This window comes from Erwinia sp. 1181_3 (genome assembly GCF_052824965.1).
In genome coordinates this window covers 230181-345523 of sequence record NZ_VTDE01000002.1, presented here as the reverse complement: position 1 = coordinate 345523, position 115343 = coordinate 230181, and the positions used below count along the sequence as shown (strand labels likewise).

Sequence of the window (115343 nt, the reverse complement as noted above, 5' to 3'; positions counted from 1 at the left end):
CCGTGCATGATGCTGATCGGCACCGGAAACCTGTGGCTGGTGTTCCTCGGCCTGATGATCCTGGGCGTGATTCACACCTGTTTCAGCGGGTCGATGCCTGCCACCTTACCGGCGCTGTTTTCCACCGATATTCGTTACAGTGCGCTTGCGATAGGTTTTAACCTGTCGGTGTCGCTGTTTGGCGGCACCACACCGCTGATCACCACCTGGCTGGTGGAGAAAACCGGTAACTTACTGATGCCTGCTTACTATCTGATGGGCGCGGGGATTATCGGGGTGATCACGGTCTTCACCCTGCGTGAAACGGCACGCAAGCCACTACGAGGATCGGCGCCGTCGGTTGGCAGCCGTGCAGAAGCGCAGCGTCTGGTGGATAAACTGCGTTTGCGCGGGAAGAAAACCTCTGCGGCTACAGAGAAGTAAATTCCTCATCTGAAAATACACAAACTCAGATAATAAATCGTAAAAATACGGGGACCGGGTTACCGGTTCGCGTATTTTTTTTATGAAAATTTCTGGTTAAGTTGTCCTTCGCACATTTTATGTTCAACGTAAACAGGCTAAGGACAGCATATGGCAAAGGGCTATTTTCTTCGCGTGGGCGATAAAACCAGCTGCGGTGGGGAAGTACTGAGCGGTCACTCGACCGTCTTTCTGCGTGGCGCGGAGCTTCCGCGGGAGGGCAGTCTGGTCTCCTGCGGTAAGAACCCCGGTATGACGTACAGCATCATCAGCGGGCCGGGCAAAATCAGGGTGGGCGGGATGCCGCTGGCCGGTACGCTCGACAGCGTCAGTTCCTGCCCCTGCGGGGCCACGTTTATTTCCTCGATTCCTGACGGTTACGGCAAAGAACCCGCCAGCGTAACGCAGCGCAAGCCAGAGCCGATTGAACTCTCCCTGTTCGCCCCCTCTCAGGCAGACGTACCGCAACAACACGCCCAGTCCGCGAAGATAAAGCGGCGCGAAATCACGCTGACGATCGGGGTGTTTTTTGATGGGACGGGGAATAATGCGGATAACAGTGCTGACCGTCAGAATGCCTGTGCAGGCGAGCATTATGGCATGAGTGACGGGGATGCCGAATCTACGTTATCTCAGTGCATAAGGCTGAAACGGAGTCATAGCGGTATTGCCGCAGGAAGTTATCTTGGTTATTACACCAATGTGTATTGGCTGAATAGGTTGTATAAGGAAAATATAGCAGCTGATACAGGTTATGGACAAAATGCCATTTATATTGAAGGGATTGGTACAGAAAGCGGGCAGGGAGACAGTTCTTACGGTATGGGAACGGGCAGGGGGAATACCGGCATAGTGAGTAAAACGGATAAAGCCGTCGCCGCGCTGGTTGCTGCTATTAAAAGCTATTTAAATAAGCCCTCCCAATCCAGCATTGGCATCGTCAGGGAGTTACAGTTTGATATCTTCGGTTTTAGCCGGGGGGCAGCGGCGGCACGGCATTTTTCCAACCGGGTGTTCGAGCAGGATGATGCCATTGTGGCAGCGATTAAAGCCGGATTAGGTGAGGTTAAGTTCAATGGCACGCCCGGCGGCAAAACCCGCTTCCTGGGGATATTCGATACCGTTGCGGGGATTGGTTCGCCGGTGAATGGCTTTAACCCGCACAGTGCGGATACCGGAGAGGTGAATATTGTGCTGCGCCCCGGCGTGGCGGAGAAGGTGTTCCATATCACCGCACAGCATGAGTGCCGCTTTAACTTTGCGCTGAACAGCGTAAAACCTGCGTGGCCGGAGCTGGTGTTGCCCGGGGCGCACTCGGATATTGGCGGCGGGTATAATCCTGACGAGCACGAAGCCTGTTTCCTCACCCGCCCACAGTTTGAAACCGTACCGGCTTCGACTTCCGATAAGGAAACCGCAACATATCGTCTTGCCGGGGCACAGTTTGGGATCATGACGCGTTATCCGGCCATAGCGCCGCTGCTTGAGGGTAACGTGATTAAACTCAGAGCCTGGCATGACGACCGAATGCCCACCGACCGATATGGTATGCTGCAAAAACGCAGTGCTGCTGCGCTAATTCTTGAGCGCCCCACGCGCAATGACTGGTCAAAAGTGGTACTGCGGGTGATGATTGATGCCGCGCAGGATGCGGGAGTGGTGTTCGAGCCCATACTGCCTAAAGATGACAACCTTTCATTACCGACCGAACTAAAAGTGTTGTATAAAAAAGCCATTGTGATGGGCCGCGCCGTCCGCAATGGTCAATCGGTCAGCGAGTTTACCACCGCGGAAATTACTGCGCTGGCGGGAAAATACCTTCACTGCTCAGCCAACTGGAACAGCGTGATACGGGACAGTCAGGGAAGGATCACCGGGGCGGTGAAGCCTGCGAAGCTGGTGACCTTTACCAACCGGCCGGATGAACGCTGGCAACGGACGATTTACGATATGGACGGGAACAGAATATGGAAATAAAACAGATCGCTGTGCTGCTTTCACTACTGACGTTGACGGCCTGCCAGGGGGCAGACCAGGCCAACAAGACGACTCAAGACCCGGAGCCTACAGAGTGGAAATTTAACTTTTTTACACCCAAAGCGTTGCCTGCCCTGGTGACGTTTGTCGTAGTCCAGGATGCCGCCGGTACGGTTTACCAGTTTAATACGCTTAACAGCACCCCAGATATGGATGATGTTATCGATGAGTGGAACGACAGTTCGCGGGCACCAGGTGGACACTGGAATCACGTTGAAAAACCTCCTAAGCATATGATTTTTTGCTGGGATTCGGTGATTGATAAAAAGGTCTATGAAACCCATCTGACTTTTCCCTGGGATGTGGTGGATAAAATGCGTAAACCCAGCGTATACAAGGATTATCTTGGCAAGGCTGCGTATTACGACAGCGTACAGATGGGGTTAGCCCCCGGAGGAAAGGTGGCCGTCTGGGTAAATGGTATCCGTTTCGAACATAACTACCGTATAACGCCGTCAGTGCTGAAGACGTTATCCGGGGATAAATTAGATATTTGCAAAGGGATAACTAATTTTTCAAACGGTTATGAATACGGAGAAAATACAAAAGAATTTATTAAGGACAAAGTGTATCCGTATGGTGTCTGGTAATTTTTAGCGCAAGGACGGGAACAGAATATGGAAATAAAACGTATTGCCGGGCTGCTTTCATTACTGACGTTGACGGCCTGCCAGGGGGCAGGACAACCCAACAAGGCGACTCAAAACACGGAACCAACGGAGTGGAAATTTAATTTTTTCACGCCTAGAGCACTGCCTGCACGAGTAACGTTCGTCGCCATCCTTGATATGGGCGGTATTGATTATCGTTTTAATACTCTCGACAGTACCAAAGCGCTGTATGACGTGACGGATGAGTGGAACGACAGTGCGCGTGCACTTTACGGGTACTGGAATCATGTACAGCATCCTCCCCGGCATATTTTATTCTGTTGGGACTCGGTGATTGATAAAAAGGTGTATGAAACTCATCTGACATTGTCCGATGAGATAGTGGATAAAATGCGTAAGCCCAGCACACATAAAGACTATCAGGGAAAGACCCGGTATCACGACAGTATCCAGATAGGGCTGGCCCCTGAAGGAAAAATCGCGGTCTGGATTAATGGCATAGGATTTGAGCCTAATTATCGTGTCACCCCGTCCGTCCTGAAAACGCTCTCCGGGAATAAGTTAGATATTTGTAAAGGGATAACTAATTTTTCAAACGGTTATGAATACGGAGAAAATACAAAAGAATTTATCAAGGACAAAGTGTATCCGTATGGTGTCTGGTAGTTTTTAGAACAGAGATGGGAACAGACGTCGCTATCCTGACGGCCTGCCAGGGGGCAGGCCAGTCCAGTAAGACGACTAAAACACGCAACCCAAAGCAGGGGCCTTGAATCCGTGACTACTGAAAGCGCTTCAGCGCGAACGGCGTTAAATCAAAGTCGCTGCTTTTCCCCTGGGCGAACTGGGTGGCAATTTCTCCCAGTACGCTGGCGAATTTAAAACCGTGGCCGCTTAAACCGGTGATCAGCATGCGGTTCGGCTCACCGGGGAAGGTATCAATAATAAAGTCTTCATCCGCGGTGTTGTCATAGGTGCAGGCTTCCCCGCGCAGACATACGCCAACGCCTGGCAGGAAGGTGCGCATAAAGTTAAACAGCTCACTGCCGTCTTCCGCTACGCTGCCAAAAGGTTTACGTCCATCCGGCGTATCAATGGGCTGCCCGCCTTCATGTTTACCGATTTTGATGGCGTTATTATCGGCGGGGAAACCGTAGTAGTGGATGCCGTCCGGCATCTCGACGGTAAATGCCGGGAACTTATTGTCCTCGCTGTAGCGACCGTCGGCCTGATGCCACGCAAACACTTTTCGTACCGGGGTGACCGGCAGGGAAGGGTAAAGGGTTTTCACCCAGGTTCCGGCGCTGATCAGCAGTTTGTGCGCACGGTAAACGCCGTCCGAGGTGGTGACCGCTTGCAGGCCGTCCTCGGTTGCAATCTGTGTGACGCCGCAGTTGAAAAGTTGGGCGCAGCCGGCATCCTTCGCCATACGGATCCAGCTCTTAACGGCAACCTCTGATTTCAGGTAGCCCGACTGTGGTTCAAACACGCCGATATACCCATCGGGTACGTTGATCTGCGGCCAGCGCTGACGGACCTCTGCTTCGTTCAGGATCTGTACGTTTAATGCAAACTGTTCTGCGCTCTGGATAACATTCTGAATAAATTCGGAGCGGTGTGGGGCAAGATTCAGTACGCCGCTGCGCTGCATGACGCGCTCGCCGCTCTGTTGTTCCAGTTGATCCCACAGCTGTTGGGCGCGCAGAACCATTGGGACATAGCGAGCACCTTCACCGTAGGCATGGCGGATAAGGCGGCTTTCACCATGATGGCTGCCTTCCCTGTGTGGCGGATGATGACGGTCAATCATCAGTACTTTCAGACCCGCCTGCGTGGCATACCAGCCGGTGGCAGCACCGACGGAGCCACTGCCCACCACAATTAAATCGTAAACCATCAGTATCAGCCTCTGTTAATCAAGCAATTGAAGCAGAATAGCAAATATGGCAGGCATGAAAAAGGCACCCTGTTGGGTGCCCTGGGAAACAAGATTCAGTTGCAGATTAGTGCTTCTTGTAATCACGGTCCTGGTATTCGGTGGCTTCTATTTTGGCAATGCCAGCTTCAAGAATGGAAATAAATTGTCTTGCAACATCAGTTGTCAGCCAGTAGGTCTGACCGACTTCAGCATCTTCTGCCGGTTGATGATCGGAAGAGAGCGAGTGCAGACGGATCATCATGGCATCATAGCTGTCTACGGTACTGATATCCCATCCGATGAGGGGATGTGTCTGGATGACCTCTTTGTTTCTGTCCATTATAACCCCCTATTACTCGTGAAAGATGACAACGAAGTGTTTTATCGAGGTTCAATGCGGCTTTTTTTCTTAGAGCTTTCTAATTATAACAGGAGTTTTTTTGTTCGCAGACTTAAATTTCGTTCTGCGTAAAAATCAGGCGCTATTCGCACGCTAATTAAGCATCGCAGGGTGGAAAATAATCACCCTGCTGATGAATGGCAGCATTATTTCAGGTGTGATAATACAGGTTATATTTAAGACACATCCGGTATTATCGGTAACACACCCAGGCGTTTTTCCAGTTCCCCGGCCAGACGGATGAAATGCTGCTGGAGCTGTTCATCGTAGTTCTGGTTCTGTCCTTCAAGCTTTAAACTGTGTATTAACAGTTGGTTAGCTTTGTCATCAAGACAGAAAGAGAGGGTGGAAAAGGCATTTTCTAATACTGTCAGACGGCGTTGCTGTTCACCAATCATCGCCAGCAGTTCGCCAAACGTCATTGCCTCATCTGGATTATCGGCAGCCATAGGAAAAACCTCAGTAATAAATGTCAGCCTCAGAATAAGATATTCTACCCGAGCCGTCTATCTGCGTTCAGCGGTAAGACGCGCACATAAAAAAGCCGGATGGCGTATCCGGCAAAAACGGCACAATCATTATGGAATCGAGTGGGAATAGCGGTATTGTCTGACATCACAACCGCATTAACTCAGGCGATAAACCAGTCGTCAGCGCTTTCCCAGGTTTCCTGTAAAATATCGGTGATCTGATCTTTGGCTTCTTTTCCGCCGCCCATCACCGTCAGATTATTGGCTCCGGCATAGCGTACCGATATGGTATTGGTGCCATCTGGAAACTGTTTGTCGATTCGCTTGCTGAGTTCCTGCGTCAGCGCATCAATAGCGCCTGCAGGCAGGGACGTGGTTTTTGCTACAGTGACTTCAATACGCATGATAGCCTCCGGTTGAATTACTGTGAATATATACAGTAATTCAACCGTGCGCAATCATTATCGCGCATTGCCCAAGGGAGGGCGCGCGATTAAATGTCGACCTTCCAATTGAGGGTTTCACCCGCCAGGAACGGGACCAGGGTGTGGCCGTCGCGGCCAACGGAGACGGATTCCGCCACGGTCCAGGGCTCACGAACCAGTGTCACGGTGCCTTGATTCAGCGGCAGGCCGTAGAAACGTGGGCCATTTTCGGAGCAGAAGGCTTCAAAGTGGGCCAGGGCGCCAATCTCTTCGAATACCGTGGCATAGGCGGAGAGCATTGAGGGGGCGTTAAATACCCCGGCACAGCCGCAGCTGGTTTCTTTACGATCGCGGGTATGCGGCGCCGTATCGGTGCCCAGGAAGAATCGGTCGTGACCGCTTGCCACCGCGTCACGCAGTGCCTGCTGGTGAATGTTGCGCTTCAGGATGGGCAGGCAGTAGAGATGCGGGCGAATACCGCCCACCAGCATATGGTTGCGGTTAAACATCAGATGCTGAGGGGTGATGGTGGCACCAAGGAAACGATTGCCTTCCAGCACATACGCGGCCGCTTCTTTGGTGGTGATGTGTTCACACACCACTTTCAGCTCCGGAAATTGCAGGCGCAGCGGGTGCAGCACAGTCTCAATAAAACGCGCTTCACGGTCAAAAATATCGATATGCGCATCGGTGACTTCACCGTGGATCAGCAGCGGCATGCCAATTTTCTGCATACGCTCCAGCACCGGGGCAATGGACGCAATGCTGGTCACGCCGTGCGCAGAGTTGGTGGTGGCGTGCGCTGGATAGAGTTTTGCGGCGGTAAACACGCCTTCAGTGAAGCCGGTTTCGATCTCATCCGGGTCCAGACCGTCGGTCAGATAGCAGGTCATCAGCGGGGTAAAATGATGCCCGGCAGGAACGGCAGCAAGAATGCGGTCACGGTAGGCACGGGCGGCAGCAACGCTGCTGACGGGTGGCACCAGGTTTGGCATCACAATGGCGCGTCCACACACCTCACTGGTAAACGGCACGACCGCCTCCAGCATATCACCATCACGCAGGTGGATGTGCCAGTCGTCAGGGCGGCGAATAATCAATTGCTGAGGTTGTGTGGTCATGCGATGTGCTCCGGCAGAGTGGGAAAAGGGCAGGTTTTGGCCGGGTACAAAGGATAGGGATAAAACGGGGGGAATGCACCAGGTTTATGCGCGCCGGGATAAAAAACGGTACGGGCAGACCGTACCGCCTTGTTCTGTCAGTCAGTAAATGGGATCACCAGTTCACCGGGTTTTACTTCCAGCCCTTTGGCAAAGCGTTTCGCCAGCGATTCCGCTTTGCTGCGGTCTGTGCTTAATACATAAGCCGGTTTCTGATTAAAGTAATTCTTCAACGACTCGTTAAGATACGGTGTCAGGGTTTTCAATACGCCTGCCATTTTCTCCGGCTGCACTGTCACATCAACCAGTTCCATATCTTTCAGATAGATCGCGCCTTCCTGCTGATTAAACACGGGCTGTGCTTTCATCTTTAACATCATTTCTGCCTGCTGCGGGCCAAACAGGGAACTGATGTTGACGTTAGCTTTGCCGGTCAGGGTGATTTTGTTTGGTTCTTCACGGCCAATCTGACTGCTAAGATCGCTCAGCGTAATATGCGCATCGGCCAGCCCGGAGACACCAATATTCTTCTCGTAGTTGTTATGTTTCACCAGCGCCTGGTTAACTTCCTGCTCGCTGATGCTGTACTGGGCAATATCATTACAACCGCTGACCAAACCCGCTAACAGTAAAGCGCTCAGGCCAAAAAGTATTTTTTTCATGATGTTCCTCTGTTTTCAATCACCGGTCGATCCTACCGGAGCAGGGGGATAGCATGCACCACTCGCGCCTGCTCGTCACCAGGACAACGCTGAGAGAAACCGGGAAAAATGACAACGGAATGTGTCGGGCCGCCGTTTGACGGCCCGAACAGGTCAGGAAGCGGAAGAGGAAAGCAGGGTGATCTGGGTCTGTTTTGCCATATTGTCGCGGTAATCCGCCACGCGGGTTGGGTATTCTACCCCGGCCACCAGCGTCAGGGAACGCAGCAGCGGGAACAGGTGGATATCGTCCAGCGACAATTCACCGCTCACGGCATTCGGTTTAACAATCAACTTGTCGAGTTTACGCAGGTCATCATTGATGTTTTTAATCCAGCCTGCTGAATGTTCTCTCAGCTCAGCGAAATCACCGGCAACGGCCTGTTTTTTGTTTTTAAAATAGCTGCGTGCTTCCGGGGTCGCGAACTCGGCAAACGGGGCTTCTGCTACGCGCGGATACAGCAGTTTATTCACATAAGTGTGGACATGTCGCAGCCAGTCGCTGATCGCCGGATTGGTTTTACCGGTCAGCAGGGGATCATGATCCACCCGATCAATATACTGCACGATATCCAGACTTTCCGGCATGCAGCTACCGTCTTCTTTCATCAGAATCGGGGCCATTTTCTGGCCGATCAGACGGTTTGGCGTGGCTTCGTCATCGTTCATCATCACCACCAGTTCAACCGGAATATTTTTCAGGCCGAAGATCATGCGGGCTTTCACGCAGAACGGGCAGTGGTCATAAATATAGAGTTTCAAGCGGTTCCCCTTAAATTGGGATAAATGATGAGCACTCATCAACTATCTGAATGTACGAAGGAAGTATGGAAGAGAACCCGCCATAGGGCAAACCTGTCCCTGACATTCGTTGTTTTCTCCACAATTTTACGAATTTTTAATCGGCAGTGTTTTACCGGGGATTCGGATGGCGGTTATAGTAAAGCGATGGGGATAACGTGCTTTTTCGCCGATAAATCCCCCCCCCCCCGCAAACTTACACCCGGCCAGGGATTTCAGGAGAGAAGATGTTTGGCTACCGTACTGCTGCGCCGAAAGTGCGCCTGACGACCGATCGACTGGTGGTTCGTCTTGTCAATGAGCGTGATGCCTGGCGACTGGCTGACTACTATGCGGAAAATCGCGCGTTCCTGAAACCCTGGGAACCCGTGCGTGATGAAAGTCACTGTTATCCCTCCGGCTGGCAGGCGCGGCTCGGGCTGATTGCAGAAATGCAGAAGCAGGGCAGCGCATTCTATTTCGCAGTGATGGACCCGCAGGAAAATGAAGTGCGCGGTGTGGCCAACTTCAGCAACATTTTGCACGGGTCATTTCATGCCTGCTACCTCGGTTATTCGCTGGGGGAAAAATGGCAGGGGCAGGGGATGATGTTTGAGGCGTTGCAAAGCGTAATTCGTTATATGCAGCGGCAGCAGCGCATTCACCGTATTATGGCCAACTACATGCCACATAATCACCGTAGCGGCGGTTTACTGGCGCGCCTCGGCTTTGAAAAAGAGGGCTACGCCAAAGATTACCTTCTGATTGACGGGCGCTGGCAGGACCATGTTCTGACGGCGCTGACCTCCCACGAATGGACGCCGGACCGGCGCGGAGTGTAACCCCCAGATGATCAAAACCCCTTTTACCGCCGTTGAAGCGCGCGTCATCGGCAGCCTGTTGGAAAAACAGGTCACTACTCCGGATCAGTATCCGATGTCGCTTAACGGCGTCGTGACCGCCTGTAACCAGAAGTCCAACCGTGAGCCGGTGATGTCGCTGACCGATAGCGATGTACAGAACACCCTCGATTTGCTGGTGAAAAAACACCAACTGACGGCGTTGAACGGTTTTGGCAGCCGGGTAGTGAAGTATGAACAGCGTTTTTGTAACTCTGAGTTTGGTCAGTTGAAGTTTACTGCTGCCGAAGTGGCGGTGATCACAACACTGCTGCTGCGTGGCGCACAGACGCCGGGTGAGTTGCGCACCCGCACTACGCGTATGCATGATTTTGCCGATATATCCGAAGTGGAACAGACGCTGGAGCGGCTGGCACAGCGCGAATCCGGCGCACTGGTGGTGCGTCTGGCACGTGAACCGGGTAAACGCGAAAGCCGCTTTATGCATCTGTTTAGCGGTGATGTGGATGAAGGTTCACTGGCTGCCAGCCCTGTTAATGACCATGACAGCGGGCTGGAAGCGCGGGTGGCCTCCCTTGAACAACAGGTTGTGGCACTGCAACAGCAGCTTGCCCGGCTACTGGCCGTACAGGAGGCAGAATGAGTGCATTAAAAGTGGGGATCGTCGGTTTGGGCGGCATTGCGCAAAAAGCCTGGTTGCCGGTGCTGACGAAGACAGATGGCTGGCAGATTGCTGGCGCGTTCTCACCGAATCAGGAAAAGGCGCGCCCGGTCTGCGATAGCTATCGCATTCCCTTACTCAGCTCCCTTGACGATCTGGCGGCGGCCAGCGATGCCGTGTTTGTCCACAGCACCACTGCCAGCCACTATGCGATCGTCGATCGGCTGTTACGCGCCGGGGTGGATGTCTGCGTTGATAAACCTCTGGCGGCTACGCTGAGTGAGGCAGAGCGGCTGGTGGACCTGGCCGATAAGCGCGGACGCAAACTGATGGTGGCCTTTAACCGCCGTTTTGCACCACGCTACCTTCAGTTGAAGTCAGCGCTGTTGCAACCGGCGACGATACGTATGGATAAACACCGCAGTGATAGCGTGGGGCCACAGGATCTGTTTTTCACCTTGCTGGATGACTATTTGCATGTGGTCGACAGCGTGCTGTGGCTGGGTGGCGGGGAAGGAAAGTTGTTGAGTGGCACGTTGCAGACCAACGACAGTGGGCAGATGCTGTATGCCGAACACCACTTTAACGTGGCGGGTGTTCAGGTCACGACCAGTATGCATCGTCGTGCTGGCAGCCAGATGGAACGCGTGATGGCGGTGGACGAGGGGGCGGTCTATCAGGTCAGCGATATGCGTGACTGGCAGCAGGAGAAAGCAGGGCAGATCAGTATTGACCCCATCCCCGGCTGGCAGAGCACGCTGGAGCAGCGTGGTTTTGTCGGCGCAGCGCATCATTTTATCCGCTGCGTGGAAAATCAGACAATGCCGCAAATCAGCGGCGAGCAGGCGCTGCTGGCCCAGCGTATGGTCGAAAAATTATGGCGTGATGCCGAGCGGGAATAGGTTTACAACACAAACCCCGTAACAATCCACTGTGGTTATTTCCTTTCACTTCAGTAGACTATCCGCACCTTAAATGGCCCGAAGATCATCGGGCTGTGATTGTCGCAAGCCGGTCTTCCCGGATATCAGAATCAGGAATTACATGAACCTGTTGAAATCACTGGCAGCGGTCAGCTCCATGACCCTGTTTTCACGTGTGCTGGGCTTTGTGCGTGATGCCATTGTGGCACGCGTGTTTGGCGCGGGGATGGCGACCGATGCCTTCTTTATTGCTTTCAAATTGCCAAACCTGCTGCGCCGTATTTTTGCCGAAGGCGCATTTTCTCAGGCCTTTGTGCCGATTCTTGCGGAGTACAAAAGCAAGCAGGGTGAAGAAGCGACCAAAGTCTTTATTGCCTATGTGTCAGGGCTGCTTACCCTGGCTCTGGCGATTATCACGGTGCTGGGGATGTTCGCGGCTCCCTGGGTGATCCTGATTACCGCCCCGGGTTTTGCCGACACACCGGACAAGTTTGCGCTGACGTCTTCGCTCTTGCGGGTCACCTTTCCTTATATTCTGCTGATTTCGCTGGCGTCGCTGGCGGGGGCAATCCTCAACACCTGGAACCGTTTTTCTGTTCCCGCCTTTGCGCCCACGTTACTGAACGTCAGTATGATCGGCTTTGCGCTGTTTGCGGCACCGCACTTTCATCCTCCCATCATGGCACTGGCATGGGCGGTGGTCGCGGGGGGCGTGCTGCAACTGGGTTATCAGCTGCCGCATCTGAAGAAAATCGGCATGCTGGTGTTGCCGCGCCTTAACCTGAAGGATGCGGGCGTGTGGCGTGTGATGCGTCAGATGGGGCCGGCGATCCTCGGTGTGTCAGTCAGCCAGATTTCGTTGATCATCAATACCATCTTTGCCTCCTTCCTCGTGTCCGGTTCGGTATCGTGGATGTACTACGCTGACCGTCTGATGGAATTTCCTTCCGGGGTGCTGGGCGTGGCATTGGGCACCATTCTGCTGCCTTCGCTGGCCAAGAGTTTTGCCAGCGGTAACCAGGACGAGTATTCCAAACTGATGGACTGGGGGCTGCGCCTCTGCTTCCTGCTGGCACTGCCCAGCGCGGTAGCGCTGGGGATTCTGGCGAAACCGCTCACCGTGTCGCTCTTCCAGTACGGCAAGTTCAGCGCATTTGACGCCGCCATGACGCAGCGGGCGCTGGTGGCTTATTCGGTCGGACTGATGGGGCTGATTGTGGTTAAGGTGCTGGCGCCGGGTTTTTACTCGCGACAGAACATCAAAACCCCGGTGAAGATTGCGCTGTTTACGCTGCTGGCCACGCAGGTGATGAACCTGGCGTTTATCGGCCCGCTGAAACACGCCGGGCTGTCGCTGTCTATCGGTCTGGCTGCCTGTCTTAACGCCGCGCTGCTCTACTGGCAACTGCGTAAGCAGGATATTTTCCAGCCGCAGCCGGGCTGGTTCAGTTTCCTGATGCGTCTGGGGATTGCTGTTGTTGTGATGGCAGCGGCGCTGCTGGGCATGATGTACGTGATGCCTGACTGGGCCAGCGGCAATATGTTGTCGCGTTTGCTGCGTCTGGCCGCGGTCTGCGCGGTGGGAGGGGGTGTCTATTTTGTTGTGTTGGGTGCTCTTGGTTTCCGCCCGCGTCACTTCTCTCGCCGAACGGCGCAGTAAGAGAATAACAAACAGAAAAACCCCGCAGCGCAAGGGCGCAGCGGGGTAAAGTCGAACACGGGTTGACGGATATTATGCTTTGCGACTTACCGGAGCGCTGGTAATCGCATGTCCGTCAGGGCCATAAAATTTTTGTGACTGATAAGGCTTCAAGACTTGCAGCGCATGCTCGTTATGACTGATCTGATGGTTGAGCAACATACCGTTATGTAAATTGGTATCACGCAGTTTTACCGTCTGTTCCTGAATAGCCGCCCAGCGCCGTGCAAGTGCCGGGTGCTGGCTGTAAGGCACATGCATACCAGTGACTTTTTCGGCGTCACGACGCATATCTTCCAGGAAATTGAGGGTAGCCAGTAAAGAGCTTTTATCCTCGGTAATCCGTTGCAATAAGCTGCTGTTGACCTGACCTGCCGAGAGCTGTTCTTGCTCCGCATTCATGACATCGGCCAGCGACGAAAGAACTTCAAGCATTTTATCAAGTGCGTTTTGCAGCTTATCCATGGGTTAATTACCTTGCAGTGAGTCTTTAGCTTCCTGAATCAGTGCGTCGGCAATTTTGCCGGTGTCCATCTTCAGTTCGCCGTTGCGAATTGCGTTCTTCAGCTCTTCAACGCGAGCCGTATTAATGTCCTGTGAGCTGGCTTTGCTCAACTGTGACTGCGCGCCGCTGAGAATAACCTGAGTACCGGTTGTGGTTTCAGTGGTCTTGCTTTCTGCTGCACGTGCTTTTGGCTGGGCAACATCATTGGTATCACGTGACTGTACAGTGCTTGCCGGTTTCAATGCCTGGGTTCTGTCGATGCTCATATGCGCTCCTGTTAACTCAGGTTCTCACAACCTGATGTTCAATATTCTAATAGTACAATGACCGTTATTAACACTATCGGCAGAACTGTAGCCTTCTTTAGTGGTTTATAGCGATATCAGAATATTCCCATTAGCGTCGACCTTACCCATCACGATTTGCCCTGAACTCATCCGAACTCTGACCGGTTGCGTGGACGTGGCATTGTTCATTGCCTTGCCTTCGCTGCTGATATTAAACCCTTCACCGCTGGCGGTAACGGTAACCATCTGGCCTGCTTTCACTCGCCACGGTTGGCGCATCATCATCAGGGTGACGGGCTGACCAGGGTTGATATCGCGCAGGGCAATAGCGCCGACCGCGTCCGCGGGGCTCGTCAGGGTGCGGGCGGGCAGGGTATCCAGTCGGCCCTGCTCCATTCGCATATCGCTGGCGGAGATCGTCGCGCCGCGCGGCACCTGGCGGGTAGCAACCAGATACTGACCGCTGACCTGAACCTGTACCTGAATATAACGTCGATTCTGATCGCAATTGGCGGCAACGCTGATGTTTCCCCACATGCGGCTGTTACCCGGCAGTGAGAACTGCGGCTGCTCACAGGCTGGCCACATTGTCTGCGGGGTTTTCACCACCACGGTGAGGTTATCGGCAGACTGACCACTTTGCCCATAGCGATTTTTAAAAAATTCATTGAGCTGTGCGTTAAGGTCGACAGCACTGGCAGAGACGCTTATCAGAGCCACTAAAACGGCCAGTAGTCGTGTGAATCCTCGCATCAGAGACCCCCTTAATTTCAACATGGCACCGATTCTACCCTCAGATGCATATTGTCAAGGCGCAAATTAGCGACGGTTTTTAGCGCTATTCAAACGATAGCCCTTTCCCCCACGAGATTATGCTGTCAGCTCTAAATTCTCACTTGCGGAGGACGCATGCTCGACAAACTGGACGCAGCACTACGGTTTAACACCGAAGCCCTGAACCTGCGTGCACAGCGACAGGAAATCCTGGCATCCAATATCGCCAATGCTGACACGCCGGGCTATCAGGCACGCGATATCGATTTCGCCAGCCAGATGAATAAGGTGCTGGAACAAGGGCGGGCGCAGGGTTCCGGGCTGTCGCTGGCGGTGACGTCGGCACGCCATATTCCTGCGGAAAATCTTCAACCGCCTTCGATGGACCTGATGTACCGCATTCCTGACCAGCCTGCGCTGGACGGTAACACGGTAGATATGGACCGCGAACGCACAGAGTTTGCCGATAACAGTCTGAAATATCAGACGGATTTGATGGCTATCAGCAGTCAGATTAAAGGCATGATGTCTGTGCTACAGGGGCAATAACAATGGCACTTTTAAATATTTTTAATATTGCCGGTTCGGCAATGGCTGCACAGTCACAGCGTCTTAACGTCAGTGCCAGTAACCTGGCCAACGCCGACAGCGTTACCGGGCCGGATGGTCAGCCCTATGTAGCGAAACAGGTAGTGTTTCAAACCGACGCGGCACCCGGGTCCCCGACGGGTGGCGTGAAAGTGGCGCAGGTGATCGATGATCCTGCCCCGGCACGTCTGGTGTATGAGCCCGGTAACCCGATGGCCGATGCCAAAGGTTACGTGAAAATGCCCAATGTGGATGTAGTAGGAGAAACGGTGAACACCATGTCAGCCTCGCGCAGTTACCAGGCCAATGTTGAGGTTTTAAACACCGTTAAACAGATGATGTTGAAAACCTTAACCATGGGTCAATAAGGAGCTTCCCGATGAGTATTGCTGTTGGTGTAAATGAAAAGCAGGCCACCACGACGCTGCAATCTTCCTCGTCTTCTTCTGATACGTCAGCGGCGGACTTGCAGAGTAACTTCCTGACGCTGCTGGTCACCCAGTTGCAGAATCAGGACCCGACCAATCCGATGGATAACAGTCAGCTGACCTCGCAGCTGGCACAAATTAATACCCTCAGTGGTATTGAGAAACTGAACACCACGCTGGGATCCATTTCCGGTCAGATTACCTCCGGCCAGTCCTTGCAGGCCTCGACCCTGATTGGTCACGGCGTGATGGTCAATGGTTCACAGGTATTGGTCGGCAACAGCACCACTACGCCGTTTGGCGTTGAGCTGGGGCAGGCTTCCACTGCGACCACCGCCACCATTAAAGATGGCAGTGGTGCCGTGATCCAGACTATTGAGCTGGGCGCACAAACTGCTGGTGTACACACCTTCCAGTGGGACGGTAAAGCGGCCGATGGTAGCGTCGCGGCCGATGGTAAATACACCGTTTCAATCAGCGCCAGCAATGCCACCGGTCAGCTGGTTGCACAGCCGTTGAACTATGCCTTAGTGAACGGCGTGAGCAGCACGGCCAAAGGGGCTGTACTTGACCTGGGCACCATGGGGACGACCACCCTGGAAAACGTACGTCAGATTATTTAATCCACTAATTTATGCTTCAGGAGTGACAACATGGGCTTTTCACAGGCAGTCAGCGGCTTAAACGCAGCATCCAGCAACCTCGACGTTATTGGTAACAACATTTCGAACTCCGCCACCGCGGGCTTTAAATCCAGCACCGTCGCGTTTGCTGATATGTTTGCCGGTTCTAAAGTGGGTCTGGGTACTAAGGTTGCGGCCGTGGTACAGGACTTTAACGATGGTACCACCACCACCACCAGCCGTGGTCTTGATGTGGCGATCAGCCAGCAGGGCTTCTTCCGTATGGCGGATACCAGTGGTGCGGTGTATTACAGCCGTAACGGCCAGTTCACGCTGGATGCAGATCGTAATATCGTCAACATGCAGGGCCTGCAGCTGACCGGTTATCCGGCTACCGGTACCCCGCCAACCATCCAGACCGGTGCTAACCCGGTGGCACTGAGCGTGCCTGCAACTGCGATGTCAGCGAAGGCGACCACCACCGGTGCAATGACCGCGAACCTGAACTCCACTGACCCGATTAAAGACAACGGTGATTTTGATCCGGCCGATGCCTCAACCTATAACGCCAAGTCGTCAATGACCACCTTTGACTCACTGGGTAATGCGCATATCGTCAATGTCTATTTCGTGAAGACGGCGGATAACACCTGGCGTGCGCATCCGATTGATTCCTCAACCGGGATGAAAACACCGGATGATCCCGCTGCGACACCACTGACCTATGATGGGCTGCCGGTCACCTTCAATGATACCGGCACCCTGACCGCGCCAAACAATGGTGTTCTCACGGTAAACATGGGTGCCCTGAACGGTTCAGCCCCTGGCCAGACGTTTGCCCTTGATTTGACCGGAAGCCTGCAGCAGAACAACGGTAAAAGCGTTTTTGGTAACCCGACTCAGAATGGTTATAAACCAGGCGAACTGACCAGCTATCAGATTAACGATGACGGCACCCTGGTGGGAACCTACTCCAACGAACAGACCCAGACTTTGGGCCAGATCGTGCTGGCTAACTTCGCTAACCCGGAAGGTCTGAAATCTGAAGGTGACAACGTCTGGTCGGCGACAGCTACGTCGGGTCAGGCGCTGACCGGTGTTGCCGGGTCAGGTAACCTCGGAACCCTGACGGCGGGTGCGCTGGAGTCTTCCAACGTGGATCTGAGTAAAGAGCTGGTGAACATGATCGTTGCGCAGCGTAACTACCAGTCGAATGCGCAGACCATCAAAACTCAGGACCAGATTCTTAACACGCTGGTCAACCTGCGTTAATTCGGTTAACAGGATCGTTCTATGGATCACGCAATATATACCGCAATGGGGGCTGCCAGTCAGACCCTCGATCAGCAGGCAGTGACGGCGGCCAACCTGGCCAACGCCGCAACGCCGGGATTCCGTGCGCAGCTTAGTGCTGCGCGTGCGGTGCCGGTGGAAGGGTTGTCATTGCCTACCCGTACGCTGGTCACGGCGTCGACGCCGGGAGCAGATATGACCCAGGGCGCGCTGGATTACACCGAGCGTGCGCTGGACGTGGCGATGCAGGGTGACGGCTGGCTGGCAGTGCAGACTGCCGACGGCACCGAAGCCTATACCCGCAACGGGAATATGGAAGTCAGCCCTGCCGGGCAACTTACCGTACAGGGCAACGTGGTGATGGGTGACGGCGGACCGATTGCGGTGCCGCAGGGCGCTGAACTCACCATCGCGGCTGACGGTTCTATTACTGCGCTGAATCCGGGCGATGCGCCGAATGCCACGGTGCAGCTGGGCAGGCTGAAGCTGGTACAAGCCACGGGCAGTGAGCTGACGCGCGGTGATGACGGCATGTTTCGCGTCTCAGCCAGTGCGGTGGCCCAACGCGGTGCCACGTTACCTATCGATGCCACCATGAAAGTGATGCCGGGCGTGCTGGAAGGCAGCAACGTCAGCAGCACGCAGACCATGGTCGATATGATTGCCAACGCCCGTCGTTTCGAGATGCAGATGAAAGTGATTTCCAGCGTCGATGAAAACGAACAACGAGCCAACCAGCTGCTGTCAATGAGCTGATCAGAGGAATAATAGATGATTCGTTCTTTATGGATTGCCAAAACCGGTCTTGACGCTCAGCAGACCAATATGGACGTGATTGCCAACAACCTGGCAAACGTTAGCACCAACGGTTTTAAACGTCAGCGTGCGGTATTTGAAGATCTGATGTACCAGACGATGCGTCAGCCAGGCGCGCAGTCATCTGAGCAGACCACGCTGCCTTCCGGTTTGCAGATTGGTACGGGTGTGCGTCCGGTGGCCACAGAGCGCCTGCATAATCAGGGCAACCTGTCGCAGACCAGCTCATCGAAGGATGTGGCGATCAGTGGTCAGGGCTTCTTCTCGATTCAGATGCCTGATGGTACCACCGCGTATACCCGCGATGGTTCTTTCCAGACGGACCAGAATGGTCAGTTGGTTACCAACGGTGGTTTCCCGGTGCAGCCCGCTATCACGATCCCGCCAAACGCCCTGAGCATGACCGTCAGTCGTGATGGTGTGGTGAGCGTGACCCAGCAGGGCCAGACTAACCCGGTTCAGGTCGGACAGTTGACGTTGAGCACGTTTGTCAACGATGCCGGTCTGGAAAGTATGGGTGAAAACCTTTATCAGGAAACACAGGCATCCGGTGCGCCAACGGAAAGTAACCCGGGCAACAACGGTGCGGGTACGCTGTACCAGGGCTATGTGGAAACGTCAAACGTTAACGTAGCGGAAGAGTTGGTCAGCATGATCCAGACTCAGCGCGCTTATGAGATTAACAGTAAGGCCGTGAGTACTTCTGACCAGATGCTGGCGAAACTGACTCAGCTGTAAAAGTAAGACGGACTGATTGACCGTTACAGGTGCCGGGCTTGCCCGGCCCGTTAATACAATATTCTCGTAATGAAAGGTTTATATCCATGGCGCAGCAGATCTCATTGCCTGGACGTTTGTTGGTAGCCACGTTGCTGCTAACGCTTAACGGTTGTGCGTTAGTTCCCCGTAAGCCACTGGTTGAAGGCTCGACGACGGCCCAGCCGATGCCTGCTTCACCTGCATTGGTCAACGGTTCTATTTTTCAGGGCGTGATGCCGATGAACTACGGCTATCAGCCGCTGTTCGAGGATCGCCGCCCACGTAATATTGGCGACACATTAACCATCACGCTGCAGGAAAATGTCAGCGCGAGTAAGAGTTCTTCTGCCAATGCCGGACGTGATGGATCTTCCAGCTTCGGCTTAAGCGCGACACCGCGCGCCCTCGTCGGACTGCTGGGTGGCGACAAAGCCACCTTCGCCGGGGAAGGGAAAAATGATTTTGCAGGAAAAGGGGGCGCTTCAGCGAATAACACCTTTACCGGCACCATCACCGTTACCGTTAACCAGGTATTGCCTAATGGCAACCTGAATGTGGTCGGTGAGAAACAGATTGAAATTAATCAGGGAACAGAGTTTATCCGCTTCTCCGGTGTGGTTAACCCACGCACGATTAGCGCCAGCAACAGTGTTGTTTCCACCCAGGTGGCTGATGCCCGCATTGAGTACGTCGGTAACGGCTACATCAATGAGGCGCAGAATATGGGCTGGCTGCAACGGTTCTTCCTGAACATATCACCGATGTAAGAGGTTTTAATGCGTAATGTACTGATTCGATGTGTCCTGCTGCTGACGGTAGGGTTTAGCGCCCTGGCGCAGGCCGATCGTATTCGCGATCTCACGACCGTGGGCGGCGTGCGTGATAACTCCCTGATCGGCTACGGTCTGGTGGTGGGACTCGATGGCACCGGTGACCAGACAACCCAGACGCCATTTACCACACAGAGCCTGAGCAACATGCTGTCGCAGTTAGGGATCACCGTTCCTACCGGCACAAATATGCAGTTGAAAAACGTGGCGGCGGTGATGGTGACTGCAAAGCTGCCAGCATTTGGCCGTCAGGGGCAGGTGGTTGATGTGGTGGTTTCCTCCATGGGTAACGCCAAAAGCCTGCGCGGCGGTACGCTGCTGATGACCCCGCTGAAAGGGGTGGATAACCAGGTTTACGCGCTGGCGCAGGGTAACATTTTGATCGGCGGTGCCAGTGCTGCGGCCGGTGGCAGTAGCGTGCAGGTCAACCAGGTGAACGGCGGTCGTATTACCGGCGGTGCCACGATTGAGCGTGAATTGCCGAATAACTTCGCCACCAGCAATATCGTTAGCCTGTATCTGAACCAGGAAGATTTCAGCATGGCGCAGCGCATCAGCGACGCCATTAACAGCCGCGGTGGCTACGGGATGGCGCAGGCCGTCGATGGCCGCACTGTGCAGATCCGCTCAACAGCAAATAACACCTCTCAGGTACGTCTGCTGGCGGATATCCAGAATATTGATGTCTCGGTTCCGATTCAGGACGCCAAAGTGATCATCAACTCACGTACTGGCTCGGTGGTCATGAACCGTGAAGTGATGTTGACGCAATGTGCGATCGCCCAGGGCAGCCTGTCGGTCACGGTCAATCAGACGCAGAACGTCAGTCAGCCTGATACGCCATTTGGCGGTGGTCAGACTGTGGTGACACCGCAAACGCAGATTGATATGCGTCAGAGCGGGGGCGCACTGCAAACGGTTAACGCCAGCGCGAATTTGAACAGCGTGGTTCGTGCACTGAACTCGCTGGGTGCGACGCCTATCGATCTGATGTCTATTTTGCAGTCGATGGAAAGCGCAGGTTGCCTGCACGCCAAACTGGAAATTATCTGATGAGCGACAACAGCCAGTCTCTGAGCAGCGCGGCGTATGACAGCCGCTCGCTGAACACCCTGAAACGGTTAGCCGGTGATGACCCGAAAGCGCATGCGCGCGAAGTGGCAAAACAGGTCGAAGGGATGTTTGTCCAGATGATGTTGAAAAGCATGCGCCAGGCGCTACCGCAGGATGGCCTGATGAGTAGCGAGCAGACGCGGCTTTATACCTCAATGTACGATCAGCAGATTGGCCAGGAGATCGGGGCGAAAGGCCTCGGTCTGGCTGACCTTATCGTGAAACAGATGGAAGGGCAGAAGCCGCTGGATGAGAAAGCCGGTACGGTGCCCATGCCGCTGGATAAGAGCTTTATCAACACCTTACCTCCGCTGGCGATGGAACAAATGGTCCGTAAAGCGGTGCCACGTTTCTCCAGCGCAGAGATGCCGTTATCCGGTGACAATGGTGACTTTATCGCGATGCTGTCAAAACCGGCACAGGCGGCGAGTGAGCAAAGTGGTATTCCTCATCACCTGATTCTGGCCCAGGCCGCACTCGAATCAGGTTGGGGCCAGCGCCAGATCCTCACGCGTGACGGTAAGCCAAGCTATAACGTCTTTGGTATTAAAGCGACGGGCAGCTGGCAGGGTAAAACCACTGATGTGATGACCACCGAATTTGAGAATGGTGAAGCGAAAAAGGTGAAGCAAAAATTCCGTGTTTACGACTCCTATTTCGATGCCCTCAACGACTACGTCAAACTGCTGAGTAACAATCCACGCTATGCGGCCGTGACGACCGCTTCCTCGCCGGAACAGGGCGCGCAGGCGTTGCAGGCTGCGGGTTATGCCACCGATCCTAAATATGCACAAAAGTTGGTGGGTATGATCCAGCAGTTCAAAAATATGGGTGAAAAAGTGGTCAAAGCCTACAGCCAGGATATCGGCGATTTGTTTTAAATTTTTCGGGGAAATGCTCAAGTTTGCCCCGGTTTAACCGATAACCTTTTCAGGCCGGATTTGCGTTAACCCCCTTCCGGCAAACGATTCGTCAATGCTGGCTCTGCAGTTGCCGGTTAACAAGGACCCGAAATGGCTAACTTAATCAATACCGCGATGAGCGGGTTAAGCGCTGCATCTGCTGCGCTGAATACCACCAGTAACAACATTACTAACTATGCCGTTGGCGGTTATTCACGCCAGACAACGGTGCTTGCTCAGGCCAACAGTACCCTGAGTGGCGGCAGTTACTATGGTAACGGTGCTAATGTCTCCACGGTATACCGTGAATATGACCAGTTCATCACTAACCAGCTGCGTGCGGCCAGCGCCCAGTCCAGTGGTATTGCCAGCCAGTATAGTCAGATTTCCAATGTTAACAATATGTTATCAAGTACCACGAATACGCTCTCAAGCAATATTCAGGACTTCTTCAGCTCGTTGCAGACATTGTCGAGTAATGCCAGTGACCCCTCTTCTCGTCAGGCTGTTCTGGGTAAAGCTGAGGGATTGGTTAATCAGTTCAAAGTGACTGATACCTATCTGTCCAACCTCGACGGCAGCTTGAATACGGCGGTTACGGCTTCAGTTGAACAAATTAATAACTACGCGAAACAGATTGCTAACGTTAACCAGCAGATTATCAAGCTAAAAGGCGCTGGAGCGGGAAGTGAGCCCAATGATCTTTTAGACCAACGCGATAAACTGGTCAGCGAACTGAATGCTATAGCTGGTGTTAACGTTACCCAGCAGGATGGTGGTAGTTACAATATCTCTATCGGTAATGGGATTTCCCTGGTCCAGGGCGACACTTACAGTCAACTGGCGGCAGTGCCATCGAGCGCTGATCCCGGACGCACGACTATCGCGACTGTTGATGCTGTCACAGGTGCTAAAACTCAGATCCCTGAGTCTGAAATTACTAACGGTTCGCTGGGAGGCCTGCTGGCGTTCCGCGGCGATCTGGATAACGTACGTAATCAAGTCGGCCAATTGGCGATGGCGTTGGGAACAAGCTTCAACACCCAGCACAAACTCGGCAAAGATATTGATGGTGCGGATGGTGAAGATTTCTTCGGTTTGGGTGGCCCTTCAGTCCTGCAAAATGCCAAAAATAAAGGCACCGCCGAACTGACAGCGGAGTGGGATGACACCACCAAAGTTCAGGCAACGGACTACAAGCTAACGTTTAATAATGGTACATGGACTGCAACCCGTCTGTCTGATAATACGACGGCGACCATTGATAGCACCACCACGCCTGGCGTGTTGGCATTCGATGGACTGAAAGTGACGCCGACGGGTACGCCTCTCTCCGGCGATAGTTTCACCGTTCAACCCGTTAAAAACGTTATTGCCAATATGGCGGTTGAGATTACCTCTGAAGGAAAATTGGCTGCTGCCAGTGCGGCCGGGGGGGAAAGTAACAATGAGAACGTACAAAAACTGCTGGATTTACAAACCAAAAATTTAGTCAATGGCAAAAGTACTCTGACGGAGTCGTATGCCAGCCTGGTTGCGAACGTGGGCAACAAAGCCAGCACCCTTGCTAAAACCAATACCACACAGGCAGCCGTGGTGACACAGCTTACCAATCAGCAGCAGTCTGTTTCCGGGGTTAACCTGGATGAAGAGTATGCAAACCTGACGCGCTATCAGCAGTATTACATGGCCAATGCCCAGGTATTACAGACGGCTTCCACTATTTTCCAGTCACTGATAAGTGCTGTCAGCTAAATTTTGCAGAGGAATTAAACCATGCGACTCAGTACCAGCATGATCTACGATCAGCAGATGCGCGGGATCTCTACTTCACAGTCTGCATGGCTGAAAGGGGGAGAGCAGCTCGCTACCGGTAACCGTGTTAATAGTCCGGAAGATGATCCTGTCGCTGCCGCTCAGGCCGTTGTCATTTCACAGGCGCAGACTGAAACTTCACAGTATAAAACGGCGCGTGTTTTTGCCACGCAAAATCAGTCTACCGAAGTGACGACGCTTAAACAGGTAACTGATGTGATCATCAATGCTCAGACAACACTGGTTGCCGCTTCAAATGGAACCTTGTCTGACGACGATCGCCAGTCTTACGCGACTCAGCTTACCGGGCTTCGTGCTCAGTTACTGAATCTTGCCAACAGCACTGATGGTAGTGGCCGCTATGTTTTTGCGGGATATCAGAGTGACAAACCTCCTTTTGTTACTGATGCGACTACAGGCGCAACAACTTATGAGGGGGGGCTGACGCCTATTTCTCAGAAAGTGGATGCCAGCCGGACGTTAACCACCAATCATACGGGCGAACAGATTTTCAATTCTCTGACCAGTACTGCGGTGAAAGAAGCTGATGGCACGGCAGAAACGAATATATTTAACATGCTAGACACGGCGATCGCATCGTTGAATAAGCCGTTGGCCGATGCGTCCCAGGCAGTTATTGATGATGGGTTAGCGGCACTGGAGAAATCGGGCCGAGGCTTGCGTAATGCGTTAAATAACGTATCAAGTGTTAGTGCAGAAGTCGGTACAAACCTGCAGGAGTTATCCAGTCTTGATTCCAAAGGGGATGACACTATCCTTAACCAAAAAAATCAGCTGTCAGCATTGATTGGCGCTGATACCGTGGAGTCAATTTCTAACTACACCATGCAGCAGGCGGCGTTAAAAGCCTCTTATACGGTGTTCCAGCAGATGTCCAAACTGTCTCTGTTTAACCTGAATTCGTAGACTGACCTCTAAGATTTGAACGTACTTTAACCGGGTTCGTTCAGTTTCTCCCGCTGTCAGTAGCCAAATCTGACAGCGGGTTTTTTTTGCCTGCTATTTCCCCTCCCGTAACGGTGTGCCCCGTATCCTTTTAACGACTTGTCGATGACGCAATGGTGTCTATGAACCGCGAGGCTGATGACGGCGGGTATATGCATACCCACAGACATGAATACGTTGCGACAACGATCGGTGAATACAGAGATACTGGCGTAAACGGGGAGGGAAGAGCAGATAAAAAAAAGCCCCGGCCAGGTGGCCAGGGCTTGATTGACGCGTTATCAGGTATTAAGGACGGGTTGCCGGAGCAGTCGCCTGATGAGTTGCAGCGTGACCGCCTGCTGACCCCTTACCTTCAAAGTTAAAGTCCGGACGCACCCAGTCGCTCTGACTTGGTGCTTCTGGCTGGTAAGCCGGAGCCGGGGCTTTCGTCATTGGCGCGGTAGCATGATGCGGAGCGCTGCTCTGCACGGGGGCAGCGGCCACGGGTTCTGCAACAGCAGGTGCGCTGGCAACGACCGGTGCAGCATCAACCACAGGCTCAGCAGCAACCGGTGCATCCGCGACAGGCTCGTCACGGGCAGGAACCGGAGCGTGCGGCTCGCTGGTCGCCACAGTGTGTTGTGCTGCAGTCACTTCCGGTGCATGGAGCACTTCGGCAACCTGCTGCTCAACTTCAGGGCTGACTTCAACCGGAGCAACGCTGGCAATGTCAGTCGCCTGTTGGGCTTCTTCCACAATATCCGCAACAGCATCAACTGCGGCAAAAGTTGGCTCAGGCTGAACATCTTCCACAGGCGTCGCTTCTGCTGCAGTCTCTTCCGCGACAACTTCGTCAGCGGCAGAAATTACGGCGGGTTCTTCGTTTACCGGTGCGTCAATGGCAGCCGTCTCTTCAGCAATCACAGGGGTGATTTCTGGCAGATTTTCTGGCTGTGGCTCAGCCTGCTGCACAGGTTCTGCCTGCTCTTCGACCGGGGCTTCAATCGCAGGAGTGTTAACCTCAGAGGTTTCAACCACAGGTGCGGTGGCAGCGACAGCCTCTACCGCATTAGCGGCTTCGACAGCGGCAGTGGCTTCTGCAACAGGCGTTTCAACCTCTGTATGACCGTAAGGAGGGACCACTGAATGGCCATGCTCTTCATGCGTTTCGTGATCGCTTGTCTGAGCAACCGGATAAGAAATCCACACTTTACCTGATGCCATTTCTGGCGATGCAGCAGCGTTAGACAGCGGCATTGGTGACTGTGTCGGATAACGCTCATCACGGTAACGGCGACGACGCTGACCGCTCACACGCAGGTGGCGTGGAGAGCGACGTGAACGGCGTGGCATATTGTTGCCATCACGATCGTCGTTGTCATCAGACTCAGCGACAGGTTCGTTAACCACTGGCGTGGCTGCCGGGGTCACTTCTTCACCTTGCGGTTCAAACGAACGCGCAGCGGTCTGTTCAGCCGTTTCGATACGCACTTTCTGGTTCAACTGGCGCGGTTTACGGCGCGGCATCACCTGTACGTTCTCTTCCTGCACTTCCTGATTGTCTACAGCTTCGATGATCGGCTCAACGATGCTCTCTTCCTGCACGACCGGCCGTTTTTCTTCCTGGTTCTGACCAGGACGACGACGCTGGCGATCCTGACGAGGTTGACGTGGCTGCGAGGTTTCGCTGCGTTCAAATTCGTCTGGAACCATACGTTCGCTGCGGGCATCCGCCTGTGGTGCATTGCGTTTATTGGCGTTGTTACGACGATTGTCGTCACGACCATTTTCACGCGCTTCGTTGTTGCGTTCACGTGGTGCACGTTCAGTACGTTCACCGTTGCGGTCGTTACGCTCGCTGTTGCGCTCGTTACGTTCACCATTACGGTCGTTACGTTCACTGTTACGGTCGTTACGTTCGCCATTACGATCGCTACGGTCCGCATTACGGTCGCCATAACGCTCACCACGTTCACCGTTACGGTCGCGACGGTTGTTGTTCTGGCGGCGGTTATTACGACGCTCACCACGTGGAGCCGCGGCTTCGGCCGTTTTTTCTTCAACGACAGGTGGCTGTGGCTCAACGACCGGTTTCTCTTCCGCAGCGAAGAGTTTTTTCAACCCGCTGAAGAAGCGGCTAACCAGGCCCGGCTCAGCAGCAGCAGGTGTTTTCGCGACAGGCTGGGCAACCGGAGTGGCTGCTGCAACTTCTGCGATTTCTTCCTGTGGTGCTGGCGGCGCATCTGGCATCACGAAAGCGGCGAGGGCAGGCTGCTCAGGACGCTTGCGCTCAGCGTGCTCTTCTTCAGAAGGTAACGCCATTTCTGCTTCGTGAAGTTTAGGCAGGTGATAGCTGAGAGTTTGCGTCTCTTCACCACTGCGCACGCGCAGAACTGAGTAGTGCGGTGTCTGCATATTATCGTTGGGTACGATAATGGCACGCACGCCGCCCTGGCGTTTTTCAATGGCGCTGACGGCTTCACGTTTCTCGTTCAGCAGGTATGAAGCAACCTGAACCGGTACGATGGCATGAACTTCTTTGGTGTTCTCTTTCAGCGCTTCTTCTTCAATCAGACGCAGAATGGAGAGAGCCAGCGATTCGTTATCACGGATGGTACCGGTGCCGCTACAGCGTGGGCAAACGTGATGGCTGGATTCACCCAGAGAAGGGCTAAGACGCTGACGCGACATTTCCAGCAGGCCGAAACGTGAAATATGGCTGATCTGAATACGAGCACGATCCTGGCGTACGGCTTCACGCAGGCGGTTTTCTACCGCACGCTGATGACGAACCGGGGTCATATCGATAAAGTCGATAACGATCAGGCCACCGAGGTCACGCAAACGCAGCTGGCGGGCAATTTCATCGGCCGCTTCCAGGTTGGTGTTAAACGCCGTTTCTTCGATGTCCCCGCCGCGAGTGGCGCGTGCGGAGTTGATATCGATAGCCGTCAGCGCTTCGGTGGAATCGATAACAATCGATCCGCCAGAAGGCAGACGCACTTCACGCTGGAATGCAGATTCGATCTGCGATTCGATTTGATAGTGGCTGAACAGCGGGATTTCACCGGTGTACAGTTTAATTTTGCTGCTGAAATCTGGGCGACCCAGTGCGGCGATATGCTGGCGAGCCAGCTCCAGCACTTTTGGATTGTCGATGAGGATTTCGCCGATGTCCTGACGCAGATAGTCGCGGAAGGCGCGCACGATCACGTTACTTTCCTGATGGATCAGGAAAGGCGCGGGGCGGCTGTCAGCAGCTTTCTTAATGGCTTCCCAATGTTTCAGACGGAAGCTGAGATCCCATTGCAGTGCATCGGCCGATTTGCCCACACCCGCGGTGCGTACAATCAGACCCATACCATCAGGCAATTCCAGTGCTGACAGGGCTTCTTTCAGTTCAGTGCGGTCATCGCCTTCGATACGGCGTGAAATACCGCCTGCTCGTGGGTTGTTTGGCATCAGAACCAGGTAACTTCCCGCCAGGCTGATAAAGGTGGTCAGGGCTGCGCCTTTATTACCACGTTCTTCTTTATCGATCTGAACAATGACTTCCTGGCCTTCACGCAGTACATCCTTGATATTTGGACGACCGTGAGAATTGTAATTAGCAGGGAAGTATTCGCGGGAAATTTCTTTCAGAGGTAGGAAACCGTGCCGTTCAGCGCCGTAATCAACAAATGCGGCTTCGAGGCTGGGTTCAATGCGGGTGATCTTGCCTTTGTAGATGTTGGCTTTTTTCTGTTCGTGTCCAGGGCTTTCAATATCCAGATCGTACAGACGTTGTCCGTCCACGAGGGCAACACGCAACTCTTCCTGCTGAGTTGCGTTTATCAACATTCTTTTCATCGTAACTTACTCATTATTCTTACATTAGTGACAAAGCTGCGGGCAAAGTAACGCTGGACATGAAAACCGATGACCCCGTGTCTCATCGCAAAGCCGTCAACCTCCCGGTTGTCAGCAGCTAAAGGGGTGCAAAAACTCGGTAGCCTGTTTTACATATGGAAAAACAGCGCTTTTAAGGGGGGAACCGCCAGTAGAATACCAGGTGAACCAATCCCGTTTTATCGTCCAGGCTGCAACCCGCAGCCCGCTAAATGCCTGATTGCACAATACGTCTTACGCCATTGCTGCGTGTATGCGCTATCCGGCAAAATTTCTCACCCTTCATCTTTCGAGCCGCAGCCATGTTGGCTGATCTCATTCATCCCCAAATACCGACTTATGTCTGTTTCCGGGGATTCTTTCGCTTGCCTTGCTGCAACACGAAATCTATTGGGTACACGCTAACTATTCCCTTACGTTCGCAAGTCTTAGCGTCAAAAACGGAGATATTATTCCATTGCTAAGGCGGTGATCGCAAGGTGACTTTATCCGCGTTGAGAAGTTTCTCTCAGCTTTTAGAACGTATTGCAGTGCTTTTCAGCAGATTGTCTAAAAACCGGTCACAACTTCCTGCGGTAACCGTCTCTGTCAGTTAAGCACAGAAAAAGAGGTGGCGCTATCACAGCGCACTATTTAGAATCGCCAACCATGAAAACCAATACTCCAGCCGTACATTTTATTGCCATTTCTGCTGATGAAGCAGGACAGCGCATCGATAACTTTTTGCGCACCCAGTTAAAAGGGGTGCCGAAAAGCATGATTTATCGCATTTTGCGTAAAGGCGAAGTGCGGGTGAACAAGAAACGTATCAAACCGGAATACAAACTGGAGGCCGGGGATGAGGTGCGCATTCCCCCCGTGCGGGTGGCAGAGCGTGAAGACGATAATGTGTCACCTAAGCTGGCGAAAGTCGCCGCACTGGAACACGCCATCATTTATGAAGACGACCACATTCTCGTCATGAACAAACCGTCCGGCACTGCCGTACACGGGGGCAGTGGTCTGAGTTTCGGTGTGATTGAAGGGCTGCGTGCGCTGCGTCCAGATGCGCGCTTCCTGGAGTTAGTCCACCGCCTGGATCGCGACACCTCCGGGGTATTGCTGGTGGCAAAAAAACGCTCTGCGCTGCGTTCGCTGCACGAGCAACTGCGTGAGAAGGGCATGCAGAAGGATTACCTCGCGCTGGTACGCGGGCAGTGGCCATCCCATGTGAAAGCGGTCCGGGCACCTTTACTGAAAAATATCCTGCAAAGCGGTGAGCGCATTGTGAAGGTGAACAGTGAAGGCAAACCGTCCGAGACGCTGTTTAAAGTGGAAGAGCGTTATGCCATGGCTACGCTGGTAAAAGCCAGTCCGGTCACCGGGCGTACTCACCAGATTCGCGTACATACATTACATGCCGGGCATCCGATTGCCTTTGATGATCGCTACGGCGAAGCAGATTTTGACCAGCAGCTAAGTGGGACCGGTCTGAAACGCCTGTTCCTGCATGCCGCTGCGCTGCGTTTCACGCACCCGAATACCGGGGAAATCATGCGTGTGGAAGCGCCCCTGGACAACGAACTGAAACGTTGTCTGGAGATTCTGCGTAAACAGTATCCCGCCACGTAGGGTCAGGCAGCCCTGACCCAGGGCGAGGCATGCCTCGCCCCTACGTAAGGACAGGGACTTTGTAGGGGGCAGGTAGCCTTTACCCAAGGCGAGGCATACCTCGCCCCTACGTAAGGACACGGACTTTGTAGGAGGCAGGTAGCCCTGACCCAAGGCGAGGCATACCTCGCCCCTACGTAAGGACACGGACTTTGTAGGGGTCAGGCATGCCTGACCCAGGCCCCCATGCCGTGCTTCGGTTCTCCATCACACCAGTGGATTAACACCGGCGTTTCTCAGCATGTCGCACAGGGCAATCAGCGGTAGCCCTACCAGTGTATTGGGGTCACGCCCTGACAGGCGATCGAACAGTGTGATACCCAGTCCTTCACTTTTAAAGCTCCCTGCACAGTTAAGTGGCTGCTCTTTGCTGATATAGGCCACGATTTCCTCGTCACTCAGTGTGCGAAAATCGACGCTGAAGGGCTCACAAAGCACCTGCAGTGACGCGTTGCGGCTGTCATAGAGCGCCAGACCGGTATAAAACACCACGCTGTGGCCGCTGGCTGCACGCAACTGCTCCTGTGCCCGTGCGGCTGTGAGAGGTTTGCCAAAAATCTTGCCGGCCACCACGCAGACCTGGTCGGAACCAATGATTAAGTGGTCCGGGTAGCGTCCGGCCAGCGCCTGCGCCTTGGCGGTTGCCAGTCGTACCACCAATTCAGTGGCATCTTCATCGTCCAGCGGTGTTTCATCCACCTCTGGCGCCGCGGTAATAAACGGCAGTTCCAGTTTGGCTAATAAGGCTTTTCGATAGCTCGATGTGGAGGCTAATACCAGGTGGCGCATAATTTTTTCCAGAATATATAGCGAATCAGTGTCAGGCATTTTAAACTATGCGCCGCACTGGATGCGAATCATGGGTGAAAGATGCCGTAAAACGGCCTTTTTCTTTGACTCTATGTCGTTACAAAGTTAATATGCGCGCCCTATGCAAAAGGTAAAATTACCCCTAACTCTCGATGCGACTCGTACCGCTCAAAAACGCCTGGACTACCAGGGTGTTTACACCCCTGAGCAGGTTGAGCGGATTGCCGAGTCGGTAGTGAGTGTGGACAGTGATGTAGAATGTGTCATGTCGTTTGCGATTGACGAGCAGCGTCTGGCAGTACTGAAAGGTACGGCCGAAGTTTCAGTGACGCTGTGCTGCCAACGTTGCAACAAGACTTTTCCGCAGCATGTCCACGTATCGTACTGTTTCAGCCCGGTCGTCACTGACGAACAGGCCGAAGCACTGCCGGAAGCGTACGAGCCGATCAACGTCAACGAGTTTGGCGAAACCGATCTGCTGGCAATGGTTGAGGATGAAATCATTCTCGCCCTGCCTGTCGTTCCGGTGCATGATTCTGAACACTGTGAAGTGTCCGAGGCGGACATGGTCTTTGGTCAGTTGCCTGAAGAGGCAGAAAAACCAAACCCATTTGCCGTATTAGCCAGTTTAAAGCGTAAGTAATAGGAGTAAGGTCCATGGCCGTACAACAGAATAAACCAACCCGTTCCAAACGTGGCATGCGTCGTTCACACGATGCGCTGACCACAGCAGCTCTTTCCGTAGATAAAGTTTCTGGTGAAACTCATCTGCGTCACCACATCACTGCGGATGGTTACTACCGCGGTCGCAAGGTCATCGTTAAGTAATTCCGCGGTCCGCGGCGCTACTTTGACACGTTTGACCCTGGCGATAGATGCCATGGGCGGGGATTTCGGTCCCTGCGTGACAGTGCCTGCATCACTGCAGGCACTGGCCTTAAATCCGCATCTGCATCTCCTTCTGGTCGGCGATCCCGACACCATCACGTCATTACTTGCCAAAGCTGATTCTGCCCTCAAGGCACGTCTGCAGATCATTGCTGCCGAATCGGTTATTGCCAGTGATGCCAGACCTTCACAGGCGATCCGCGCCAGCCGTGGAAGCTCTATGCGTGTCGCGCTGGAGCAGGTGAAAGCAGGGCAGGCACAGGCCTGTATCAGTGCAGGTAATACGGGTGCGCTGATGGGGTTAGCTAAATTATTATTAAAACCGCTGGACGGCATTGATCGCCCGGCGTTGATGACCGTGTTACCGCATCAGCAATACGGGAAAACCGTGGTGCTGGACTTAGGCGCTAATGTCGATTCGGACAGTGCTATGCTGGTACAATTTGCCGTTATGGGCGCGGTGGTGGCAGAGGAAATCCTGGCCATCGACCGACCGAGAGTGGCACTGCTTAATATTGGTCAGGAAGAGACTAAAGGGTTGAGTTCGATACGTGAAGCAGCGGCAATACTGCGTGCATCGCCAGAACTTAACTATATTGGATACCTCGAGGGTAACGATCTTCTCACCGGTAAGACGGATGTGCTTGTTTGCGATGGTTTCGTGGGCAATGTCACGCTGAAAACGATGGAAGGTGTAGTAAGAATGTTCCTTTCGCTGTTGAATTCACAGGGCGAAGGTAAAAAGAAGGCCTGGTGGCTGGGATTGCTGGGACGCTGGCTCAAGAAGCGTCTGGCAAAGAAGTTCGGCCATCTCAATCCCGACCAGTACAATGGCGCCTGCCTGTTAGGATTACGTGGCACCGTGATTAAGAGTCATGGCGCGGCGAATCAACGTGCATTTACTGTGGCGATCCAACAGGCAGAGCAGGCGGTGCGGCGGCAAGTTCCCGAGCGGATTGCTGCGCGCCTTCAAGCGGTATTACCTAAGAGTGACTGAGCGTACATGTATACGAAGATTATCGGTACGGGCAGCTATTTGCCCGAGCAGGTGCGGACTAACGCCGATCTGGAAAAAATGGTAGAAACGTCGGATGAGTGGATTGTCACTCGTACCGGCATTCGTGAACGTCGTATTGCCGGCCCGGACGAAACCGTGGCAACCATGGGCTTCCATGCGGCCGAGCGCGCGCTGGAGATGGCCGGTATCGATAAAAATGATATCGGTCTGATCGTGGTAGCGACCACGTCGTCCAGCCACGCATTCCCAAGCTCAGCATGCATGATTCAGCAGATGCTTGAGATTGATGATGCCGCTTCCTTTGACCTCGCCGCCGCCTGCGCAGGCTTCACCTATGCGCTGAGTGTGGCCGATCAGTACATTAAAAATGGTGCAGTGAAACACGCACTGGTGATCGGTGCTGATGTCCTCGCTCGTATGCTTGATCCTGAGGATCGTGGCACCATTATCCTGTTTGGTGATGGCGCAGGCGCCGTGGTATTGGGCGCCAGTGAAGAGCCGGGGATTATCTCTACTCATCTGCATGCAGATGGCCGCTATGGCCAGTTGTTGACGCTGCCTAATCAGGATCGTGCGAACCAGGACACGCCAGCGTATGTCACCATGGCGGGCAATGAAGTGTTCAAGGTTGCTGTGACTGAACTGGCTCACATTGTTGATGAAACGCTGGAAGCCAATAAGCTTGATCGCTCTGCTATCGACTGGCTGGTGCCGCATCAGGCAAACCTGCGTATTATCAGTGCCACTGCCCGCAAACTGGGCATGGACATGGATAAAGTCGTTGTGACGCTCGATCGTCATGGCAACACCTCGGCGGCATCTGTGCCGACCGCACTTGATGAAGCGGTACGTGATGGCCGTATTCAACGTGGTCAGTTGATTCTGCTGGAAGCTTTTGGTGGCGGGTTCACCTGGGGTTCTGCACTGGTTCGCTTTTAATTAAGCAAAAATAGCGATTAACAGGAAATCACAATGACGCAATTTGCAATGGTCTTCCCGGGGCAGGGATCGCAAACGGTAGGTATGTTGGCCGATCTGGCTGCAACGAATCCGCTTGTGGAAAAAACCTTCCGTGAAGCTTCTGACGCACTGGGTTACGATCTCTGGCAGTTAGTGCAACAAGGCCCTGCTGAAGAATTGAACAAAACCTGGCAAACTCAGCCTGCTTTATTGGCTGCTTCTGTTGCCATTTTCCGCGTTTGGCAGGAAAAAGGCGGAAAAGCGCCGTCAATGCTTGCAGGGCACAGCCTGGGTGAGTACAGTGCGCTGGTTTGTGCAGGTGTCATGGCGTTTGCAGATGCGATTAAGCTGGTTGAACTGCGCGGCAAACTGATGCAGGAAGCCGTTCCGGAAGGAACTGGCGCGATGCAGGCGATTATTGGTCTGGACGATGCGTCTATTGCCAAAGCCTGTGAAGAGTCTGCTCAGGGGCAAATTGTCTCTCCGGTGAACTTTAACTCTCCGGGTCAGGTTGTGATTGCCGGTAATAAAGAAGCCGTAGAACGTGCGGGTGCTGCCTGTAAGGCCGCCGGCGCGAAACGTGCACTGCCGCTGCCTGTCAGCGTGCCGTCACACTGTGCACTGATGAAGCCTGCGGCAGATAAACTGGCCGCAGCACTCGAATTGCTGACCTTCAACGCGCCTGCCTTCCCGGTAGTGAATAACGTTGATGTGCAGTGCGAGACGTCAGCAGAAGCTATCCGTAGTGCGCTGGTTCGCCAGTTGTACAATCCAGTGCGCTGGACCGGATGTGTAGAATTTATGGCCGGGCAGGGCGTAACGTCGCTGCTGGAAGTGGGTCCGGGTAAAGTTCTGACCGGGCTGACTAAACGTATTGTTGACACCCTGACAGCGGCGGCGGTAAACGACCAGGCCAGCCTGACAGCGGCGCTTGAACAATAACACGGAGAGAAACATGAACTTCGAAGGTAAAATTGCGCTGGTAACCGGTGCAAGCCGTGGAATCGGCCGTGCGATTGCAGAAACCCTGGTGGCACGTGGTGCCAAAGTTGTGGGTACTGCGACCAGCCAAAGTGGCGCCGACGCTATCAGTACCTATCTGGGCGATAACGGAAAAGGCCTGCTTCTGAACGTGACCGACAGCGCATCGATTGAAAGCGTGTTGGAAAATATTCGCGCCGAATTTGGCGAAGTGGACATTTTAGTCAATAATGCAGGCATCACGCGTGATAATCTCCTGATGCGCATGAAGGACGATGAGTGGCAGGACATCCTGGACACCAATCTGACTTCAGTATTCCGTCTGTCAAAAGCGGTAATGCGTGCCATGATGAAAAAACGTGCGGGTCGAATTATTACCATTGGCTCCGTAGTTGGAACAATGGGTAATGCGGGTCAGGCAAATTACGCGGCAGCAAAAGCGGGTTTGATTGGCTTTAGCAAATCACTGGCGCGTGAAATCGCGTCCCGTGGTATTACTGTTAACGTCGTGGCACCTGGTTTCATTGAAACCGACATGACGCGTGCACTGAGCGAAGATCAGCGTGCGGGCATTCTGGCGGAAGTTCCTGCAGGTCGCCTCGGCGGCGCGCAGGAGATCGCTAATGCCGTTGCATTTTTAGCCTCTGACGAGGCAGCGTACATCACTGGTGAAACGCTGCACGTCAATGGCGGAATGTACATGGTCTGAAAATCACGAAAATTATTTGCGTTATTTGGGGTAAAGGCCGCAGAATAGCGTAAAATCGTGGTTGGACCAGCCGGGATTTAGTTGCATCTTTTTCAACATTTTATACACTACGAAAACCATCGCGAAAGCGAGTTTTGATAGGAAATTTAATAGTATGAGCACTATCGAAGAACGCGTTAAGAAAATCATTGGCGAGCAGCTGGGCGTTAAGCAGGAAGAAGTTGTTAATACTGCCTCTTTTGTAGAAGATCTGGGCGCTGATTCTCTTGATACCGTTGAGCTGGTAATGGCTCTGGAAGAAGAGTTTGATACCGAGATTCCGGACGAAGAAGCTGAGAAAATCACTACCGTTCAGGCTGCTATTGATTACATCAATGGTCACCAGGCATAAGTGAGCATCTCCAGGCGGTCGCTCGACCGCCTGAGTTTTATCTGAACGTCCCACACAGTGTCAACTTTTCCCTCTCTGGAGGACGAACGTGTCTAAGCGTCGTGTAGTTGTGACTGGTCTTGGCATGTTGTCTCCTGTCGGCAATACCGTAGAGTCCACCTGGAATGCTCTTGTTGCCGGTCAGAGTGGCATCAGCCTCATCGACCATTTTGATACTAGTGCCTACGCAACGCGTTTTGCTGGCTTAGTAAAAGATTTTAATTGTGATGAATTCATCTCGCGTAAAGATCAGCGCAAGATGGACGCCTTCATCCAATATGGAATTGTTGCTGGCATTCAAGCCATGCAGGATTCCGGCCTGGAAATCACCGAAGAGAACGCTGAACGTATTGGCGCTGCCATTGGCTCCGGCATTGGCGGTCTTGGTCTTATTGAAGAAAACCACACCTCTCTGGTGAATGGTGGCCCACGTAAAATCAGCCCGTTCTTTGTTCCTTCGACCATTGTTAACATGATTGCGGGTCACCTGACGATCATGTTTGGCATGAAAGGCCCAAGTATCTCCATCGCAACTGCCTGTACTTCTGGCGTGCACAATATCGGTCACGCTGCACGTATCATCGCTTATAACGATGCTGATGTTATGCTGGCTGGTGGTGCTGAAAAAGCCAGTACACCACTGGGTGTGGGCGGATTTGGTGCTGCACGTGCACTTTCTACCCGCAACGATAACCCGCAGGCAGCAAGCCGTCCGTGGGATAAAGATCGTGATGGCTTTGTACTGGGTGACGGTGCAGGTCTGGTGGTGTTGGAAGAGTATGAGCACGCGAAAAAACGCGGGGCGAAAATCTACGCTGAAATCGTCGGGTTTGGGATGAGCAGCGATGCCTACCACATGACCTCTCCACCGGAAAACGGTGCGGGTGCGGCGCTGGCGATGGTGAATGCACTGAAAGATGCACAACTGTCACCAGAGCAAATCGGCTATATCAACGCGCACGGTACCTCGACGCCGGCCGGAGATAAAGCAGAAACGCAGGCAGTGAAATCCGTCTTTGGTGCCAGTGCGAACAGCGTGATGGTCAGCTCGACAAAATCCATGACCGGTCACCTGTTAGGTGCAGCGGGCGCGGTGGAGTCGATCTTCACTATTCTTGCATTGCGCGACCAGGTCGTTCCGCCAACCATCAATCTGGATAATCCAGATGAAGGTTGTGATCTTGATTTTGTTCCGCACACGGCGCGTCAGACAAAAGGTCTGGAGTACACTTTATGTAACTCCTTCGGATTCGGCGGTACCAACGGTTCGCTTATTTTCCGTAAGATCTGAGTTTGTCCTGTCCGATTGAAAGGCCCGCACTGTGCGGGCCTTTTTTTATTCTGATCGTCAGTGAGCGACAATCAGATGATTCTGGCGGGATTGGCAGGTAATCTTGGCACTGACGATAACGGAGAGTGAGCATGATGTGGGTCAATGGTGACACGCGGGACAATATCGATATCCGCGATCGCGCAGTGCAGTTCGGCGATGGTTGTTTTACCACGGCGCGTGTTCAACAGGGCAGGGTAACGTTTCTTGAGGCCCATCTGACGCGTTTACAGCAAGCCTGCGAACGTCTTATGATCGTTGCCGTTGACTGGCATAACCTCGAAAAAGAGATGAGCTTTGCTGCGACAACCCGTAGCGATGCCGTACTGAAGGTTATTTTGACGCGTGGCAGCGGCGGACGCGGTTACAGCGCAACGGGCTGCAGCCAGCCGGTACGCATCATATCGCTCGCTGACTATCCTGCTCATTATCATACGCTACGCCAGACTGGCGCACGGCTGGCACTCAGCAGTGTGCGCCTGGGGAAAAATCCCCACCTGGCAGGAATAAAACATCTAAACCGCCTTGAACAGGTGCTGATCCGCACAGAGCTTGAGCAGACTGCCGCCGATGAGGCGCTGGTGCTTGACAGTGACGCTATGCTGGTGGAATGCTGTGCGGCTAATTTATTCTGGCGTACGGGAAATCAGGTGTTTACCCCTGATTTAACGGCATCGGGTGTGAATGGCATTCAACGTCAATGGGTGATGCAGCAGGTGGTTCAACTGGGCTTCACCCTGACAGAAGTCCGTGCTGAGATTGACGCACTGGCGTCGGCAGAAGAAGTGCTGATCACCAACGCACTGATGCCCGTATTGCCGGTTTACCAGGTTGAGAACTGGCATTATTCATCACGCCAGCTTTTTGGTCTGCTCAACCACCATAATGAATGACGTGGGACCTTCATGACTAAACTCCGAAAAACGATAGTAGTGCTGTTCGCATTCGTGCTACTGGTAGTCGCATACGGTTACTGGCAAACACGCCAGCTGGCTGATTCTGCGTTAACCATTGATAAAGAAACGATCTTTACCCTGCCTGCGGGGTCAGGCCGCGTGGTGCTGGAAGCTCAACTGGAGTCGAAGCACATCGTGCCTGATGGCCCGTGGTTTGGCGTTCTGCTGAAGTTGGAACCTGAACTGGCGAAATTTAAAGCCGGAACCTACCGCTTCACGCCAGGAATGACCGTGCGTGAGATGCTGGCGCTGCTGGCCAGTGGTAAAGAGGCACAATTCCCCCTGCGTTTTGTTGAAGGCACGCGTATGCAGGAATGGCTGAGTCAGCTCCGCAATGCGCCATACATTAAACATACCCTGACGGATGACAAACTCACGACGGTTGCCACGGCATTAAAGCTGGAGGGGGAACAAGCCGCCGTGGAAGGCTGGTTTTATCCCGATACTTATCTTTATACGGCGAACACCACCGACGTCGCGCTGTTGAAACGTGCGCATGATCGCATGGTGACGCTGGTTGACAGTGAATGGCAGGGTAAAATGGATAACCTGCCGTATAAAAGCAAAAATGATATGCTGACCATGGCCTCGATCATTGAGAAAGAGACTGCGGTGAGTGACGAGCGTCGTCGCGTCGCCTCGGTATTTATCAACCGTCTGCGTCTGGGCATGCGCCTGCAAACCGACCCGACGGTAATTTATGGTATGGGTGATGCCTATAAAGGCACGCTAACACGCAAGAATCTGGAAACGCCCACGGCATATAACACCTATACGATTAACGGACTGCCGCCAGGCCCGATTGCCATGCCAGGAAAAGCCTCGCTAGCTGCGGCAGCGCACCCGGATAAAACTAACTTCCTCTATTTTGTGGCCGATGGAAAAGGAGGGCATACCTTTACCACCAATCTGGCCAGCCATAATAAAGCCGTACAGGTGTATCGCCTGGCGATGAAGGAAAAAAATGAACAGTAAATTTATCGTTATTGAAGGCCTGGAAGGCGCAGGGAAAACCACAGCACGTGATGCCGTGGTCAGCGAACTTCAGCGCCACGGCATTAACGACATTGTCTTTACCCGCGAGCCCGGCGGTACGCCGCTGGCAGAGAAACTGCGCGAGTTGATCAAGCAGGGAATAAATGATGAACCCATCACCGATCAGGCGGAACTGCTGATGCTGTACGCAGCCCGCGTACAGCTGGTTGAAAATGTCATTAAACCTGCGCTGGCACGCGGTGCCTGGGTGGTAGGGGATCGTCATGATCTCTCATCGCAGGCTTATCAGGGCGGAGGACGCGGCATGGACAGCGAGTTAATGCGCAGCCTGAAGCAGGCAGTACTGGGCGATTTTTCCCCGGACCTGACGTTGTACCTCGATGTCACGCCTGAAATTGGCCTGCAACGTGCCCGTGCCCGTGGCGCGCTGGACCGCATCGAACAGGAATCCCTCAACTTCTTTATCCGCACGCGTGACCGTTATCTGGCGCTGGCAGCCGCTGACATCCGTATTAAAACCGTGGATGCCACCCAGTCACTGGAACAGGTTACCGTCTCGCTGCGCCAGACGCTTGACCAGTGGTTACAGGAACAGCAATGAACTGGTATCCGTGGCTCAATCACAGCTACCGTCAGATCCTCAGCCAGCATCAGGCACAGCGCGGCCATCATGCTTTGCTGATTCAGGCGCTGCCGGGGATGGGCGATGATGCCCTTATCTGGGGGATCAGCCGCTGGCTGATGTGCAAGCGGCCTGATGGCCTGAAAAGCTGTGGTGAATGCCACGCCTGCCAGCTGATGCTGGCCGGAACGCATCCGGACTGGTATCGGCTGGAAGCGGAAAAAGGCAAAAGTTCGCTCGGCATTGACGCAGTGCGCAGTGTCACTGAGAAGCTGTACCATCATGCGCAGCAGGGCGGGGCAAAAGTTGTCTGGCTGCCGGATGCCGGACAGTTGACTGAAGCGGCCGCGAATGCGCTGCTGAAAACGCTGGAAGAGCCGCCGAAGAACACCTGGTTTTTACTCAGTAGCCGCGAACCCTCGCGCCTGCTGCCGACGCTGCGCAGCCGCTGTCTGCTGTGGCACCTCGCTCCCCCCGCAGAAGCACAAAGTCTGCAATGGTTACAGAAACAGTCTGCGGCCGGTCTGAGTGAACGTACTGCCGCCTTGCGCCTATCAGCGGGCGCACCTGCGGCAGCGCTGGCGTTACTGGACGACAAAATCTGGCAACAACGTCAACGGGTCTGCGAGGCGCTACCTGATGCTTTGCAGGGTGATATGCTGAGCCTGCTTCCCGCGTTACATCATGATGATGCCGCCCAGCGTATTGGCTGGCTCTGTTCACTGCTGATCGATGCCGTGAAATGGCAGCAGGGAGGCGGGCAGTTTATCAGCAACGTCGATCGCCAGGCGGACGTGATGCGTATCGCCAGCCTGTTACCGACCAGCGCTATTGATGCCAGTCTGCGCCAGTGGATTATCTGTCGCGACCGCCTGCTGAATGTGGTCGCCGTCAACCGCGAACTGCTACTGACCAATCAGCTGCTAGGCTGGGAAGCCATGCTCAACCCGGCATCGGCCGGTTCACCGCTTTAGAGAGTACATTATGTTTTTAGTTGATTCCCACTGCCACCTCGATGGCCTGAATTATGAAACGCTGCACCAGGATGTGTCGGATGTGCTGGCAAAGGCTGCTGCCCGCGATGTGAAATTTATGCTGGCAGTAGCGACCACGCTGCCGGGCTATAAAGCGATGGTTGACCTGATTGGGGAACGTCCAAACGTTGCATATTCATGCGGCGTGCATCCCCTGAATCAGGAAGAGGCGTATGACTTCGCTGAATTGCGCGAGCTGGCCGCACACCCGCGCGTTATCGCGATGGGTGAAACCGGGCTGGATTATTTTTATCAAAAAGAGACGATGGTGCGTCAGCAGGCCTCTTTCCGCGAACATATTCGCATCGGGCGCGATCTGAACAAACCCGTGATCGTCCATACTCGCGATGCCCGCGAAGATACGCTGGCGATCCTGCAGGAAGAGAAAGCAGAAGAGTGTGGCGGTGTGTTGCACTGTTTTACGGAAGATCGTGAAACCGCCACCCGACTGCTGGATATGGGGTTCTATATTTCTTTCTCAGGAATTGCCACATTCAAGAACGCTGAACAGATCCGCGAAGCCGCCCGTCATGTGCCACTGGACCGTATGCTGGTGGAAACCGACTCGCCGTATCTTGCCCCGGTGCCGTACCGTGGCAAAGAAAACCAGCCTGCTTATACCCGCGATGTAGCGGAATACATGGCGGTGGTCAAAGGGGTCAGTATTGAGCAGATGGCGCAGGCGACCACAGAAAACTTCTCGCGCTTATTTCATGTGCCAATGTCGCGTCTGACAGACTGACATTGAGGCGGGCATTTCTTTTATAGCTCGTAATTAATAAGCAAAAGTCGTAAAGTGCAGCGCCCTTAAATCGGGTGCTGCATTTTTTTTGCGCAAAAAACTGGCGTTTCCCGTCAACTTTTACTAAAGAAGTGGCACGCATTCAACGAAACGTGATAGCCATCAAACAAATTTGAGCGGATTTATTTTACCCTTCGTAATAAATACCGAGAGCGCTTAAGACGCTCCTTATTTTGCACTACCCGCAAAGGATCCTCCCCCTTTGCAGCGCGCACAGCGCGAAGAAAAGCACTCATACTCAGGAGCTTTACACTATGTTCAAAAATGCATTTGCGAACCTGCAAAAGGTCGGTAAATCGCTGATGTTGCCCGTATCGGTGCTGCCGATTGCGGGGATCCTGCTGGGCGTTGGTTCTGCCAACTTCGACTGGCTGCCAGCGGTAGTTTCTCATGTGATGGCCGAAGCCGGTGGTTCGGTGTTTGCCAATATGCCGCTGATCTTCGCGATTGGTGTGGCACTGGGCTTCACCAATAACGATGGCGTTTCAGCGCTGGCCGCCGTTGTTGCTTACGGCATCATGGTGAAAACGATGGCCGTCGTGGCACCGCTGGTCCTTCACCTGCCTGCCGAAGAGATTGCGGCTAAGCACCTGGCTGACACGGGTGTACTGGGCGGGATTATTGCCGGTTCCATCGCGGCCTATATGTTTAACCGCTTCTATCGCATCAAGCTGCCTGAGTATCTGGGCTTCTTCGCGGGTAAACGCTTCGTTCCGATCATCTCCGGTTTTACCGCGATTTTCCTCGGTGTGTTGCTGTCCTTTATCTGGCCACCCGTCGGTACTGCGATTCAGGAATTCTCACAGTGGGCGGCGTATCAGAACCCGGTCGTCGCCTTTGGTATTTACGGCGTGGTTGAGCGTTCGCTGGTGCCATTCGGTCTGCACCACATCTGGAACGTTCCCTTCCAGATGCAGATTGGTGAATTCACCAATGCGGCAGGCCAGGTATTCCACGGTGATATTCCACGTTATATGGCGGGTGATCCAACGGCAGGTATGCTGTCAGGTGGTTTCCTGTTCAAAATGTACGGTCTGCCAGCCGCTGCGATTGCTATCTGGCATTCAGCGAAACCTGAGAACCGTGCCAAAGTGGGCGGTATCATGATCTCCGCCGCGCTGACCTCGTTCCTGACCGGTATCACCGAACCGATCGAGTTCTCGTTCATGTTCGTTGCGCCGATTCTGTATGCAATCCACGCAATCCTGGCGGGTCTGGCCTTCCCAATCGCTATCCTGTTGGGTATGCGTGACGGCACCAGCTTCTCGCATGGTCTGATCGACTTCATCGTTCTGAGCGGTAACAGCAGCAAAATCTGGCTGTTCCCGATTGTGGGTATCGTCTACGGCCTGGTCTACTACACCATTTTCCGTGTACTGATCGCCAAGCTGGATTTGAAAACACCTGGCCGTGAAGAAACGACCAGCGAGCAGACTGTCGGCAACGCCAGTGAAATGGCGGGTAACCTGGTGGCTGCCTTCGGCGGTAAAGATAACATCACCAATCTGGATGCCTGCATCACCCGTCTGCGCGTTAGCGTGGCGGATGTGAGCAAAGTCGACCAGGCGGGTCTGAAGAAACTGGGTGCGGCCGGTGTGGTCGTGGCAGGTTCTGGTGTTCAGGCGATTTTCGGTACTAAATCCGATAACCTGAAAACCGATATGGATGACTTTATCCGTAATTCGAAATGATCACGGTATAGTGACCAGAAGGGGCGCGAAAGCGCCCCTTTTTTTATGCCTCAGAGATAGACCCGCAGATACTCTGTCAGGCACAGGAGCGCCATCGCCTGTCCATACGGCATGGAGGTCAGCGGTATCTGGCGGTAATAGTCTAAATCACTGCCCATCGCGGTGCCGAATGACACCTGCGTCAGCTCACCGTCATCATTGATGTGTTCCATCACACCTTTCAGTGCACGCTCGGCCACAGGATAATAGTCGCGGCTGAGATAGCGTTTACGCACAGCTTTCAGGATGCCGTAAGCGAAACCGGCAGTCGCCGAGGCTTCAAGATACGCGTCACGATCGTCCAGCAGCGTATGCCATAACCCGCTTTCATGCTGGCACTCCGCCAGCGCTTTCACCTGTCTTTCCAGCACCTGAAGCAAGTAGCGGCGGGTGGCGTGTTGCTCCGGCCAGTTCATCAGTTCAAGAAAATCGGGAATGGCGATGGTCAGCCAGCTGTTACCGCGCGCCCAGCGGGCGTTGGCAAAGTTGTGGTGGCCGTCGAATGTCCAGCCGTGGAACCACAGGCCGGTCTGGCGATCCATCAGATATTGTGTATGCAGCAGAAACTGATAGGTGGCTTCTTCGACAAACTCCGGACGGTTAAGCAACTGGCCTATTTTCGCCAGTGGCAACACGCTCATCATCAGCGTGTCATCCCACATCTGCTGGTGGTTCTCATTGTTATAGACCAGATGCTGAATACCATTATGCTCAGTGCGTGGCATGTCATACATCACCCATTCTGCCCAGCGTTCCAGTACCGGGCGCAGGGACGGATCGCGCGTTTCTTCATAGCGGTACGCGAGGGTCAGGAACGGACAGACAGTATTGACGTTTTTGGTCGGTGTACCCTCCTGGAGCCGTGCACTAAACCAGTCATCGATACGTTGCAGGGTCAGCTTATCGCCGGTCTGCTGGTAATAGTGATACATGCCGTACAGCCCGATGCCGTGCGTCCACTCCCAGCCTGCCCAGCCTTTGGTATCAATCACCCGGCCATCATCCAGGCGCAGCAAAAATTCTCCGCTTTCATCAGTAATGCCGACCAGATTATCACTGACGCGGGCAATCAGCTGCTGTAGCGCGGTGCGCGGCAGCAGGTATTCGGGCTGGCGCAGCAGTGCGCTGAACTTAACCGGGTAAACTGTCATCGTGGTGCTCCTGAGGTCGGATAGAAGGGAAGGCGGCGCGTGTTTCTGACAACGCTGCTGCCTGAGGTTTATGACGATTGAGGTAGCCAACATTGTTGTTACCCCAGAGATTCTCATACGGCATACCGGTCAGGGTTTCGACGGTGGCACGTGCTTCCGGTGTCAGCTGCTGCGGAACCACACCATCGGCCTGGCGCATTTTCAGCGTTTCTTCGCGCAGGGTATGGTGAGTGGCAAGATTGAGTTTAAAGCGCAGGGAGATAATAAAACCGAATGTCAGCATCACCAGCGTGCCGGCACCGAGAATAACGACAATGGTATGGCCGACCTGGGGAAGCTGCTCCGCTTTGCCCGAGACAAACCCGGAAAGTTGCAGGACGATACCGACCACCATCACTGCACCTGCCTGTGAGGCTTTGCGCGTCAGCGTCATGATTCCGGCAAAAATCCCCTCGCGCCGCTGACCGGTAATGGCTTCATCCAGATCCGCAATGTAGGTGTAAATATTCCACGGGATATAGTTGATGCCACCACGCCCCAGACCCGCTACCGCGGAAATCAACAGCAGCAGTGCCAGGTTATTACTCATACCCGCGTACCACAGCAGGCAGTATGAGAGGGCGCTGGCGGCAAACAGTGCCACCACCAGGCGATAGGCCGGGGCAGGCCCAATGCGAATACATAACGGGATCATGCCAATCACCGCGATAAATTGCAGGACCGCCATGGTGCCCATCAGGTTGGAGGCCAGCTGCGCGCTCTGCATCAGCACAAAAACCACGTACCAGGTAAACACCGCGTTAAACACATCCTGAGCGATGTAGCCGCCGAGATACATACCAAGATGCTGGCGGAATATACGGATACGTAACGTTGATGCCAGCTCGACATACAGGCGTTTCAGGCTCTGGCCCAGCGTGAGGTGTTTTTTCTCCTCCTCTGCGCGTTTTGACTCTTCCGACATGGCATCGGCCGGACGCTCCCAGGTGAAGAACCACACCAGCGTCAGCACGATGGCACAGAGTGTGGAAAACACCAGGCTGGAATAGAAGAATGACACCGCGTTGTCCTTACCGAAAACCCCCAGCAGGATGCCCGGTAAAAAGGCGGCAAGAATCGCAGATAGCTGGGCGAGGGCGATACGGGCACCGGAGAAGCGCGTTTTCTGCTTAAAGTCGTCGGTCATTTCCGGTACCAGTGTTTCATAGGGCACCAGCACCATGGTGTAGACGATATCAAACAGCAGATAAGTGAGCAGATACCACAGGTAGCTCATATCCCCGACCCACATCAGGCTGTAGCTGAACACACAGGGAATGCCGAGCAAAATAAAGAACTTACGGCGGCCAAAGCGTTTACCCAGCCGGGTGCTGCCGAAGTTATCGGTGAGAAAGCCCATCAGTGGACTGATCACGGCGTCCAGCACCCGGGCAAGGGCGAAGATAAAGGTCGCTTCAATTGGCGTCAGGCCACAGAAGGTGGTGTAAAAATAAAGCAGCCATGCGGCGGTCAGGGCAGTAGTGCCGGCGCCGAGAAAATCACCGGAACCGTAGGCGAGATAATTTGCCAGTCCGATCTTACGAGTGTGCATCAGGAAAACTCCTTGCGCGGTGGGGTGGCTTCAGCCACAGGTTCCGGACAACTCATACGGATGCTGGAAAAATAGAGCGTTCGCGATGGCTGAACCTTGCCGTTTTTGCCATCTGAGGCAAGAAGGTGGCAAAATGGCCGTCATCGGTGTGTCGCACATCTAAATTTATAAAACACTGTTTTGTTTTTATCGAAAGTAGCGGTTCATTTTGTTGATGAACAGCACAGAAAGAGGGTGAAGGGCAACGCTGAGAGAGTGAAATGCCGTAAAGCCGAGCGATTAACCAAAGAAAAGTCAGTTGCAGGTTGAAAGAAAACGATTCTCTCGCTCATACTGCGGTAACGTTAACGACATGAACACAAGGACAGATAGCATGGCTGAAGAAACCATTTTCAGTAAAATTATCCGCCGTGAACTCCCGGCCGACATCGTCTATCAGGATGAACTGGTCACGGCATTTCGCGATATCTCCCCGCAGGCGCCGACGCACATTCTTATCATTCCTAACCTGCTGATTGCCACGGCTAACGATGCTGTCGCCGGGCATGAAGCCGCGCTGGGACGTATGATCACCGTAGCGGCGAAAATCGCGAAGGATGAAGGGATTGCTGAAGACGGCTACCGTTTGATCATGAACTGCAATAAACACGGCGGTCAGGAGGTTTATCATATCCACCTGCATCTTGTCGGTGGCCGACCTTTAGGCCCAATGCTGGCGTCCTGAACGCCAACGAATACGGACATAATCCTATGCGGGCAAGCGTAACGGCCATCACGTTACTGATAGCATTAACCGGATGCAGCAGCGATCGTACTGCCATCAATACCTCACAGTCACTGGTGATGGAATCGTCAGTATTGTCAGCGGGGATCACGACCGACGAACCGACGATCCGCGAGACAGAAGGACAACAGCGCGCGTCAACGGTACTATTTAATCAGCAGGAAAAACCGGTCCAGGTGACCTACCGATTCTATTGGTATGATGATAAAGGGCTGGAAATCTTGCCGTTTGAACGACCACATACCCTGACGGTACCCGCTCATGGTAAAGCCGAAATTTCATCTCAAACCGGTAATCTGACGGCAAGCAAAGTTCGTCTCTATCTGTATCTGTAAGGAGTTATTGCGTGAACAGCAACATCGTTAAACGCTCAGGAGTGCTGATGCTGGCGCTTTTTCTGAGCGGCTGTGTATTTTTTCAGAAGCAACAGGAAACGGCACCCCCTGCGCCCGTTGAACCGGTGCAGCCACCGATTACTGTGCCTGAACAGCCAAAAGCAGAGCCGGGGCAGAACGTGCCACCGCCGCCGAAAATGCAAACCCTCAACTGGCCAGCCAGTGTTTCTCCGCTGATTGCCCAGATGCTCAAAGCGGATGGCGTTACGCCTGGCGGCGTGCTGCTGGTGGATAATGTAAAAAACAGCACCAACGGCAGCCTGCAAAGTGCTAAAGCGACGGCTGCGCTGCAAAGTGCGTTGAAGGATAACACCCAGTTTACGCTGGTGACGCCACAACAACTGGCGGTGGCGAAGCAGACGCTCGGTCTGTCAGCGGATGACAGCCTGGTCTCACGCAGTAAAGCGGTGGGTCTGGCGCGTTACGTGGGTGCACAGTATGTGCTGTACAGCAATGCGGAGGGAGATGTGAAATCACCCACGCTGCAAATGCAGTTAATGCTGGTGCAGACCGGCGAAATCATCTGGTCAGGTAGCGGTGCCGTTGTGCACTGATCCCGCCCTTGAGCGGCTGATCATGCAACAATTTCCGGCGGCGCGAGCCGCCGGTTCTTTTTCCCCCCTTGAGGGATTGAGCGGGTGCAGTGTTCAGGTTTCGCTTGAGGGAGTTTCCCTGCTGGCCAGGCGTGCCGCAGGGCTGCAGACCATGCCTGGGGTGGATCGCCAGCGTGAATACCGCCTGCTGCGCAAACTGGCCGCCAGCGGCCTTACACCGCGCGTTTATGGACGCAATGCGGACTGGCTGCTTCTGGCCTGGCAGCCGGGTAACGTGCTGTCGACAGGGCAGTGGGACAGGTGGGTAGAACCTCTGGTGAATGAAGTCGTCCGCTTGCACCGTCAGCCGCTGTCAGGATACCCCTTACAGCTGCTGCCGCTGCTGATGAGCTACTGGCAGCGCAGTCAGCCTGCGCGGCGCCAGATACACTGGCTACGGGCGCTAAAGCGCTGTCAGCGGCAGGGCGAACCGAAACCATTACGGATGGCCTTACTGCATATGGATATTCACTGCGGGAACCTGATCCTCAATGACGGGCGCCTGCGGCTGATTGACTGGGAGTACGCCGGCGATGGCGATGTGGCGCTGGAACTGGCCGCGATCATAATGGGTAACGGGCTGGATGCACAGCAACAGCAGCGTTTGATTATCCATTATTCGGATCGGCAACAATTTGATTATGACCCACTACGACGGCAGGTTGACCGTTGGTTACCGTGGCTCGATCTACTGGCGACCAGCTGGTATGAGTTACGCTGGCAGCAAAGTGGTGAACACCAATTTAAGACGCTGGCAGCCGAGGGCTGGCAGCGCATGTCATCAGGTTAAGAGGTGAAGTGTGGGACCGGTAATGTTAGATGTACAAGGCGGCGAACTGGATGCCGAAGAGCGTGAAATTTTACAACACCCGCTGGTTGGCGGACTGATCCTGTTCAGCCGTAACTATCACGATCCGGCGCAGCTGCGTGAGCTGGTGCGACAGATCCGTGCGGCATCGCGCCATCGTTTGGTGGTGGCCGTCGATCAGGAAGGTGGCCGCGTTCAGCGCTTCCGCGACGGATTTACGCGTCTGCCGGCGATGCAGGCTTTTGCCGCATTACATCGTGGTGAGCAGGCCGAGGCACTGGCCCAGCAGGCAGGCTGGTTGATGGCCTCTGAAATGATTGCAATGGATATTGATATCAGCTTCGCCCCGGTACTGGATATTGGTCACGGCAGCGCGGCCATCGGCGAACGCTCATTCCATGAGAATCCGCAGGTTGCCCTGCAAATGGCGCGTTCATTTATTCGCGGGATGCACGACGCGGGAATGAAAACCACGGGTAAGCATTTCCCAGGACATGGTGCTGTGAGTGCAGATTCCCATAAAGAAACTCCGCGAGATACGCGCAGTGAAGCCGAGATCCGCCAGCATGACATGCCAATCTTCAGGCAGTTGATTGCGGAACAGGCGCTGGACGCAATTATGCCGGCCCACGTTATCTATACTGAAGTTGATGCGCGCCCGGCCAGCGGTTCGTCACACTGGCTAAAAACCGTCCTGCGTGAGGAACTTGGTTTTGACGGCGTCATCTTTTCAGATGATTTGTCGATGGAAGGTGCGGCTATTATGGGCAGCTATGCCGAGCGGGGTCAGGCCGCGTTGGATGCCGGGTGTGACATGATTCTGGTATGCAATAATCGTCAGGGAGCGGTGAGCGTGTTGGATAACCTGTCGCCGATCAATGCTGAAAGGGTGACGCAGCTTTACCATCGAAGCTCATTTACCCATCAGCAACTGCGTGACTCGACACGCTGGAAAGAGACCAGTGCCACACTGAGTCAATTGCAGGAACGCTGGCTGGAACATAAAGCGGCGGCAGGCATCTGATTTCAGGCTGCCTGCGGCGCATCAACGGTGAGGATGACAATGATTATTTATCTGCACGGTTTTGATTCAAACAGCCCGGGCAACCATGAAAAAGTGTTGCAACTTCAGTTTATTGACCCGGATGTCCGGCTGCTCAGCTACAGCACCCGGCATCCGAAGCACGATATGCAGCATCTGCTGAAAGAGACCTACAAGATGTTGCAGCAAAGTGATGACGAACGGCCATTGATTTGTGGTGTTGGTCTGGGCGGCTACTGGGCTGAACGTATCGGCTTCTTGTGTGATGTGCGCCAGGTGATGTTCAATCCTAACCTGTGGCCACAGGAAGTGATGGAAGGCAAAATTGACCGCCCGGAAGAGTATGTTGATATTGCCACCAAATGCGTCGGCAATTTCCGTGAGAAGAACCGTGACCGCTGTATGACCATTCTTTCCCGTCATGACGATGCGCTTGATAACCAGCGCAGTGCCGAGGCGTTACAACATTTTTACGAGCTGATATGGGATGAAGTGGAAGGGCATAAATTCAAGAATATCTCCCATCATCTTCCGCGAATCAAAGCGTTCAAATCATTAGGTTAATCCCCGTTTTTTATCCCTCGAAAACAGACCTCATGCCCGCTAAAAGGCGGGCTGGATGCAGGGTCTTTATTCGTACTATTCTTAGTTTTGCTAATAAAATTGACCAGGATCAATTTTCTTAGAACAGATGAATTCCCTCGTGTTATTCTGGCCCCAGCTCGCGAATTAACATCGCCAACCCTATGTTTACTAAGGTTATTTATTTAACTTTTAGTTAACGATTGGTTTACTTTTAGAGAGGGTCGTTTGACAACACCTATGAAAAAAATTGTAATCATCGGCGGAGGTGCCGGAGGTCTTGAACTGGCGACTCAGCTGGGGCACAAACTGGGCCGCAAGAAGAAAGCACACATTACGCTGGTGGATCGTAACCACAGCCATTTGTGGAAACCCTTGTTACACGAAGTGGCAACCGGGTCGCTGGATGAAGGTATTGACGGCCTGAGCTACCTGGCACATGCGCACAAACATGGTTTCAGCTTCCAGCTGGGAACGCTCACCAACCTCGATCGTGAGAATAACCGTCTGCAACTGGCTGAAATTCGCGATGCGCAGGGTGAACTTCTGGTCCCGGAGCGTGAGCTGGCGTATGACACGCTGGTGATGGCGCTGGGGAGCACCTCAAACGACTTTGGTACGCCGGGCGTAAAAGACAACTGTATCTTCCTCGATAATCCACACCAGGCACGCCGTTTCCATAATGAGATGCTGAACCTGTTCCTGAAGTTTTCCGCCAGTGAAGGTTCGCAGGATAAGGTTAATATCGCTATTGTCGGCGCGGGTGCGACCGGCGTTGAGCTGTCAGCCGAGCTGCATAACGCGGTGAAACAGCTGCACAGCTATGGCTATAAAGGTCTGGACAGCCAGGCGTTGAACGTCACGCTGGTGGAAGCCGGTGAACGTATTCTGCCTGCACTGCCACCGCGTATCTCCAGCGCGGCTCACAGCGAGCTGACCAAGTTGGGGGTACGCGTGCTGACTCAGACGATGGTCACCAGCGCGGATAAAAAAGGTCTGAACACCAAGAGCGGCGAATTTATTGATGCCGATCTGATGGTCTGGGCGGCAGGGATCAAGGCACCGGACTTTATGAAAGAGCTGGGCGGCCTGGAAACCAACCGTATTAACCAGCTCGTGGTTGAGCCAACCTTACAGACGACTCGTGACCCGAACATTTACGCCATTGGTGACTGCGCATCCTGCGCGTTGCCGTCCGGCGGTTTTGTCCCTCCGCGCGCACAGTCTGCGCACCAGATGGCCTCACGTGTTTTGGCCAATATTCTGGCGGATATAAAAGGGCAGCCACAGAAACCGTACGTCTATAAAGATCACGGTTCACTGGTCTCACTGTCCCGCTTCAGTACAGTGGGTAGCCTGATGGGTAACCTGATGCGCGGTTCGATGATGGTCGAAGGGCGCATTGCGCGTTTCGTCTATATCTCGCTGTACCGCATGCACCAGGTTGCGCTGCACGGTTACTTTAAAACCGGGTTGATGGTGCTGGTGGGCAGTATCAACCGCGCGATCCGTCCGCGCCTCAAGCTGCACTAAGCTGTGAAAAAACGGCTTATACTCCCGGATGAGCGTCTGTGGTGGTATAAGCCGTTCTTCTGACTCCCCCCGCTAATCCCCTTTGATAAGAACTCTCTTAAAAACTTTCTCTTATCATGCCTGATCCGATTTTCGTCCAGTATTCTTATTGTCACAATCCCCGGCTGGTAGCAGAATTCCTATCAATTACCACGGCGCGTCGCGCACGCCGAATATGCCGCACCTGTTCAGGATGCCGCAGTAATCAAGAATGCGCGGTAACAATGTCAGGAGGTTTCCTGTGAATAAATCAATGTTAGCGGGTATTGGTATTGGTGTTGTGGCTGCACTCGGTGTAGCAGCGGTGGCCAGTATGAATGTGTTCGATCGCAGCCCACAGTTCGCGCAGGTACTTTCAGCCACGCCGATTAAAGAGACCTTGAAGAATCCACGTCAGGAGTGCCGTAACGTCACGCTGACTCATCGTCGCGCTGTTCAGGATGAAAACCGCATCGCCGGTTCCGTGCTGGGTGCTGTTGCCGGTGGTGTGCTGGGTCACCAGTTTGGTGGCGGTCGTGGTCGTGATGTTGCCACCGTGGCGGGTGCGCTGGCGGGGGGCTATGGCGGTAACCAGGTCCAGGGCGCGTTGCAGGATCGTGATACCTACACCACGACCGAGCAGCGTTGTAAGACGGTCTACGATAAGCAGGAAAAAATGCTGGGTTATGACGTCACTTATAAGATTGGCGACCAGCAGGGTAAAATCCGCATGGAGAATGACCCGGGTACACGTATTCCGTTAGACGATAATGGTCAGCTGGTGCTGAGTAATAAAGCGTAAGTCAGCAGATTGACGCTATACGATGAAAAGGGACCTCATGGTCCCTTTTTTGATGTCAGCCCGTTGCATTCTCCAGCATCTGCTGCATAAACGTCTGCACCCACTTCATCCGCACCTTACGTTCGCCCAGCTCACGGATAAATTTCAGACGCGTTGGCCCATCCAGGCGCCAGTGCTGCGGTTCTTTTTGTAACAAACCAATCAGCCATACCGGGTCGACCTTGTTTTTCTCTGCAAACTCAACGAAACCGCCTTTCTCACTGGCTTCGACCTTGCGGATACCCAGCGTTTTCGCCACCAGACGCATAGACGCGATATCCAGCAGATTGCGTGCCGCATCCGGCAGCAGGCCGAAACGGTCAATCAGCTCAACCTTCAGGTCGTCCAGTTCGCCCGGCTGCACGGCGCTGGCAATGCGTTTATAGAATGAAAGACGGGTATTCACATCCGGGATAAAGTCATCCGGCAATAGTGCCGGCATACGCAGCTCGATCTCGGTCTGATTGTTGGTCAGATCCTCGAGCGAAGGTTCACGCCCCTCTTTTAATGCATCGACGGCGTTTTCAAGCAGTTCCATATACAGTGAGAAACCAATGGTTTCCATCTGGCCGCTCTGACCTTCGCCCAGCAACTCCCCGGCACCACGAATTTCCAGATCGTGTGTTGCGAGCGCAAATCCGGCGCCCAGATCCTCTAACGAAGCAATGGCTTCCAGACGCTTATGCGCATCGGTGGTCATCGATTTTGGATGTGGCGTCAGCAGCCAGGCATAGGCCTGATGGTGCGAACGCCCGACGCGACCACGCAGCTGATGCAGCTGTGCCAGGCCAAAGTGATCGGCGCGTTCAATGATGATGGTGTTCGCGGTCGGGATATCAATACCGGTTTCAATAATGGTGGTACAGACCAGCACGTTAAAACGCTGATGATGGAAGTCATTCATCACCCGCTCCAGTTCGCGCTCACGCATCTGACCGTGACCGATGGCCACACGGGCTTCTGGCACCAGATCCGACAGGCGTTTTGCCGCCTTTTCAATATTCTCAACGTCGTTGTACAGGTAATACACCTGGCCGCCGCGCAGTACCTCACGCAGGATCGCCTCGCGCACCACCATATCGTCATATTCACGTACGAAGGTTTTCACCGCCAGACGGCGCGCGGGCGGCGTGGCAATAATCGACAGATCGCGCATTCCGCTCATCGCCATATTCAGCGTACGCGGGATCGGTGTGGCGGTGAGCGTCAGGATATCCACGTCGGCGCGCATCGCTTTGATTCGCTCTTTATGGCGCACGCCAAAGCGATGCTCTTCATCGACGATCAGTAACCCTAGATCGCGCCACTTGATGTCGTTTTGCAGCAGCTTATGGGTGCCGATAAGAATATCGACCTTACCCTCCTGCGCCTCTGCCAGCACCTGTGCCTGTTCTTTGGCGGTACGAAACCGTGACAGCATCTCAATACGTACCGGCCAGTTAGCAAAACGGTCGCGGAAGTTATCGTAATGCTGCTGAGCCAGCAGGGTGGTCGGCACCAGCACGGCAACCTGCTTATGATTTTCTACGGCCAGGAAGGCGGCGCGCATGGCGACTTCGGTTTTACCGAAGCCAACATCGCCGCACACCAGACGATCCATTGCCAGCGGCTGGCACATATCGCTCAATACCGCATTGATGGCCTGCGCCTGGTCCGGGGTGGTTTCAAAAGGGAAGCTCTCACAGAACAGCTGGTACTGCTGTTTGTCGTGCTTAAACGCGAACCCGGTTTTCGCCTCGCGCTGTGCGTAGATATCCAGCAGCTCTGCTGCAACGTCACGCACTTTCTCGGCTGCTTTTTGCCGCGCACGTGACCAGGCATCGCTGCCCAGTTTATGCAATGGGGCATTCTCTTCGGCGCCGCCGGCATAACGGCTGATCAGATGCAGTGATGAGACTGGCACATATAACTTGGCATCCCCGGCATAAGCCAGCATCAGATACTCGGCCTGAATCCCCCCCGTTTCCAGCGTAGTGAGGCCAATGTAGCGGCCCACGCCGTGCTCCAGATGCACCACGGGCTGACCGGGACGCAGTTCGGCAAGGTTACGGATCAGGACATCCGGGTTAATGGTCCGGCGGCTATCCTGACGGCGGCGACTGACGCGCTCCCCCAGCAGATCGCTTTCACAGATCAGGGCGCGGTTGCGCAGCCGGTCAATAAAGCCGTGTTCGCTGGCACCAATTAACAGATAGTGACCGGGTTGGTCGGCCTGCGGCAGCGAGTCGATAGCGGTGGGTTTTAACTTGATGCGTGCCAGCAATTCCTGCAACGTTTCACGGCGGCCCTCGCTTTCTACCGAGAACACCACCGGACCATCGAAAGACTCAAGGAAACGGCGCAGCGTGTCCAGCGGGGCTTTGGCCTGCGCCTGTACGGCGAGGTCCGGCAACGTTTCATAACGCAGGTTGGTATTGGCGGCTTTGTCAGCCAGCAGGTCGGTTTTCAACTGTACGCGAGGCCACAGCTTCAGTTCGCTGAACAATTCATCCGTACGCAGCCACAATGTCGGAGGCGGTAGCAGTGGGCGCATCGGGTCGACGCGGCGGTTTTCATAACGTGCATTGACATCCTGCCAGAAGCGCTCGGCGCCGCTTTCCAGATCGCCGGAAATCACCAGCAGTGTGGTGGCCGGGATATAGCTGAACAGCGCGGGAAGGGGCTGCTCAAAAAACAGCGGCTGCCAGTACTCAATCCCGGTAGGCAACGTCCCCTTACTCACCTGCTGATAAATATGCTCGGGCTCACGGCGCACATCAAAATGCTCGCGCCACTGGGTGCGAAACAGTTCGATGGCTTTTTTATCGGTCGGGAATTCGTGAGCGGGCAGCAGATCGATCGCTGTCACTTCTTCCTGCGTACGCTGGCTGTCGATATCGAACAGACGCAGGCTGTCGATTTCATCATCAAAGAAGTCGATGCGGTAGGGGCGTTCACTGCCCATCGGATAGAGGTCGAGCAGGGCGCCACGGGTAGCAAATTCACCGTGTGCCATGACCTGGTCAACGCTGCGATAACCGGCTTGCTCAAGCTGGGCACGCAGCTTATCACGTGAGAGCTTCTGTCCCTTTTTCATCACCAGCGCGTGGCCGTGCAGGAAGTTATGCGGGCAAACGCGCTGCATCAGGGTATTGACCGGCATAATCAGTAACCCGCGTTCCAGCCCGGGAAGTTGATATAAAGTGGAAAGCCGGGAGGAGATGATTTCCTGATGGGGAGAAAAACTGTCGTACGGCAGGGTCTCCCAGTCAGCCAGTGCCATCACGGGGTGGGAGGTAAACTGTTTGATTTCATCCTGCAGGCGCAGTGCATTCTGCATATCCTGCGCAATCAAAATCACCAAACCATGATGACGTTCAACAATTTCGGCGCATTCAACGGCACAGGCCGCGCCGGTGAGTTGCCCCAGCTGGCGCTGGTCACCTGCTCTGGTCGGCAGGTCATAACGGTAGAGTTCAGGCATAATAAGTTAGACGGTCTCTTCACAAAAGGGAGAACGGGACCCCTGGCGCGCCGGGGGGGCCCGATTCAGCTAGATGGAGTATACCTTGATTTTAGCGCTTGTTGGGGGCAGTACGTTATTTTGGTGATTGTTGACCATCATGCATTCTTGGGCGGTCGATATTCGCCCATATCAGTTCGTTTTCAGCGTGATAGCTGTGGTTTCCATCATCCCACTTGATGTAATATCCTGCGGATCGGTCGCCCTGATCAAAGACGTTAAGGACCACACCTTTAATCTGTCCCGTTTTATGGCGCACAATACTGCCTTTAGGAAATCTGGACATTACTACCTCCTGTACCAGCAGGGCCTCAGGCGAATACTCTTTACAGTAATAGCGCTATTTTCCCCCTGTTGAAAGGGGTTTGGCCTGAAGGAGATCAATAAAAATGTCATCACTCTGTCGTACGAACGCCGCGTGCTGGCTGCGCAGTAGGCAGCGGTCTAAACTGTGTAAAAACCAAGAAGAGTAGCGGCGGAGAATGCTTAAGTGATGCCTGACAAAAGTTCGCGTTTCTTTCGGCCTAAAAACATGGTTCATTTCTGTTTTGCGATTGTCTTTGCCTTCTCCAGCATTTTAACCCTGCATGAAGCGATAGTGCTGAAATCGTCACATGAAACCACCCAGCGTGCCTGGCTGACTCAGGCGGGCAGCAGCCTTGAGCGGCAGTGGCAGCAAAGTATTGATGAGATGTTCTTCTTTCGTAATATGCTGCGCCATGCGCTTGGCGATCCGCTGGAAACCGATAAATCCCGTGATGCGTTAACCGTCTTTGCCGGCGAGCGGCAAAGTCCGCTGTGGAGCATCTCTATTAATACCGAGCGCAGCATACCGATCTCCGGAATTTCTGATGCTGCCGTACAGCGCCTGCCATTACTCGACCGCAGCGATCCACAGCGCCTGAACGATGAGCTAACCGCCGCGCTGGAGATGAGCTACATCCTGCAGTTCAACAATCCTCAACAGGATTTCCACTACCGTCTCTGGTATATCTCGCGCGCCGGTTTTTATCTGAGTTCTGTGCCTGACGATCATGCCGAGACGGCGACAAGTTACAGCAGCGTTATCAACCGCCCTTATTTCCTCAGTGCCAGCCCGGAACAAAACCCGCAGCGTAAACTTCGCTGGTCTGGAACCTATCGTTCCGTTGATAACGAAGGTGATGTGGTGACGGTGGCTCTGCCCGTCGACCATGACCAATACTGGTATGGCGTTCTGGCGATGGACTTTTCCACCCAGGTCATTCAACGGTACTTACAGCACGCTTTGCCCAGGTGGCAGGACGGCAGCATCATCTTGTTCGATAGCCAACAACACGCGGTGGCGATTTCGGATGGTCAACCGCTGAACGAACACGGACTGGATGCTGCACAGGTGGCCAGCATTTTCAGCCAGGTTACCCCGGAGCAAAGTGGGCAAATCCGTTCAGGAATGCAGTTAATCACCTGGATGCATTTACAAAACTTCGACGGACTGCTGGTTAATGTGCAAACCCTGCATGAGGGGCTGCGGGGTGAAGCGGGACGGGTGATGATGATACTGCTGCTGATGTGGGGGCTGTTCAGCCTGACGCTGCTGGCGTCCCATCAGGCCATCATTCGGATGATCGGGCGCTTATTGACCCTTCAGGAAACCCTGAGCTGGCGTGCGAACTATGATGGTTTAACCCGCCTGTTAAACCGCAGTGCCTTTTTCGACCATGCGGAACGCGTGTCAGCGTTCTGTGAACGTCAGCAGCAGCCTGTTTCTCTGATTCAGCTCGATCTTGACCACTTTAAATCGGTGAACGATACGCTTGGGCATCATGCGGGCGATGTGGTGTTGACCCATGCAGCGGCCATCATTGCCCAGACCGTGCGAAAAGTGGATGTGCTGGGGCGCGTAGGGGGCGAAGAGTTTTGCATTGTCTTACCCGATACCGGGCTTGAGGAGGCAGTAGAAATAGCGGAGCGAATTCGCGGCAAGCTGGCCTCAAAAGAGGTGTTGATTGACGCCACTCATACGTTGAAGGTGACCGCCTCACTGGGTGTGAGCAGCAGCGAAGAGCAGCAGGAGTACCAGATAGATACCCTGCAATCGGTGGCAGATGGCCGGCTTTATCAGGCAAAAGCCGCCGGCCGTAACTGCGTCAGCAGCGGGCCTTAAACGTCCCCGCTGTTATCATCTTCGACCGCCTGGTAAATGCGTTGCATGATATCAGGAAAGGCCGATTGTACCCGGCTCCAGCTGGGGATAAACGGCTTCTCATTCGGGCGCTCAATAAAGGCTTGTCCGGCATCAAGGATCGACTGCGTAAACGTTTCGACGGCGGCTTCTTCCGCATGTTGATCGAAAGTCAGGCCATTCATGGTCGCTTCATGGTGGTAGATTTCCATCATATCCAGCGCATTGCGATAATAGGTCGCTTTCAGCACGCGGAAGGAATCACTGGTGATACTGACTCCCATCGTGGCCATCTTGCGCAGTAACGACTGCACAATGTCGTTGCTCATGCGCTTCAGACCGCCAGTGCCGTCCTCTTCTGCCAGTGGCTGATGCTTATGATCGTAATTATCCGCGATCTCTACCTGGCAGCTCTGGCGGGTGGTGTAGTTGCGATATATTTCTGACAGTACGCCGATCTCCAGCCCCCAGTCGCCCGGCAGCTTGATGCCGTTGAGCACATGCGTGCGCATGGCGAACTCGCCGGAAAGAGGGTAGCGAAAGCTGGTCAGGTAATCCAGATAGTCAGAGTGACCGTATACTTTTTGCAGAGAACGTAACAGCGGTCCCACCAGCAGCCGTCCCACACGACCGTTGAGCTTGTTATCGGCTACCCGCGCATAGAAACCTTTGCAGAACTCATACTGAAAGCCGGGGTTAGCCAGAGGATAGAGCAGGCGCGCCAGCATTCCCCGTTCATAGGTAACAATATCGCAGTCGTGCAGGGCGACGCAGGCCGACTTGTCTGACGCCAGGGTATAGCCGGTGCAAAACCAGACGTTACGGCCTTTTCCCGGTTGCGAAGGTGATAGCCCCTCTTTGTCCAGCTCCGCATCCAGCGCCTTCAGACGCGGTCCATCGTTCCACAAAATACGATGTCGCTGTGGCAGACGTGAAAAGAACTCGCGAGCGAGCAGAAACTGGTCGCGGTCCGCGCGGTCCAGACCGATAACAATCTCCGACAGGTAGGGGACTTTGGCCAGTTCATCGACAATATGACTGAGGGCTGGACCTTCCAGTTCGGAAAAGAGTGATGGCAGGATCAACCCCATTTTGCGCTTGCGCGAAAAGCGCACCAGATCTTTTTCCAGCGTCTCTACGGAGCGTCCGGTCAGATTATGAAAATTCGTTATCACGCCATTCTGGTAAAAATCGCTCATCGCTTACCCCTTAAAAATCGCCTCAGTTTACTGAGTGATAAAATGCGTCAGCCCTTCGCTCCAGCCCTCGGGGCCAAAGTGCGCGGTATGATAGATATGATGTTTATCCTGACGTTCCAGGATGATGGGATTTTTACTGTAGCCTTTGATTACGATGGCATAATCGACGGCATCCAGCATCGGCGCATCGTTGGGGCCATCGCCCAGTCCAATGGTGACGGGGGATTTGTCTCCCTGCAGGGTGTGTTGAAGTAGCCAGCGCAGTGCGGCGCCTTTGCCGCTGCCTTCCCGCATCACGTGCCAGAAGCGTCCTCCCTGAACTAAGGTCAATGCCCGGGCCTCCAACTGCTGGCGGAACAGGGCGAACTGTTCGCTACTGTCACGCCAGATAAGGCTTTCGGAGGCTTCGCGCAATCTGGCCAGAGCAGCATCATGCGGCGTCAGTCCCGTCCATTCGGAAACCTCTTTTTCGCTCACATCAGAAAAACCGGTGAACTTAAAGCCATACTGCTGCTTCAGTTGTGCTAACTGCCCGCACAATGCCGCGTAGTTAACGGTGCTTTCAGGAAGATGCGGTGACGGCGTACGGGCATGACCATCGCTCACAACGGCACCGTTTTCAGCAATAAAAGGGGTGCCACTTAGCCCCAGTGCTCGCTGTAGCGGAATGATTTCTGCTGCGGTTTTGCTTGAGCAGATCACCAGCGGAATGTGGTGCGCTTGCAAACGCGCCAGCCAGGGCTCAGCAGGCTGCCAGCTGTAGGTGTGGTGATCAAGCAGCGAGCCGTCGAGATCGGTGACGATCATCAGTGGGTCCTGCAACGTCGGCATAAGCCCTACCTCAGAGTGATATTTGGCAGTAGAACCGTCAGTATAGCTCAGCCATCGCATTGAGAAGGGTAGGGAAGGGATTGAGGCAAGGCTTCCACTCACTCCAGGAATTATCTTAAAAAAAACAGTGTTAAATAACGGGCGTGATTATCCCGGTAGGAAGAAGAAGCCAGATGTGGTGCAGCTTAGCGTCGTTTAAGCTGTACGAAAATTCTCAGGCTGTACACATTAGGCGGTGTATTAAGACTTATCCGAACGTGAGGATCGGTTAGTCTGCTAACGTTAAAGAATTCCCAGATGTAACGAACTTCATTTCCTGTGAGAAACACTTTTATCCCGGCCTGGTTTGGTCGGGATTTTTTTTGCCCATTGATATCAGGTCAGGGATTCAGAAGGGATGTACATTATTCAGGGCAAAAAAAAGCCCGCGCTGCGCGGGCAAAAATCCTTGTTACTTAGGTGCTGCCCATTGAGTGGACATCACCGTCTGCCCCTTTGGGGGTGGCGCAGTAAGAATATTCTAAGGGTTTACGCCGTGAAAAATCTCACTATGAATCGTAAAGAAAGTGAAAAAACCTGATGGGATAAGGCTTTACCCAGCTTTACCCGCCGCAGACAGTGATGTGAATCCAGACTGGCTATACTCTTTGTGCGGGTCATCCCGTGCGATAAAACAGATAACGGAGAATTTATGGACTTTTTACGAATTGTAATTGCGATTCTATTACCCCCACTGGGTGTGTTTATGCAGGTCGGTTTTGCAGGTGCCTTCTGGCTGAATATCCTGCTGACGATATGTGGTTATATCCCGGGCATTGTGCATGCTGTCTGGGTCATCGCCCGTCGCTAATCATTGATGTGAGTGCCTGCGCAGAGTGAGATTTTCGGTTAAACTCATCCAAAAATGGCGCAGGAGGGGTTATGAAGGTCAATGAACGGGTAACAGTGAAAACGGATGGCGGACCGCGTCGTGAAGGTACGGTTCTGGCCGTTGAGAACTTCAGTGAAGGTACTATGTTTCTGGTCGCGCTTGAGGACTACCCATTGGGGATCTGGTTCTTTAATGAAGTCGGTCATGACGACGGCATTTTCGTCGAGCCGCATTCGTAATCTGCTGTACGGGGCGACCCTTTTTCGGTCGCCCCTCCGCCCTGTGATCAACGACTCAGAACGTTTCCCAGTGGTCATTGCTGGTGGATGCCAGCGCAGGCCGTGGAGCCGCTAATGCTTTGGATTGACTGCCTGTGTTGCTGGTTTTTACCGTGGCTGCTGCGGCACCATTCAATTTAAAGGCTGATACCGCCTGAGTCAGACGCGCCGCTTGTTCTTCCAGAGACGCCGCCGCAGAAGACGCTTCTTCTACCAGTGAGGCATTCTGCTGGGTGACGTTGTCCATCTCGGTCACTGCCATACTCACCTGCTGAATGCCTTTACTCTGCTCGTCAGAGGCAGCAGCAATCTCCGCCATAATATCGGTCACCCGACGGACGGCATCAACAATTTCACCCATCGTATTACCGGCGTGGCCAACCTGTGCCGAACCTTTGCCGATCAAATCTACCGATTCAGCTATCAGTCCTTCGATCTCTTTCGCTGCACCGGCGCTGCGCTGCGCCAGATTGCGAACTTCGCTGGCCACCACGGCAAAACCACGACCTTGCTCACCGGCGCGTGCAGCTTCAACGGCGGCGTTCAGTGCCAGAATGTTAGTCTGGAAGGCGATGCTGTTAATCACCGTAGTGATTTCGGCAATTTTCTTCGAGCTGGTGGAAATATTATTCATGGTATTCACCACGCCAGTGACAATATCGCCACCCTGGCGTGCTTTGCCGGAGGCATCCGAGGCGAGCTGGCTGGCATGATGAGCATTCTCAGCGTTCTGTTTCACCGTCGCAGTCAGTTCTTCCATACTCGCGGCGGTTTGTTCCAGCGCCGAGGCCTGCTGCTCGGTACGGGAAGAGAGGTCGGTATTGCCCGCTGATATTTCGCTGGAGCCTTGATAAATCGCTACGGCTCCTTCACGCACGGTGCCAACGGTTTTCACTAAGGCCTGCTGCATCAGCTGCAGATTATTCCCCAGACTGCCAATTTCACTGCGTCCCCAGTTTTGCAGTGGCGCGGTCAGATCGCCACGGGAAATATGTTCAATGCGTTCTACCGCCTGGCGTAATGGGGTAATAACCACCCGGCGCAAGAAGATAAAGGTCGCCAGGGTTAATAACAGCGCAAGGCCAAACGCGCCTGCCATCATAATAAAGCCGAGACGGGTTTGAGAGGCGGCCTGCACATTAATCGCTTCCGCGCGTTCGGTACGGATCTTAATGGCTTTTAACAGCACCGCGTTATACGCATCGTCCAGCTTGCGGGTGTAGTCAGTTTCCTGGGCAATAACGCCTTCAAAGCTCCCATCGGAAGCACTTTTTACCATCGGCATGACGCCCTGAGTGATATATGCCTCAAAACGGGTTTTCAGTTCGCCATCCAGCGCTTCATCAGCCGGCGTTTTTACCCGGCGGTTGAGATAGGCATTAAAGCTTTCGCGTGCCGATTTAATGCGTGCCTGAGTTTTGTCGAGGTTGGTTTTGAACTCATCCATCTCACCAATACGTGCGGAAGCTCCTGCGTGGACTACGGTCAGGCGTGCCGTACGTAAATGGTTGGAACTGTTAGAAAGCGCCATACGTACCTGAATCTCTTCCGTCACATCATTCAGTGACTGATTACTCTGAATCAAAAAGTAGCTGGCGAGGCCGATACACAGGGCAAAAAGTAGCAAAATTCCGCCAAGAATGGCGGCGAACAATGGAACCAGACGCAGGTGTTGCCAGAAGCTGATAGCCTGATGTTCGTTAGATTGTAATTGTGATTTCATATCCATTGCTCTCTGTCAGGTAGGGACGAAGTCATACTCCGGTCGTCTACAAAACATCGGCATACGGGCTAAAAGGATTAGGGCTGGAAGTGCGAGCAGGCTCACAAAATGAGTATTATCTGATAGGAGGCGGGGGGCCGGTGAGTACCAGCCTCCCCTGGATGATTATCTTACGTTGACATAAATACCGCTGGTAACGTTATCAGTTAAACGAACCACATGATAAATAACCTGCTTGTTATGCGTTTTTATTTTACGTTTGATATTACCTTTGTGTGATGACACCGTTTTCGCTTTTATTTGCATTTTATCTGAAATCTGAATGGTGTCGTGACCTGACATCCACATCTTCAGCATGTTTGACTCCGTCTGACTGAGCGTCAGTGGATGTACGTCGAAGCCCGAAGAATAGCGAGGTGACAGATTAAGTTTCTTTTGAAAGTACGTGCTAAGTAATGAATCCAGGGTCGACGGCTTTATCGATTTTGATGTAATAATCAGATTCTTACGAACGTAGAGGTATTCCTCAAAATGGATATTAGAGATGGCCATAAAAATGAAAAACAACGTATCAGGATGCTGCATAATAATGTTTCTGATTCGTTGGCTTGCATCGGATTCATGAATGAAGCAATCTTCATTAATAAAAACAACGCCGGGTTGAAGCTGCTGGCACTTTATTTGTAACTGCTCAATATCGTTAACTGAGGTTATATTTTTCTTTTTAACCCCTTTCACTGCCATATAGTCAGTTAAACCTAGCCGTGTATAGTTACATGAATCCATAATAATCGTTGGCATAATAGCGACCCTCACCAATTTGTTATCCGTTTAAATCAACGATGAATTACGCGCGTTCGGTACGAGAGCAAGAGTTCTGTTTCACGGTCTTGTTATATTTACCCAGCGTTAGCAAAGCTTGCCATTGACGGCGAGGGTACTTAATTCATCCTTGCTGACAGGTAGTTTGAGTTTTGACGAGGTGAAAACCTGTCTGAGTACCAGGGTCAGTGCAAAAGCAGAGGTTCCGCTTAGCAATCTGACTTAACACAGCATTTGACGCAGCTTTCTGCCTGCATCGACACACTATCGCGCAGAAAACAGAAAACTCTGATAGGACGATTCTTAAAAACATTCATTTTCCGAAAGTGTAGACTCACGGAGTGCATTGACAATGCCGGAAAATGTATTTTAAAACAAGGAAAACCGCGAAAAATAAAATTCCCATAAAAAACAGTCGTTTGAGTGTTTTTTAACCGTTAACTCTTTCGCAACAAATCATCGGTTTGAGGGGATAAAATACGCTAAGTGCGTTTTAATAAGAATGATTTTCATCGTGCTAGTGCATTTATCAGAATTTCCTTAAGGATATTCTGCAAATAATGGCCCAAAAAATACACAGATGTATTTTCAACGCTTAACAATAACTTTGCACAAAAATGAGAATAGGTAAGTTTACTTACCGGGTAATTCACTGAGCAACGTTGCCAGCAAGTCGAACACTTCACTGAACAAATGTTCGCAGAAGGGCGCTAGCAGCGGCATCATCAGGCTAATGAACACCATACCGATTGATAAGGTAACAGGGAAACCAATAGCGAAAACGGAGAGTTGAGGTGAAACGCGGTTTAACAAACCCAGGGCCAGGTTTAAGGTGAGTAACAGAGTGATTAACGGTAGCGCTAATCTCATGCCATTAAGGAAAATCAGGCCTGCCGCTTTGGTCAGGGCCATAAACGCATTGCCGTTAAGCGGTTCCCCGCCGATGGGCAATGTATGAAAACTGTCGGCAACCATCGAAATCAGCCACAGATGACCGTTGAACGACAGAAACAGCAGCATGGCCAGCATATCCAGAAAGCGTGCCAGTACCGGCATATTCAGGCGGCTGCTCGGATCGAAGAAGGTGGCAAAGGATAATCCCATCTGCAAACCTATCACTTCACCCGCTGTGCGCACGGCGGCAAACGCAAACTGCATGGTGAAACCAATCGATACGCCAATCAGTATCTGTTGGATTAGCAGCCAGAAACCACCGACAGAGAACAAGGTAACGGTAGTGGGGGGTAAGGAAGGCACCAGTACCCAGGTAATCATCACACCCAGCCCGATTTTGACTTTACGACTGATGGATTTTTCATTCAGTAACGGCGCAGACATGATCAAAGCCAGCACACGGGCGAGGGGCCAGAAAAGCTGACTTATCCAGAACAACAGTTGACTACTGTCAAAAAGAATCATTATCCGATCATATACGGCAGGTTACTGAACAGAGTGCGCATATAGTCGAGCACCAGGTTCAGCATCCAGGGGCCGGCAATCACGATAGTGGTGACAACCGCCAGGATCTTAGGAATAAAGGAGAGCGTCTGTTCGTTGATCTGGGTTGCCGCCTGTAACAGGCTGATAAGAAAACCACTGACCAGCGCAGCCAGCAGCAGCGGAGCCGCCAGCGCCAGCGCAATCAACATGGCATCATGCCCCAGTACCATTACCGATTCAGGTGTCATTGTCGTGGCTCCGGGTTAGGAATAGAAACTTTGGGCCAGCGAACCGACCAGCAACTGCCAGCCATCAACCAGCACAAACAGCATGAGCTTAAAGGGTAGCGATATGGTCGCCGGTGGCACCATCATCATCCCGAGAGCCATCAATACGCTGGCGACCACCAGGTCAATAATCAGGAACGGAATAAAAACGGTAAAACCAATCTGGAAAGCCGTTTTCAGTTCGCTGGTGACGTAAGCCGGCAGCAGAATACGCATCGGTACGGCTTCGGGGCCGGCGATTGGCGGTGTGTTGGCTAAACGGGCAAACAGTGCCAGGTCACCTTCACGCGTCTGACGCAGCATAAACTCACGCAGCGGCTGGGAACCTTTCTCAATGGCTTCCTGCATGCTGATTTTGTCTTCACTGAACGGTTGATAGGCATCGGTATAAATTTTGTCGAACACCGGGCCCATAATAAAGAAGGTCAGAAACAGTGCCAAACCCAGTAAAACCTGGTTCGGTGGTGCAGACGGTGTACCGAGTGCACTTCGCAGCAGGCCAAAAACGATAATGATGCGCGTAAAGCTGGTCATCATCAGTAAGATGGCTGGCAGGAAGGTCAGCGAGGTAATAAACACCAGTGTCTGAACGGGCAGTGACCAACTCTGGCCGCCATTGGCCATCGGTTTGCTGATCAGGCCCGGTAACTGGGCATAAACATCAGGTGCCAGCATCAGCAGGCCGAGCAGCAGCAGTGGAAGGGTGCGTTTCATTTTTTCTTCCCGGCGCTTTTCATTAATGACTGGAGAACTTGACGGAAATCGGGCTTTGGTTCCGCAGAGTCGGATGTCTCTTGCTGAGGTTTGGCAGGCAGCGTGTGCAGATGGGTAATCTGCTGTGCAGTAACACCCAGCACCAGACGCGCATCATCAACGTCGACAATCACGACACGTTCACGTTGACCCAGCGAGCAGCTTGCACTGATATTCAGTGTCTGACTGCCGCTGCGTCGTGAAGCAAAGCCGAAGCGTTTTGCCACCCAGGCACAAGCGAGAATAAGAATAATAATCGCTGCCAGCACGCCACTCACCTGAGTGAGCATAGAGCCGGTTGAAATGGCCGGCTGTGGGATGACCGGCTGCTGCTGCGTGGTATTCATTTAGCGACTCAGGCGACGCATACGTTCAGACGGGGTAATAATGTCGGTGATGCGTACGCCATACTTATCGGCCACCACGACCACTTCACCCTGAGCAATCAGATAACCGTTAATCAGGATATCCAGTGGCTCACCCGCTAATCCATCCAGTGCGACAACCGAACCTTGCGACAAGCGCAGCAGCTCTTTGATTGTCATTTTGGTACGGCCCAGTTCAACGGTCAGTTTGACCGGGATATCCATAATCATATCGATATCTTGCAGAGAACCGGACACATCGCCCACATCCAGCGATTTAAATACGCTGTCGGTGGAAGAGGATTTTACCTGTTCATTCATTGCGTCAGCCCACAGGTCGTCCGCAGAGATGTCGTCATCGGACGGCTTATTCGTATCACTCATCGGGCTGTTCCTCATTCAGCGAATTCAAAATCGGGTTGATCAGGTGTTCCACGCGCAGAGCGTACTGCTTATTCAGCGTTCCGTACTGGCTGGTCAACACCGGCACGCCATCCACATGGGCGATAATGCGGTCCGGTTTTTCAATCGGTAATACGTCGCCAGGCTTCAAGGCCAGCAGACGTGAAATTCTCATCGATACTTCGGCAAAATTCGCCACCAGTTCCAGCTCAGAGTGCTGAACCTGTTTCACCAGCGTGTCACGCCAGTTTTCATCTTCGCTGCGAGAGTTTTCTAACGGTGGGTTCACCAGCGTTTCACGCAGCGGTTCAATCATGCTGAATGGAATACAGATATTGAACTCACCGGTCAGGTTACCAATCTCAACCTGGAACGGCGTGGTAACCACGATATCGTTAGGTGAGGTGGTGATGTTGGTGAACTTCACCTGCATCTCTGAACGAACGTACTCGACATCCAGCGGATAGATTGGCTTCCAGGCCTCACTGTAACAGTCGAGCGCCAGCTTCAGCATACGACGGATGACGCGTTGTTCAGTGTGGGTGAATTCACGTCCCTCGACTTTCGTCGGGAAACGGCCATCACCCCCAAACAGGTTATCTACGGCGATAAACACCAGACTCGGCGAGAAAACCACCAGCGCCGTGCCACGCAGCGGCTTGAGGTGGATAAGGTTAAGGTTAGTTGGCACCGGCAAATTGCGGGCAAACTCATGGTATGGCTGAATCTTGATCGCGCCGACCGAAATATCCGGGCTGCGGCGCAGCAGATTGAACAGCGCCATACGATAAGAACGCGCAAAACGTTCGTTAATGATCTCCAGTGCCTGCAGACGCTCACGAACCACGCGGCGCTGGGTATTGGGATCATAGGGGCGAATGTCGCTCTCGCCACCGCTACTGACCTTATCTTCTGTCGCACTATCGCTGTCGCCATTGAGTAGTGCGTCAATTTCTGCCTGAGAAAGAATGCTATCGCCCATAAATATCCATCACCGCAGAATGAAGGCCGTGAAGAGGACATCTGTCACGACCTGCTGTGGTTGTCCCTGCACCAGCGGAGGTGCCAGTACCTGTTTTATCTGTGCTACTAATGCCTGCTTGCCTTGTTCATTCGCTAACGCCGAGGCACTTTGACGTGAAAGCAACAGCAGCAGACGACTACGGACTTCCGGGAGATAATCATTCATACGACGACGCGATTCTTCGTCTGGCAAACGCAGCGTAAAGCCCACGTACAGCACACGATCCGGGTCGTTATCTGGGTTGATCAAATTAACCGTAAAAGTATCCAGAGCAAAAAACACCGGCGCAGGTGGCGGCTCCGGCTTTGCTGCCGCAGCGGCATCAGCCGGAGTTTTCATCATGCGCCAGACTGTATAGCCCGCCACGCTGCAAGCGACCAGAGTCACAATGAGTAACACCGGTATCAGGAGCTTACGTTTGCCGCTTTTGGCTTTAGCGTTATCAGTCATATTAGCTGTAACTTCCTGTGATTATTTTCGGGGGCGGTGCCACGTAATCCACTGTCCCACGGCGTTATGACAAATTATCCCGCGTCTTGCGCCAAACAATAGGCAGAAAAGACGCGAGTTTTGCCATCAGCTTACGCGTTTGTTGCCGTCAGGCGAAAATATCAACAGCATTGGAGCCGGCTGCGCGCGCCTGCAGGGCGGCAGGAACGGCAATTGGCGTCACATCACTGTCATTTTCTGTAGCAAGACTAAACGGGCTTCCGTTGTTATTGCGCTGCTGTTCCTGCTGACCAGCAAAAGACTGGCCTTGCTGGAACGCATCGCTACTGACATTACTTTGACCCAGGTTGATGCCACTCTCAGCCAGAGAGGCGCGCAGTTGAGGCAATGCTGCCTCCAGTGCGGCCCGCACCTGGCTCTGATTTGACACCATACTCAGCTGGGCCTGGTCATTATCCAGTTTCAGGCTGATCTGGATACTGCCCAGGTCCTGCGGATGCAGATGCAACTCGGCGGTCTGTTGCCCGTTGCGACTGAACATCAGGATCTGTTGTCCCAGTGCCTGCTGCCATTCCGGGCTTCCCAACTGAGAATTCAGCAGAGGAGTTGCCGGTGCACTTACCATCGAGGTTGACGTCGGGGTAAGTAATGAAGACGCGGTACTGATCACATTATTGGTTATCGTCGCGGTAGGGGCAGAACTTGAATTTTCTTTATCGATATCTTTGCTGACGTTGCTCATAACCTGCTGAAAAGCCGGGTCGAGAGTCACCGCGCCTGGATTTACGGACGCTTTACCTGTGCCCGTGCCGTCAGAAGATTTTGCACTAACGGGAACCAAAAGGGCGTTATTGCTGTTTTTAGCGTCTGCGCTAGTGGCATCCCCTTCTTCCGTTGTCACTTTACCCAGGGCCGCACTCAGCGCATTCAGCGTCGATTGTTTATCGCTTTTATTCAGCCCAGCGGTGAGCAGATCGCTACTTTTTGCCGTAGCACTGGCAACGGGAACGGCGGCGTTGTTCGGCAGCATGGCATAAAGCGCCTGCAATGCCTGAAGATCGCTGTCGCTGAGTGTCACCGCAGGTGCCTCTTTTTCATCCGTTGCCACATCGTCTTTGGTAGCGATTTTTGCCTGCTGTGGCTGCAAGAGGGCCGTCAGCGTATCGGGCTTATCCAGAGCGGCCAGCAGATCGCTGATGCCCGGCTTCTTAGCCTCTTTGCCGTCATCACTGGCTGCAACCTCGACGCCATCGACTGCCACACCCGTTCCACCCTGTTGGGCCAGGGAGAGCAGGCGGTTGCCTAAAAGCGTCAGGAAGCCCTGCTGCGAGGTCTCCCCACCCACCGTTAATTCACTGCCGGTGCTGTCGAGAGTACTGTCGCCGGTGCTGCTGACTTTCGCGCTGCCGGTGGTTGCCGTCGTCGTGACCGCAGTTGGTAAGGTAATCATTCGCCTTTCCTCAATGATGCCCGTTGGGCAAATTCATCCATCCGTTTCTGATCGAGACGGTTTTCTTGTAACAGGGCGGTAGCCAGCGCGCGTGACTGAAGAGTCTCGTAGGCGTGCAGCCGTTGTTGTTTGTCGCGCCACAGGCGCAATGCATTTTCCACGCGCGTATTCCAGTGCAGCAGTTGCTGACGATGTTGCTCAATCGCGTTTTCCAGCGTCTGAATAAACTGGTGATAGTTGTACCAACGGGTACTGGCTATCCCTTCGCTCATGGTGTTGTTAAGGTTCTTGCGGTATTCGTCCTGATAATTGAGCAGCATGTTGAGCTGCTCATCGGCCTGTTTTTGCGCTCGACGCACGTCACCTAACTGAATGGCGGCTTTTTCCACATCTTTGTGCGCCAGATCGCGCAGCGTATCAATGGCTGAGACTGTTTTTGTCATAAAGCCCTCCAGTCAGGCGGCATCACGGCACAGGGCGTGATGCGACTTCAGATGAAACTTAACCAAAAATCGCCTGCAAATGCAGGCTGGCATCGTCGAAGGTGCTGCGCTCAAACATGCCCTGTTGCAGGAAAGCTTCCAGTTCAGGGTAGAGTTTGATCGCTTTATCCAGCGTTGGGTCGGTTCCCGCTGCATAGGCGCCCACGCTGACCAAATCACGGTTGCGCTGATAGCTCGACAGCAGCTGTTTAAACTGACGCACGCGGGCGTAATGGGTCTCATCGATCAGGTGTGCCATTACGCGGCTGATCGAGGCTTCAATATCAATGGCCGGATAGTGGCCGGATTCTGCCAGGCGGCGTGACAGAACGATATGGCCATCAAGGATGGCGCGGGCTGAGTCAGCGATGGGATCCTGCTGGTCATCCCCTTCGGTCAGAACGGTATAGAAAGCGGTAATCGAACCACCGCCGTCGATGCCATTACCGGCACGTTCTACCAGTGCAGGCAGTTTCGCGAACACGGAAGGCGGATAGCCTTTGGTCGCAGGGGGTTCACCGATGGCCAGGGCAATTTCACGCTGCGCCATGGCATAACGCGTCAGGGAGTCCATGATCAGCAGCACGTGCTGGCCACGGTCACGAAAATCTTCGGCAATACGCGTGGCGTACGAAGCACCCTGCATACGCAGGAGGGGAGAGACATCGGCCGGGGCGGCAATCACTACCGAACGCGCACGTCCTTCTGTGCCGAGGATATTCTCGATAAAGTCTTTCACTTCACGGCCACGCTCACCAATCAGGCCCACGACAATCACGTCGGCTTTGGTATAACGGGCCATCATGCCCAGCAACACACTTTTACCCACGCCGGAACCGGCAAACAGGCCCATACGCTGGCCGCGTCCGACGGTGAGCAGGGCGTTAATCGCACGCACACCGGTATCCAGCACATCGGTAATCGGCGTACGCTGCAACGGGTTAAAAGGCGGGGTATTCAGCGGTGCGCGATAGCCGGTTTCTGGTGCAGGCAGCCCGTCCAGCGGGCGGCCGCTGCCGTCCAGCACGCGGCCAAGCAGCTCCGGGCCCAGCATCATCTGTTTACCGCTGTTCTGTTTGTCGCCGGCGATACGTGCGTACACGCGCGCTCCGGGCAAAATACCTTCAACTTCTTCCAGCGGCATCAGCAGCAGCTTCTGGCCGTTAAAACCCACCACTTCACTTTCCACTTCGCTAACGCCCTGGCTGTCGTGACGTTCAATCACACAGGTGGCACCCAGCGGCAGTTGCAGCCCGGTCGCTTCCAGTACCAGACCGGTAGCGCGGATCAAACGACCATAACGACGGACGTCCGGCACTTGTGCCAGACGTTGTTCGAAGTTGTCGAGTGCGCCAAGCCAGCGCGACAGGCGAGTGGTCATTATAATTCTCCCGGTGCGGCCAGGCGGCAGAGTTCGTGCCAGCGGGTGGCAATACTGGCATCCAGATCGCCATCTTCCGCGCTGACCTTGCAGCCGCCGGGATGGATGGTACTGTCACCGAGCAGACGCCAGCCGTGCAGGCTGAGCGTCGCGCCCAGCGTGGTTTCCACGCGGGGCAAATCGTCGGGATGGACGCGCAACGTAGGTTTGCCGCTGAACATCGGTTCCTGTTGCAACATCCCCTGAATCTGACGCAGCAGGGCGGTACCGTCGACGTGAGGCGCCTGGCCAATCACCTGACGGGCCGCTTCCAGTGCCAACTGCATCAGACGTGAGGCAATCACGCTATCCAGTGCTTCCAGCGTATGGTGAAACTCGGAAACCAACTGCTGCATACGCGCCTGTAATGGCGCCTGCTGCTGCTGTGCCTCTGCCAGACCCTGTTGAAAACCAGCGTCATAGCCGGCTTTCTGACCTTCAGAAAAACCGCGCTGCTGCCCTTCGGCGTAACCCAGACCCTGGGCTTCGTTGCGGACCTGAGCCTGCAACTGTTCTAACTGAAACTGCTGCTGCTCAATCGGGTCATCGGTAGTGACCTCGGGTAAGACCAGCTCTTCAAGCAGCGGACGATCCGGGCGCGCCAGGTCGTTTGGCTGCCAGCGTTGCCAAGGCAGTGACGCGTTATCAGACATAAGTTTCCTCGCCACCACCAATCACCATCTCGCCGGTTTCGGCCAGACGACGAACAATCAACAGAATCGCTTTCTGTTCGGTTTCCACCGCAGACATACGCATTGGACCGCGGTTGGCGAGGTCGTCGCGCAGGATGTCGGCAGCACGCTGCGACATGTTGCGCAGGAATTTCTCGCGCAACGGCTGCTCGGAACCTTTCAGAGCCACCAGCAGCGATTCGGATTCCACTTCCTGCAACAGGCGCTGGATACTGCGATCGTCCACTTCGACGAGGTTTTCGAACAGGAACATTTCGTCGATAATTTTCTGTGCCAGCTCGCCGTCGAACTCGCGAACCGCTTCGATAACCGCTTCTTCCTGCTGAGTTTTCATCAGGTTGATAATCTCTGCCGCGGTACGAACACCACCCATCTTCGCACGCTTGAGGTTCTGACCATCCAACAGGCCATTGAGCACTTCGGTCAGTTCTGCCAGCGCGGCTGGCTGTACGCCGCCGAAGGTGGCAATACGCAGCATCACATCGTGACGCAGACGTTCGTCGAACTGCGCCAGAATATCGGCCGCCTGGCCGCGTTTCAGGTGCACCAGGATGGTGGCGATGATCTGCGGATGTTCGTCGCGGATCAGGTCGGCAGCCGCCTGTGGTTCCATAAAGTTGAGCGTGTCCATCCCGGAGGTGGTGTCGCGCGTTTCGAGAATATCTTCCAGCAGGGTGGAGGCTTTCTCTTCGCCCAGCGCTTTGATCAGCACGGAACGCAGGTAGTCGTTGGAGTTGAGGCTCAGCGCTGCAAACTGCTCTGCATCAATCTCAAACTCGCGCAACACATCGGTCAGCTGTTTATGTGACACCTGACGCATGTTGGCAATCGCGGTGCTGAGGTGCTGCACTTCACGGGCATCAAGGTGTTTGAACACCTCTGCGGCGCGGTCTTCGCCAATCGTCATCATCAGGATGGCGCTTTTCTCAGTACCGGTGAGACTCATAGTTCTTCCTTCATCCACTGGCGAATAACCAGAGCCACCACGCGTGGGTCATTTTCTGACATCTCACGAATACGCTGGCTCATCACCTCTGCACTCATGCGGTGCTGAGATTTACGTTCCTGGTCAAGTTCATCTTTCGACAGCTTGACGGAGATTCCGGACTCTTCATCTTCGGCCTGACGTGCAGCAGTAATGGCAGCAGCTTCCAGCGCGGCTTTCTCCTGCTCTGCTTTACGACGCAGCTGTGGACGAACCAGTTTGCGGTAGAGGATGTAAGCCACAATCAGCACCAGTAACCAGCGTCCGGCTTCCAGCATCTGCTCGATAAATGCAGGCTGTTTCCAGAATGGCAGTTCAGCACCAACGTCACTGTTTTCCGTGAACGGAGAGTTAACCACGTTCAGACTGTCGCCACGCTGCTCGGAGAAGCCCATCGCTTCACGGGTCAGGTTTTCGATCTGCTTAAGCTGTGCATCATTCAGTGCAATAGGCTTACCGGCGGCATCGGTACGGTAGTTCACCACCACCGCAACTGACAGACGCTGAACTTCACCGACATTCATCTTGGTATGCAGGATGGTGCGGTTCACTTCATAGTTAGTCGTGTCATCGTTACGCGTATTTGACGGAACGATTTTCTGAGCGCTGCTGGTGGCTGCATTGGCTGCCGCATTATTCGCGTTAGCACCGGCTGCACCGTTAGCGCCAGTTGCACCCGCCGCACCGTTAGCACCCGCTGCACCATTGGCACCGGCGGCACCGTTAGCGGGAGTGGTAATTGGACCTGCGTTGGCCGGTGCCGGTTGGTTCGACAGGGCACCCGGAACGCCGCCAGGATACTGGCCACCAAGTTGTTCGCTGTTGCTGGTCTGGCGTGAGCGAATCGCTTGCTGGTCAGGGTTGCTGTTCGGTTTGTACTGCTCGTCGGTCTGCTCACGGGTATTAAAGTCGATCTGCGCGGTGACCTGCGCATGGACATTGCCGTTGCCAACGATAGGACCCAGGATGGCTTCGATACGCTGCTGGAAACGCGCTTCAACATCGCTGGCATATTTTAACTGGGTGTCATTGAGGTCACGCCCGGTTGGATCGTTCTGAGTCAGCAGACGGCCCGCCTGGTCAACGACGGTCACATTGCCCGGTGGCATACCGGCGACGCTGCTGGATACCATATGAACAACGGCGTTGATCTGGCCTTCATCCAGCGCACGACCCGGCTGCAATGCCAGGGTCACAGACGCGGACGGTGATTTCTGCTCGCGCACGAACAGCGTGGGTTTTGGCATCGCCAAATGCACCCGTGCACCCTTAACCGGGCCGAGTGTTTCGATGGTACGTGCCAGCTCACCTTCCAGCGCACGCTGGTAGTTCACCTGCTCGCTGAACTGGCTGATACCGAATTTCTCTTTATCCAGCAGCTCGAACCCCACTGCGCCACCTTTCGGCAACCCCTGTGAAGCGAGGCGCAGGCGCAGCTCATGCACCTGTGCGGCAGGAACCAACAGCGCACCACCCTGATCGTCGAATTTATACGGTACGTTCATCTGGGTCAGTTGCGTGACGATAGCCCCGCCATCCTCATTACTGAGGTTGCTATAAAGGACGCGATAATCTGGCTGCTTGGCCCACAATACCATCGCAATAACGATGGCAATGACCGCGGCCGCCGCAACGATAATAGGGATGCGTGGGTTGGCGCGTAGGCGAGCGAACAGGTCATTCAAACCTTTCTTCTCTGGATTATCCTGCGTGACAGTTGCATTCATGACTCGTTCCTGCCTGACAGTTGACCGGACTGTTGCGTGTAGTGTCGTAACAAAACTGACTCCCTGATGCGCTGGCTTAAAAAATTTCCACCTCAATGGACTGCCATTATTTTCTGAAATGAGAAATTCGATGGCTGGATAAGCTGTGATTTATGCGGCTATTTAGGGGCTTTGTCTTATTGACATTGTGTTAAGTTTGTCAGCAATCGTAATCACCACATCGTTCGTTCGGGAGAAAACATGGCTATTCAGGGTATTGAGAGTGTGATGCAGGCGCTGCAAACCACCGCAATGCAGGCTGCTGGCGGTAAAGGCGCTGACAGTACATCGCACGCAGATTTCGGCGCAGAGTTGAAAGCCGCACTCAGCAAGATCAGTGAAACACAAACGGAATCTCGTGCTCAGGCGCAGGACTTCCAGATGGGTAAAGAAGGCGTCTCACTGAATGACGTGATGGTGGATATGCAGAAGTCCAGCGTCTCAATGCAGATGGGCATCCAGGTGCGTAATAAGTTGGTCAGCGCGTATAGCGACATCATGAATATGCAGGTTTAAATTAGTTAAGTACCTGAATAAAATCGTTTAAAACCCTCTCCGGTGTGTGTGGGGGGCAGTAGTGGGGCAAAGTCGTTAACAGGGTTGGTAACCATCAGCCCTGCCATACCGCGTGAGAGTGAAAGCAGTCACTGATTAGCGGCGCTGTATCCTCACAGGCGCTTGTCGACACGTCATCAATGTGTTTTTTATTCAGTGGTCATCGTTGATGCCGATGCTATGCCCCTGCCAGCCAATATAGACACACTCAGACAGTCTAAAGCCCTATGCGAATGATACTTAATATCATTTAACTTGTTAAGAATGCTTCTTACTTGTATTATTGCTTTGCCCCTCACAGAGCTAACACCACAGAGTGCCGGAGATAAGCGCCGGAAGGGGTATGTCATTCTCATATTTTTCTCCCCCCCGGTCATAAATCCTGCAATCTGCCCTGTATTTTTCTTCGTCACTGCCGATAACTTTCAACAGCGATCCTGAGCGCGTGCTGTTTTTCCGCGCCGGCTGACAACAATGAATAATAACCTTGAGGTAGACATGGATAACTTTCAAAAAGAGATCGATGAGAGAGCGAATCTCGCATTATCGAATAAGTTCGAACTTTTGTTATTCCGCCTGGGGTCTGCTCATCAGGATGATAAGCCTGAGCTGTTCGGCATTAACGTTTTTAAACTGCGTGAAATCGTGCCGATGACCAACATCACCCGTGCGGCAGGCATGAAATCCCCGCTGCTGGGTATGGCGAATATTCGTGGGCAGTTGATCCCGGTGATCGATCTTCCTGCGGTGGCGGGCTGCACTCCCTCAACGGGCCTGAATTTATTACTGGTCACCGAATACGCGCGCAGCACGCAGGCGTTTGCGGTGGAATCTGTCGAAGATATCGTGCGCCTTGACTGGAGCCAGGTACATGCCGCGGAATCCGGTGTCAGTACCCGTAACATTACCAGCATTGCCTGCCTGGATAATAACAACAATATGGCCATGGTGCTGGATGTTGAGCAGATCCTGCATGATGTCATCCCTTCTGTTCGTGAAGTGAAAGAAGGCGACATTAAGGTGAAAACCTTCAAGCTGAAGCCGGGCGCGATAGCGATTGTGGCGGAAGACTCGAAAGTTGCCCGTCAGATGCTCGAGCAGGGCCTGAAAGCGATGGGGATCCCGGCCGAGATGCATACCACAGGCCTGGAAGCCTGGGAAAAAATTAAAAAGCTCTATAAGGAAGCTCAGGAAGAGGGCACATCTATCCATGACAAGATCGCGCTGGTGTTAACCGACCTTGAAATGCCTGAAATGGATGGCTTTACGCTGACGCGTAACATCAAGAGCGACCACAATCTGAAGGATCTTCCGGTGGTGATCCACTCTTCACTTTCTGGCAGTGCTAACGAAGATCATGTCCGTAAAGTTGGGGCGAATGGTTATGTGGCCAAATTCGAAATTAACCAGCTTTCCGCGGTGATTCACCAGGTACTGGAAGACGCAGTCTACTGATCAGATTGCGTTAAATATCGTTAAAGATCCCTCTGTCCTCAGGGGGCTGCCAATGAAGAGAATACAGCGGACAGGGAAGGTGCGACTGCCGCACCTGCCTGTTTTTACTTCGCCCTGCAACGCCCTTGCAACACGGCGATAATCATTGCGCGAATTCACACATCAGAATAATTCACTTATCACTTGTCTGAAAAATCCTAGAATAAAACCGGGCATCGTTAAAAGGAGGCTGGAGGGAGTAAGGAAGAGAACGTACAAGGCCCGGTGCGTCGGTTTGACGTTATCTGGATGGTGCGCTTGCTTACTGAGGTTCCTTCATCAGAACTTATGGATAAAGACAGTCATAACCCACCCGCCGATCTTCAGGCGGACGTTCCTGCAGACCCTCCACCGGACAGCACGGATTGTGCTCATCCGATTGCGGTGGATCTGGAAGGTTGGGTGTTAACACCCGCGCAGCGAACCTTTATTAAGTCCTTACTCAGTGAGGATGACGAAAGCGATACCGATCGCTAAAAACAAACAGGCCGCCAGTGTGCGGCCTTTTTTTTTATCTGTCCGGTACCGACTGAACAAACGCAGAGCAAAATGAGCAGCCTGAATGGTTGCCTGGGCCAGGTAAAGCACAATGCGGGCAATGATGTCCGACGGCAAATGTACTGCGCATATTCAGACTTAACCTCGCACACTCTTCCTGACCCAGCAGATGACCAATTTTGCGTATCAATTTTTTTTCGCGCTGACGCGCAGCGATGGCAGCCGCACGTCGCGCCTTATAGCGGCTACGACAGGTACCGAATGGTGCTGCCGTTTTCCAAAATATCGTAGTCATAAAGACCTCCGGTGCAGGAACCCGTTCTCTGATTCCCCTTGCCATGTGCGGTAAAAACCCTCGTAAGCGCAGCTGATGAATCGCGCCTATAAAAACGATAGCTATAGTTATTATCAATATCAAATGTTATGAGTTAAATAACCTTTGCTATCAGCGTATTTATTTGAAATAACTGATTTTTAATATTTAATTTGGATTAATTGGCAGTTTAATGGCAAAGATCTGAAAAATTTTACTAACCTATTCAGTTATATCGATAGATGAACACTGTCATGCCCATGATGTGAGAGGGATTGATGGTTTACCGCGAGGAAATACTGATGGTTTCTGTGTTGTTCAGGGTGTCTGGCGGTCACTACGAGGAGATAATCCTGCCGGAGCAGGAGGTGAGTGATTATCGTCTTAAATCGCGAATAAGGAAAATAGCCACACCGATTAAGCGGACTTCTCCCGCCAGCTCAACCGCGGGCAGGCGTGGGTCATCAACGGTTAAAAAACCATTCGAGGGCCCTTCCAGATAGCGGTACACAGAGACGCGTGAATTCATCTCAGCCATGACAAGATCTCCAGATTCAACTGGTACATCGACGTCAATGATCACAACGCTGCCTGCGGTTGCTTCCACGCAACCGCTATTTCGGTCAAGAATATAGGCCCGCCAGCTCTTTTTAGCCTTAACGCCGGTGGGGACAGCGACCAGTTCAGTGGTTTTTCCGCTGGCATCCCAGAGCGGCACAGTAGTGCCGCTTTTAACTTTTTCTGTGGGGCTCATGGCTGCCGCTCCGCGCATCTCTCCCGCGCCGTTTGCCAGCCACTCCACGTTGATATCCAGTGCTCTGGCAATGTCGACCAGCTTACGCGATCCCTCTGCCTCACCCTTCGTCAACCGCCAAATTGTTGGCTGTGATACGCCCGATGCTTTTGCCAAAGCACCCTGTGTCATTCCCATCATGGTCATAGCCATGTTCAGCCGCCAGGCGAGTGTATTCGGTTTCATATACCAGAATTTATAGCGATGCGTATTTTTCGTCAAACACGCTTTGCTATTATTTTTTATGATAGCCTTTGCTATTTATTGTCTTTTATCTATACCTATAAGTATCGATATGGTGAGCGAATGGCATTCAAAAGCGTTTTTTTGTTACCAGTCAGGAAAGCATGTCGGGTTCTATGTGGTGCTAACGGCCACATCCGGCGGTTCGGGAACAGGTCCAGTATTAACGTGACGTTGCAGGATAGTGTTGCACCGATATCGTCGGATTTCCCCTTATTGCGGGATATTTTTTACCGCTCTTTACCAACCCGGTCGTCCAGCCTAATCGCTGGTCTCATCTTCACGGTGGCGTATGGCCACCCGTCCTGGTGTCTTTGCCAGCATCGTCGCACTATCGGGAGATCGTGCCGATCTGGGCAAAACACTGTTTTGACACTCACCGTTGCAGGCCGACACCTGGCATAAATCGGGGCTGTCGGACAACCCTGCATGGGATAAAGGAGCAGGCTATGCGAGATATCAAAATACTATTGGAACGATGGGGCGGTTGGGCGGCGGCCAGTGGACACGGGCTGGGCTACTCTTCTGTCGCGGCGGGCTTCAGAGGCCTGGTCAGCGATCGTGGTCATCAACGACTGGCTTGCAGTGATAACGACGGCCTGATACTCGACGGCTGTATCAGCCGGCTGATGAGCGTGAATAAAGAACAGCACACTATCCTCGTGGCACATTACCTCTATCAAATTTCACTCCGTTCGATTGCCCGTCGTCGTCGCTGTGCTGACGGGACTATCCGTAAGCAGATTCAGACGGCTGAGGGATTTGTTTCTGGTGTTCTCACCGCACTGGAGTGTGAACTGGAATGTGATTCGCTCTGCAAACTCGAATAGGACACTTCCGGGTAAAATCACTCAACAACGCAATTGAAAAAAGAATATTAAAAAAATCAGGAAAATTTATTGCGTACGCAAATTCTGTCTCAAACTATCACTATCCACCTTTAAATAACATTCTTAAGCGTCACTGTTATTTCTCTTTTGTGAAAAAACTCGCCATTTTATTGTTCGACGTGATGAACAAGGCTGGCAAAGCAGCCTTTTTTTATTGCCTGTCAGTGAGGTGAACTATGAGTAAAGTCATTCAGATTTTAATGTATGAAGAAGGATACCAGGAGAAACCTTACCGGGATACGGAGGGATATCCGACGGTAGGGTGCGGAATTAAGATCGGACCCAAAGGTGCGGCGCTCGATAATTATATTTTCAGCCTGCCGCGAACGGTCGCCGAAGTCTGGTTACAAGAGATGCTAAACAGCCAGATGAAGGATATTAACCGTCGTCCTTCGATTCTGGCTGCGCTGCGGCAGTGCAACACGCCGCGCGCCGATGTGTTGTACAGCATGGCCTACCAGCTGGGTGTTGACGGGCTGTCAGCGTTCAAAAACACCCTGTTGCTGATTGCTGCGGGGAATTTCAGCGGCGCAGCGGAAGCGATGCTGGCCAGCCTCTGGGCACGACAAACTCCGACACGCGCCCAGCGCCATGCTGACGTGATGCGCAGCGGAACCTATACGCAATATCAGGAGGTCCTGTGAAATTTACCCTGTTTGTTTCGCTGGTGGCTGTGACGTCACTGGCAATCTGGCTGTTAGTCCATTATGGGCGGGTGGCGGTAGTCAATCATGCGCGCCTGTTGTTTAAAACCTGGTCTGTCTGGCTGGCGTCAGGGGGGTCGGCACTGACCGCATGGGTGCAGTCTTTTCCCGATGCTGCGCTAACGGCATGGAGTTCGCTACCAGAGGATGTTAAGTCCTATCTGCCACACAATTTCCTGGGGATGACGGGCGCTTTTATGGTGGCAATGGCAGTGATGGCGCAGTTTATAAAACAGAAAAACCTCAGTAAACAGCGTGATACGTTGAATGGAGGCAAGGTATGAGTGCGCTGCTTTCACTACTCAGCAGTAGCTGGCATGGCCTGCTGGCGATCGTTGCCGTGGTTGGGGCCTTTTTCGCCGTCTGGTTCGGTGGTAAGCAGGTGGGCAAAAGCCAGCAGCGAGCGAAAGCCCAGGTCGCCGAGGCGCAGAAAAGTGCCGCGCAGATTGCCGTTGTGGCAAAAAAACAGGCAGATAACAGTGAGGAGGCAAAACGTGTACAAACGGCCAATGCTGTGCTTGATGATACTGACGCTCGTCGCAAGTTGCAGCAGTCACAATTCAACTCCGACGATAGCCAGTGAGTTAATTACTGACTCTTCCTGCACCCTCTTTTCACCTATTTACACGCACGGTCAGGATGCACAGTTAATGGATATCAGAACGGTCAGGCAAATAAATGTCCATAACGATCTCTGGGTATCATTGTGTGCAAGTAAAAACAAGTAAGCCTCGCCTTTATTATTTTATTTAGGAGGTGTTACGCAGTTTGTTATTTATTGTATCCCACTCAACCCCATTTATTAATCCTGAATAAGGCGGCTGACATCTGTGCGCTGCCCGGAGGTTATTATGATTGAAGTTAACTCTTTTGCTGAATTACGCACCACCGCGCCATCAAAATCAGGCGAAATTGCGCTGTTAAAACGTTATTACGATAAAGACTCCACCTTTCGTGGTGGTGGTACTTTTGCCGGTTTCGTGACAACGGCGCTGCCGGTGGATGACAGTGGCACCTATGCCGTCGGAACAGGATTTTTCTGGAAACGGGTGGTGAACAGCCAGGACGAGCTGAATATCTATCACTTTGGCGGCAAAGGTGACGGTATCACCGACGACAGCGGTGCCTTTAAGCTGATGCTGAACTGGGCACAGAATGTGAATACCAGCAGCAAGGATCTTGGCGTTCGTTTCCCGGGCGGTAAGTTTCTGATCAACCCGATTGATCTCTCCGCCAGCGAAATCCCGTTCTTTTATCTCTATGGTGACGACAACCCCCAGGGGGGAATGCCGCGTACCACCATTGTTTCCGATAAATCCACCAGCCCGGTGTTCAAAGTGAACGCACGGCGCACGGCGATTAAAGGTATTTGCTGGAACGGTCAGGCCTCGGCGGATATCACCGCCAATAAGGGAGCGATCAGCGCTGAGATGTGTACCAACCAGCAGCCCTTCTTTGAAAATATTATGGTGGCAGGCCAGACGGTGCTGATCACCTGTTTCCGGGTACAGAATTCGGGGGGGACGGCGGTCAAGCTTCTGGATACGCTGGATACCAAGTTCGACCAGATCTACTCGATCAATACCTATGGGCGCGTCTTTGACGTCGGCTGGTCTGATACGGTGAAGGGCGTATGGGACCACTCCACGGCCATTGAGTTGTCGAATGCTAACTTCCAGAGCGGCTATGGTGACGCCACGCTAATGATGCCGCGCGTTGGCCAGGGGCTGATACGCAACGTCTGGATTGAGCACACCCGCTTCCCGGGGGATTTCAATAACGGGCAGTGGCTGGTGGATGCCCTGAGTCTGGAGGACTGCGCCAATCCGCTGAATATGGATAATGCCCGCGTGCAGATCCGCCAGCTCAATCTGCAATCCGGCGGCGCGGTCAGCCTGAACGCCGCCGCCGGGCGCTGGTTGTCCGGCTATGAATCCGGCTGGCGTCGGGATGAAAGCTTCGGTACACAGATGACCGGCACTATGCGCGCGGGCTGGTACAGCGGCTATAAAATTACCAACATCTCTACCAGCGACAAATGGTACAAGCTGGGTAAAGTCTTTATGCCAAAAGATAACCAGCAATGGATTATTGAGATGATCGGTAAGTCGACGAACGATGCTGTGACCGGGACGGCGGGAAGCCCGATAGGTGCTATGTCATCCGGCACCAGTTATCTGGCCATTTCTCGCTGCGCCACCGCGATTTACGGCGATATCCGGCATCATGGTTCTCCTGCGGTGCTGGATATCAAGTTCAACCGCATCGGCGTGACCACATCGGAGATTTGGGTCAAACTGAAAGCGGCCAGTGGCGATACTATGTTCAACCTGAAATCCACCGGACCGACGCGCTTTGAATCCGGTGAGTGCTCGCTGTTTACGCCGGACCTGAGTGAAGTCACGGATGCCACGACGATAGGCACCGTCTCTCCGGCGGCACGTATGAGCCTGCATAACGGGCTGGCGGGCGTGGGGGCGAATGAAAAAGGCGTGCTGACGGTGGCGACAGCGATCGCAACAGCGCCGGCCACCACCACGGTTGCTGGTTATATCACTGTGAACGTCAATGGGACCGACAGAAAAATTGCGTATTATTAATCAACAGCTTAAGGCCGGGGAAATCCGGCCTTTTTTTGTCGTTTTCGCGGCTGTTAAAAAATGGTTATGAACTTTCTCCACCTCGTCCGGTCACAAAAAGGGTAGGCTTCTTTTAACGATGAAAGGAAATATCCATGAGTGATAACGAAAGCAAAACGCAGACTGACCACTTACGTGACGTGACTTCGCAGCTAAAAGAAATGCGCCATTATGCTCAGAGTAATACTGAAACGCTGTCAACACAGTGGCTGGCGTTCGATCAGGGGGAGCACAAAGACACAGGTTTTGCAGAGAAAATTAATCAGTTACTGACTCAGCAAGGTAGCCTGCTGGATGAGCTGGATACCACCATCCAGGATTTTGAAATCGAAGCGAACCGCATCGAAAACGAAGCATAATGCAAAAAAGCCGGCCTTTTCAGGTCGGCCCTTTATTCTCATCTGGTCTGACAGCATCACGTCTGGCCGCACCAGCCCTCGCCAAACCCGTAGTTACAAGATAAATTCCGGACGGACCTGATTTCTACCGCTGCTCTTGGCGATATAGAGCTGCTCATCGGCTTTGGTAATCGATTCGTCCAGACTGTTGACGTTATTGATATTGAGCGCGCTGATACCGATGCTGGCCGTCACGCTGAGATCGTTGCCGTCAAGCAGGATCTGGTTCTCTTCAATACTGTGACGCAGACGGTTGGCTAACAGAAAAGCGCGCGGCTGTGAAATCCCTTCTATTAATACCAGAAATTCCTCGCCCCCCATCCTGCACACCAGCGCTGACGCGGGCAATCCCTGACGAATACACTCCACCGTTTTTGCCAGCACATAATCGCCGCTGGCATGGCCGTAGGTATCATTAATGTTCTTGAAGCGGTCGATATCAATGACAAATACCGCACCAAAAAAGCCCTGTGGGCGGTTACGCGGGGTGACCAGTGTTTCCAGTTTGGAGGCGAGACCGCTGCGTGTCAGCGCGCCGGTCAGGAAATCATAGTCGGCACGCTTGGTAATCCGCGCCACCAGTTTACGGTTTGAGGCGGTACTCAGTGCCACAATCAGTGGGCTGATCAACATCGCTGCCACGCCCAGGCGCGCGGATGACAAACTGTCAATACGGAACAGGTCGTCTTTGCCCTGAATATTCAGCACGTTTCCCGCAACCAGAATAATTTCGCTAATACCGGTAAACAGCGTCAGGAAACAGGTAATAAACAGCGGATAGCTGATCGCACACCACAACAACGCCGGTAATGGGAACAGTAAACTGCCGCCGCCACCGACCCAAATGCCGGTTACCGTGGTGAGCACCAGCGCCAGTATCGGTAGCACGCTGCTGTCGCGCAGGGCAGTAACCAGATGTACCAGTTCATCGCGTCTCGGCAGGCTGATCACCAACGGTAATAGCAGAATCGATGTCGACATCTGTTCGGAGAACCAGGAGAACCAGGCTTTAAACAGCTCATCTTCGAAGTAGCGCTCGCTGACGATGGCGCCGACCAGCGCACAGGCTGCGGCACCCAGCAGTGAGGCAGGAAACACATGCAACAGCGCCTGCAAGCGGCGGGGATGTCCGCGCGTGAAAAAAGGGTTACTCAGCAACACCCAGCGGGCGGTGGCGATAAAAAGAATATTAGCGATATCCAAACCGACGGCAATCATCACCTGGGTACCATAAAGGATATCGGCACTGAGCATACCGAAATAGAGCACGACCAGGGTGCTGGGTTTGTCCAGTGATGGGAAGCGGATCAGCAGCCCCAGAAGAATGGCGTTACCCGGCCAGAACAGTGACAGTGAGGCTAAATTGCGCGATTCCAGGCCGATTGTGGATAGCAGCATGGCAAGGGCAAATAAGATGATGGCCCTGTTGAGGTTATATTTATAATTTGGCATCGTTAGGCTCAGGACGGTTAAAACGGGTCACTCTCGAGACGGTCGAGTTTACTGGCTGGCTGCAGTTAGATAACAGATCGACATCAGGGGATTGGCGCGAAATGACGCGCCCACAACATACGTGACAACCCGGATGAAAGCAATTCTTTAAGACTATTCCTAGTATTGCTATTAGCAGAATGGCGCAAGCACGATCTGACTATCACTTGCGCTACTCAATCAGTTAAGTATTTTTAATCTGTTTCCCGGCCAGCGCCGTTATGTGATGCCACATATAGCGCAAAACCCAGCAGCGATCGAATAAAAAAATACACAGTCAGGCGGTTTGGGAAAAATCCTGGTGATGCTAACTCACTGAGCTAAATCATAAAAGAAACTGACTATCCTGAGTGTTGCGCTATCCGCAGGGAGGCCAGCCCGCTGAAATAAGGGTAATGAATGGACTTGAGGACCCCGCCAGAAAGGCGGTTTGTGGCGGGGGGTGATGGACCGTAACGCGAGGCAGGAGGGGGAAAAGTGTTTCAGCCATTGACAAAACAATGTGCGGACTCAGGGGCTTAGTGGTTCCATAACGCAGTGCTAACCTTTATTATCCTCCCCAATTGTTTACTGCCATAAGAAAGACGGATGTCATGTATCAACCTGTCGCCTTATTTATAGGCCTGCGCTACATGCGCGGGCGTGGTTCAGATCGCTTCGGGCGGTTTGTTTCCTGGCTTTCCGCTATCGGCATTACGCTGGGTGTGATGGCGCTGGTTACCGTGCTGTCGGTGATGAACGGCCTTGAGCACGAGCTGGAAAAAAATACCCTTGGCCTGATGCCGCAAGCGTTGATCACCAGCGACACCGGGTCGATCAATCCGCAACAACTGCCCGCCAGTAGCCTGCACCTCTCCGGGGTCAGTCGCGTCACCTCGCTGACGACCGGGGAAGTGGTGATGCAGAGTGCGCGCAGCGTTGGCGTTGGCGTGATGCTGGGCATTAATCCCGATGAAGCCGATCCGTTAACGCCGTATCTGGTGAGCGTACGCCAGCAGCAGCTGGAATCAGGCAAGTACAATGTGATCATCGGTGAACAACTGGCAGGGCAGCTTGGCGTAAAACGTGGCGATCAAGTGCGTCTGATGGTGCCTTCAGCCAGCCAGTTCACCCCGATGGGGCGTATTCCCAGTCAGCGTCTGTTTACTATTATTGGCACCTTTGCCTCGAACAGCGATGTCGACGGTTATCAGATTCTGGTCAACCAGCAGGATGCCTCGCGTCTGATGCGTTACCCGGCCGGGAATATCACGGGCTGGCGTTTATGGCTGGACAAACCGTTACAGGTGGATAGCGTCAGCCAGCAAACCCTGCCGAAAGGGCTGGTGTGGAAAGACTGGCGTGAGCGCAAAGGCGAACTGTTCCAGGCAGTGAAGATGGAAAAAAACATGATGGGCCTGCTGCTCAGCCTGATTGTCGCCGTCGCTGCATTCAATATTGTCACCTCGCTGGGCTTGCTGATTATGGAGAAGCAGGGTGAAGTCGCGATCCTGCAAACGCAGGGGCTGAAACGCCGTCAGATTGTGGCGGTGTTTATGGTGCAGGGTGCAACGGCCGGTATTGTCGGTGCGTTACTCGGCGCACTGCTCGGCGTGCTGCTCGCCAGCCAGTTAAATAACCTGATGCCGGTGATTGGTGCCTTCCTTGATGGCGCCGCCTTACCGGTTGAAATTTCCCTGACTCAGGTTGCCACCATTACCCTGACGGCGATTGTCGTGGCGCTGTTGTCAACGCTTTACCCTTCCTGGCGCGCGGCCGCCGTTCAACCCGCTGAGGCTTTACGTTATGAGTAACAAGATCCTGTTGCAGTGCGACAACCTGTGCAAACGCTATCAGGAAGGCAGCGTGCAGACCGATGTCCTGCGCAACGTTACCTTTAGCGTAGAACCGGGTGAAATGATGGCGATTGTTGGCAGCTCAGGTTCGGGGAAAAGTACCTTGATGCACCTGATGGGCGGGCTGGATACGCCAACCTCCGGGGAGGTGGTGTTTGACGGGAAGTCGCTGAATAGCATGTCCTCGGTCGCTAAGGCCGAATTGCGTAACCGCGAACTGGGTTTTATCTATCAGTTTCACCATCTGCTGCCCGATTTCAGTGCGCTGGAAAATGTCGCGATGCCGCTACTGATTGGTCAGACCGCCAAAGCCGAAGCTCAGCAGAGAGCGGTCGACATGCTGAAAGCCGTCGGGCTGGATCACCGTGCTGCACACCGTCCGTCAGAGTTGTCCGGTGGTGAGCGTCAGCGTGTAGCCATCGCGCGTGCGCTGGTCAACAACCCTCGCCTGGTGCTGGCCGATGAACCGACCGGTAACCTCGATGCGCGTAACACCGATGCCATCTTTGACCTGCTCAACGAGCTGAATCAACGCCAGGGCACGGCTTTTCTGGTCGTCACCCACGATCTGCATCTGGCGAAACGTATGCGTCGTCAGATGGAAATGCGCGACGGGCAGCTCAGTGACCAGGTCAAACTGGCAGGTAGCTTCTGATGGCGGGTTCTCTCTCTCTTCTGCTCGGCCTGCGATTCAGCCGTGGTCGTCGGCGCGGAGGCATGGTTTCGCTGATTTCCGTGATCTCAACGGTCGGCATTGCCCTGGGCGTGGCGGTGCTGATCGTCGGGCTAAGCGCGATGAATGGCTTTGAACGTGAACTGAATAACCGCATTCTGGCCGTCGTGCCACACGGTGAAATTGAGCCGGTCAACCAGCCGTTTACTGGCTGGCAGGGGCTGGTGCCGAAAATGGAACAGATCCCAGGTATTGCAGCGGCAGCACCTTACATTAATTTCACCGGGCTGATTGAAAGCGGCAGCAAGTTGCAGGCCGTGCAGGTGAAAGGTGTTGACCCGCAGCAGGAGAGCCGCCTCAGTGCGCTGCCCTCCTATGTGCAGGGCGATGCCTGGCAGAACTTTGGCGCGGGCAAGCAACAGATCCTGCTGGGGCAGGGCGTCGCCAACAGCCTTAAGGTAAAACAGGGCGACTGGCTGACGATTATGATCCCGAACAGCGATGCCGGGCACAAACTGTTGCAGCCCAAGCGCGTGCGCCTGCAAGTGAGCGGTATCTTAAAGTTAAGCGGGATGCTCGATCACAGTCTGGCGCTGGTGCCGTTAGCGGATGCGCAGCATTTGCTGGGCATGGGGGACAGTGTTACCGGCATCGCCATCAAAGCCACTGATCCGTTCAATGCGGTCAGCCTTGTTCGTCAGGCGGGCGAAGTCACCCACGCGTATGTGTACATTCGCAGTTGGGTAGGCACTTACGGTTATATGTACCGTGATATCCAGATGATCCGCGCGATTATGTATCTGGCGATGGTGCTGGTGATTGGCGTGGCCTGTTTCAATATCGTCTCCACCCTGGTGATGGCGGTGAAAGATAAAAGCAGCGACATTGCCGTACTGCGCACCCTGGGGGCGAAAGACGGCCTGATCCGCGCTATCTTTGTCTGGTATGGCCTGCTTGCCGGACTGGTGGGCAGCGTGAGCGGCGTGGTGGTGGGGGTGCTGGCTGCGTTCAATCTGACACCGATCATTCATGGGATTGAAGCGCTGACCGGTTACCATTTCCTTTCCGGGGATATCTACTTTATTGATTTCCTGCCGTCAGAGCTGCACTGGCGTGATGTCGGGATTGTCCTGGTCACGTCGCTGTTACTCAGTCTGCTGGCAAGCTGGTATCCGGCGCGCCGGGCCAGCCGTATCGATCCGGCACGGGTACTGAGTGGGCAGTAAAAACACGAGGGCATTGAGGGCGGTCTCTCACTCTCAGGATGCGGATTTTCCTGGGGTGGATATCACGTTTATCGGCACACTCTCAGTGCACCCGGGTTAATCACCCGTTATTATCAGGGACAGGTTCCGCACCGTACGGTGCGCCATTCCTGCATATTAAGGATTAGAGGATTTGATGATGCGCACACCCCGTCGCCGCCTCAGGCTGGCACGCTACAAGAAGACCCGACGCCAGGTTCACCAGCGTTTTCGTCAGCGCATTTTCGAACGTGACCGCAATATCGAAATTGCCCGTCATCCGCTGCCGCGTGTGGTGGTGCTGACCGGGGCCGGGATTTCCGCTGAGTCCGGCATCCGGACTTTCCGCGCAGCCGATGGCCTGTGGGAAGAGCACAAAGTGGAGGATGTCGCCACGCCGGAAGGTTTTGCCCGCGACCCTCAGCGGGTGCAGGATTTCTACAATGCCCGCAGGCGTCAGCTGCAGCAGAATGATATCCAGCCTAATGCGGCGCATCTGGCACTGGCCGAACTGGAAGCAGCACTGGGTGACCACTTTCTGCTGGTGACGCAGAATATCGACAATCTGCATGAGCGCGCCGGAAACCGTAACGTTATCCATATGCACGGTGAGCTGTTAAAAGTGCGTTGCGCCGGCAGTGGTCAGATCCTGCAGTGGACGGATGATGTGAAACCCGACGATCGCTGCCATTGCTGTCAGTTCCCGTCCGTATTGCGCCCACACGTGGTGTGGTTTGGCGAAATGCCGTTGCAGATGGATGAAATTTACCAGGCGCTGGCGCAGGCCGATTATTTTGTGGCGATTGGCACCTCCGGGCACGTTTATCCGGCGGCAGGCTTCGTCCATGAAGCGCGTTTGCAGGGGGCTCATACCGTGGAGCTGAACCTGGAACCGAGCCAGGTGGGCAGCGAGTTTGAAGAAAAAGAGTACGGACTGGCCAGCGAAGTGGTCCCGGAATGGGTTCATGACCTGCTGAAAAACATCGCTGTACCGGTGCTGACCGGTGCCGATGCGCCTTCAGCGTTTGGCCAGCGAGAAGACCAGGTGGGCGATAACTCCGCCGACTAATCCCCAAAACGCGGCACCCACGCCAAGCAGGGTGAGGCCCGAGGCGGTGATCAGAAAAGTGATCACCGCTGCATCTCGCTGTTTCTCATCGCTTAATGCCCGTTGCAGACTCCCGGCGATGGTGCCCAGCAGTGCCAGCCCGGCAATCGTGTGGATCAGTGCCAGCGGCAACGCAGTAAACAGGCCGCTAATCGCCCCACCAAACACCCCTGCCAGTAAATAAAACACCCCGGCAGCGGCAGCGGCCCAGTAACGGCGCTGCGGATCGCTGTGCACCTCCGGTCCCATGCAAATCGCGGCCGTAATCGCGGCAATACACACGGTAAAGCCACCGAAAGGGGCCAGCAGTAGTGCCACCAGCCCGGTCCAGGCGATCAGCGGTGACACCGGAAGCGTATAGCCGTGTGCTTTGAGGGTGGCGATACCGGGTGCATTCTGTGATGCCATCGTGACCACAAAAAACGGTACGCCAATGCCCAGCAGCGTTTCGAGCGTAAAGTGCGGCATGATAAATTCCGGCATCACCAGGCTCTGCGTCTGCGTAGCATGAATATTGCCCTGGAGTGCCGCCATGCCTAACCCGGCCAGCAACGTGAGAATAATGGCATAGCGCGGCAGCAGACGGCGTGACAGCAGATAGACCAGGCACATGGTGCCGCTCAGGGCGAAGTTAACCTGGATCGCGGCAAATGCATCCACGCCAAACCGCAGTAAAATTCCTGCCAGCATCGCGGCAGAGATCGCCTGCGGTATGGCATTCATCAGGCGGGCAAACAGTCCGGTAATGCCGCAAAGAAAGATCAGCGCCGAGGCGAAGACAAATACGCCAACGGCCTCATTGAGTGATGTGCCGGGCAGACTGGTCACCAACAATGCCGCGCCGGGTGTTGACCAGGCGGTGAGTACCGGCGTGCGATACCACAGTGAGAGGCCGAGCGTGGTGAGGCCCATCGCCAGCCCAAGCATGGTCAGCCAGCCGCCCGTTTGAGACGCGGTGGCCCCGGCGGCCGCTGCGGCCTGGAAAATAATCGCCGCAGAGCTGGTGTAGCCGACGAGCACGGCAACAAATCCGGCGACGATGGCAGGAAACGTCAGGTGACTTAATGTAAGCGGTGGGCGCATAGCGAGTGTCCTGGCAGAGGCAGACCAATGTGCGTTATAACGTACAAGGTAGCATCGTGCGTTATAGCGCACAAGGCGTTATACTCGTTTCATGCTTACAGGAGATCACAACGTGGACAGTCTGCAACACCATCTGGCGCAAACCCTGAAGACCCAGCGTAGCGCACGTGGCTGGAGTCTGACCCAGGCCGCGGATGCCACGGGCGTGAGTAAAGCGATGCTTGGGCAAATCGAACGCGCGGAATCCAGCCCGACCGTGGCAACGCTGTGGAAAATCGCAACGGGTTTTAACTTGCCATTCTCTGCCTTTATCGATCCGCCAGCCGTTGACAGTGCGGCACGGCACCAGCGTCAGCAGGGCTACACTGCCTTTGACAGTACGATGCAGGTGTTCCCGCTGTTTCCTTTCGATGCCGCCCTGAATTTTGAAATGCTGGTGATTGAGCTGGCCTCCGGGGCATCCAGTGCATCCGACGCCCATGAACGCGGTGTGGTCGAACATGTCATTGTCATCGAGGGCGAGCTTGAGTTACAGGTTGATGGTCAGTGGCAGCGCCTTTCCGCGGGGGATGGGGTGCGTTTTCATGCTGACTGCGCCCATGCCTACCGCAATCCGGGCACGGAGCCGGTGCGTTTTCATGATCTCATCCATTATCCGCAACGTTAATGCTGCGCCAGCGTACTAAACTGACCTGAAACAATATTTAACATTGTTCCGCTATCCATAATAAGCACTGGCATCCAAAGGGAAGACAGATGAATAACTTACTTGATCGCTTCTTAAACTATGTGTCTTTTGATACGCAATCTAAAGGTAACGTTCGTCAGGTTCCCAGTACTGAAGGGCAGCTTCGCCTGGCGCAAAGATTGTGTGATGAGTTACGTGCGCTGGGACTGAGCGATGTGTCCTGCAGCCCACGCGGTATTGTGATGGCCACGCTGCCGTCAAACGTAAGCTGGCCGACGCCGGTCATCGGTTTTATTTCCCATATGGATACGTCCCCGGATTTCACTGCGAAAAATGTTAACCCGCAGGTGATTGAGAATTATCGCGGTGGTGATATTGCCCTGGGAATTGGCGATGAAATTTTGTCGCCGGTGATGTTTCCGGTACTGCATGAGCTGACCGGGCATACGCTGATCACCACGGACGGTAAAACGCTGCTGGGCGCAGATGATAAAGCCGGAATTGCCGAGATTATGACGGCGCTGGCCCATCTCACCTCCGGAGAAGTGGCGCACGGCGAGGTGCGCGTTGCTTTTACTCCCGATGAAGAAATTGGCCGAGGTATCCAGCACTTTGATGTTGCCGCCTTTGCCGCCGACTGGGCTTATACCGTCGATGGCGGGGGGATGGGGGAGTTTGAATATGAAAACTTCAATGCGGCTTCGGTTACGGTAAAAATTACTGGCAATAACGTCCATCCGGGAACGGCAAAAGGCGTGATGGTCAATGCGCTGGATGTGGCGATGCGTTTCCATCGTGAAGTGCCGGAAGATCAGGTGCCGGAAAAGACGTCCGGTTACGAAGGTTTTTACCATCTGCATGGTATCAAAGGCAGTGTGGACCGCGCCGAGTTGCACTACATCGTGCGCGATTTTGCCCGCAGCGGCTTTGACGAGCGTAAACAACGGCTGGCAGCTATCGCCCACCGTTTAGAGAAAACGCTGCCTGCCCCGGCGGCGATTGAGCTGGTGGTTGAAGACAGTTACTACAATATGCGTGAACAGGTGGAAGCGTGCCCGCAAAGTATCGAGCTGGCCCTTCAGGCGATGCGCGATTGTGACATCACCCCGCATGTGAAACCGATTCGCGGCGGCACGGACGGTGCGCAACTGTCGTTTATGGGTTTACCTTGCCCGAATCTGTTTACCGGGGGCTATAACTATCACGGCAGGCATGAGTTTGCCTCACTCGATAATATGGAGCAGGCGGTAAGGGTGATCACCCGGATTGCTGCACTCACCGCAGAGCAGGCCAAACCCGCAGGCTGACGGGCATTGGACTCGGTAGAGGGCGATCCCTGAGCGATCCCCACAAAACAAGACCGACATTGCCTCTGGTGGCGGACTTGACCCGTGATGATGGTATGCACGACGCTCAAGGTCAAGATACAGGTCAACGTCAAGGGCGTTTCGCTTTCCCACTTCGTGGGCTGAGCGACCCAGGGCGGCCAGTCGCCGCCGCCCTGGGGACCCGGGCTTTGCGGCAGGCGCTGCGTCCACTGCGTGGATGCCTTCGCAAGCGCGGTTCACCGACGGACTGGTCGTGACGGCACATCCCTGTACCGGCTCTCCCTCTCACCGCCGTCCTGGCGGTTCGTCCTGGTTCACTGCGCTTCCTCAGCGCTGCTGAATGCCGCCTCAACGTCAAAACCTGGGTCTAAACCCAAAATCCTGATTCAAATTCATCCGCAGAGATCGTTATGTTGTGGTGGTTTTAAAACTAACAGCGAGCAACCATTCAGCGGGGATGGGGCCAGTTTGAGGTAAGCCGGACGTCACGCGGCAGGGACGCCGCGTGCCGAGGCCCGCAGGGATGCGGATTTTGCCGATCCGGCGTGCTCAAACTGGCCTCAGACCTGAAGTTAGACTGTCAGCGACAAAAAATGACTGGGAAGCCATCAGGGTACGACCCTTTTTCCGGTCGTCTCTGACGTAACCTCACTCGCGACAGGCTTCAGGCTGTGATGTTTTGACATCCGGCAGCAGCGTTAACAGCCCGCACAGCGCCATCCCGGCACCGATCCACAGCGGGGCGCTCAGGCCGAAGCCATATTCAATACTCAGCCCGCCCAGCAACGATCCCAGCATCAGCCCGAACGTCACCATCGACGTATGCAGCGTATTCACCAACTGGCGATTACCGGCCGCACCCATCACGCGGGTCACCATCGCCGGGTTCATTGTTACCCCGAACAGACCCACGCCGACAACGCAGGCTATCGCCACCGACGGTAGCTGAATAAAGCTGGCAAACAGGGCGAAAAAGCCCACCAGCGCCAGTAAACCGCAGGCAATGACCGGCAACGCATAGCGCCCGGCCAGACGCCCCACAACCGCATTCCCCAGCACGGTCGCCATGCCATACACCAGCAGTAACCCGGTGACCTGGCCGCTGCTAAAGCCGGTTTGCGCACTCAGGATCGGCGTAAAGTAGCTGAAGCCCGCAAAGGTCGCGCCAATAATCAGCAGACTGGTGGAATAAGCACGCCACAGCGTCGGATTTTTCAGTGCCCGCAGCTCTTCTTTCAGATTAATGTCATCCGGAGCCAGCGTGGAGGGCAACGTTTTGTGCGTCAGCCACAGCGCCAGCAGCGTAATCACCACCACCGACCAGAAGCTGACGCGCCAGCCCGCCAGGTTACCGATAAAACTGGCCAGCGGCAGGCCAATCACCGTACCGATCATCAGTCCACCCAGCACCACGGTAATCGCCGCCGGGATCTGCTGCTCGGGCACCAGCTTCACGCCGGTACTGACCGCACAGCCAATATAGGCCCCGGCCACGGCACCGGTAAGAATGCGCGCAATCACCAGCGGCAGATAGCTGCCCGCCACCGCCCCCAGCGCCTGACTGGCAATAAACAGCGTCAGCAGGATCAACAGACTGCGGCGCGGCGGGTGTTTCAGCAGCAACAGGGCGAGCAGCGGGCCGCCAATCGCCATCGCCAGCGCATACACGGTGATCAGATAGCCGGTCATCGGCAGGGTGATATGCAGGTCGGTGGTCATAATATTCATCAGTGCGGCAACCTGAAACTCACTGGTTACCAGCGCAAAAACACCAAAGCCGAGCGTATACACGGCAACGGGAAGACGGGAGGGAGACGACGACATAACGTTTCCTGAAAAGAGATAAGTGAATACGAGTGTAGAGCCTGAGGCCGCTGCGTCCAGCTAGCCTTTAGTAGAGGGGGGAGGGCAGATAGTTCATTTCAAGCGCCCGGCGAATCGCATGTTTCCCATTACTGACGCCCAGTTTCCGCGTGGCATTGGCGATATGAAACTTCACGGTACTGAGCTGAATCCCCAGGATGATAGCGATCTCTCCGTAGGTTTTACCCCGGCTGCTCCACAGCAACACCTCCTGCTCACGCGGCGAGAGCACCGGGCTGTTTTCGCGCCGCAGGTGGGTTTTTTCATGCAGCAGGATCAACAGCATCTGCAAATCCGCCAGCCGGGAAATCACGTCGTGGGAAAACGTCAGGTTGTCGTGGCGGCGTATCACGCTCAGCAGTGACATCTGTTGCTGCTCGTCGTGAACCGCAAAGGTAAATCCCTTCACCCGCTGGCACTGGCTGCCTGCATCGCATAGCCCGGCGTTGGGGCGCGTGCAATCCTGCCAGTTAAAGGGTGAGATGCGCTGCCGGGCGGCCAGCGCCACCGGATCTTTCAGATAGCGGCGGCGATCGCGATAGTCGCTGATCCACTCCTCTGAATGACTGGAAAGCACCAGCGCCACTTCCGGGGCACGCTTATTCTGGCGCAGATAAAGAAAATCCACCGCTCCCAGCTCTGCCAGTTTCTGGCTCAATACGGCCCCGGCCTGCACGATCTCGCTTTCGTTATCCACGCTGTATCCTTCTGGCTGACTCTGACGTTGCCTATCCTGACACACTCCCCGCACTTTTTAAAAACCTTCATCTGGCGTTAACCGCACTGTCACACAACATCTTCAATGTAACTGCCATCAGTAGCAGGGACCTTAACGCAAATAACCCCGCTAACCGGCTTTGTTCTGTGGAGATTTTTTTATGCTCAACTTATCCAGACATCCGACCACTTTATATCAGGCCATTGCGGCGCAACTGGAGGATGAACTGCGCAGCCGTTATCGCTGTGGCGAGTACCTGCCCTCAGAGAAACAGCTGGCGGCGCACTATGCCGTCAACCGCCATACCCTGCGCCGCGCAGTGGATGAACTGGTGGATAAAGGGCTGGTACAGCGCCGTCAGGGGGTGGGGATACTGGTGCTGATGCGCCCCTATAACTACCCGCTCCATGCCCAGGCACGCTTCAGTCAGAACCTGATGGAACAGGGAAGCCATCCCACCAGTGAACGCCTGCTGGCGGTGCTGCGCCCCTGCAATGCCGAAGTGGCCGCCGCGCTGGCCTGCAACGAAGGCGACACGGTGATCCATCTGCGCACCCTACGCCGGGTCAACGGCGTGCCGGTCTGCGTGATCAACCATTATCTGCCCGACCTGACGTGGTGGCCGCACTTGCAACAGTTCAGCAGTGGCTCACTGCACGATTTTCTCCGTCAGCAACTGACTACCGGGCTGACGCGTAAACAGACACGCATTACCGCCCGCCGCGCGCAGGCGAAAGAGAGCGGTCTGCTTGAAGTTTCCCTGCATGCGCCGCTGCTGTGCGTACGCACCCTGAATACCTGTACCGACAACGGCCGGATGGCGGAATACTCCGTCAGCCTGACGCGTGCCGATATGATTGAACTGACGCTGGAGCACTAAATGGAAGCACATAAGGCACGTCAGCACTGGCTTTCCGTGCTGGCTCATAGCCAGCCGCAACAGTTGCTGGCGCATTGCCCCGCCGATCTCTCCACCGACTACCAACTGTTGCGCGCACCGGAAACCGGATTGACCCGTTTGCAGGCGCGAATGGGCGGTACCGGTCGTCGCTTTATTCTTGGGGATACCACCGTGACACGCGCCGTGGTGCGCCTGGCCAACGGACTCTGTGGATACAGCTACATTCTCGGGCGCGACAAAGTCCACGCCGAACGCTGTGCGCTGCTGGATGCTCTGTTGCAGGGTGACAGCTCACCGCATTTATATCAGCAGATTATCGCACCGCTGGCGGCCTTGCGTGCAGAGCAGCTGGCGCTGCGTTCGCGCGAAGTGGCCAGCAGCCGGGTCGACTTCTTTACCCTTGTTCGCGGAGATAACGCATGACCTTACTGGCCAGTTTTAGCCATCCCGTTGCTGATGCTCAGCGCGCCTTCCGCCGTATTCTCAAGGCGATGAGTGAACCGGGCGTGATGGTATCGCTGCCGACGCTGCCCGCCTGGGGCAACGCCTCCTGTGCCGCAACGGCGGTCATGATGACGCTGGTGGATCGCGAAACGCCTCTGTGGATTGACGAAGCGCTGCGCGATGATGCCCTGCTCAGCAATCTGCGGTTCCACACCGGTGCACCGATCACCGACAGCACAGATGCCCCGTTTGCCCTGCTGCATGCCAAATCCGGCACCAGCATCGACAGTTTCTCCCCCGGCGATAATGTGTCACCGGAGAAAAGCAGCACGCTGATTATTGACGTACCGGCCCTGAGCGGCGGCCTGACACTGCGCCTGCGCGGCCCGGGCTTGCAGGAGCGCCGCGCCATTGCTCCGCAGCTGCCAGAAAGCGTGCTGAGTTACCTGCGCGATCGCCGCCACCGCTTCCCGCAGGGCATTGACCTGATCTTCACCTGTGGTGAAAACATGATGGCGCTGCCGCGCACTACTGACGTGGAGGTCTGCTGATGTATGTCGCGGTGAAAGGGGGCGAGAAGGCGATAGCCGCCGCCCATCAGCTTCAGGAGAGTTTGCGCCGTGGCGCGGATGACCAGCCGGAACTCACCTGCACACAGATTGACCAGCAGCTTGGCCTGGCCGTTGACCGCGTGATGACCGAAGGCGGTATTCACGACCGCGAGCTGGCGGCGCTGGCCATTAAGCAGGCGAGTGGCGACCTGGTCGAAGCGATTTTTCTGCTGCGTGCCTACCGCACCACGCTGCCACGGCTGGCCGACAGCCTGCCGCTGGACAGCGGTGCGATGCGCGTTGAGCGCCGTATCTCTGCGGTCTACAAAGATCTGCCCGGCGGACAGCTGCTGGGGCCGACCTATGATTACACCCATCGTCTGCTGGATTTCACCCTGCTGGCCGAAGGCAAAGCGCCCGTGACACCGCGTGCGGAACAGCCACTGGCAGCAGAATGCCCGCATATGTTTGACCTGATGACGCGCGAAGGGCTGGCGCTGCGCGAAGAGGACGATGGCAGCGAGCCGCTGGATATCACCCGCGATGCGCCCTCCTATCCGATGCCGCGTTCAGCGCGTTTGCAACAGCTGGTACGCGGTGACGAAGGATTTCTGCTGGCGCTGGGCTACTCCACGCAGCGCGGCTACGGGCGCACCCACCCCTTTGCCGGAGAGATTCGTACCGGATCGGTCACCGTCGAAATCGTCCCTGAAGAGCTGGGTTTTGCACTGGAAATTGGCGAAGTGATGCTGACCGAGTGTGAAATGGTGAACGGTTTCACCACCCCGGCGGACGATGCGCCGCACTTTACCCGGGGCTACGGGCTGGTCTTTGGTCGTGCAGAACGCAAAGCGATGGCGATGGCGCTGGTGGACCGTGCGCTGCAAACCGACGAACACGGCGAACGCATTACCAGCCCGGCGCAGGACGAAGAGTTTGTGCTATCGCATGCGGATAACGTTGAAGCGGCGGGGTTTGTCTCTCACCTGAAACTCCCGCATTACGTCGATTTCCAGGCTGAACTGGAACTGCTGAAACGCCTGCGGGCGGAATACCAGGAGAAGCAGCGTGACTGAACTAAGCGGTTATAACCCCGGTTATCTGGATGAACAGAGTAAACGTACGATCCGCCGTGCCATCCTTAAAGCGGTGGCGATCCCCGGTTATCAGGTGCCGTTTGGCGGACGTGAGATGCCGATGCCCTATGGCTGGGGCACTGGCGGTATTCAGCTCACCGCCAGCGTGATTGGCGAACATGACGTGCTGAAAGTGATCGATCAGGGCGCTGACGATACCACCAACGCCGTCTCTATCCGCCGCTTCTTCCAGCGCGTCAGCGGTGCCGCCACCACGGAACGCACCGTTGACGCCACACTGATCCAGACGCGTCACCGCATTCCTGAAACGCCGCTGACGGAAGATCAGATCCTGATTTATCAGGTGCCGATCCCGGAGCCGCTGCGCTTTATCGAGCCACGTGAAACGGAAACCCGCACCATGCACGCGCTGGAGGAGTACGGCATCATGCAGGTCAAACTGTATGAAGATATCGCCCGTTACGGTCATATCGCCACCACCTATGCCTATCCGGTCAAGGTCAACGATCGCTATGTGATGGACCCGTCACCGATCCCGAAATTCGACAACCCGAAGATGGATATGATGCCCGCGCTCCAGCTGTTTGGTGCAGGACGCGAGAAGCGTATCTACGCGCTGCCGCCCTATACCAAAGTGGAAAGCCTCGATTTTGACGACCATCCTTTTACCGTACAGCAGTGGGATGAACCCTGCGCGCTGTGCGGTTCACGCGACAGCTATCTGGATGAAGTGGTGCTGGACGATCAGGGTTCGCGCCTGTTTGTCTGCTCCGATACCGACTACTGCCATCAGCAACAAGAGAATCCATCATGACGCGCGAAACACCGCTGCTGGCGGTCAATCAGTTAACGCATCTCTATGCGCCGGGCAAAGGGTTCAGTGACGTCTCCTTTGAGCTCTTTCCGGGAGAAGTACTGGGAATTGTCGGGGAATCGGGTTCCGGTAAAACCACGCTGCTGAAGTCGATTTCGGCCCGGCTGGCACCGCAGCAGGGTGAGATTATTTATCAGGGCCAGGATCTCTATGCCCTGAGCGAAAGCGAACGCCGCCGTCTGCTGCGCACCGAATGGGGCGTGGTACATCAGTATCCGATGGATGGCCTGCGGGCGCAGGTTTCTGCCGGGGGCAATATCGGTGAACGCCTGATGGCGGTCGGGCAGCGTAACTATGGGCAGATCCGCGAAACCGCCGGGAAGTGGTTACAGGATGTGGAGATCCCGCTGTCGCGCATCGATGACCTGCCGGGCACCTTCTCCGGCGGCATGCAGCAGCGTCTGCAAATCGCCCGCAATCTGGTGACGCATCCGACGCTGGTGTTTATGGATGAACCCACCGGCGGGCTGGATGTGTCGGTGCAGGCGCGACTCCTGGATCTGCTGCGCAGCCTGGTCCGCGATCTCAATCTGGCGGTGGTGATTGTCACCCACGACCTCGGTGTGGCGCGTCTGCTGGCACACCGTCTGCTGGTAATGAAAGAGGGGAAAGTGGTGGAGAGTGGCCTGACCGACCGGGTGCTGGATGATCCGCATCATCCGTATACCCAGCTGCTGGTCTCATCCATTGTTTAAATACTCCCCACAGGAATCATTATGAATCTGAAACTGCGTGTCGAAAATCTGTCAAAAACCTTTGTGATGCACAATCAGCAGGGGGCAGAACTGGTGGTGTTACGTAACGCCTCCTTACAGGTGGCTGCCGGGGAGTGCGTGGTGCTGCACGGTCATTCGGGCAGCGGTAAATCCACGCTGCTGCGTTCGCTGTATGCGAACTATCTGCCGGATAGCGGGCATATCTGGGTGGATCATCAGCAGCAGTGGGTTGACCTTGTCAGCGCCCCGGCGCGCCAGATCCTCAGCATTCGCCGCGATACGATTGGCTGGGTGAGCCAGTTTTTGCGCGTCATCCCGCGGATTTCCACGCTGGAGGTAGTGATGCAGCCGCTGCTGGAGCGTGGTGTGTCGCGATCCCAGAGCGAAGAGCGTGCCAAAGCATTGCTGGGCCACCTTAACGTGCCGTCGCGCCTGTGGGGACTGGCACCGTCGACGTTTTCCGGCGGTGAGCAGCAGCGCGTCAATATTGCGCGCGGGTTTATTGCCGACTCTCCGATCCTGCTGTTGGATGAGCCGACCGCCTCACTCGATACCGCCAACAGCGCTGCCGTGGTGGCGCTGATTGAAGAGGCGCGCCAGCGCGGCGCGGCGATTGTCGGCATTTTTCATGATAACGCGGTGCGCGATCGCATCGCTGACCGTCTGCATGTGATGCAACCTGTTGCTCTGGAGCACGCCGAATGATCATCAATAACGTCAAACTGATCCTGGAAAATGAAGTGGTCGAGGGATCGCTGGCCTGTGAAAATGGCGTGATCCGCGCCTTCTCTGACACACAAAGCCAGCTTCCGGCAGCGATTGACGGCGAGGGCGGCTGGCTGATGCCCGGCATGGTCGAGCTGCATACCGACAATCTGGATAAGTTCTTTACCCCGCGCCCGAAGGTGGACTGGCCTGCGCACTCCGCCATGAGCAGCCATGATGCGCTGATTGTCGCCAGCGGCATTACCACGGTGCTGGATGCGATTGGCGTGGGCGATGTGCGCGATGGCGGCCACCGCATGGAGAATCTGAACAAGATGATCGATGCGATTCGCCATGCGCAGAAGCACGGCCTGAACCGTGCCGAACATCGCCTGCACCTGCGCTGTGAACTGCCCCATGACTCAACGCTGCCGCTGTTTGAACAACTGATGTGTAACCCGGCACTGTCGCTGGTGTCACTGATGGATCACTCACCGGGGCAGCGCCAGTATGTGTCGCTGGCGGCGTGGCGCACCTATTTTGGCGGCAAATATCAGCTCAGCGATCGGCAGCTTGATGAGTACGAGGCCGATCAGCTAAGCCTGGCGGCCCGCTGGTCCACGCCGAACCGTGAGGCGATTTCTGCCTGGTGTCGTCAGTATCACATTCCGCTGGCCAGCCACGATGACGCCACCTATGAACACGTGGTTGAATCGAAAGGGGTAGGCAGCGTTATCGCTGAGTTCCCGACCACCGAAGAGGCCGCACGCGCCTCGCGTGAAATGGGCTTACAGATACTGATGGGGGCGCCGAATATTGTGCGTGGCGGCTCGCACTCCGGCAACGTGGCGGCCAGCGAGCTGGCACAGCTGGGGCTGCTGGATATTCTCTCGTCGGATTACTATCCCGCCAGCCTGCTGGATGCGGCATTCCGCCTTGCCGCCGATGAACGTCACAGCATGACGCTGCCTGCGGCCATTGCGTTAGTAACGCGTAACCCGGCCCGCTCCATCGGCCTTGACGATCGCGGTGTGATTGATGAAGGCAAACGGGCCGATCTGGTGCTGGTGCGTGCGCACCGCGATCAGGTCTATGTATCGTCGGTGTGGGCGCAGGGCAGGAAGGTGTTCTGATGGGGCGGCTGATCTGGCTGATGGGCGCTTCCGGCTCCGGCAAAGACAGCCTGCTACTGGCGCTGCGTGAATGCGCACCGGAGCGGATGATTGTGGCGCATCGCTATATCACCCGCAGCGCCAGCGCCGGGGGCGAAAACCATATCGCCCTCAGCGAGCATGAGTTCCGACGTCGGCGTGAATACGGTCTGTTTGCCCTCGACTGGCAGGCGCATCATTTTTACTACGGGCTGGGTATTGAGATCGATCAGTGGCTGGCAAGTGGGCTGGATGTGGTGGTGAACGGTTCACGGCTGCATCTGGCGGCTGCCCGTCAGCGTTACGGTGAGCGGCTGTTGCCGGTGTGTTTGCAGGTGTCGGCGGAGATCCTCGCCGGGCGACTGCGCCAGCGCGGTCGCGAGGATGAAGCCGCCATTGAACAGCGGTTGCAGCGTGCGGCAGAGCCGGTGGCGGCAGGGTGTATGACGTTAAGTAATGATGGGCCATTGAGTGAGACGTTACAGGGTTTTTCGGCGTTGTTAACGCCGCCCCGTTGACGGCGGGCGGGTCATGACCCGCCCCTACGCAACCCCCACTGACCTGCGCATTCTGTAGGGGTGAGGCATGCCTCGCCCGCGTCCCGTAATGCAACCCCCACTGACCTGCGCATTCTGTAGGGGTGAGGCATGCCTCGCCGCGTCCCGTAATGCAACACCCACTGAACTGCACATTCTGTAGGGGTGAGGCATGCCTCGCCCAATGTCCCGTAATGCAACCCCCACTGACCTGCGCTTCTGTAGGGGCGAGGCATGCCTCGCCCGCGTCCCGTAATGCAACCCCCACTGACCTGCGCTTCTGTAGGGGTGAGGCATGCCTCGCCCGCGTCCCGTAATGCAACACCCACTGAACTGCACATTCTGTAGGGGTGAGGCATGCCTCGCCCAATGTCCCGCGTCAGCAACATTGACGTTCCGGAAAATTCCTGACTTAATTCCTCCTCCAGGGGGAGCCAGGCAACTGGCTGAGAAATCGTAAAAGATTCAGCGCGATGACCCTTAACACCTGATCCGGATAATGCCGGCGAAGGGATGGGGCAACTTACCTCTCTTTTGCCGGTAGTCTGCTTATAAGGACTACCTGATGACCACTCGTTTTACCGACACACTCCGTACACTGAGCCAGCCCATCTGGACACAGGCCGTCACGCATCGTTTTGTTCGCGAGCTCTATGATGGCAGCGTGGATCGCCAGGTGATGAGCACTTACCTCACCCAGGATCACCGTTTTCTCGACAGCTTCCTCACCTTAGTCGGATCGGCCATTGCCAGTGCCGACAGCCCCGCAGCCCGCCTGCGCTTTGGTCGCTGCGCCGGGGTTGTCTCCGGTGAAGAGAACACCTATTTTCTGCGCGCATTTGAGGCGCTGGACGTCAGCGCCGCGCAGCGCGACGCCGAACCGGACACTTCTCCCACTGCGGGATTCAAGGCGATCATGCTGGAGGCCGCTGCCACGCGCTCCTATGCGGTGATCCTGACCGTACTCAATGTCGCCGAGTGGCTGTACCTCGACTGGGCGTCACAGGCCCCGCTGCCATTGCCTGCCAGTTTTGTTCACGCCGAGTGGATTATGTTGCACGATAACCCCGATTTCCGCGAATTTGTCGCCTTTTTACGTCAGGAGCTCGACCGTGTTGGCCCGGCACAGCAGGCGCAGTGTGAGGATTTCTTCCTGCGCGCCGTGACGCTGGAAAAGGCTTTCTTTGATGCGGCTTATCAATAAACAGATCTGATTATTCGCAGTGGCCGACCTTTTCGGGTCGGCCTTTTTGCCGGAGTGATAATGCCGTTGTGCAGGTTGATGAGACGACGCTTAATCGCTCTTTAACGCGGCGGTGACGTGGCCGATGGCGCGTAGCACATCGTCGGAACTGTCGCGTATATCAGCGATGACGCCGCCGGCTTCCTGCGCCAGCTCCACGCCGCGATCGGCACGTTGCAGGTTTGAGGTAATGCCTTTCTGCGCTTTGCTCGCCAGCAGGTGATTTTGCTGCACCATCTGTTCGATTTCGGTGGTGGCGCGGTTGATGTTTTGCGCCAGCGTGCGCACTTCGTTGGCCACCACCGCGAAGCTGCGACCCTGCGTGCCTGCGCGGGCGGCTTCCACCGCCGCATTGAGGGCCAGCAGGTTGGTCTGATCGGCAATACGACGAATACTGGTCACGATCTGGCCGATACTGTCTGAGGAATCCCCGAGCCCGGTGATATCGCCAGAGATCCCGTGCAGTTCACCTGCCAGTTCATTCATGGTCTGCACGCTGTTGGCAATCACACTGGCACCGCGTTTTGTGCTTTCGCTGGTTTGCAGCGCCGTTTGATAAGCCTGTTGGGCTGCATCACGCTCTAGCTGGTTTTTCTCAACCTGGGCGGTGACATCGGTGGCAAACTTCACCACTTTATACAGCTCGCCACTGTCGTCGAACACCGGGTTATAGGTCGCGCGCAGCCAGAGGGTAGAGCCTTGCTTGTTGACGCGCTGAAACTGGCCGGAAATAAACTCACCGCGGTTGAGCTTCTGCCAGAACAGTGTGTATTCCGGGCTGCTGCGTACCGCTGCGGAACAGAACTGGCTGTGATGTACACCGATAATTTCACTGGCGCGATATCCCATGGTTTTAAGAAAATTATCGTTAGCTTTCAGCACTTCACCCTTAAGGTTAAAGGCTATCACCGCCATTGAGCGCTCGATAGCCGTGGTCATTGCCCGCTGCTCCTGGGCATCCATAATGTGCGACGTGATGTCGGTGGCGAGCTTAATGATTTTGAACACGCGCCCGTTACGATCCCGCACCGGTACATAGTTGGCTTCGAGCCACACCGGACGGCCATTTTGCGCCACGCGCAGAAATTTATCGCTGAAACTTTCCCCGCGATTCAGCCGCATCCAGAAGTCCTGATACTGGCGCGACGCCAACAGGTCCGGCGTGCAAAACAGGCTGTGATGCTGCCCGACCACCTCATTCAGTTCGTAGCCCATTTTCTCAAGAAACAAGCTATTAGCCGTGATGATGGTGCCATCGGTCATGAATTCGATCATGGCGATAGAGTCTTTTAATGAGTCAAGCGTGGCAGAAGAGTGAGTGCGTTTCTGCCACGCAAGGCGTGACGTGATACCTGATGCAATAGTGGAAAACATGGTGGACCTTATTATTAGAGTTAGCTGTCCACAGGGTTATCGGCGGGAGGGGATAAACATTCAATCTTTGTTAATTTGCTCAGTGCCCTTTTCGGTCTGTCATGCTTCCATCACCCCTCTGTCATTAAACTTTCATCGCACAGGTGGTTAATAGGGCGCACAGCGGATAACGCGCAACCTGATAATGGACAACACATGGCACAGGCATTGTTAAAAATTGCCCCCCAGCAGCAGGCGATCCCCCACGCGGAGCATCGTGCAAAAGTGCTGGCAGTGAATGGACTCGGAAAATCATACGGCACACAGACGCGCGTCTTGCAGGACATTAACTTTGACCTGCACGCCGGTGAACTGGTGGCGGTGATTGGTCGCAGCGGCGCAGGAAAATCAACGCTGCTGCATGTGCTGAATGGCACCCTCCCGGCCAGCGAAGGCGCCATCCTTCACTTCAATGATCATGGCAAACAACAGAACATTGTTGAGCTGAATACCCGGCAGATGCGCCAGTGGCGCAGCGAGTGCGGCATGATCTTCCAGGATTTCTGCCTGGTACCGCGGCTGGATGTGCTGACCAATGTCCTGCTGGGCCGTCTGAGCCAGACCTCGACGCTGAAATCCTTCTTTAAAATCTTCCCCGATGCCGATCGTGCCCGCGCCATCGGCCTGCTGGAGTGGCTGAACATGCTGCCTCAGGCCTTGCAGCGGGCAGAAAATCTCTCCGGTGGACAGATGCAGCGTGTGGCGATCTGCCGCGCGCTGATGCAGAACCCGAAGATTTTGCTGGCCGATGAGCCGGTTGCCTCGCTCGACCCAAAAAACACCCGGCGCATTATGGATGTGCTGCGTCAGGTGAGTGAAAACGGCATCAGCGTGATGGTGAACCTGCACTCGGTGGAGCTGGTGAAAGAATATTGTACGCGTGCCATTGGCGTTGCTAAGGGCCGCATTGTGTTTGACGGCCATCCGTCAGAACTGACCGATGATCTTTTGCATGTGTTGTATGGCGACGAAAACTCTGAACTTAACGATGCCCATCACGGCTGACGGTCACACCGCAGGCATGACGGGTAATAACACTTTTATGGGACACGGAACTCAGCAATGAAAAAAATGATTCTCGCAGCAGTAATCGGTAGTGTGATGGCAGCTAACGTCTCTGCCGCTGACGCACCGAAAGAACTGAATTTAGGTATCCTCGGCGGCCAGAATGCCACGCAGCAGATTGGTGATAACCAGTGCGTGAAAGATTTCTTCGATAAAGAGCTGAACGTTGATACCAAACTGCGTAATTCGTCTGACTATTCTGGTGTGATCCAGGGCCTGATCGGCGGCAAAGTGGATATGGTGCTGAGCATGTCACCGTCATCGTATGCCTCGGTCTACATCAATGACCCGAAAGCTGTCGATGTGGTTGGCATTGTGGTGGATGACGCCGATAAATCACGCGGCTATCACTCTGTTGTCGTTGTGAAAGCGGACAGTCCGTACAAAACACTGGCCGACCTGAAAGGCAAATCATTTGGTATGGCCGACCCGGATTCCACTTCCGGCTTCCTGATCCCGAACGAAAGCTTCAAGAAAGAGTTTGGCGGTTCGGTGGATGACAAATACAAAGGCCACTTCTCCAGCGTGACCTTCTCCGGCGGCCACGAGCAGGATGTACTGGGCGTGCTGAACGGTCAGTTCGAAGGCGCAGTGACCTGGGCCTCGATGATCGGCGATTACAACACCGGTTACACCAGCGGTGCATTCACCCGAATGATCCGTGCCGGTAACCCGGACCTGATGAAGAAAATTCGTATCATCTGGCAGTCACCGCTGATCCCGAACGGTCCGGTGCTGGTGAGCAACAAGCTGCCTGCTGATTTTAAAGCGAAGCTGGTCACGGCTATCAAAAAGCTGGATACCGAACATCACAGCTGCTTCGTCAAAGCCGTGGGTGGCGCCCAGCATATCGGCCCGGCTACCGTGGCTGATTATCAGGCGATCATCGATATGAAACGTGCGCTGACCAAAGCCCGTTAATCACCCGTTCTCTTCTCCGCTGATAAGGGTCGACTGCCGTCGACCCTTCACTCAGGTATCCGCATGACACATCCCGATTTTGAACGCTATTACCAGCAGATCCGCGGTAAGCAGAAGCGCGACACGCTGCTGTGGTCCCTGACGCTGCTGGTGCTGTACCTCGCCTCCGGCCAGATGGCGGAATTTAATCTGCACACCATCTGGGTGTCGTTGCCGCACTTTTTCGATTACCTCGCGGAAACCGTGCCCACGCTGAGCGCCTCACGCTTGTTTGCCGACAGCCATACGGAAGGCTCAATGGCTTACTGGGGCTATCGTCTGCCTATTCAGCTGCCGCTGATTTGGGAAACACTGCAACTGGCGCTGGCCGCGACCCTGGCATCGGTGATGGTGGCGGGCGTATTGGCCTTTTTCGCTGCCAGCAACACCCAAACACCGCGCAGCGTGAGTTTCGCCATTCGTACCTGTGTGGCTTTCCTGCGTACCATGCCGGAACTGGCGTGGGCAGTGATGTTTGTTATGGCGTTTGGTATTGGCGTGATCCCGGGCTTTCTGGCACTGGCGCTGCACACCATTGGCAGCCTGACCAAACTGTTCTATGAAGCGATTGAAAGTGCGTCAGATAAACCGGTGCGCGGCCTGGCATCCTGCGGGGCATCGTCGTTGCAGCGTATGCGTTTCGCGCTCTGGCCGCAGGTCAAACCGGTGTTTCTCTCGTATGGTTTTATGCGTTTTGAGGTCAATTTCCGTCAGTCCACGATCCTCGGACTGGTGGGGGCGGGGGGCATCGGCCAGGAGCTGATGACCAACATCAAACTGGACCGTTATGACCAGGTCAGTATGACGCTGATTCTGATTATTGTGGTGGTCTCGCTGCTGGATATGGTGTCCGGACGGGTGCGTCAGCGTGTTGTGGAAGGAAACCGCTCATGATGGGATTAATCGGCAGTGACAAGCTGGAAGGCATGAAGCAGCAGCATCAGGCGCTGTTTGCCATTCAGCGCAGCTACCTGAGGCGCATCGGGCTGATTGCGGCAGCCATCCTGCTTTACTACGTGTTTTTCTTCACCCTGTTTGGCATCAGCTGGCAGCAGCTCACTATTGGCTTAGGCCAGCTGGCGCACTATTTTATGCGCATGTTTGTCTGGCATGACGTGGCGAACTGGCCGTTTGCCTACTATTTCAGCCAGATCTTTATCACGCTGGCGATTGTCTTCGCCGGTACGATCACCGCCACACTGCTGGCCTTACCGCTGTCATTTCTTGCAGCACGCAACGTGATGGCCACGCCTGTGCTGCGTCCGGTGGCGCTGGTGGTTCGTCGCCTGCTGGATATCCTGCGCGGAATTGATATGGCAATCTGGGGGCTGATTTTCGTGCGTGCTGTCGGCATGGGGCCGCTGGCCGGGGTGCTGGCGATTATCATGCAGGACGTCGGGCTGCTGGGGAAACTTTACGCGGAAGGGCATGAAGCCGTGGAACGTTCACCAGGACGCGGGTTAAATGCGGTGGGGGCCAACAGCCTGCAAAAACATCGTTACGGTATTTTCACCCAGTCATTCCCGGCGTTTCTGGCGCTGAGCCTGTATCAAATTGAGTCGAATACCCGATCAGCGGCCGTGCTGGGCTTTGTCGGCGCTGGCGGTATCGGCCTGGTGTATGCCGAAAATATGCGCCTGTGGAACTGGGATGTGGTGATGTTTATTACCCTGATCATGGTCGTGATCGTAATGATCATGGACCATCTCTCGGCGAAACTACGCAAACGCTATATCAGCGGGCAACCCGTGCCGCTGTTTACGCCAGAAAAATAGCGTAAGGACCCTCTGTTTGTAGGGGTGGGGCAAGCCCCGCCCGGGTCAGACATGTCTGACCCCTACGATACAGCGTTCCACCACAGCTTATTCAGCGTGTAATAGCGGGCATCAGGATCGGGTTGCTTCTCCCATGCATATGCGGCTGCACTTCGGCATGCCAGCGTGGCATTCTGTGCTCAGTTCCACACCAGGGGATGCTGGGGGGAAAGATGTGGCTGACGGCGAGGATAGTCGGTCGGTTCGCGAGTCATTGACAGTTCCTGTTCAGGACAATAACGGGTGAATGGAGGGCGATGGCAGGCAGTTCAGCCAGACGCTAAGCGTAGACGAAAAACCCCGCTATGAGGGCATAGCGCTGAGGGATCCCTACAAAACAAGACCTGCATTATTGGCAGCCACCTTCTTTAATCCTGATTCAAATCAATCCGCAGAGACTGTCACATGGTGGGGGTTGTAATACCCACAGCGAGCAGACGTTCTGCGGGGATGGGGCCAGTTTGAGGTAAGCCGGACGTCACGCGGCAGGGACGCCGCGTGCCGAGGCCCGCATGGATGCGTCTTTTGCCGATCCGGCGTGCTCAAACTGGCCTCAGACCTGAAGCCGAATGATCAGCCATTCATTTTTGTGGGGATACCTCAGGGCATAGCGGGGTAATTGTGAGTTGTACCGATTTAAATGGGCTGTAGAGATTAGCGCTCAGGGCGCAGATAACGCAGCGTGGCATCCACCACTAACCGGCGGTTACGCGCCAGGCTTTGCTGTTCGGTTTCATTGCCGCCAAACAGCGTATGGAAGGTGTAATGGTTGCCGACGTTGTGGAAGCTGATGCTGCTGATCAGGCGGTGAACGTCCACGGTGGTGACATGCGGATCAAACTCTCCGCTCTGTTTTCCGCGTATCAGTACCGCATCCAGTACATCCAGCGCGCTTTGGTTCAGCGTTTTTATCGTCTCTGACTGGCGAATATAGCGGCCACGCATCAGGTTCTCACTGCAGATCAGCCGCATAAAATCGGGATGCGAAATGTGATAATCGAAGCTGGCTTCCGCCAGGCGGGCAATGGCCATGCCTGGTGACATCTCGGCCAGATTCAGGCCGGTCTCATGCTGGCGGATCTCGCGATACACCAGGTGCAGAACCTCGATATACAGCTGCTCTTTATTAGTGAAGTGATACACCACCATTCGCTTGGTGGTCTGTGCATCCTCGGCAATCTGCTCCATACGTGCACCCTGCAAGCCGAATTCAGCAAAGGTGGTGAGGGCGCTGGCAAGGATGCGTTTCTTTAACCCTTCCGGATCGTTTTTACGTTTGGCGGGGGCTGGCATAGTGAATCTATATCCATCATTTTCAGTGGAAACCGCCGCCAGAGTAGCGCCTGAGGCGCAGATTTACAAATAGTGCCTCGCAAAATCGCCGTCAGCAAATAGCCAGATAAAGCGGTCTGCGATAAAATAATTGTTCACATATTGTGACCATGAAGGGATGTCTGTATACTTTGCAACCATGATAACGAAGAGGGATCTATGCATGTTATCTCAAGACGACCGTTTATCGAGGCTGCCCGCTGCTATCCGAACGCAGCACTCTCGCTTGATGATATCTGGAGGGTACTGAACTCAAGGGATTACATTACACCTGAGCAGTTGAAAGCCCAGTTTGCCTCACTGGACAGATTCAAGTATCGGCGTAAATGGTGGGTCATCAATGCCGCAGGGAACCACCTGCGCATCATTACCTATATCAAGTTTGAGACACAAAATGTATTTATTAAGCATATTGTTATGCACGATGAATACGACAGGTTAACGGACTACTATCGGAGGCACCCGGAATGAGGGTTGCAGAAAAAAAATTTCATACCGCACTCAGTGCCAGTGCTGCACTGATTCATGCGATTCCTTTCCTTGGTCGTCAAGCAACCACACATGATTATGAAGAGGCACTGGTGCTGGTGGAGTACCTGATCGATCACGATGATGAAAATCCACTGATCGATATTCTGGCGAAGAAAATTTCCGCCTGGGAAAATGTTGCACCGGCATTCGCGGATTTTAATGCGCGTATTGATGCAACACCGCGCGAACTGGCAGTACTGCGGGTTTTAATGGATCAGCATGGCCTGAACCAGAGCAGCTTCCAACAGGAGATTGGCAGCCGCTCGCTGGTGAGTATGATCATGAGTGGCCAGCGGGCCTTAACGCTGGAACATATGAGAGCGCTGGCGAAACGGTTCAGCATTCCGCTTGCCACTTTTATCGAATAATAGCGGGCTGACTACACTGTTGAAAACCACGGATGCATGCGCTCGGTGACGCTGGTGTGATGCTCTTTAATGCGGGTTTTCAGCTGTGCCTCCGTGGGAAGCGGGCGGCCGCGTAATACCGCCTCAGCAGTGGCACCAAAGGTGATAATCCCCCGGGTGGCGATGTCGGCGGCGGCAACATATCCCGCCAGTGCATCCTGCTCGCCGCTGCTTTCTTCCGCCTTCTGGCGGCAACTCACCAGTAATCCTTCCAGCGCCCGGTACAGTTCACGCGCTTCACCCAGCACCGGGATCTTACCGCTGGAATCATTCAATACCTGCTCAAGCCGGGTAAACACCGCGGCATTATCGCCCGCGCTGAACAGGGTCTCCAGCGTTTGCTGCCAGTGGTGCCAGGTGCGGACAAACAGCGCATTCTGCACCAGCGGCAGGCTGGCATGCTGCCAGCGAAAGTGCTCACTCAGATGGCTGACACGCTGCTGCAGCTCACAAAACTGGGCTTCATTCACCAGCGCGGCAGGAACCACTGGGTTAAGCGCAGCAATAAAAGCGGCCACTTCATCTTCGGTTTCTGGGGTGATCAGCGGCAAAATTTTTCGCTGTTGCAGGAGCTTAAGCTGGCTGAGGTCATAAAACGCTGCACTGACCCGTTCTCCGGCCAGTAATGCACGATTAATGGTATGAATTACCTCTGCTGACTGCACCCGGGAACGTTGTTCCAGCAGGGCGCTGTGCAGTTGGCCGTAGGCAGGGGATGGGCTGAGTTCAGTATTCATCGGGCGCCTCACGGTGATGAGAATCCGGCCCGTAGCCGGGCAGTGCCACAGAGTATGGCAGAATCTCAGCCACCCATCAGGCCGGGCGGGCTTTCTCGCGCCGCCACTGCGTAGGGGAGCAGTGAAAATGTTGCTGAAATACCTTGGCAAACTGCATCTGACTGGTGTAACCCAATGAATAGGCTATTACTTTTATTGGCAGGCTGGGGTCAGAGAGCAGCGAAGTGGCCACCTCCATCCGCAGCAACAACAGATACTGTTTCGGACCATAGCCGAACTGCTGCTGAAACAGGCGGCTGAGATAGCTGCGGTCAATATTGCAGTGGTCTGCCACCTCGCCAATCGCGAGATTACGGTGGTAGTGGCGTTCAATAAACTGAATGGCACTGTCCAGGTGTTTATTTCCGCAACGGGTTTCCTCACCGTCCTCGTGGTGCGCGTTGGCGATTAATGCATCAAGAAACAGGCAGGTTAACCCGGCGATACGCAGCGAATGTACCGGGTCCTGCGCCACCAGTTGTCGCAAATAGGGGTAGGCAGGGCAGGGAGAAAGCGTCTCTTTTGGCCGATACAATGGCATGTCACGGCGTAACCCGCATTTTTCCAGGCTTCTCAACGCAATCAATCCATCCAGTTCCACCCACATATATTCCCATGGCCGCTGTTTATCGGCGGTGTAGGTGGTGATCTCATGCGGATGGATAAGAAACGCCTCCCCCTGACGCACGGGCCAGCGCCGATCGCCGCTAAACAGCGTCCCGCCGCCGCGTATCACATAATGTAAAAGATAGTGCTGGCGCACTGCGGGGCCATAGCTGTGCTGGCTGGCGCAGACTTCATGCCCGTACTGATAAATGTTCAGACCGAACTGGGCAATGTCATCGGGGTGAATATCTTTCTGCATGGCATCTTCCTTTTATTTTTCAGCTCATTACAGCAGTGAATTGTCAGCTGGTTGCGTGAAATAAACCCGGATTGTGACATTGCACCGTTATTTTGCTCGTCGGGGACGGTAATTAGCGAGCCAGATCACAGTTCGATTTGGCGGTCGTTTTTCACCATATCAATGTCAAAAAATGACATAGGCAGCCGTGCGCCTGCTGCCTAAAGTGAGTGCAACTTCACCTCATGGATTCAAAAGGGCACAACAATGAAAATTACGTTTCTCGGAGCAGGCAGTACGGTATTTGCGAAGAATGTACTGGGGGATATTCTGGCAACGCCCGCGTTGCAGCAGGTGGATATCGCCCTGTATGACATTGACGCTGAACGGCTTAATGACTCCTGGCTGATGCTGAATAATCTCAATGCCAATCTGTGCCAGGGCAAAGCTCGCATTGAGAAATACGCCGGCGTGGAGCAGCGCCGCCCTGCGTTGCAGGGGGCCAGCTATGTGATTAACGCCATCCAGGTCGGCGGCTACGATCCCTGCACCATTACTGATTTTGAGATCGCGAAAAAGTACGGACTGCGCCAGACCATTGCCGATACTCTCGGTATTGGCGGGATTTTCCGTGCATTACGCACCATTCCGGTGATGCTGGATTTCGCCCGTGATATGGAAGCGGTGTGCCCGGATGCCTGGCTGCTGAACTACACCAACCCGATGGCGTCGCTGACCGGTGCCATGCTGCAACACACGGGGATTAAAACCGTTGGCCTGTGCCACAGCGTGCAGGTTTGTGCTGAGACACTGCTGAAGTCCGTTGATATGTCGATGGACGGTGTGAAATGGCAGATTGCCGGTATCAACCATATGGCGTGGTTGCTCAATATTACCCGTGATGGCGAAGACATTTACCCGGAGATCAAACGCCGCGCGTTGGCCCTGACGGATAAACATGACGATATGGTGCGTCACGAAATCATGCGCGTCTTTGGCTATTACGTCACCGAGTCCTCCGAACATAATGCGGAATATATGCCGTACTGGATCAAGCGCAACTATCCCGAGCTGATTGAGCGTTTTAATATTCCGCTGGATGAATATCCGCGTCGCTGTATTGAGCAGATCGACCGCTGGCATCAGCAGCGCGATAAGCTGACGCAAAACGAGAACCTCAGCCATACGCGCAGCCACGAGTACGCGTCGTGGATGATTGAAGCGATGGAAACCGATGTGCCGTATAAGATTGGCGGCAACGTTCTGAATCACGGGCTGATCACCAACCTGCCGTCCCAGGCCTGCGTAGAGGTGCCGTGTCTGGTGGATGGTCAGGGTGTGACGCCATGTTATGTCGGCGACCTGCCGCCACAGCTGGCGGCGCTTAACCGCACCAATATTAATACCCAGCTGCTGACCATTGAGGCCGCCATCAGCCATAAAAAAGAGCATATCTACCATGCTGCGCTGCTTGACCCGCACACTTCTGCTGAACTGTCGATTGATGACACGGTGAAGCTGTGCGACGAACTGATCGCCGCTCACGGTGACTGGTTACCCACTTACCGTTAATCCCTGAAACGGGTACA

General features: G+C 54.4%; 119 protein-coding genes and 1 riboswitch (1 of these 120 only partly in view). Of the genes, 77 read left to right on the top strand and 42 right to left on the bottom strand.

The features are described from left to right. From proP to FY046_RS05975, 4 genes are all read left to right on the top strand, one after another. Positions 1-423, top strand: the 3' portion of a protein-coding gene (gene proP, locus FY046_RS05990) for a glycine betaine/L-proline transporter ProP (protein ID WP_167864380.1). It extends 1056 nt beyond the left edge of the window; the window shows 423 of its 1479 coding nt (coding positions 1057-1479); its start codon lies off the left edge, out of view; it ends in the stop codon at positions 421-423. A gap of 150 nt (positions 424-573) precedes the next feature. Further along, the gene (locus FY046_RS05985) at positions 574-2439 is read left to right on the top strand and encodes a phospholipase effector Tle1 domain-containing protein (protein ID WP_446185867.1); all 1866 of its coding nucleotides are present in this window, start codon (positions 574-576) and stop codon (positions 2437-2439) included. Continuing rightward, positions 2430-3089, top strand: a complete 660-nt coding sequence (locus FY046_RS05980) for a DUF2931 family protein (protein ID WP_167864381.1) — start codon at positions 2430-2432, stop codon at positions 3087-3089. The genes FY046_RS05985 and FY046_RS05980 overlap by 10 nt, the downstream gene beginning before the upstream one ends. A gap of 27 nt (positions 3090-3116) precedes the next feature. After that, the gene (locus tag FY046_RS05975; protein WP_133842767.1) at positions 3117-3776 is read left to right on the top strand and encodes a DUF2931 family protein; all 660 of its coding nucleotides are present in this window, start codon (positions 3117-3119) and stop codon (positions 3774-3776) included. Positions 3777-3891: 115 nt separating this feature from the next. On the opposite strand, the gene solA is transcribed toward FY046_RS05975, so the two are convergent. The 7 genes from solA to grxB all read right to left on the bottom strand — a co-directional run bounded on the left by solA (position 3892) and on the right by grxB (position 8946). Further along, a complete protein-coding gene (solA, locus tag FY046_RS05970) occupies positions 3892-5007 on the bottom strand; it encodes an N-methyl-L-tryptophan oxidase (RefSeq protein ID WP_446185866.1) in 1116 nt (371 codons plus the stop codon). A gap of 106 nt (positions 5008-5113) precedes the next feature. Beyond that, on the bottom strand, positions 5114-5368 hold the full coding sequence (gene bssS, locus FY046_RS05965) for a biofilm formation regulator BssS (RefSeq protein ID WP_133842771.1): 255 nt from the start codon (positions 5366-5368) through the stop codon (positions 5114-5116). A gap of 236 nt (positions 5369-5604) precedes the next feature. Then, positions 5605-5877 carry a hypothetical protein gene (locus tag FY046_RS05960; RefSeq protein ID WP_133842773.1) on the bottom strand — a complete coding sequence of 91 codons (273 nt, stop codon included), beginning with the start codon at positions 5875-5877 and terminating at the stop codon, positions 5605-5607. 182 nt (positions 5878-6059) lie between these two features. Further along, positions 6060-6302 carry a DNA damage-inducible protein I gene (dinI, locus tag FY046_RS05955; protein ID WP_133842775.1) on the bottom strand — a complete coding sequence of 81 codons (243 nt, stop codon included), beginning with the start codon at positions 6300-6302 and terminating at the stop codon, positions 6060-6062. 89 nt (positions 6303-6391) lie between these two features. Beyond that, on the bottom strand, positions 6392-7444 hold the full coding sequence (gene pyrC, locus FY046_RS05950) for a dihydroorotase (protein WP_133842777.1): 1053 nt from the start codon (positions 7442-7444) through the stop codon (positions 6392-6394). Positions 7445-7581: 137 nt separating this feature from the next. Beyond that, complete coding sequence (locus FY046_RS05945; protein WP_133842779.1) at positions 7582-8145, bottom strand: lipoprotein; 564 nt, start codon at positions 8143-8145, stop codon at positions 7582-7584. Positions 8146-8298: 153 nt separating this feature from the next. Beyond that, positions 8299-8946, bottom strand: coding sequence for a glutaredoxin 2 (gene grxB / locus FY046_RS05940; protein WP_133842781.1), 648 nt, complete (start codon positions 8944-8946; stop codon positions 8299-8301). 266 nt (positions 8947-9212) lie between these two features. Here grxB and rimJ point away from each other — a divergent pair, with 266 nt between their 5' ends. The 4 genes from rimJ (at position 9213) to murJ (ending at position 13068) form a co-directional block, all read left to right on the top strand. Further along, entirely contained in the window at positions 9213-9806 is a 594-nt protein-coding gene (gene rimJ / locus FY046_RS05935) for a ribosomal protein S5-alanine N-acetyltransferase (protein ID WP_133842783.1), read from the top strand. A gap of 10 nt (positions 9807-9816) precedes the next feature. Further along, positions 9817-10467 carry a DUF480 domain-containing protein gene (locus FY046_RS05930; RefSeq protein ID WP_374760124.1) on the top strand — a complete coding sequence of 217 codons (651 nt, stop codon included), beginning with the start codon at positions 9817-9819 and terminating at the stop codon, positions 10465-10467. Beyond that, entirely contained in the window at positions 10464-11387 is a 924-nt protein-coding gene (locus tag FY046_RS05925; RefSeq protein WP_133842787.1) for a Gfo/Idh/MocA family protein, read from the top strand. The genes FY046_RS05930 and FY046_RS05925 overlap by 4 nt, the downstream gene beginning before the upstream one ends. Before the next feature lie 142 nt (positions 11388-11529). Beyond that, positions 11530-13068, top strand: a complete 1539-nt coding sequence (gene murJ, locus FY046_RS05920) for a murein biosynthesis integral membrane protein MurJ (protein WP_133842789.1) — start codon at positions 11530-11532, stop codon at positions 13066-13068. 72 nt (positions 13069-13140) lie between these two features. On the opposite strand, the gene flgN is transcribed toward murJ, so the two are convergent. From flgN to flgA, 3 genes are all read right to left on the bottom strand, one after another. Next, a complete protein-coding gene (gene flgN, locus FY046_RS05915; protein WP_133842791.1) occupies positions 13141-13572 on the bottom strand; it encodes a flagellar export chaperone FlgN in 432 nt (143 codons plus the stop codon). 3 nt (positions 13573-13575) lie between these two features. After that, on the bottom strand, positions 13576-13878 hold the full coding sequence (flgM, locus tag FY046_RS05910; RefSeq protein WP_133842792.1) for a flagellar biosynthesis anti-sigma factor FlgM: 303 nt from the start codon (positions 13876-13878) through the stop codon (positions 13576-13578). 105 nt (positions 13879-13983) lie between these two features. Next, entirely contained in the window at positions 13984-14652 is a 669-nt protein-coding gene (flgA, locus tag FY046_RS05905; RefSeq protein ID WP_133842794.1) for a flagellar basal body P-ring formation chaperone FlgA, read from the bottom strand. A 156-nt stretch (positions 14653-14808) separates the two neighbouring features. On the opposite strand from flgA, the gene flgB reads away from it, so the two are divergent. The 11 genes from flgB (at position 14809) to flgL (ending at position 24767) form a co-directional block, all read left to right on the top strand. Then, positions 14809-15222, top strand: coding sequence for a flagellar basal body rod protein FlgB (flgB, locus tag FY046_RS05900; protein WP_062743748.1), 414 nt, complete (start codon positions 14809-14811; stop codon positions 15220-15222). Positions 15223-15224: 2 nt separating this feature from the next. Next, positions 15225-15629 (top strand): flagellar basal body rod protein FlgC, encoded by a 405-nt coding sequence (gene flgC / locus FY046_RS05895; protein WP_062743747.1) that lies wholly within the window; start codon positions 15225-15227, stop codon positions 15627-15629. An 11-nt stretch (positions 15630-15640) separates the two neighbouring features. Next, positions 15641-16312 (top strand): flagellar hook assembly protein FlgD, encoded by a 672-nt coding sequence (gene flgD, locus FY046_RS05890; RefSeq protein ID WP_167864386.1) that lies wholly within the window; start codon positions 15641-15643, stop codon positions 16310-16312. Between the two features lie 30 nt (positions 16313-16342). Next, complete coding sequence (flgE, locus tag FY046_RS05885; RefSeq protein WP_446185865.1) at positions 16343-17584, top strand: flagellar hook protein FlgE; 1242 nt, start codon at positions 16343-16345, stop codon at positions 17582-17584. 21 nt (positions 17585-17605) lie between these two features. Next, a complete protein-coding gene (locus FY046_RS05880) occupies positions 17606-18361 on the top strand; it encodes a flagellar basal body rod protein FlgF (protein WP_167864388.1) in 756 nt (251 codons plus the stop codon). Positions 18362-18376: 15 nt separating this feature from the next. Further along, positions 18377-19159, top strand: coding sequence for a flagellar basal-body rod protein FlgG (flgG, locus tag FY046_RS05875; RefSeq protein WP_133842802.1), 783 nt, complete (start codon positions 18377-18379; stop codon positions 19157-19159). 86 nt (positions 19160-19245) lie between these two features. Further along, a complete protein-coding gene (locus FY046_RS05870; protein WP_133842804.1) occupies positions 19246-19947 on the top strand; it encodes a flagellar basal body L-ring protein FlgH in 702 nt (233 codons plus the stop codon). Between the two features lie 9 nt (positions 19948-19956). Next, a complete protein-coding gene (locus FY046_RS05865) occupies positions 19957-21063 on the top strand; it encodes a flagellar basal body P-ring protein FlgI (protein ID WP_133842806.1) in 1107 nt (368 codons plus the stop codon). Continuing rightward, positions 21063-22004: a flagellar assembly peptidoglycan hydrolase FlgJ gene (gene flgJ / locus FY046_RS05860; protein ID WP_133842808.1), complete on the top strand. Its 942-nt coding sequence runs from the start codon at positions 21063-21065 to the stop codon at positions 22002-22004. The genes FY046_RS05865 and flgJ overlap by 1 nt, the downstream gene beginning before the upstream one ends. Positions 22005-22136: 132 nt before the next feature. Further along, a complete protein-coding gene (flgK, locus tag FY046_RS05855; RefSeq protein WP_446185864.1) occupies positions 22137-23780 on the top strand; it encodes a flagellar hook-associated protein FlgK in 1644 nt (547 codons plus the stop codon). 21 nt (positions 23781-23801) lie between these two features. After that, on the top strand, positions 23802-24767 hold the full coding sequence (gene flgL, locus FY046_RS05850; RefSeq protein WP_446185863.1) for a flagellar hook-associated protein FlgL: 966 nt from the start codon (positions 23802-23804) through the stop codon (positions 24765-24767). A 327-nt stretch (positions 24768-25094) separates the two neighbouring features. Here the strand turns inward: flgL and rne are convergent, their stop codons facing one another. Continuing rightward, on the bottom strand, positions 25095-28637 hold the full coding sequence (rne, locus tag FY046_RS05845) for a ribonuclease E (protein WP_446185862.1): 3543 nt from the start codon (positions 28635-28637) through the stop codon (positions 25095-25097). Between the two features lie 687 nt (positions 28638-29324). On the opposite strand from rne, the gene rluC reads away from it, so the two are divergent. Next, a complete protein-coding gene (gene rluC, locus FY046_RS05840) occupies positions 29325-30287 on the top strand; it encodes a 23S rRNA pseudouridine(955/2504/2580) synthase RluC (RefSeq protein ID WP_133842818.1) in 963 nt (320 codons plus the stop codon). A gap of 246 nt (positions 30288-30533) precedes the next feature. Here rluC and FY046_RS05835 read toward each other — a convergent pair whose 3' ends face one another. Beyond that, complete coding sequence (locus tag FY046_RS05835; RefSeq protein WP_133842820.1) at positions 30534-31115, bottom strand: Maf family protein; 582 nt, start codon at positions 31113-31115, stop codon at positions 30534-30536. 142 nt (positions 31116-31257) lie between these two features. Here FY046_RS05835 and yceD point away from each other — a divergent pair, with 142 nt between their 5' ends. From yceD to ptsG, 14 genes are all read left to right on the top strand, one after another. Beyond that, entirely contained in the window at positions 31258-31779 is a 522-nt protein-coding gene (gene yceD / locus FY046_RS05830; protein WP_133842822.1) for a 23S rRNA accumulation protein YceD, read from the top strand. Positions 31780-31793: 14 nt separating this feature from the next. After that, on the top strand, positions 31794-31964 hold the full coding sequence (gene rpmF, locus FY046_RS05825) for a 50S ribosomal protein L32 (protein WP_003849870.1): 171 nt from the start codon (positions 31794-31796) through the stop codon (positions 31962-31964). A gap of 22 nt (positions 31965-31986) precedes the next feature. Then, positions 31987-33021 (top strand): phosphate acyltransferase PlsX, encoded by a 1035-nt coding sequence (gene plsX, locus FY046_RS05820; RefSeq protein ID WP_159337076.1) that lies wholly within the window; start codon positions 31987-31989, stop codon positions 33019-33021. Between the two features lie 6 nt (positions 33022-33027). Further along, positions 33028-33981, top strand: a complete 954-nt coding sequence (locus FY046_RS05815; RefSeq protein WP_133842826.1) for a beta-ketoacyl-ACP synthase III — start codon at positions 33028-33030, stop codon at positions 33979-33981. 33 nt (positions 33982-34014) lie between these two features. Continuing rightward, positions 34015-34944: an ACP S-malonyltransferase gene (fabD, locus tag FY046_RS05810; RefSeq protein WP_133842828.1), complete on the top strand. Its 930-nt coding sequence runs from the start codon at positions 34015-34017 to the stop codon at positions 34942-34944. Positions 34945-34957: 13 nt separating this feature from the next. Beyond that, positions 34958-35692: a 3-oxoacyl-ACP reductase FabG gene (gene fabG / locus FY046_RS05805; RefSeq protein WP_062743729.1), complete on the top strand. Its 735-nt coding sequence runs from the start codon at positions 34958-34960 to the stop codon at positions 35690-35692. A 154-nt stretch (positions 35693-35846) separates the two neighbouring features. Next, positions 35847-36083: an acyl carrier protein gene (acpP, locus tag FY046_RS05800; protein ID WP_004157115.1), complete on the top strand. Its 237-nt coding sequence runs from the start codon at positions 35847-35849 to the stop codon at positions 36081-36083. An 88-nt stretch (positions 36084-36171) separates the two neighbouring features. After that, a complete protein-coding gene (gene fabF / locus FY046_RS05795) occupies positions 36172-37413 on the top strand; it encodes a beta-ketoacyl-ACP synthase II (protein ID WP_133842830.1) in 1242 nt (413 codons plus the stop codon). A gap of 131 nt (positions 37414-37544) precedes the next feature. Next, positions 37545-38345 (top strand): aminodeoxychorismate lyase, encoded by an 801-nt coding sequence (pabC, locus tag FY046_RS05790; protein ID WP_446185861.1) that lies wholly within the window; start codon positions 37545-37547, stop codon positions 38343-38345. Positions 38346-38357: 12 nt separating this feature from the next. Then, positions 38358-39383 carry a cell division protein YceG gene (gene yceG / locus FY046_RS05785; protein WP_133842834.1) on the top strand — a complete coding sequence of 342 codons (1026 nt, stop codon included), beginning with the start codon at positions 38358-38360 and terminating at the stop codon, positions 39381-39383. Further along, the gene (gene tmk, locus FY046_RS05780; RefSeq protein ID WP_446185860.1) at positions 39373-40005 is read left to right on the top strand and encodes a dTMP kinase; all 633 of its coding nucleotides are present in this window, start codon (positions 39373-39375) and stop codon (positions 40003-40005) included. Before yceG ends, tmk begins: the two co-directional genes overlap by 11 nt. Further along, positions 40002-41000, top strand: coding sequence for a DNA polymerase III subunit delta' (gene holB / locus FY046_RS05775; protein WP_159337074.1), 999 nt, complete (start codon positions 40002-40004; stop codon positions 40998-41000). Before tmk ends, holB begins: the two co-directional genes overlap by 4 nt. A gap of 10 nt (positions 41001-41010) precedes the next feature. Next, positions 41011-41802: a metal-dependent hydrolase gene (locus tag FY046_RS05770; protein WP_133842840.1), complete on the top strand. Its 792-nt coding sequence runs from the start codon at positions 41011-41013 to the stop codon at positions 41800-41802. 314 nt (positions 41803-42116) lie between these two features. Then, a complete protein-coding gene (ptsG, locus tag FY046_RS05765; RefSeq protein ID WP_133842842.1) occupies positions 42117-43553 on the top strand; it encodes a PTS glucose transporter subunit IIBC in 1437 nt (478 codons plus the stop codon). 50 nt (positions 43554-43603) lie between these two features. Here the strand turns inward: ptsG and bglB are convergent, their stop codons facing one another. Both bglB and FY046_RS05755 read right to left on the bottom strand, forming a co-directional pair. Further along, complete coding sequence (bglB, locus tag FY046_RS05760) at positions 43604-44743, bottom strand: beta-galactosidase BglB (RefSeq protein ID WP_133842844.1); 1140 nt, start codon at positions 44741-44743, stop codon at positions 43604-43606. Beyond that, on the bottom strand, positions 44724-46334 hold the full coding sequence (locus tag FY046_RS05755; protein WP_446185859.1) for an MFS transporter: 1611 nt from the start codon (positions 46332-46334) through the stop codon (positions 44724-44726). The genes bglB and FY046_RS05755 overlap by 20 nt, the downstream gene beginning before the upstream one ends. Positions 46335-46707: 373 nt before the next feature. Here FY046_RS05755 and hinT point away from each other — a divergent pair, with 373 nt between their 5' ends. The 8 genes from hinT (at position 46708) to FY046_RS05715 (ending at position 52891) form a co-directional block, all read left to right on the top strand. Continuing rightward, complete coding sequence (hinT, locus tag FY046_RS05750; protein WP_133842848.1) at positions 46708-47058, top strand: purine nucleoside phosphoramidase; 351 nt, start codon at positions 46708-46710, stop codon at positions 47056-47058. A 26-nt stretch (positions 47059-47084) separates the two neighbouring features. Beyond that, positions 47085-47453: a YcfL family protein gene (locus FY046_RS05745; protein WP_133842850.1), complete on the top strand. Its 369-nt coding sequence runs from the start codon at positions 47085-47087 to the stop codon at positions 47451-47453. A 47-nt stretch (positions 47454-47500) separates the two neighbouring features. Continuing rightward, a complete protein-coding gene (gene lpoB, locus FY046_RS05740; RefSeq protein WP_133843459.1) occupies positions 47501-48067 on the top strand; it encodes a penicillin-binding protein activator LpoB in 567 nt (188 codons plus the stop codon). Positions 48068-48089: 22 nt separating this feature from the next. Next, positions 48090-48896 (top strand): thiamine kinase, encoded by an 807-nt coding sequence (gene thiK / locus FY046_RS05735; protein ID WP_166653712.1) that lies wholly within the window; start codon positions 48090-48092, stop codon positions 48894-48896. 22 nt (positions 48897-48918) lie between these two features. Beyond that, a complete protein-coding gene (gene nagZ / locus FY046_RS05730) occupies positions 48919-49938 on the top strand; it encodes a beta-N-acetylhexosaminidase (RefSeq protein ID WP_171149408.1) in 1020 nt (339 codons plus the stop codon). A 39-nt stretch (positions 49939-49977) separates the two neighbouring features. Then, entirely contained in the window at positions 49978-50520 is a 543-nt protein-coding gene (ycfP, locus tag FY046_RS05725) for an alpha/beta hydrolase YcfP (protein ID WP_133842856.1), read from the top strand. Positions 50521-50766: 246 nt separating this feature from the next. Next, positions 50767-52071, top strand: coding sequence for an NAD(P)/FAD-dependent oxidoreductase (locus FY046_RS05720; protein ID WP_133842858.1), 1305 nt, complete (start codon positions 50767-50769; stop codon positions 52069-52071). Positions 52072-52351: 280 nt separating this feature from the next. After that, complete coding sequence (locus FY046_RS05715) at positions 52352-52891, top strand: glycine zipper 2TM domain-containing protein (RefSeq protein ID WP_133842860.1); 540 nt, start codon at positions 52352-52354, stop codon at positions 52889-52891. Positions 52892-52946: 55 nt separating this feature from the next. On the opposite strand, the gene mfd is transcribed toward FY046_RS05715, so the two are convergent. Both mfd and FY046_RS05705 read right to left on the bottom strand, forming a co-directional pair. Next, positions 52947-56393, bottom strand: a complete 3447-nt coding sequence (gene mfd, locus FY046_RS05710) for a transcription-repair coupling factor (protein WP_133842862.1) — start codon at positions 56391-56393, stop codon at positions 52947-52949. Between the two features lie 115 nt (positions 56394-56508). Continuing rightward, positions 56509-56718, bottom strand: coding sequence for a hypothetical protein (locus tag FY046_RS05705; RefSeq protein ID WP_133842864.1), 210 nt, complete (start codon positions 56716-56718; stop codon positions 56509-56511). 207 nt (positions 56719-56925) lie between these two features. Between FY046_RS05705 and dgcQ the strand changes: the two genes are divergently transcribed. Then, positions 56926-58578: a cellulose biosynthesis regulator diguanylate cyclase DgcQ gene (gene dgcQ / locus FY046_RS05700; RefSeq protein WP_133842866.1), complete on the top strand. Its 1653-nt coding sequence runs from the start codon at positions 56926-56928 to the stop codon at positions 58576-58578. Here dgcQ and FY046_RS05695 read toward each other — a convergent pair. Beyond that, complete coding sequence (locus tag FY046_RS05695) at positions 58575-59795, bottom strand: glycosyl transferase (protein ID WP_133842868.1); 1221 nt, start codon at positions 59793-59795, stop codon at positions 58575-58577. The two genes, dgcQ and FY046_RS05695, sit on opposite strands and share 4 nt — an antisense overlap. A gap of 27 nt (positions 59796-59822) precedes the next feature. Beyond that, complete coding sequence (locus tag FY046_RS05690; protein ID WP_133842870.1) at positions 59823-60626, bottom strand: mannosyl-3-phosphoglycerate phosphatase-related protein; 804 nt, start codon at positions 60624-60626, stop codon at positions 59823-59825. Positions 60627-61317: 691 nt separating this feature from the next. Here FY046_RS05690 and FY046_RS05685 point away from each other — a divergent pair. Both FY046_RS05685 and dsrB read left to right on the top strand, forming a co-directional pair. Then, positions 61318-61476 carry a YqaE/Pmp3 family membrane protein gene (locus FY046_RS05685; RefSeq protein WP_133842872.1) on the top strand — a complete coding sequence of 53 codons (159 nt, stop codon included), beginning with the start codon at positions 61318-61320 and terminating at the stop codon, positions 61474-61476. 71 nt (positions 61477-61547) lie between these two features. Further along, positions 61548-61736, top strand: a complete 189-nt coding sequence (gene dsrB / locus FY046_RS05680) for a protein DsrB (protein WP_133842874.1) — start codon at positions 61548-61550, stop codon at positions 61734-61736. A gap of 55 nt (positions 61737-61791) precedes the next feature. On the opposite strand, the gene FY046_RS05675 is transcribed toward dsrB, so the two are convergent. From FY046_RS05675 to fliF, 15 genes are all read right to left on the bottom strand, one after another. Next, entirely contained in the window at positions 61792-63504 is a 1713-nt protein-coding gene (locus tag FY046_RS05675) for a methyl-accepting chemotaxis protein (protein ID WP_167864395.1), read from the bottom strand. 159 nt (positions 63505-63663) lie between these two features. Next, positions 63664-64299 carry a transcriptional regulator RcsA gene (rcsA, locus tag FY046_RS05670; RefSeq protein ID WP_167864396.1) on the bottom strand — a complete coding sequence of 212 codons (636 nt, stop codon included), beginning with the start codon at positions 64297-64299 and terminating at the stop codon, positions 63664-63666. Between the two features lie 654 nt (positions 64300-64953). Next, positions 64954-65739 carry a flagellar biosynthetic protein FliR gene (fliR, locus tag FY046_RS05665; protein ID WP_133842880.1) on the bottom strand — a complete coding sequence of 262 codons (786 nt, stop codon included), beginning with the start codon at positions 65737-65739 and terminating at the stop codon, positions 64954-64956. Further along, positions 65739-66008, bottom strand: coding sequence for a flagellar biosynthesis protein FliQ (fliQ, locus tag FY046_RS05660; protein WP_133842882.1), 270 nt, complete (start codon positions 66006-66008; stop codon positions 65739-65741). The genes fliR and fliQ overlap by 1 nt, the downstream gene beginning before the upstream one ends. Before the next feature lie 15 nt (positions 66009-66023). Further along, positions 66024-66761, bottom strand: coding sequence for a flagellar type III secretion system pore protein FliP (fliP, locus tag FY046_RS05655; RefSeq protein WP_133842884.1), 738 nt, complete (start codon positions 66759-66761; stop codon positions 66024-66026). Continuing rightward, positions 66758-67147: a flagellar biosynthetic protein FliO gene (fliO, locus tag FY046_RS05650; RefSeq protein ID WP_133842886.1), complete on the bottom strand. Its 390-nt coding sequence runs from the start codon at positions 67145-67147 to the stop codon at positions 66758-66760. The genes fliP and fliO overlap by 4 nt, the downstream gene beginning before the upstream one ends. Continuing rightward, positions 67148-67549, bottom strand: a complete 402-nt coding sequence (fliN, locus tag FY046_RS05645) for a flagellar motor switch protein FliN (protein WP_133842888.1) — start codon at positions 67547-67549, stop codon at positions 67148-67150. It lies immediately after the preceding gene. Beyond that, positions 67542-68549 (bottom strand): flagellar motor switch protein FliM, encoded by a 1008-nt coding sequence (gene fliM / locus FY046_RS05640; protein WP_133842890.1) that lies wholly within the window; start codon positions 68547-68549, stop codon positions 67542-67544. Before fliM ends, fliN begins: the two co-directional genes overlap by 8 nt. 9 nt (positions 68550-68558) lie before the next feature. Next, a complete protein-coding gene (gene fliL, locus FY046_RS05635) occupies positions 68559-69041 on the bottom strand; it encodes a flagellar basal body-associated protein FliL (RefSeq protein WP_133842892.1) in 483 nt (160 codons plus the stop codon). 148 nt (positions 69042-69189) lie between these two features. After that, positions 69190-70491 (bottom strand): flagellar hook-length control protein FliK, encoded by a 1302-nt coding sequence (locus tag FY046_RS05630; protein ID WP_446185858.1) that lies wholly within the window; start codon positions 70489-70491, stop codon positions 69190-69192. Beyond that, entirely contained in the window at positions 70488-70934 is a 447-nt protein-coding gene (gene fliJ / locus FY046_RS05625) for a flagellar export protein FliJ (protein WP_133842896.1), read from the bottom strand. Before fliJ ends, FY046_RS05630 begins: the two co-directional genes overlap by 4 nt. A 58-nt stretch (positions 70935-70992) precedes the next feature. Continuing rightward, entirely contained in the window at positions 70993-72354 is a 1362-nt protein-coding gene (gene fliI / locus FY046_RS05620) for a flagellar protein export ATPase FliI (RefSeq protein WP_133842898.1), read from the bottom strand. Further along, positions 72354-73046: a flagellar assembly protein FliH gene (gene fliH, locus FY046_RS05615; RefSeq protein WP_133842900.1), complete on the bottom strand. Its 693-nt coding sequence runs from the start codon at positions 73044-73046 to the stop codon at positions 72354-72356. Before fliH ends, fliI begins: the two co-directional genes overlap by 1 nt. Next, on the bottom strand, positions 73039-74031 hold the full coding sequence (fliG, locus tag FY046_RS05610; protein ID WP_421507241.1) for a flagellar motor switch protein FliG: 993 nt from the start codon (positions 74029-74031) through the stop codon (positions 73039-73041). Before fliG ends, fliH begins: the two co-directional genes overlap by 8 nt. Then, positions 74028-75797 (bottom strand): flagellar basal-body MS-ring/collar protein FliF, encoded by a 1770-nt coding sequence (gene fliF, locus FY046_RS05605; RefSeq protein WP_446185857.1) that lies wholly within the window; start codon positions 75795-75797, stop codon positions 74028-74030. The genes fliG and fliF overlap by 4 nt, the downstream gene beginning before the upstream one ends. A 240-nt stretch (positions 75798-76037) precedes the next feature. On the opposite strand from fliF, the gene fliE reads away from it, so the two are divergent. The 3 genes from fliE (at position 76038) to FY046_RS05590 (ending at position 78362) form a co-directional block, all read left to right on the top strand. Next, positions 76038-76352 carry a flagellar hook-basal body complex protein FliE gene (fliE, locus tag FY046_RS05600; RefSeq protein WP_200640383.1) on the top strand — a complete coding sequence of 105 codons (315 nt, stop codon included), beginning with the start codon at positions 76038-76040 and terminating at the stop codon, positions 76350-76352. A gap of 537 nt (positions 76353-76889) precedes the next feature. Next, positions 76890-77846 (top strand): chemotaxis protein, encoded by a 957-nt coding sequence (locus FY046_RS05595; RefSeq protein ID WP_339455202.1) that lies wholly within the window; start codon positions 76890-76892, stop codon positions 77844-77846. Positions 77847-78173: 327 nt separating this feature from the next. Beyond that, on the top strand, positions 78174-78362 hold the full coding sequence (locus FY046_RS05590) for a hypothetical protein (RefSeq protein WP_200640377.1): 189 nt from the start codon (positions 78174-78176) through the stop codon (positions 78360-78362). A gap of 710 nt (positions 78363-79072) precedes the next feature. Here FY046_RS05590 and FY046_RS05585 read toward each other — a convergent pair. Then, a complete protein-coding gene (locus tag FY046_RS05585) occupies positions 79073-79642 on the bottom strand; it encodes a helix-turn-helix domain-containing protein (RefSeq protein WP_238337046.1) in 570 nt (189 codons plus the stop codon). A gap of 539 nt (positions 79643-80181) precedes the next feature. On the opposite strand from FY046_RS05585, the gene FY046_RS05580 reads away from it, so the two are divergent. The 6 genes from FY046_RS05580 to FY046_RS05555 all read left to right on the top strand — a co-directional run bounded on the left by FY046_RS05580 (position 80182) and on the right by FY046_RS05555 (position 84324). After that, positions 80182-80562 (top strand): antiterminator Q family protein, encoded by a 381-nt coding sequence (locus FY046_RS05580; protein WP_446185856.1) that lies wholly within the window; start codon positions 80182-80184, stop codon positions 80560-80562. A 236-nt stretch (positions 80563-80798) separates the two neighbouring features. Continuing rightward, positions 80799-81266, top strand: coding sequence for a glycoside hydrolase family protein (locus FY046_RS05575; RefSeq protein ID WP_133842914.1), 468 nt, complete (start codon positions 80799-80801; stop codon positions 81264-81266). 20 nt (positions 81267-81286) lie between these two features. Continuing rightward, positions 81287-81610, top strand: a complete 324-nt coding sequence (locus tag FY046_RS05570) for a DUF7940 domain-containing protein (protein ID WP_227536363.1) — start codon at positions 81287-81289, stop codon at positions 81608-81610. Next, a complete protein-coding gene (locus FY046_RS05565; RefSeq protein WP_205945542.1) occupies positions 81607-81909 on the top strand; it encodes a hypothetical protein in 303 nt (100 codons plus the stop codon). The genes FY046_RS05570 and FY046_RS05565 overlap by 4 nt, the downstream gene beginning before the upstream one ends. Before the next feature lie 268 nt (positions 81910-82177). After that, positions 82178-83926 (top strand): amylovoran biosynthesis protein AmsF, encoded by a 1749-nt coding sequence (locus tag FY046_RS05560; protein ID WP_133842918.1) that lies wholly within the window; start codon positions 82178-82180, stop codon positions 83924-83926. 134 nt (positions 83927-84060) lie between these two features. Next, positions 84061-84324 carry a hypothetical protein gene (locus tag FY046_RS05555; RefSeq protein WP_133842920.1) on the top strand — a complete coding sequence of 88 codons (264 nt, stop codon included), beginning with the start codon at positions 84061-84063 and terminating at the stop codon, positions 84322-84324. A 93-nt stretch (positions 84325-84417) separates the two neighbouring features. On the opposite strand, the gene FY046_RS05550 is transcribed toward FY046_RS05555, so the two are convergent. Then, positions 84418-85815: a diguanylate cyclase gene (locus tag FY046_RS05550; RefSeq protein WP_446185855.1), complete on the bottom strand. Its 1398-nt coding sequence runs from the start codon at positions 85813-85815 to the stop codon at positions 84418-84420. Between the two features lie 632 nt (positions 85816-86447). Between FY046_RS05550 and lolC the strand changes: the two genes are divergently transcribed. The 4 genes from lolC to cobB all read left to right on the top strand — a co-directional run bounded on the left by lolC (position 86448) and on the right by cobB (position 90675). Further along, positions 86448-87647, top strand: coding sequence for a lipoprotein-releasing ABC transporter permease subunit LolC (lolC, locus tag FY046_RS05545; RefSeq protein ID WP_133842924.1), 1200 nt, complete (start codon positions 86448-86450; stop codon positions 87645-87647). Continuing rightward, a complete protein-coding gene (lolD, locus tag FY046_RS05540) occupies positions 87640-88344 on the top strand; it encodes a lipoprotein-releasing ABC transporter ATP-binding protein LolD (protein ID WP_133842926.1) in 705 nt (234 codons plus the stop codon). Before lolC ends, lolD begins: the two co-directional genes overlap by 8 nt. Further along, positions 88344-89588: a lipoprotein-releasing ABC transporter permease subunit LolE gene (gene lolE / locus FY046_RS05535; RefSeq protein ID WP_446185854.1), complete on the top strand. Its 1245-nt coding sequence runs from the start codon at positions 88344-88346 to the stop codon at positions 89586-89588. The genes lolD and lolE overlap by 1 nt, the downstream gene beginning before the upstream one ends. A 178-nt stretch (positions 89589-89766) precedes the next feature. Next, positions 89767-90675: a Sir2 family NAD+-dependent deacetylase gene (gene cobB / locus FY046_RS05530; RefSeq protein ID WP_227536364.1), complete on the top strand. Its 909-nt coding sequence runs from the start codon at positions 89767-89769 to the stop codon at positions 90673-90675. Here the strand turns inward: cobB and FY046_RS05525 are convergent. After that, positions 90625-91797 (bottom strand): benzoate/H(+) symporter BenE family transporter, encoded by a 1173-nt coding sequence (locus tag FY046_RS05525; RefSeq protein ID WP_159337062.1) that lies wholly within the window; start codon positions 91795-91797, stop codon positions 90625-90627. The two genes, cobB and FY046_RS05525, sit on opposite strands and share 51 nt — an antisense overlap. Before the next feature lie 112 nt (positions 91798-91909). On the opposite strand from FY046_RS05525, the gene FY046_RS05520 reads away from it, so the two are divergent. Together FY046_RS05520 and pepT are read left to right on the top strand one after the other, a co-directional pair. Continuing rightward, positions 91910-92464 carry a helix-turn-helix domain-containing protein gene (locus tag FY046_RS05520; RefSeq protein ID WP_166653713.1) on the top strand — a complete coding sequence of 185 codons (555 nt, stop codon included), beginning with the start codon at positions 91910-91912 and terminating at the stop codon, positions 92462-92464. A gap of 89 nt (positions 92465-92553) precedes the next feature. Continuing rightward, positions 92554-93792 (top strand): peptidase T, encoded by a 1239-nt coding sequence (pepT, locus tag FY046_RS05515; protein ID WP_159337061.1) that lies wholly within the window; start codon positions 92554-92556, stop codon positions 93790-93792. Between the two features lie 669 nt (positions 93793-94461). Here pepT and FY046_RS05510 read toward each other — a convergent pair. Continuing rightward, the gene (locus FY046_RS05510; protein WP_133842936.1) at positions 94462-95637 is read right to left on the bottom strand and encodes an MFS transporter; all 1176 of its coding nucleotides are present in this window, start codon (positions 95635-95637) and stop codon (positions 94462-94464) included. 67 nt (positions 95638-95704) lie between these two features. Then, entirely contained in the window at positions 95705-96373 is a 669-nt protein-coding gene (locus FY046_RS05505) for an autoinducer binding domain-containing protein (RefSeq protein ID WP_446185853.1), read from the bottom strand. A 181-nt stretch (positions 96374-96554) separates the two neighbouring features. Between FY046_RS05505 and phnF the strand changes: the two genes are divergently transcribed. The 10 genes from phnF (at position 96555) to FY046_RS05455 (ending at position 104573) form a co-directional block, all read left to right on the top strand. Then, positions 96555-97274, top strand: coding sequence for a phosphonate metabolism transcriptional regulator PhnF (phnF, locus tag FY046_RS05500; RefSeq protein ID WP_133842940.1), 720 nt, complete (start codon positions 96555-96557; stop codon positions 97272-97274). Further along, on the top strand, positions 97275-97718 hold the full coding sequence (phnG, locus tag FY046_RS05495) for a phosphonate C-P lyase system protein PhnG (protein ID WP_446185852.1): 444 nt from the start codon (positions 97275-97277) through the stop codon (positions 97716-97718). Further along, positions 97715-98290, top strand: a complete 576-nt coding sequence (gene phnH / locus FY046_RS05490; protein WP_133842944.1) for a phosphonate C-P lyase system protein PhnH — start codon at positions 97715-97717, stop codon at positions 98288-98290. Before phnG ends, phnH begins: the two co-directional genes overlap by 4 nt. Continuing rightward, positions 98290-99366 carry a carbon-phosphorus lyase complex subunit PhnI gene (locus FY046_RS05485; protein WP_133842946.1) on the top strand — a complete coding sequence of 359 codons (1077 nt, stop codon included), beginning with the start codon at positions 98290-98292 and terminating at the stop codon, positions 99364-99366. Before phnH ends, FY046_RS05485 begins: the two co-directional genes overlap by 1 nt. Next, on the top strand, positions 99359-100201 hold the full coding sequence (locus tag FY046_RS05480) for an alpha-D-ribose 1-methylphosphonate 5-phosphate C-P-lyase PhnJ (protein ID WP_133842949.1): 843 nt from the start codon (positions 99359-99361) through the stop codon (positions 100199-100201). Before FY046_RS05485 ends, FY046_RS05480 begins: the two co-directional genes overlap by 8 nt. Continuing rightward, complete coding sequence (phnK, locus tag FY046_RS05475; protein WP_133842951.1) at positions 100198-100956, top strand: phosphonate C-P lyase system protein PhnK; 759 nt, start codon at positions 100198-100200, stop codon at positions 100954-100956. The genes FY046_RS05480 and phnK overlap by 4 nt, the downstream gene beginning before the upstream one ends. A 21-nt stretch (positions 100957-100977) precedes the next feature. Continuing rightward, entirely contained in the window at positions 100978-101682 is a 705-nt protein-coding gene (gene phnL / locus FY046_RS05470; protein ID WP_446185851.1) for a phosphonate C-P lyase system protein PhnL, read from the top strand. Continuing rightward, the gene (phnM, locus tag FY046_RS05465; RefSeq protein ID WP_446185850.1) at positions 101679-102815 is read left to right on the top strand and encodes an alpha-D-ribose 1-methylphosphonate 5-triphosphate diphosphatase; all 1137 of its coding nucleotides are present in this window, start codon (positions 101679-101681) and stop codon (positions 102813-102815) included. Before phnL ends, phnM begins: the two co-directional genes overlap by 4 nt. Further along, a complete protein-coding gene (phnN, locus tag FY046_RS05460; RefSeq protein WP_159337056.1) occupies positions 102815-103351 on the top strand; it encodes a ribose 1,5-bisphosphokinase in 537 nt (178 codons plus the stop codon). Before phnM ends, phnN begins: the two co-directional genes overlap by 1 nt. Positions 103352-103786: 435 nt before the next feature. Next, positions 103787-103900: riboswitch (TPP riboswitch) on the top strand. A gap of 34 nt (positions 103901-103934) precedes the next feature. Beyond that, positions 103935-104573 carry a TenA family protein gene (locus FY046_RS05455; protein WP_167864406.1) on the top strand — a complete coding sequence of 213 codons (639 nt, stop codon included), beginning with the start codon at positions 103935-103937 and terminating at the stop codon, positions 104571-104573. Positions 104574-104663: 90 nt separating this feature from the next. Here FY046_RS05455 and FY046_RS05450 read toward each other — a convergent pair whose 3' ends face one another. Continuing rightward, complete coding sequence (locus tag FY046_RS05450; protein WP_446185849.1) at positions 104664-105986, bottom strand: methyl-accepting chemotaxis protein; 1323 nt, start codon at positions 105984-105986, stop codon at positions 104664-104666. A gap of 195 nt (positions 105987-106181) precedes the next feature. Here FY046_RS05450 and phnC point away from each other — a divergent pair, with 195 nt between their 5' ends. The 4 genes from phnC to phnE (FY046_RS05430) all read left to right on the top strand — a co-directional run bounded on the left by phnC (position 106182) and on the right by phnE (FY046_RS05430) (position 109825). Beyond that, on the top strand, positions 106182-107030 hold the full coding sequence (gene phnC / locus FY046_RS05445; RefSeq protein WP_133842965.1) for a phosphonate ABC transporter ATP-binding protein: 849 nt from the start codon (positions 106182-106184) through the stop codon (positions 107028-107030). Positions 107031-107087: 57 nt separating this feature from the next. Beyond that, positions 107088-108011: a phosphonate ABC transporter substrate-binding protein gene (gene phnD, locus FY046_RS05440; RefSeq protein WP_133842968.1), complete on the top strand. Its 924-nt coding sequence runs from the start codon at positions 107088-107090 to the stop codon at positions 108009-108011. 63 nt (positions 108012-108074) lie between these two features. After that, positions 108075-108944, top strand: coding sequence for a phosphonate ABC transporter, permease protein PhnE (gene phnE / locus FY046_RS05435; RefSeq protein ID WP_446185848.1), 870 nt, complete (start codon positions 108075-108077; stop codon positions 108942-108944). Then, positions 108941-109825: a phosphonate ABC transporter, permease protein PhnE gene (gene phnE, locus FY046_RS05430; RefSeq protein WP_446185847.1), complete on the top strand. Its 885-nt coding sequence runs from the start codon at positions 108941-108943 to the stop codon at positions 109823-109825. Before phnE (FY046_RS05435) ends, phnE (FY046_RS05430) begins: the two co-directional genes overlap by 4 nt. Positions 109826-110518: 693 nt before the next feature. Here the strand turns inward: phnE (FY046_RS05430) and FY046_RS05425 are convergent. Next, positions 110519-111157 carry a TetR/AcrR family transcriptional regulator gene (locus FY046_RS05425; protein ID WP_259149510.1) on the bottom strand — a complete coding sequence of 213 codons (639 nt, stop codon included), beginning with the start codon at positions 111155-111157 and terminating at the stop codon, positions 110519-110521. A gap of 198 nt (positions 111158-111355) precedes the next feature. On the opposite strand from FY046_RS05425, the gene FY046_RS05420 reads away from it, so the two are divergent. Continuing rightward, the gene (locus FY046_RS05420; protein ID WP_446185846.1) at positions 111356-111667 is read left to right on the top strand and encodes a type II toxin-antitoxin system HigB family toxin; all 312 of its coding nucleotides are present in this window, start codon (positions 111356-111358) and stop codon (positions 111665-111667) included. After that, positions 111664-112095, top strand: coding sequence for a helix-turn-helix domain-containing protein (locus FY046_RS05415; protein WP_167864411.1), 432 nt, complete (start codon positions 111664-111666; stop codon positions 112093-112095). Before FY046_RS05420 ends, FY046_RS05415 begins: the two co-directional genes overlap by 4 nt. Positions 112096-112106: 11 nt before the next feature. Here the strand turns inward: FY046_RS05415 and FY046_RS05410 are convergent, their stop codons facing one another. Then, entirely contained in the window at positions 112107-112871 is a 765-nt protein-coding gene (locus tag FY046_RS05410; protein WP_133842980.1) for a hypothetical protein, read from the bottom strand. Between the two features lie 76 nt (positions 112872-112947). Next, positions 112948-113775, bottom strand: coding sequence for an AraC family transcriptional regulator (locus tag FY046_RS05405; protein ID WP_446185845.1), 828 nt, complete (start codon positions 113773-113775; stop codon positions 112948-112950). Between the two features lie 246 nt (positions 113776-114021). Between FY046_RS05405 and melA the strand changes: the two genes are divergently transcribed. After that, positions 114022-115326, top strand: coding sequence for an alpha-glucosidase/alpha-galactosidase (melA, locus tag FY046_RS05400; RefSeq protein WP_159337046.1), 1305 nt, complete (start codon positions 114022-114024; stop codon positions 115324-115326). Positions 115327-115343 lie beyond the last annotated feature (17 nt).

Coding starts and splice junctions, on each gene's coding strand:
- FY046_RS05985 (WP_446185867.1), top strand. CDS start 574: ATGGCAAAGGGCTATTTTCTTCGCGTGGGCGATAAAACCAGCTGCGGT.
- FY046_RS05980 (WP_167864381.1), top strand. CDS start 2,430: ATGGAAATAAAACAGATCGCTGTGCTGCTTTCACTACTGACGTTGACG.
- FY046_RS05975 (WP_133842767.1), top strand. CDS start 3,117: ATGGAAATAAAACGTATTGCCGGGCTGCTTTCATTACTGACGTTGACG.
- solA (WP_446185866.1), bottom strand. CDS start 5,007: ATGGTTTACGATTTAATTGTGGTGGGCAGTGGCTCCGTCGGTGCTGCC.
- bssS (WP_133842771.1), bottom strand. CDS start 5,368: ATGGACAGAAACAAAGAGGTCATCCAGACACATCCCCTCATCGGATGG.
- FY046_RS05960 (WP_133842773.1), bottom strand. CDS start 5,877: ATGGCTGCCGATAATCCAGATGAGGCAATGACGTTTGGCGAACTGCTG.
- dinI (WP_133842775.1), bottom strand. CDS start 6,302: ATGCGTATTGAAGTCACTGTAGCAAAAACCACGTCCCTGCCTGCAGGC.
- pyrC (WP_133842777.1), bottom strand. CDS start 7,444: ATGACCACACAACCTCAGCAATTGATTATTCGCCGCCCTGACGACTGG.
- FY046_RS05945 (WP_133842779.1), bottom strand. CDS start 8,145: ATGAAAAAAATACTTTTTGGCCTGAGCGCTTTACTGTTAGCGGGTTTG.
- rimJ (WP_133842783.1), top strand. CDS start 9,213: ATGTTTGGCTACCGTACTGCTGCGCCGAAAGTGCGCCTGACGACCGAT.
- FY046_RS05925 (WP_133842787.1), top strand. CDS start 10,464: ATGAGTGCATTAAAAGTGGGGATCGTCGGTTTGGGCGGCATTGCGCAA.
- murJ (WP_133842789.1), top strand. CDS start 11,530: ATGAACCTGTTGAAATCACTGGCAGCGGTCAGCTCCATGACCCTGTTT.
- flgN (WP_133842791.1), bottom strand. CDS start 13,572: ATGGATAAGCTGCAAAACGCACTTGATAAAATGCTTGAAGTTCTTTCG.
- flgM (WP_133842792.1), bottom strand. CDS start 13,878: ATGAGCATCGACAGAACCCAGGCATTGAAACCGGCAAGCACTGTACAG.
- flgA (WP_133842794.1), bottom strand. CDS start 14,652: ATGCGAGGATTCACACGACTACTGGCCGTTTTAGTGGCTCTGATAAGC.
- flgB (WP_062743748.1), top strand. CDS start 14,809: ATGCTCGACAAACTGGACGCAGCACTACGGTTTAACACCGAAGCCCTG.
- flgC (WP_062743747.1), top strand. CDS start 15,225: ATGGCACTTTTAAATATTTTTAATATTGCCGGTTCGGCAATGGCTGCA.
- flgD (WP_167864386.1), top strand. CDS start 15,641: ATGAGTATTGCTGTTGGTGTAAATGAAAAGCAGGCCACCACGACGCTG.
- flgE (WP_446185865.1), top strand. CDS start 16,343: ATGGGCTTTTCACAGGCAGTCAGCGGCTTAAACGCAGCATCCAGCAAC.
- FY046_RS05880 (WP_167864388.1), top strand. CDS start 17,606: ATGGATCACGCAATATATACCGCAATGGGGGCTGCCAGTCAGACCCTC.
- flgG (WP_133842802.1), top strand. CDS start 18,377: ATGATTCGTTCTTTATGGATTGCCAAAACCGGTCTTGACGCTCAGCAG.
- FY046_RS05870 (WP_133842804.1), top strand. CDS start 19,246: ATGGCGCAGCAGATCTCATTGCCTGGACGTTTGTTGGTAGCCACGTTG.
- FY046_RS05865 (WP_133842806.1), top strand. CDS start 19,957: ATGCGTAATGTACTGATTCGATGTGTCCTGCTGCTGACGGTAGGGTTT.
- flgJ (WP_133842808.1), top strand. CDS start 21,063: ATGAGCGACAACAGCCAGTCTCTGAGCAGCGCGGCGTATGACAGCCGC.
- flgK (WP_446185864.1), top strand. CDS start 22,137: ATGGCTAACTTAATCAATACCGCGATGAGCGGGTTAAGCGCTGCATCT.
- flgL (WP_446185863.1), top strand. CDS start 23,802: ATGCGACTCAGTACCAGCATGATCTACGATCAGCAGATGCGCGGGATC.
- rne (WP_446185862.1), bottom strand. CDS start 28,637: ATGAAAAGAATGTTGATAAACGCAACTCAGCAGGAAGAGTTGCGTGTT.
- rluC (WP_133842818.1), top strand. CDS start 29,325: ATGAAAACCAATACTCCAGCCGTACATTTTATTGCCATTTCTGCTGAT.
- FY046_RS05835 (WP_133842820.1), bottom strand. CDS start 31,115: ATGCGCCACCTGGTATTAGCCTCCACATCGAGCTATCGAAAAGCCTTA.
- yceD (WP_133842822.1), top strand. CDS start 31,258: ATGCAAAAGGTAAAATTACCCCTAACTCTCGATGCGACTCGTACCGCT.
- rpmF (WP_003849870.1), top strand. CDS start 31,794: ATGGCCGTACAACAGAATAAACCAACCCGTTCCAAACGTGGCATGCGT.
- FY046_RS05815 (WP_133842826.1), top strand. CDS start 33,028: ATGTATACGAAGATTATCGGTACGGGCAGCTATTTGCCCGAGCAGGTG.
- fabD (WP_133842828.1), top strand. CDS start 34,015: ATGACGCAATTTGCAATGGTCTTCCCGGGGCAGGGATCGCAAACGGTA.
- fabG (WP_062743729.1), top strand. CDS start 34,958: ATGAACTTCGAAGGTAAAATTGCGCTGGTAACCGGTGCAAGCCGTGGA.
- acpP (WP_004157115.1), top strand. CDS start 35,847: ATGAGCACTATCGAAGAACGCGTTAAGAAAATCATTGGCGAGCAGCTG.
- pabC (WP_446185861.1), top strand. CDS start 37,545: ATGATGTGGGTCAATGGTGACACGCGGGACAATATCGATATCCGCGAT.
- yceG (WP_133842834.1), top strand. CDS start 38,358: ATGACTAAACTCCGAAAAACGATAGTAGTGCTGTTCGCATTCGTGCTA.
- tmk (WP_446185860.1), top strand. CDS start 39,373: ATGAACAGTAAATTTATCGTTATTGAAGGCCTGGAAGGCGCAGGGAAA.
- holB (WP_159337074.1), top strand. CDS start 40,002: ATGAACTGGTATCCGTGGCTCAATCACAGCTACCGTCAGATCCTCAGC.
- FY046_RS05770 (WP_133842840.1), top strand. CDS start 41,011: ATGTTTTTAGTTGATTCCCACTGCCACCTCGATGGCCTGAATTATGAA.
- ptsG (WP_133842842.1), top strand. CDS start 42,117: ATGTTCAAAAATGCATTTGCGAACCTGCAAAAGGTCGGTAAATCGCTG.
- bglB (WP_133842844.1), bottom strand. CDS start 44,743: ATGACAGTTTACCCGGTTAAGTTCAGCGCACTGCTGCGCCAGCCCGAA.
- FY046_RS05755 (WP_446185859.1), bottom strand. CDS start 46,334: ATGCACACTCGTAAGATCGGACTGGCAAATTATCTCGCCTACGGTTCC.
- hinT (WP_133842848.1), top strand. CDS start 46,708: ATGGCTGAAGAAACCATTTTCAGTAAAATTATCCGCCGTGAACTCCCG.
- FY046_RS05745 (WP_133842850.1), top strand. CDS start 47,085: ATGCGGGCAAGCGTAACGGCCATCACGTTACTGATAGCATTAACCGGA.
- lpoB (WP_133843459.1), top strand. CDS start 47,501: ATGCTGGCGCTTTTTCTGAGCGGCTGTGTATTTTTTCAGAAGCAACAG.
- thiK (WP_166653712.1), top strand. CDS start 48,090: ATGCAACAATTTCCGGCGGCGCGAGCCGCCGGTTCTTTTTCCCCCCTT.
- nagZ (WP_171149408.1), top strand. CDS start 48,919: ATGTTAGATGTACAAGGCGGCGAACTGGATGCCGAAGAGCGTGAAATT.
- ycfP (WP_133842856.1), top strand. CDS start 49,978: ATGATTATTTATCTGCACGGTTTTGATTCAAACAGCCCGGGCAACCAT.
- mfd (WP_133842862.1), bottom strand. CDS start 56,393: ATGCCTGAACTCTACCGTTATGACCTGCCGACCAGAGCAGGTGACCAG.
- FY046_RS05705 (WP_133842864.1), bottom strand. CDS start 56,718: ATGTCCAGATTTCCTAAAGGCAGTATTGTGCGCCATAAAACGGGACAG.
- dgcQ (WP_133842866.1), top strand. CDS start 56,926: ATGCCTGACAAAAGTTCGCGTTTCTTTCGGCCTAAAAACATGGTTCAT.
- FY046_RS05695 (WP_133842868.1), bottom strand. CDS start 59,795: ATGAGCGATTTTTACCAGAATGGCGTGATAACGAATTTTCATAATCTG.
- FY046_RS05690 (WP_133842870.1), bottom strand. CDS start 60,626: ATGCCGACGTTGCAGGACCCACTGATGATCGTCACCGATCTCGACGGC.
- FY046_RS05685 (WP_133842872.1), top strand. CDS start 61,318: ATGGACTTTTTACGAATTGTAATTGCGATTCTATTACCCCCACTGGGT.
- dsrB (WP_133842874.1), top strand. CDS start 61,548: ATGAAGGTCAATGAACGGGTAACAGTGAAAACGGATGGCGGACCGCGT.
- FY046_RS05675 (WP_167864395.1), bottom strand. CDS start 63,504: ATGGATATGAAATCACAATTACAATCTAACGAACATCAGGCTATCAGC.
- rcsA (WP_167864396.1), bottom strand. CDS start 64,299: ATGCCAACGATTATTATGGATTCATGTAACTATACACGGCTAGGTTTA.
- fliR (WP_133842880.1), bottom strand. CDS start 65,739: ATGATTCTTTTTGACAGTAGTCAACTGTTGTTCTGGATAAGTCAGCTT.
- fliQ (WP_133842882.1), bottom strand. CDS start 66,008: ATGACACCTGAATCGGTAATGGTACTGGGGCATGATGCCATGTTGATT.
- fliP (WP_133842884.1), bottom strand. CDS start 66,761: ATGAAACGCACCCTTCCACTGCTGCTGCTCGGCCTGCTGATGCTGGCA.
- fliO (WP_133842886.1), bottom strand. CDS start 67,147: ATGAATACCACGCAGCAGCAGCCGGTCATCCCACAGCCGGCCATTTCA.
- fliN (WP_133842888.1), bottom strand. CDS start 67,549: ATGAGTGATACGAATAAGCCGTCCGATGACGACATCTCTGCGGACGAC.
- fliM (WP_133842890.1), bottom strand. CDS start 68,549: ATGGGCGATAGCATTCTTTCTCAGGCAGAAATTGACGCACTACTCAAT.
- fliL (WP_133842892.1), bottom strand. CDS start 69,041: ATGACTGATAACGCTAAAGCCAAAAGCGGCAAACGTAAGCTCCTGATA.
- FY046_RS05630 (WP_446185858.1), bottom strand. CDS start 70,491: ATGATTACCTTACCAACTGCGGTCACGACGACGGCAACCACCGGCAGC.
- fliJ (WP_133842896.1), bottom strand. CDS start 70,934: ATGACAAAAACAGTCTCAGCCATTGATACGCTGCGCGATCTGGCGCAC.
- fliI (WP_133842898.1), bottom strand. CDS start 72,354: ATGACCACTCGCCTGTCGCGCTGGCTTGGCGCACTCGACAACTTCGAA.
- fliH (WP_133842900.1), bottom strand. CDS start 73,046: ATGTCTGATAACGCGTCACTGCCTTGGCAACGCTGGCAGCCAAACGAC.
- fliG (WP_421507241.1), bottom strand. CDS start 74,031: ATGAGTCTCACCGGTACTGAGAAAAGCGCCATCCTGATGATGACGATT.
- fliF (WP_446185857.1), bottom strand. CDS start 75,797: ATGAATGCAACTGTCACGCAGGATAATCCAGAGAAGAAAGGTTTGAAT.
- fliE (WP_200640383.1), top strand. CDS start 76,038: ATGGCTATTCAGGGTATTGAGAGTGTGATGCAGGCGCTGCAAACCACC.
- FY046_RS05595 (WP_339455202.1), top strand. CDS start 76,890: ATGGATAACTTTCAAAAAGAGATCGATGAGAGAGCGAATCTCGCATTA.
- FY046_RS05590 (WP_200640377.1), top strand. CDS start 78,174: ATGGATAAAGACAGTCATAACCCACCCGCCGATCTTCAGGCGGACGTT.
- FY046_RS05585 (WP_238337046.1), bottom strand. CDS start 79,642: ATGGCTATGACCATGATGGGAATGACACAGGGTGCTTTGGCAAAAGCA.
- FY046_RS05580 (WP_446185856.1), top strand. CDS start 80,182: ATGCGAGATATCAAAATACTATTGGAACGATGGGGCGGTTGGGCGGCG.
- FY046_RS05575 (WP_133842914.1), top strand. CDS start 80,799: ATGAGTAAAGTCATTCAGATTTTAATGTATGAAGAAGGATACCAGGAG.
- FY046_RS05565 (WP_205945542.1), top strand. CDS start 81,607: ATGAGTGCGCTGCTTTCACTACTCAGCAGTAGCTGGCATGGCCTGCTG.
- FY046_RS05560 (WP_133842918.1), top strand. CDS start 82,178: ATGATTGAAGTTAACTCTTTTGCTGAATTACGCACCACCGCGCCATCA.
- FY046_RS05555 (WP_133842920.1), top strand. CDS start 84,061: ATGAGTGATAACGAAAGCAAAACGCAGACTGACCACTTACGTGACGTG.
- FY046_RS05550 (WP_446185855.1), bottom strand. CDS start 85,815: ATGCCAAATTATAAATATAACCTCAACAGGGCCATCATCTTATTTGCC.
- lolC (WP_133842924.1), top strand. CDS start 86,448: ATGTATCAACCTGTCGCCTTATTTATAGGCCTGCGCTACATGCGCGGG.
- lolD (WP_133842926.1), top strand. CDS start 87,640: ATGAGTAACAAGATCCTGTTGCAGTGCGACAACCTGTGCAAACGCTAT.
- lolE (WP_446185854.1), top strand. CDS start 88,344: ATGGCGGGTTCTCTCTCTCTTCTGCTCGGCCTGCGATTCAGCCGTGGT.
- cobB (WP_227536364.1), top strand. CDS start 89,767: ATGCGCACACCCCGTCGCCGCCTCAGGCTGGCACGCTACAAGAAGACC.
- FY046_RS05525 (WP_159337062.1), bottom strand. CDS start 91,797: ATGCGCCCACCGCTTACATTAAGTCACCTGACGTTTCCTGCCATCGTC.
- pepT (WP_159337061.1), top strand. CDS start 92,554: ATGAATAACTTACTTGATCGCTTCTTAAACTATGTGTCTTTTGATACG.
- FY046_RS05510 (WP_133842936.1), bottom strand. CDS start 95,637: ATGTCGTCGTCTCCCTCCCGTCTTCCCGTTGCCGTGTATACGCTCGGC.
- phnF (WP_133842940.1), top strand. CDS start 96,555: ATGCTCAACTTATCCAGACATCCGACCACTTTATATCAGGCCATTGCG.
- phnG (WP_446185852.1), top strand. CDS start 97,275: ATGGAAGCACATAAGGCACGTCAGCACTGGCTTTCCGTGCTGGCTCAT.
- phnH (WP_133842944.1), top strand. CDS start 97,715: ATGACCTTACTGGCCAGTTTTAGCCATCCCGTTGCTGATGCTCAGCGC.
- FY046_RS05485 (WP_133842946.1), top strand. CDS start 98,290: ATGTATGTCGCGGTGAAAGGGGGCGAGAAGGCGATAGCCGCCGCCCAT.
- phnK (WP_133842951.1), top strand. CDS start 100,198: ATGACGCGCGAAACACCGCTGCTGGCGGTCAATCAGTTAACGCATCTC.
- phnL (WP_446185851.1), top strand. CDS start 100,978: ATGAATCTGAAACTGCGTGTCGAAAATCTGTCAAAAACCTTTGTGATG.
- phnM (WP_446185850.1), top strand. CDS start 101,679: ATGATCATCAATAACGTCAAACTGATCCTGGAAAATGAAGTGGTCGAG.
- phnN (WP_159337056.1), top strand. CDS start 102,815: ATGGGGCGGCTGATCTGGCTGATGGGCGCTTCCGGCTCCGGCAAAGAC.
- FY046_RS05455 (WP_167864406.1), top strand. CDS start 103,935: ATGACCACTCGTTTTACCGACACACTCCGTACACTGAGCCAGCCCATC.
- FY046_RS05450 (WP_446185849.1), bottom strand. CDS start 105,986: ATGTTTTCCACTATTGCATCAGGTATCACGTCACGCCTTGCGTGGCAG.
- phnC (WP_133842965.1), top strand. CDS start 106,182: ATGGCACAGGCATTGTTAAAAATTGCCCCCCAGCAGCAGGCGATCCCC.
- phnD (WP_133842968.1), top strand. CDS start 107,088: ATGAAAAAAATGATTCTCGCAGCAGTAATCGGTAGTGTGATGGCAGCT.
- phnE (WP_446185848.1), top strand. CDS start 108,075: ATGACACATCCCGATTTTGAACGCTATTACCAGCAGATCCGCGGTAAG.
- phnE (WP_446185847.1), top strand. CDS start 108,941: ATGATGGGATTAATCGGCAGTGACAAGCTGGAAGGCATGAAGCAGCAG.
- FY046_RS05425 (WP_259149510.1), bottom strand. CDS start 111,157: ATGCCAGCCCCCGCCAAACGTAAAAACGATCCGGAAGGGTTAAAGAAA.
- FY046_RS05420 (WP_446185846.1), top strand. CDS start 111,356: ATGCATGTTATCTCAAGACGACCGTTTATCGAGGCTGCCCGCTGCTAT.
- FY046_RS05415 (WP_167864411.1), top strand. CDS start 111,664: ATGAGGGTTGCAGAAAAAAAATTTCATACCGCACTCAGTGCCAGTGCT.
- FY046_RS05410 (WP_133842980.1), bottom strand. CDS start 112,871: ATGAATACTGAACTCAGCCCATCCCCTGCCTACGGCCAACTGCACAGC.
- FY046_RS05405 (WP_446185845.1), bottom strand. CDS start 113,775: ATGCAGAAAGATATTCACCCCGATGACATTGCCCAGTTCGGTCTGAAC.
- melA (WP_159337046.1), top strand. CDS start 114,022: ATGAAAATTACGTTTCTCGGAGCAGGCAGTACGGTATTTGCGAAGAAT.